Genomic DNA, 115,343 nt, shown 5'->3' on the forward strand with positions numbered 1-115,343 from the left:
AAGATAATTCTGGTAAAGTAACTTTCACTCCTAGAGGCGAAGGTGTTACTCAATACGAAATCTATTTTGGAGACGGAACCACCGATCCTGCTATTGTGAGTCCAGGAAACACAACCTCTCATAACTATTCAGAAGGTACTTATCAAGTAAAAGTTGTTGGTGTAACCATTAATGGGAAAAAGACAGAAGTTGTACAAGATTTGACTGTATCATTTTTAGCTCCAACAAATTTGAATCCAACCATCACGATTGGAAGTAACTTGTCTATCAACGTAACAGCTACAGCAGATCTTGAGACTTATTTTCAAGTATTCTTTGGTGATGTTGCGAATGAAGTTCCCGTAGATTTTATGGAAGGTGAAACCGTTTCACACACCTATGCAGCCGCTGGAACATACAGTGTAAAAGTTGTTGCTTTAAGTGGTGGTGTGGCGACTACAGAGTCTATACAAAACGTAACAGTTACTAATTTGTTTGCTGCTCCAACTCCTACACTTCCAGCATCAAACGTAATTTCAATGTTTAGTGATGCCTACACAAATGTACCTGTTGATACTTGGAGAACTTCTTGGTCTCAAGCGACACTTGATGATATTAATATTTCTGGAAACGCAACCAAAAAATACAGTGCATTAAACTTTGTTGGAATTGAAGCAACTACAAATCCAATTAATGCAACAGCAATGACATTTTTCCATACCGACATTTGGTCATCTGATGTAACTGAATTTAAGGTTAAATTAGTCGATTTTGGTGCAAATGCAGTTTTTGGTGGTGGTGATGATGTAGAACACGAAATTGTAATTCCAAGTCCAGCACAAGAAACATGGGTAAGTCTTGATATTCCTTTGAGCGCATTTACAGGATTAACAACAAGAGCACACATTGCACAACTAATATATGTTGGTGCTCCATCGGGCAACAATACTGTATATGTAGATAATGTCTATTTCTACAACCAAGCTGGAGTTTTAAATACTGCGGCTCCTACTCCAACATTACCTGCAGCAAACGTAATTTCAATGTTTAGTGATGCCTACACCAATGTGTTTGTAAATACTTGGAGAACATCTTGGTCTCAAGCAACGCTTACCGATATAACTGTGGCTGGAAACCCAACAAAAAGATATAGCGGACTTGATTTTGTAGGAATAGAAACTACAACTTCACCTATAAATGCTACTGCAATGACGCATTTTCATACCGATGTATGGTCATCTGATTTTACAACGTTTAAAATTAAATTAGTCGATTTTGGTGCAAATGGTGCTTTCGGTGGTGGTGATGATGTAGAACATGAAATAACAATTCCTTCACCACAACAAAGCGGTTGGGTAAGTTTAGACATACCACTAAGTAGTTTTACAGGTTTGACAACCCGAGGTCATATCGGACAATTAATATATGTTGGTGCACCAACTGGTAACAACACAGTTAACATCGATAATGTGTATTTCCACAACTAAGATTTAAAAAAAAAATAAATATGAAAAAAATAATATTTGCATCATTCGCACTACTTGCAATGATATTCACAATAAGCTGTGAAGAAGATGAAAAATCATTTGGAGCAGTAAATGCACCGACTAATCTAGAATTGGTATCTGAAATTGTAGGTCAAAACACAACCAACTTTCTAAACGGTGATGGTTCTGGAGTTGTAAATTTTACAGCAACTGCTGAAAATGCTACAAATTATAAATATATTTTTAGTGATGGAACTACATCAAATACTGCATCTGGTCAAGTCACTAAACGATTTACACAACCTGGAGTTAATACCTATTCAATAACAATAGTTGCAACAGGAACTGGTGGTGTTTCAACAACAGAAACATTTGAAGTTACCGTACAATCAGATTTTGAAGATCCAGAAGCTGTTCAATTTTTAACAGGTGGAACTGAAAAACAATGGTATTGGGCAGCAGCAGAACCTGGACATTTAGGAGTAGGTCAAAACGATAATAATCCATTACTAAATTATTATGCTAACTATTATCAAGCCACTCCATTTGAAAAAGCTGGTTCACCAAACAGTAGCTGTCTTTATGAAAACGTATTAAAGTTTTCTTTAGTAGGTGAAGATTTAAAATTCGAATTAGATAATGGCGGAACTACTTTTTTCAACGCAGCTTTTCAAAGTGTAGTTGGTGGAAGTGCAGGTGAAGATAATTGTTATACCTACGATACAAGTGGTCAAAAAACAGTAACGTTAAGTCCTTCGGAATCGTTCGTGGCAGGAAATAACATTCCAAACCAAACAAGAGGTACTATGCTGAATTTTGCCGACGGCGGATTTATGGGGTATTACATTGGTCAAAATTCTTATGAAATTCTTTCAATAACGGCAAATAGAATGGTTGTTAGAGCTGTAATGGGTAATAATCCCGCATTAGCTTGGTATCATATCTTTACAACAACGCCTCCAACGCAAACTCCTGCAACAGATTATACTAATTTAGTATTTTCAGATGAATTTAATACCGATGGTGCTCCAGATTCTTCAAAATGGGGTTACGATTTAGGAACAGGAAACGGCTGGGGAAATAACGAAGCTCAGAGTTATACTAGTAATTCTGGAAATGTTATTGTTCAAGGTGGAAACCTAAGAATTACAGCTAAAGCTGAAAATGTAACAGGTGCAAACTATACGTCAGCACGTTTAAAATCAGAAAATAAATTTGAATTTACTTATGGTAAAATAGAATTTAGAGCCAAAATGCCAACTGGTGGAGGTACTTGGCCTGCATTATGGTCGTTAGGACAAAATTATGCTACCAATACTTGGCCTACTTGTGGTGAAATTGATGTAATGGAACACAGAGGAAATTCGCCTAATGTAATTCATGGAACGTGTCACTATCCTGGTGTTTCACCTGGTGCTGGAAATACTGGAAATGTAACTATTACCAATGCAGCATCGGCTTTTCACATATACAAAGCAATTTGGAGTCCTACATCAATCAAATTTTATGTAGATGATGTATTATTCCATACCGTTAACAATTCTAGTAATTTACCATTCAATAGTGACTTTTTCTTAATTATGAACGTTGCTATGGGAGGAACTTTCGGTGGAGCTATCGATCCATCATTTACGCAATCAACTATGGAAGTAGATTATGTTAGAGTTTATCAATAATATTCTTTGAAATTTGTTTAAGTAAGTTGCAAGAAGGCTAGTAATTTCGCTAGTCTTCTTGTTTTTTTTGACACCATTTAATAGTATCAACACCATGTATTTAGGAAAATTAAAATTCGGAATAATTATCGCATTTATACTTTTGTTAAGCTGTAATTCTTCTAAAAAAATTACTTCTGTTTCTTTACAAAATCCACTAGACAAAAGAGTCGATTCATTATTAAAGTTAATGACTCTTGAAGAAAAAATTGGTCAACTCAACCAGTATAACGGATTTTGGGACATCACAGGACCAACTCCTAAAGAAGGTCAAGCTGCAAAAAAATACGAACATCTTAAAAAAGGATGGGTTGGTTCGATGCTAAATGTAAAAGGAGTTAAAGACGTAAAAGCATTGCAAAAAATTGCAATTGAAGAAACAAGACTTCATATACCTTTAATTTTCGGTTTTGATGTAATTCATGGGTACAAAACAATAAGTCCAATACCATTAGCAGAAGCTGCAAGTTGGGATTTAGACGCTATTAAAAAATCAGCAGCGATAGCAGCAGAAGAATCCGCTGCAGTAGGTTTAAACTGGACATTTGCTCCGATGGTTGATGTGGCAAGAGACGCACGTTGGGGAAGAGCAATGGAAGGCGCTGGTGAAGATCCATTTTTAGGAAGTAAAATAGCTGTTGCTAGAATTAAAGGTTTTCAAGGTGAAGATTTTTCAAGTAACAAAACAATTGTAGCATGTGCCAAGCATTTTGCAGGTTATGCTTTTGCAGAATCTGGAAGAGACTATAATACGGTAGATGTGAGTGAAGCAACGCTTCAAAATACTATTTTTCCTCCATTCAAAGCATCGGTAGATGCAGGCGTACGAACTTTTATGAACTCTTTTAACGAGTTAAATGGAATTCCTGCAACAGGCAATTCCTACTTACAAAGAAATGTACTAAAAGGTGATTGGAATTTTCAAGGATTTGTAGTTTCAGATTGGGGTTCAATTGCAGAAATGATACCACATGGATTTGCTAAAGATGGTAAAGAAGCTGCTGAAAAAGCAATTATTGCCGGATCTGATATGGATATGGAATCCTATCTGTATGTGGAACACCTTGCAACATTAGTAAAAGAAGGAAAAGTAAAAGAATCATTAATTGATGATGCTGCAAAACGAATTTTGAAAGTAAAATTCGAATTAGGTTTGTTTGAAAATCCATACAAATATTGTGATGAAATTCACGAAAAAGAAACTGTTGGCAAACAAGAATTCCAAGACGGCGTATTAGATGTTGCAAAAAAATCAATTGTGCTTCTAAAAAATAAAAGCAATTTATTACCATTGAAAAAATCGGGACAAAAAATTGCAGTTATTGGAGCTTTAGCAGATGACAAAACCAGTCCGCTTGGTAGTTGGAGAATTGGTGCCGACGACAACACTGCAATTTCGGTATTAGAAGGACTAAAAAAATACACTAATAACCAGTTAACTTATGCCAAAGGTGCCGATGTAGCTCTTGGAAAAACACAATTCATATCAGAAGTAAAAATTAACACAACAGATAAATCAGGTTTTCCAGAAGCAATTGAAGTAGCTAAAAATGCTGACGTCGTGGTAATGGTTTTAGGCGAACACGGATTACAAACAGGAGAAGGCAGAAGTAGAACCGAGTTGGGACTTCCAGGTGTGCAACAAGAACTTTTAGAAACGATTTTTAAAGTCAATCCAAACATAGTATTAGTATTAAATAACGGTCGACCATTGGCTATTCCATGGGCAGATGAAAATATACCTGCAATTGTAGAAGCATGGCAATTAGGCACACAAGCTGGTAATGCTATTGCTCAGGTGTTGTATGGAGATTATAATCCGAGTGGAAAACTACCCATGACTTTTCCTAGAAATGTGGGTCAAGTACCTATTTATTACAACTATAAAAATACGGGTAGACCTTCAACAAATGATCCTGAAAGTGTATTCTGGTCACATTATATTGATCAAAAAAATACACCATTGTATGCGTTTGGACACGGTTTGAGCTATTCGAATTTTGAATATTCCAATTTAAAACTCAATTCCAAATCATTTTCAAAAAATGGCAAAATAGAAGTTTCCATACAAGTAAAAAATAATAGTAACATTGCCGGAAAAGAAGTTGTTCAATTATACATTCGTGACTTAATTGGAAGTTTAACACGTCCAGTAAAGGAACTTAAAGGATTTGAAATGGTGTCTTTTAACGCAAATGAAACCAAAACAATTACGTTCACAGTTGATGAAAAAACTATCGAATATTTTACTGCAAATTCTAAGTGGGAAGCCGAAGCTGGAGACTTTAAAGTTTTTGTAGGAGGTAGTTCGGATAAAACACTGGAAGAAAACTTTCAATTCTTAAATTAATTATCATGAAAAAAATAGTATTTCTTTTGCTTGTTGTTGCGTCAGGATATTGCCAGACAACGAAGAGGCAATTGGTATGGGAGGAAAACTTTGATGGCAAGAAATTAAACGAAACAGTATGGAATTTCGAACTTGGTGATGGTTGCCCGAACCTATGCGGTTGGGGAAATAATGAAAAACAAATCTACACTAAAGAAAATCATACAATTTCTGATGGTAAGTTGATCATCCATGCCAAAAAAGAAGGTGCAAAATATACTTCAACCAAAATTACCACCAAGGAAAAGAAAGAATTTCAATACGGCAGAATTGAAGCACGAGCAAAACTACCAGTTGGACAAGGTATTTGGCCCGCTTTTTGGATGCTAGGCTCAAATATATCAACTGTTGGTTGGCCAAAATGTGGTGAAATAGACATCTTAGAATACATTGGAAAAGAACCTGATATGGTTTTTACTTCATTACATACACAAGACAGTCATGGAAATACAATAAATACCAAAAAAACAACATTCCAAGATATTGAAGAAGGTTTTCATGTTTTCGCTATTGATTGGACCAAAGACAAAATCGAATTTTTTGTTGATGATAAATCCGTTTATACCTTTAGTCCTGAAGCAAAAAATGAAAATACGTGGCCGTTCAACCAACCGTTTTATATAATTGTAAATGTGGCAATTGGTGGAAATTTTGGCGGTCCAGAAATTAATGATTCCATTTTCCCACAACAATTTGAACTTGACTATATTAAAGTATATCAATAATTTTAAAGATAGTATTCATGCAAAGTCCGATTAAATTCTTTTGTTTAGACGGACTTTTTTTCTGAAAATCATCACAAAAAAAGAAATTATTGTATGAAAAATGTTAAAATTTAAAATAAAATTTGTAATTGATAAAAAAATTATATTACATTTGACTATAGTTTAATCATAATTTAACAGTCGCCTATTAGCAAAACTACTTTTTAGAAAAATATTTAGATTTCCAACCCAAAAACTAAAAGGTAATTTTATGGCTACTATTCAAACCCCAGACGCTTTATTGGTAAAAAATTACATTGCTGGCGATGAGAACGCTCTAGCTGTGTTAATCAATAGACATCAATCTAAAATTTACGGATTTATTTACTCCAAAATGTCTGATAGAGATGTTGCAGACGATGTATTTCAAGATACGTTTATCAAAGTAATCAAGACATTAAAATCCAATTCATATAACGAAGAAGGAAAATTTTTGCCATGGGTAATGCGAATTGCACATAATTTAATCGTTGACCACTATCGTAAAAATAAAAAAATGCCAATGCTTCGAGAAACCGAAGAGTTTTCAATTTTCAGTATTTTATCAGATAATGCACCTACTATTGAAAGTCAAATCATTACCGATTTAATTGAAAAAGACTTGCAAAAAATAATATTAGAACTTCCAGACGATCAAAAAGAGGTTTTGATGATGCGAATTTATCAAGATTTAAGCTTTAAAGAAATTTCAGATCTTACAGGAGTGAGCATCAATACCGCTCTTGGAAGAATGCGCTACGCCATTTTAAATCTTAGAAAAGTAATCGAAAAAAATCAAATTATTTTATCCGCATAAACAATATTTTTGCTGCAATGTCGTTATAGAGTATAACCAATTTACATCTATGGCAAAACTTTACACTAAAAACGCATTAGCAACTACTAAAATGTTACCAAAAAAAGAAACAATTAACTTTATACTTAATTATTCAAAAGCCTTAAACATTGTAAAGGTTGGTAACAAAAACTTCGAACTCATTGCTAATTAAGAAATATCCCGATACTTATCGGGATATTTTTTTATAATATTCTTTCAAAACATCCTTTCTACCAATGGTTTTAGTGATGATATCTTTCTCCAAATCCCAACCACGAGCAGGACAATATTCGCGACCATACCATATAATTTGAAGGTGTAAATCATTCCAAGTTTCTTTCGGAAAAATAGCTTTGGCATCTTTCTCGGTTTGAGAAACATTCTTACCCGAAGTCAAATTCCATCGGTACATCAACCTATGAATATGCGTATCAACAGGAAAAGCAGGAACGCCAAATGCCTGACTCATAACCACACTCGCTGTTTTATGACCAACCGCTGGTAAAGCCTCAAGTGCCTCAAAACTCTGCGGAACCTCGCCATTATATTTCTCAATCAAAATCTCAGATAAACCATGAATCCCTTTCGATTTCATGGGCGATAAACCGCACGGTCGAATAATATCCTTGATTTCTTCGACACTCATTTTTACCATATCATACGGATTATCTGCCTTGGCAAACAACAACGGCGTAATTTGGTTTACACGAACATCAGTACACTGTGCAGACAACAAAACCGCAATTAACAAGGTATAAGGATCCTTATGATCTAACGGAATTGGAATGGTTGGATAATACTCTTTTAACGTATTTATAACAAATGTTGCACGCTCTTTTTTGGTCATTTCTCTAAATTTGAATACATTTATTTCAGTAAAAATAAAGTAATTATTTCAATGTGCCTAATCCAGCTTTACGTTACAAGTTTTATTGCATCAAGCAGTTTTTGTAAGCACTAACAAGAGCTTCCGTTGGTCGCTTTTTTGGTAAAAGAAAAATCATGCTTTCTGTCAATAAAAGCTTTACATTGTAAACATTTATTTTCATCGAACACCAATCAAAATAAATATTTTAGTGAGATAATCTGGGGCATTCGAGGTTTCAATTGAGAATTACGAATTAGTAATAAAACAGAAAATATTAAAAATCTAATAATCTAATAATCTAAAAATCTAAAAATCCAATAATCTAATAATCCATCAATCTAAAATATAAAAAATGACTCCACTAAAAAAAGGCGATAAAGCACCAGATTTTTCAGGTTTCGACCAAGACAGCAAAATGCACCAACTTGCAGATTATAAAGGCAAAAAACTAGTAGTATTCTTTTATCCAAAGGCAAATACACCAGGTTGCACTGCCGAAGCGTGCGACTTACGCGACAATTACGAACGCTTTCAAACCAACAATTATGAATTAATTGGTGTAAGCGCAGATAATGCCAAAGCACAAGGTAAATTTAAAGATAAATTTGACTTTCCGTTTCCATTATTAGCCGACGAAGATAAGTCGGTAATACAAGCTTTTGGAGTTTGGGGACCAAAAAAGTTTATGGGAAAAGAATATGATGGCATTCACCGAACCACATTTGTGATTAACGAAGAAGGAATTATTGAAGACGTAATTACCGACGTTAAAACCAAAGCGCATGCCGCGCAGATTTTGGGATAAATTAGAAGAACAAAAAAGGCAGAAAAATTAATTTCTGCCTTTTTATTTTTTAACTGCTAGCTTCCAAAATCCTATTCGGATCAAAACCAAACAACTGATGTTCTTTTATTAGTTCGGCAATTCCTTCTGGAAGCATTTTTTCCCAACCCGGAATTCCTTTATTAATCATTTTTAAAACTTCGCGTGAGAAAATTTCAAGGTTTTTCTCGTCGTAATCGGTTACATCAACTACTTTTCCGTTGAATTTAAAGAACTTGTACAATTCTTTCATTCGTGGATGTACTTTTAGATTTTCAGAGTTTATCACTTCGTTGTCTTCGCCTAGCATTGGATATAGATATACTTTCAAGTCGCGGTAGAATAATTTACCAAAAGCTTCAAGAATTCCACCACTTAAATGACGGTAGTATTTTTCATCAAAAATATCAACTAGATTGTTAACACCCATTACCAATCCCATTCGAGCTTTAGAATAGTTAGAGAAATACTCTACTACTTTATAATACTCTTGAAAATTAGAAATCATAACCGTTTGACCAAGTGAGCAAAGCAATTCAGCTCGATCCATAAAATCGCGTTCGTCAATTTCTCCTTCCGATCGTAAATTAGAAAGTGTGATTTCGAAAACAACAAATGTATTTTCTTTTTCAACCTTGTTTTCCTCGAGAAACATTTGCAACGATTTCTTATACATATCCATATTAACGGTAGTAACAGGACGGAAACTTCCTCGTAATGCCAAAATATTTTTTTTGTATAAAACAGCTGCTGGTAAAATATTTTTCCCTTCTGGACTAAACATTACGGCATCGGTCATTCCGTTTTTAACCAGTTGTAAACTCATCAATCGATTGTCAACATTGGCAAATCGTGGTCCAGAAAAGTTAATGGTATCAATCTCTATTTGATCTTTATCTAAATGATCGTACAAATAACGAAGTAATTTTTTAGGGTCGTTGTATTTATAAAAAGCACCGTAAATCAAGTTCACACCAAGTGTACCAAGAGTTTCTTGTTGCAATCTCGCATCAGTTTCTTTAAATCGTATGTGAATGGTTATTTCGTTATAATCTTCATCTGGTTCTATTTGGTATTTTATTCCAACCCAACCGTGACCTTTAAATTGTTTAGCAAAATCAATAGTTGCCACAGTATTAGCATAACTAAAAAACATTTTATTTGGATGTTTAGCTCGGTCCAAACGCTTTTCAATTAATTGCACTTCATGCGATAGCATTTTACGAAGTCTGCTTTCTGTTACATAACGACCATCTTCCTCCACTCCATATATTGCATCACTAAAATCTTTGTCATATGCCGACATTGCCTTAGCAATAGTACCTGACGAACCTCCAGATCGAAAAAAATGTCTTACCGTTTCTTGTCCAGCGCCAATTTCTGCAAATGTTCCATAAATGTTATCATTTAAATTGATGCGTAACGCCTTATCTTTTATAGACGGTATTTGTTCAATTACCTTGTCGCCTTTTAATTTTATGTCAAGTCCAAAATTTCCCATAATGTGTAATATTACTGCAAAGTTAATAAAATAGGTACTGTAATGAAAGAGAAATAATGCTATTTTTGTATTTCTGTTTAGGGCTTTCAAAACCAAATAATCACTAATCAAAAACCGTGCAAATGAATGTTTATTTTCTTGGAACTGGTACTTCTCAAGGTATTCCTGTAATTGGAAGCAATCATCCTGTTTGCCTAAGTACGGATAGTCGAGACAAAAGGCTGCGAGTTTCTGTATGGATTTATACCGATGATTTCTCGTTGGTTATAGATTGTGGTCCCGATTTTAGACAACAAATGCTTACTTCTAGGTGTTCCACAATTGATGCAATTTTATTCACTCACGAACATTCCGACCATACTGCTGGTATTGATGATATTCGTCCTTTTAATTTTCATTATGGTGCCCTACCAATTTATGCACATCAAAGGGTAATTGAAAATCTACAAAAACGTTTTGACTATGTATTCCAAAAAGAACATCGCTATCCTGGCGCACCTTCGGTAGAAACATTCGAAGTTATTAACAATAAACCTTTCAATGTTAAAACGGCAACTATAATTCCGATTAACGCCATGCATGCCGACCTTCAAGTTTTTGGATATAGAATCCAAGATTTTGCTTATTTAACCGATGTGAAAACTATCGAAAAAGAAGAAATAGACAAGCTTCAGAATCTGAAAGTATTAGTTATTAATGCCTTGCGAGAAGAAGAACATCATTCGCATTTTAATTTGCAAGAAGCCTTAGATTTTGTAACTTTGGTTCAACCAGAAAAAACGTATTTCACTCATATAAGTCACATTTTAGGATTTCATGAAGAAGTAGAGAAAAAATTACCAGATAATGTTTTTCTGGCTTACGATAATCTAAACATTACTATTTAAATTTTATATAATGAAAAAACAATTATTTTTATATCTATTTATTTTAACCGCCTTATTTTGGGTTTTTACTTATATGTATTACAGTAAAGCATTAGCAGCTGAACAAAAAAAATATACTAAAACAGAGGCTTTTAATAAAAAAGTAGCTGATTCACTAATAAATGTTGCGTACGACGCCAACCATTTTTCTTTAGAAAATAATCAAAACGCGCAAGATTATTTAGAAAAATATGATATTACCAAATTAATGCCTCAAATTAAAGATGCATTATTAAACTATAACGACAGCAGAACAGGTAATATTTACACTGGTCAAGACATGATGGGCGAACAAAAGTTTATTATCAATAAAATAAAAATTTTAAATCACCGTTGGATAATTGCCGATTATAGTAACGGACAACTTTGGGGTGATGTACTTATTAAATATTTCGTTAACGACGATAATACATTCAGCTTTGAAGTTGTAGAAAGTTATTTATACCCTAAACAACAATACTAAAACATGAAAAAAAATATACTATTGCTTAGTTGCTTATTTTTATTTTTTGCTTGCAAGCCAACCGACGAGAAGCCAATTGTAGAAAACGAAAAAGACGGTAAATCTATTGTAGATTCGACACTTGTTGGTGCCGATAAAGATGAAAACGGATGCTTAGCATCGGCTGGATATACTTGGTCTAAAGTTAATAAAGAGTGTGTTCGAGCTTTTACTGGAATTCAGTTAAATCCTTATGAAAAGCCTGAAAATGAAGACGCTACCCTTAGCGTTTATGTTTTATTCAGTGAAGACGGAAATAAAGCTGAACTATTCTTACCTAGTGAAGAATCGATGGTTTTAACAAGAGCATCAGAAGGAAGTCCCTGGATTTTGAATGATTATCAATTAATTCCGTGGAAAGGCTATGTCTTTAAAAAAGGTGATAAAATATTATATTCTGGTGATGGTGAAGTTGGAAATAAAGTAACCGGAAGCGACAAAAACGAAGATTAATTTATTTGACAAAAACAAAATCCGCAAATTCTAAAATTTTAAATAATTTAGGAATCTGCGGATTTTTTTATTGTAAAATTTACATTTATTGTTCTAACCAAGTTTTAAAATCATAGAAATTCTGAGGCGATATTCCGTGTCCAATTGGATATTCTTTATATGTAATATCAATTCCTAAATGAGATAAAGTTGGTTGCGCTTTTCGAGCCCATTCCACAGGAACAACTTGATCTACCGTGCCATGCGAAGCAAAGATTTTTAAATTTGAAAAATTATTTTGTTCAAAATTTTCAACCGCAATTTGTTCGTTAAAATACCCACTCATGCCAACCACACGCTGCACTTTTTCTGGATAAGAAACGCCAACGGCATAACTTAAGATACAACCTTGACTAAAGCCTACAAGTGTGACATTTTCTTGATTAATTGCATAATTTGCAATTAACTCATCTATAAAATTGGCTATCAAATCTCGGGATGCTTGTGCTTGACCAATATCTGAAAACTTATTTTCATCGGCATCAAAATTAATTGCATACCAAGCATAACTTCCATACATCATATCGTAGGGTGCGCGAGCAGAAACTACATAATAGTTATCAGGAAGCTCTGAAGCAAACGAAAATAAATCTTCTTCATTACTTCCATATCCGTGTAGTAATAGTAATAATGGTTTTTTGCCTAATTTAATTTTTGGCTCTCGAACCAAGTGATGTAATAGCATTGTATAATTTGAAATTAAATGTTACGAAATACCTTTTGAAAAACCGAACCCAATAAAGGAAGCGGAATTACTTGTCCGCGAGCCGCTGTAAAAATTCCATACATGGCTAAAACCGAAATAAAAATCCACATCGAAGAGGCAATCATAATATTATTAAAATAACTTATGGAAACTCCTAAAACAATAAAACTGATGGTTAATCCTAGACCTTGACGAATATGAAAAGATGCAAACGGGTTTTTGTTTTCTGAATTCATAGAAAGTGCAATAAGTGGTCCAATAAATAAAATATAAGTAATTATTGCAGTAGCTTTACCTTTCTTGATAATTTCGTTATCCATTGATTACTAGTTTTTTATTATTGTAGATTCCGTATACCTTTCCTTTCATTTCAGCACCTAAAAACGTAGAATTTTTAGATTTTGATAAAATGTGTTCTTTGCTAAATGTCCAATTTTCTTCGGTCGTAAACAACGTAACATCGGCAACATTACCTTCTTTTATTTCATGATTTTCAATTCCAAAAATTGCTCGTGCAGAAGTTAATTTCTCAACTATTTTTTGAATTGGCAGAACGGTCAACAAGGCTGAAAAAGCACTCTCTAATCCAATAGTTCCGCTTTTAGCCAAATCAAATTCCATTTTTTTATGTTCAATATCAATTGGATTATGGTCTGATGTAATGGCATCAATTGTACCATCCAAAACTCCAGCTAACAATGCTTGTCGATCGTCATCATTTCGCAATGGAGGCGCAACTTTAAATCGTGTATCAAATTCTTCTAGTTTTTCATCGGTTAAAACCAAATGATGAACTGCAACCGAACAACTAACTTGCAAACCTTTAGCTTTGGCTTCTTTAATTAATGCTACCGATTTAGCTGTGGAAATAGTGGGTATATGAAGTTTTCCGCCAGTATATTCAAGCAAAAACAAGTTTCGAGCAACCATCAATTCCTCTGCAAGATTTGGAATTCCTTTAAGTCCTAGTCGTGTAGAAACGATTCCTTCATTGGCAACTCCATTTCCTTTTATTTTTTCATCTTGACAGAAAGCAAGTACCAATCCAGCAAAATCCTGAACATATTGTAATCCTATTTTTAACAAATTGGCATTTGAAATGTTCTTATTGTAATCTCCAAAAGCTACAGCACCTGAATTTTTCATGTCAAATAATTCGGCTAAATCGGTTCCTTCACTATTTTTAGTTAAAGCACCTATTGGATATAAATTTGTTGCCGAATTACTCGCTTTTTGTTTTACAAATTGTACTTGCGATTGGTTGTCGATTACCGGAAAGGAATTCGGTTGCAGTGCTATGGCCGTAAAACCACTTTTGGCAGCAACATTCAATCCGTTTGCAATAGTTTCTCTATCCTCAAAACCTGGTTCTCCAAGAGAAACACTACTGTCAAACCAACCTTGCGAAAGGTATAATCCTTTTTCTGAAATTTCTTTATAACCGTCAGAAGATTGTATATTCTTTCCTATTTCTTCAATAATTCCGTAACCAATTTTTACATCGGCAACCGTATTATGGTGTGCACTTTTGTGGTCAATAATCGTAACTTCTTTGATTATGATTTTCATGAGTAGGATTAGGTTTTATAAGATTTTTTTTAAGCTGAAACTCTATTTATTTTAACTTTATGTAAGTGGTAAACTTATAAATAATTTGCTAAATATTTTCTGTTGTGTCTTGGCTTACAAAGTTATTGTTTAAAACTGATAATTTCAAAAAAAATAAAAAAATACACTTGATTTTAGACCTACTACTAAAGTTATAAAAAATATGATAGTTTATTGTACTATTTTTGTCTTATGAACAGCAATGAAACCTACATCAAGCGTTGTATCGAATTAGCCAAAAACGGATTGGGCACTACCTATCCCAACCCAATGGTTGGAAGCGTAATCGTTTACAACAACCAAATAATTGGTGAAGGATGGCATAAAAAAGCTGGTGAACCACATGCTGAAGTCCGTGCTATAAATTCGGTTAAAGATAAATCACTTCTTGCCAAATCAACAATTTATGTCAGTCTCGAACCGTGCAGTCACTTTGGTAAAACACCGCCATGTTGTGACTTAATTCTTGCTCATAACATCCCAAATGTTGTCATCGGAACTATTGATACGTTTGCAAAAGTTGCCGGCAACGGAATTAAAAAACTAGTAGAAGCTGGCAAAAAAGTTACGGTTGGTGTTTTAGAAAAAGAATGTAACGAACTAAACAAACGTTTTTTTACCTATCACCAGAAAAATCGTCCTTACATCATTCTAAAATGGGCCGAAACCCAAGACGGTTTTATAGCACCAGTTACGAAAGAAGTACAAAAACCAGTTTGGATAACAAATGAATATTCTAGACAATTAGTTCACAAATGGCGCGCAGAAGAACAAGCAATTTTAGTTGGAACCCAAACCATTTTAGACGATAATCCTACACTGAATACTCGTGATTGGTGTGGAAAAAATCCTGTTCGTATTATTATTGATCGCTCCGGAAAAATTTCAGAAAACTATCATGTAAAAGATCAAAAAATAAAAACAATTGTAATTACCGAAAAGAAAAAAATAATTTCGACCGATAATCTGCAGTTTGAAAATTGTATCTTTGATAATCAACTAATGTCAAACGTTTGTAAAATTTTGCATGAGAACGAAATACAATCAGTACTAATTGAGGGTGGAGCCAAAACGATTCAGAGCTTTATTGATTCCAATTTATGGGATGAAGCACGCATTTTTAAAGGAAATATGAATTTTAATATTGGAATCAAAGCTCCAGTAGTACATTACAATAAAGCTATTAAACAACTCATTTTAGATGATGAACTTATAAAAATTTACAATTATGATTAACACAATAATTTTTGATTTTGGAGATATTTTTATCAATCTAGAAAAACAGGCTTCACTTGATGCTTTCAAAACTTTAGGATTGAATGGACCAAACGAAGAATTGCTTTCTCAAAACGACTTGTTTGAAAAAGGAAAAATTACCGAAACTCAATTTTTAGAATCGTTTTTAAAATACCTTCCAAACTGTACAATCGAAGAAATTAAAACGGCTTGGAATTCTATAATTGGTGATTTTCCGCTTTATAGATTGGAGTTTTTACAAATGCTTACGCAAAAATACCGCCTGTTTTTGCTTACCAATACCGATGAAATTCATATTGCCAATTTTGAAGAAAAAACGGGTATGTCATTTTATACCGATTTTTATAACTGCTTTGAAAAAGTCTTCTATTCCTACGAAATGGGAATGAGAAAACCCGAAGTTGGTATTTTTACAACGATACTTAATAAGTACGATTTATCGCCAAAGAGAACACTTTTTGTAGACGACAAAAAAGAAAATACCGATGCGGCAGCTAGTTTAGGAATTCATGTATGGAATTTGCAAGTAGGCAAAGAAGATGTTGTAGACTTATTTGAACAAAAACATTTGCCTTTATAAATTTTGGAGTCAACAGACGTTTACAAAACCATTGCAGTTCCTTCAGAAGAAATTCTATTTAAAGAAAAAAATAGTAAGTTTTTTGGCTATGCCTTTCCTGTAACTTCCGAGGTAGAAATTAAAAACTATTTGGAAGTTTTACGAAAGAAACATCCTAGTGCTGGACATTTTTGCTACGCCTTTCAGTTGGGAACCGAAAAAATACAGTTTAGAGCAAACGATGACGGCGAACCAAGCAACTCTGCAGGAATGCCAATCTATGGGCAAATACAATCGTTTGGTCTTACCAATATACTTGTTGTAGTAGCCCGTGTTTTTGGCGGTGTGAAACTAGGAGTTGGCGGATTAATTTCGGCATACAAAACAGCGGCGCAACTAACACTTGAAGCTGCAGATATTATTGAAAAAACCATTGATGTACATTATATAATTTCCTTTGATTATAAAAACATGAATAAAGTAATGCGCATTATTAAGGAAAAAAATCTTGACATCATTTCCCAAAAAATGAACGAAAGTTGCAAAATAGAAATCGCTGCACGAAAAAAAAATGCCGAAATGGTATTCGACATTTTTGATTCTTTATTTGAAATTTCTATAAAACTAAAAGATTAATTATTTTGTGGCAAAACATCCAAAATATACTTTGGTGGTGGCGTTGGTCTACCCGTTTTCATATCTACAAAAACCAATATGAAATGTGCAGTTGTTAATAACTCTTCGTTTTCGTTACGAATTTCGCAATCAAATTCAATCTTAACACCACTATAATTCTTGAATTTAGTAGTTACTACAAGAAGGTCATCATAACGTGCTGGTTTTTTATAATTCAAGTGCATCGAAACAATGGGTAAGGCAATTCCGTTTTCTTCTAAGGATTTGTACGAAACCCCTTTATTTCTTAACCATTCCACTCGTCCAATCTCAAAATAAGGGATATAATTTCCATGATAAACTACACCCATTTGATCGGTTTCTGAATACCTAACTCGTACTTCTACACTATGCTGATTCATCTATTTTTTCTGTTTTTTAATTTTTGTTAACATTTTCTTTACAACTAAATTTTCAAAAAATCAATACCTAATTATTTTTTTTTACTAAAAATTGTTCACATATTTGTTATCCCAAAAAAACGATAAGGAAATCCCTTTTCCTTTTGTAAGAGAACCTTTAAACAAATTGATAATTTTAACATAAATATGAACAAAACTGCGCAATCGGTATGGGAAAACTGTCTGTCTTTCATAAAGGACAATATTCAAGAGCAAGCATATAAAACTTGGTTTGAACCTATTAAGTCAGTAGAACTAACTGATAACGCGTTGTACATTCAAGTTCCTAGTAAATTCTTTTACGAATGGCTAGAAGAACACTATGTAAAATTACTCAAAGTTGCCCTTACCAAAGAGCTTGGTAAAAATGCAAAGTTACTCTATAAAATTAAAATGGAAAACACTTATGGCAACAAACAACCGTTTACTGAACAATTGCCAAGTGCGCATCGCAGTCCGATTAAATCGCAAGAAGTTGATGCACCATTTAAAAATCTAAATCCTGAATTAAAAAATCCATTTGTGATTCCGGGAATTAGAAATTTAAAAATTGAGTCTCAATTAAACCCTAATTATAGTTTTGATAATTTTCTAGAAGGAGATTCCAACCGTTTAGCTCGCTCTGCCGGTATGGCCGTAGCCAATAAACCAGGTGGAACTTCATTCAATCCGTTGTTAATATTTGGTGGCGTTGGACTAGGAAAAACGCATTTAGCGCACGCAATTGGTGTTGAAATAAAAGACAAGTATCCAGAAAAAACAGTTTTGTACATTTCTGCCGAAGTTTTTACACAACAATATATCGACTCTGTTAAGAAAAACAACCGAAACGATTTTATACATTTCTATCAATTAATTGACGTTTTGATTATTGATGATGTTCAATTCTTATCAGGAAAAACTGGTACTCAAGATGTGTTTTTTCACATATTCAACTACCTACACCAAAACGGAAAGCAGGTAATTCTTACCTCAGATAAAGCACCTGTTGACATGCAAGATATCGAACAACGTTTGTTATCACGTTTCAAATGGGGATTATCTGCCGAATTGCATCAGCCTGATTACGAAACTAGAGTTTCTATATTAAATAATATTTTGTATCGTGATGGTGTTGAAATGCCTAACGAAATCATTGAATATGTGGCTCAAAACATCAAATCTAATGTACGTGAATTAGAAGGTGCTATTATATCACTAATTGCGCAATCTTCTTTTAACAAGAAAGAGGTAACATTGGAATTGGCCAAAAGCATTGTCGAAAAATTTGTAAAAAATGTAAAGAGAGAAATTTCTATAGATTACATTCAAAAAGTTGTTTCAGAATATTTTCAATTAGACTTAGACACCTTACAGTCTAAAACCAGAAAAAGACACGTAGTTCAAGCCAGACAATTAGCCATGTTTTTTGCAAAGAAATTTACAAAAGCATCACTAGCCAACATTGGCTCTCAAATTGGAGATCGTGACCACGCGACCGTTTTACATGCATGTAAGACCGTGGACAATTTAGTTTCGACAGACAAACAGTTCAAGAAATTTGTAGACGATATTCAGAAAAAATTATCTCTGTAATCGTTTTATCATGTTGTAGCTTACGATATTTCTTTAAATAAAAAATATGCCTGTTAACATTTTGATGGTTTGTTTAGGAAACATTTGCCGCTCGCCATTGGCAGAAGGTATATTGGCATCCAAACTCCCTAAAGATAAATTTAACGTCGATTCGGCAGGAACTGGTAATTGGCATGAAGGTAAAAAACCAGACGAACGATCCATCGCAACCGCCAAAAAAAACGGAATAGACATTTCGCAACAAAGAGGCAAACATTTTAATGCTAGTTTTTTTGAAAAGTACGATTACATTTTTGTTATGGACAATTCCAATTACAACAATGTTGTTGCTTTAGCAAAAAACGAAGCTGACAAGGCTAAAGTACAACTCATTTTGGACCATTTATTTCCTGCTGAAAATGTAGACGTTCCAGATCCATATTATGGCTTACAAAATGGCTTTGATATGGTTTATAACATGCTTGAAGAAGCTACCGAAGTTGTTGCCAAAAAATTAATCGAAAAACATTCATAATGAAAGCAACAGGATCTAAAGGAAAACTTTATTTGATACCTACTACACTTGGTGATTTGAGTTCTAACGAACTATCGAAGCAAAGCAATCCTATGGATGTACTGCCACACACGGTAAAACGTGCAGTTGAATTACTTGATTGCTATATTGTTGAAAACGAAAAAACGGCTAGAAAATTCATTAAAAGTATTTATCCCGAAAAAATACAAGCTACATTACAAATCAGCAGTTTAAACAAACATACTGATAAAAGCGAGGTGAACGAAATGATTCAACCCTTACTAAAAGGAATTGATGTGGGTTTAATGAGTGAAGCCGGTTGCCCAGGAGTTGCCGATCCAGGAGCTGTTATTGTAAAATTTGCACACGAAAACGGAATTCAAGTAATTCCATTAGTTGGTCCATCTTCAATATTATTAGCCATTATGGCTAGCGGTATGAATGGACAAAGTTTTGCATTTAACGGCTACTTACCTATTGATAAAGATGCTAAAAAATCGGCAATAAAAAGCTTTGAAAAATTATCATTCGATAAAAATCAGTCTCAAATATTTATCGAAACACCTTATAGAAATAATAAATTTTTGGAAGATTTATTGCAAATTTTACAGCCAAATACCCATCTCTGTATTGCTGCCGACATTACATTATCGACAGAGTACATCAAAACATTTCGTGTGGCCGATTGGAAAAAAAACAAAGTCGATTTACACAACCGACCAACCATTTATATTATTCATAAAATGTTTTAGAAAACAAAAAAACCATTCAATCGAATGGTTTTTTAATTTAATTTACATACAATTATTTAGCTTTTGCGTTCTTGTCTGCTTTGATGTTGTGGGTTTCGTAACCTCCAAAATCACGCATATAACTTTTTACAGAAGCGCCATAATTGTCTTTGCATTTTTTAGCACCGTTAGATTCTAAAAACTTTCTCACCGATCCTGCGCCACCTAAATGAGCGGCTGCAAGAATTCCAGATTCAGTAACTCTAACTCCAGAAATTACTTGTCCACGATATTCTTTAATAACATCGCGCAATTCCCATTTGTTCTTTTTCAATAGTGCTATAAATGCTTTTTCTTGCAAGTTGGGATTTCTTAAAAATTCCGCACTGTTGTAAATTCCGATTGCCGCCAAGGCAGATTTTCCAAATTGATATTTCCCCATATACCCTAAAGTATTGATCAAAGTATAACGTCCTTGAGATTCTTTGAAAGCAACAGCTTCTTTAAAACCTACAAAGTGTTTTCCGGTAAAAGGGATGGATTGACTGACATAATCGGAAGGTTTTTCTGAAGGAAACTGATAATTCAATTCCTCCGTTTCTTCTACATAAAACCATTTATGATTTTTAGAATTTAGTGGTTTAAAAGCCGAGCTTATAAAACCTACTATCACAACGATTGCTACATAGAATGACCATCTTTTTATCATAAAGTTTGTTTTCCAAGCGCTGTCACCATCTTGATATTACTGGCGCAAAGATACAACTTTTAAATAATTAAATTGAAAATCAGACAGTTAAAGTTTTCTAAAAGTAAATTGGACGAAATTTAAAACCTTGTGACTTACTGATTTCCAAGGTCGGAGCAGGTATTTTTATACTGTTAAAAACTGAAAAAAGTGTCTTTAAAAAGTGTGATTTTGTGTTAATTTTGGTCAAATCGACATCCAAACTTAGATAAAATTGACGCGTTCTTTCCTTTTCTGAGAAGAAAACTGAGTTGACTAATTCGTCGCTTCCGGTTATCATTCCTTCTGCTCCATATCCAACTGCAACATTAAGCCATTTTGGAATTTTAGACTGTTTAAAAAACGAATAAATATTGGCAGACAACCAATACGTTTGTCCGTTGTAATCCTTAATAATTTGCTCTTGTAGGTTGCTACCTAATACATTTGGTCGTGCCGAAGCATATTCAGTTGTGTGAAAAGAAAACTTAGGAACAATGCGCTGCTCTTTCCAAAGTAATTCTTGCGAAACATACAAGGCAGTTCCACCAGCATTTGCCGCAACATCGCCCACAGAAAATCCCCATTCGGATGAAAATCCGTCAAAAACTTCAACCGTGGTAAGAAATACAAAACCTAATGTTGATCCATAAATAAGCTGACTTTTTCTATTGGCACCAGCCCATTTTAAAGTAGTGGCACCAAAACTTCCCAAATGATATGCTGAAAAAACATGACCCACTTTGTCCATCTGAAGCCATTGGTCGTTATCGTTTATTGTTTGAAAACTAGATTTTGGATAATCGGCGTACCACAATTGATTCAATCCAACTAATGCTGTTGCTCCAATTACAGTTTCAGATAGGGCTACAATTTTAACTCTTGATTTGTTTAAGGTGTCAGAAGGTTTTAAAAATGTATTGATTGCTGATTGCGAAAATCCTGAAATAGATTTCATCATCAGTAGAAAAATAGCTATTTTAACTTTTGAATTCAAATTATCTCGTTGTTCCTTGTTCGTTAATCCACTTACTATATTTTGCAGCATTCACCTGATGCTGCGCGTAGGTTGAAGCAAATTCATGGTATCCAAAACGTTCAACGCTTGCACAGAAATAAATATAATCATTATCATCCGGACTTAAAACCGCATCAATTGCCGAAATATCAGGCATCGCAATTGGCCCAGGTGGTAATCCAATATTGTTGTACGTATTATAAGGCGAACGTATTAGTAAATCGTCATACAAAACGCGTTTGATAACCTGATTAAAATCGTTATCTCTTAATTTTAAAGAATAAATTACCGTTGGATCAGCTTGCAATGGCATTCCTTGCTCTAATCTATTCAGATAAACTCTAGCGATAATCGGACGCTCGTCTGCTTTTACACTCTCTTTATGAACTATCGATGCTAAAGTAATCACCTCAACTGGTGTCATGTTTAATCTTTTGGCTTTTATCAATCGCTCTTTGGTCCAAAAATTTTTATATTCTGCAATCATTTTATCACGAAACTTCTCGGCAGAAATATTCCAATAAAATTCATACGAATTCGGTATAAACATGGCAAAAACGTTGTCTTTAGTAAATTGATTTTCTTTTAAAAAAATCGAATCTCTAAAAGCAGCAAGAAGTTTTGTAGTGTCGGGCTCAATTTGTGAACTAATTCTTTCACATAAATTTTCTAGTCGTTCCTGATTATTGAACGCTAATTTTACTGGGACATTTCTTCGCATTGCGGCAACCAAAGCAAAGTTACCCATTCCTTTTTTAAGTAAAAATCGTCCTGACTTTACATTTTTATCGTATTTACGAAGGCTTGCCATCAGTTCGAATCCGCTTAAATCATTCACATAAGGAGTAATTATTTTTTTAACGTCTTCATAATTGGAACCTGTTGGCACCGTTACGTAGATTTCTTCTTTTGAAAAATTGGTAGTACTAGAAAAGAATTTTATATAAACTACCGATGCCACAACTACTCCGATAATTCCTAGTACAATAACTGTTGTTTTTAATTTCTTGTTCAAAACAAATGATTTTAATGTTGGTGATTGATTAATTGAAAAATGGCTTCGTCTTGATACTGATTGTGTATTAAAATCCAGTCTTTTTTGACGCCTATCTTTTGAAATCCAAAAGTAGTAAAAAGCTGAATACTTGCTTCATTAGTTGTACCAATATTTGCATAAAGTTGGTGCAATTGCAATTGATTAAAACTGAAATTAAGCAATAATTGCAGTGCTTCTTTACCAAGTCCGTTATTTCTATCGGTTTCTTTGTGAATTACAATGCCAATTCCTGCTCGATTATTTCTTGGATCAAAATCGAATAAATCAATTAAACCAATAGTTTCAGAAGTCTCATTCTTACAAATGGCAAGACGCAATTGCTTGGCTTCAAAAATATCCTGATGCGTATTTTCGAGGTACTGCCGAATTAAAAATTTGCTGTAAGGTGTTTGCGTATTGCTCACGTGCCAGATGGATTCGTCGTTCTCTATCGTATAGATAAAGTCCAAATCTTCTGGTTCTAATGCGCGTAAGTATATTTTTTCTCCGAGTAATGTTGTCATATCTCTATCTCTCCTTCAAATACAAAAGTTGCTGGACCAATTAAAAAAACATGCTGATAACCATCTGCAACTTTATCAAACGTTACTTTTAACTTTCCGCCTTGAACGTCTAAATCAATTGCAGTGGCGCTAGTTTTTCCTGTTGCATACATAGCAATTGCTGCAGCTGTTGCACCAGTTCCACACGATAAAGTTTCGTCTTCTACACCACGCTCGTACGTTCGTAATGCAAAATGATTTTCGGATATTTGTTTTACAAAATTCACATTACTTCCAACTTTTCCGTACAATTCAGAATAGCGTATTTCGGCACCATTATTTTTTACATCATAATTTTCTAAATCTTCCACTAAAGTTACATGATGTGGCGATCCAGTATTTAAAAAGGTGTATTCAGAATTAATTTTTATCGCGTCTACATCTTTCATTTGAAGCGAAACAATGCCATTTGTATCGATACTTGCGTGATGCAAACCATCTGTAGCAATAAATGTTGTAGAACCAGCTATTACATTCAAATTTTGAGCAAAAGCTACTAAACAACGACCTCCATTGCCACACATCGAACTTTCATTTCCGTCAGAATTGTAATAAACCATTCTAAAATCTACCTTCTCGTTAGACAAGTCTGTCGAATTGTCATTTTCTAATAAAATTAATCCGTCAGCACCAATACCAAAACGTCGGTCGCAGAGACGTTCTATTAGTTTGGTATCGTTTTTTGGAAAGAAATTTTGACGATTATCAATCATCACAAAGTCATTTCCTGTTCCTTGATATTTGTAAAATTTAACTTGCATTTTTATATTTGTATGTTACAAAGTTACAAATATTAATGGGAAGTTAAAGTCTGTTAAACGAGCGTTAAACTGATTTTTGAAAAATAATAAATTCTTAATTTTGATGTTAAATCATTTAAAACAATTAATAAAATGAAAAGATTATCAAGTTTATTTTTAGTGTCTTTGTTAAGCGGTGCGACAACACTTGGTGCTTATAAATTATTTATTGAAAAAGATGCGCAAGGAAATTCAATTGTTACACAAGCACCAAATTATGCTAACAGAACCGTTGGATTGGGTGCTGAAAATGTAGATTTTACTACTGCAGCTGAAAATGCGGTACACACTGTCGTACACGTAAAAAATGTTTCGGTTAGAACGGTTTACAATCCAATCATGGAATTCATTTATGGTTCTCGTGGCGGCCAACAACAAGAACAAATTGGTACAGGAAGCGGTGTAATCATTTCGCAAGACGGCTATATTGTAACCAACAACCATGTTATAAAAGATGCGTCTGAACTGGAAGTAACTTTAAACAACAAAAAAGTATACAAAGCCAAACTGATTGGAACCGATTCTAAAATGGATATTGCATTATTAAAAATTGATGCCGATGAAAAATTACCGTTTTCTTCTTTTGCCGATTCCGATCAGGTTAAAGTGGGTGAATGGGTTTTAGCAGTTGGTAATCCTTATAATCTAAATTCGACTGTTACGGCAGGTATCGTTTCGGCGAAAGCAAGAAATTTAGATACCAAAGGAATCCAATCGTTTATTCAAACCGATGCGGCTGTAAATCCCGGGAATTCTGGTGGTGCATTAGTCAATACAAGTGGGCAACTAATCGGAATTAACACCATGATTTCGTCTCCAACTGGAAGTTATACTGGATATTCATTTGCAGTACCAAGCAACATCACAAGAAAAATAATTGAAGATTTAATGGAATTTGGTAACGTACAACGAGGAATTCTTGGCGTTGAAGTAACCGAATTAAACGGACCAATGTCTAAAGAACTTGGCGTAAAACAAACCGAAGGTGTATATGTAAGAAACATCAATAAAAATTCTGGAGCTGAAAAAGCGGGCATTGCTAAAGGCGATGTGATTGTAAAATTAGACAATCAAACCATCAATTCGTTTTCAGAACTGAGCGCTTACATTAGTACCAAACGTCCAAATGACAAAGTAAATGTAACATACATAAGAAACGGAAAAACGCAAGTTGTTCCAGTTACATTAGTTAAAAATGATCTTGCGACAACAGAATTGAGAGGTTTGGAAATTGAAAATATAAATGCAAATGACAAAAAAAGGTTTAGAATTGATGCAGGAGTAAAAATCAATGCCATAAATAATGAACGATTAAAACCTTATGAAGACGAACTTATTGGTAGCGTAATTTTAAAAATTGATAATGAAAACGCATCAGACGTTGAAGTTGTTTCAACATTAGTTAATAACAAAGATGCACAAAAAGGAATAAGTTTACAAATTGTAACCATGTCAGGTCAATTGATTCGAATTATTATTTAAAAGAACAACTTAAAAATAATTGTAGCCATTCTGAAGAAATTTAGAATGGCTTTTTTATGAATAAAATTGTGCTGTTAAACAATTTATAAAAAAAGATGGAAAATATTTCACGAAAACGTTATAGTTGATTACTTTTGCACCGAAAACAAAAAAATCTGAACAACATCAGGTTTAAAAACACAAAAAAATAATTTCTTTTCTTATGAATCACAACACTTTATACGAAAAAGAACTCTCTTTTCAGGCAGACAGAAGAAAAGCTGGAGTTGAATTTATCAAAATCATTAGCGACTTATGGTACGACAAATCCATAGAATTGGTACTTTTTAGAAATCAATTGATCGATCGAAACGTAAGCGACATCATCAACTTGCACGAATACGCTGGCGAATTTGTTGGAAAACCTATAAATGTTTTTGATTCGGTTGAAATTGCAAGAGCGATTCTGAATTTAGATTTACCACCAGCCCGAATTGATATTGGAAAACTTACTTATGAATATCATTTGGAAGACAATAAATACCACGATGCCCGAGCTTTTGTAATTGATAAATTAAAGAATGCTAAGTCGTTTCAAAACATCAAACCTAAAGATGTAGTACTTTATGGGTTTGGTAGAATTGGTAGATTATTGGCGCGCGAAATGATGAGTAAGATTGGAAAAGGACAACAACTCCGACTTCGTGCTATTGTAACTCGTGACAAAAATGATGCTTCCACTTTAGAAAAAAGAGCTTCATTACTTCGCTACGATTCAATTCACGGCGATTTTGAAGGTTCGGTAACCGCTGATGTCGAAAACAATGCCTTGATAATTAATGGAACAACAGTTCACATTATTACGGCCAATTCACCTGAAGAAATTGATTATACACAATACGGAATCGAAGAAGCGCTTGTAATCGACAATACTGGAGCATTTACAACAGAAGAAGCATTACAACGCCATTTAGTTTCTAAAGGAGTTGCTAAAGTTTTGCTTACCGCACCAGGAAAAGGTATTCCTAATATTGTTCACGGTGTGAACCACAACGATTTTAATCCAGATGAAGTTGCCATTTTCTCGGCTGCTTCTTGTACAACGAATGCTATCACTCCTATTTTGAAAGCCGTTGAAGATACACTTGGAGTCGTAAAAGGGCATCTAGAAACCATTCACGCTTATACTAATGACCAAAACCTGGTTGACAACATGCACAAAAAATACCGTCGTGGTCGCGCTGCTGCATTGAATATGGTTATTACCGAAACTGGTGCAGGAAGTGCCGTTGCCAAAGCATTACCAAGTTTGGCTGGAAAATTAACGTCCAATGCTATTCGTGTTCCAGTTCCAAATGGTTCTCTTGTAGTTTTAAATTTAGAAGTTGATAAAGAAACTTCAGTTGAAGAAGTAAATGCCATCATGAAGCAATATGCTTTGGAGGGCGAATTGGTAGAACAAATAAAATATTCGTTGAACAACGAATTGGTTTCATCCGACATTGTAGGAACATCAGCACCATCAATTTATGATAGCAATGCTACTATTGTTTCGGCCGATGGTAAAAATATTGTGCTCTATGTTTGGTATGATAACGAATACGGTTACAGTCATCAAGTTATTCGATTAGCAAAATATATTGCCAAGGTAAGACGTTATTCTTACTACTAGTAAATTATTAATTCAGATTCTAAAATCCGTTTGTCGTTGATGAACGGATTTTTTTTATATAAAAAAATATATTTATATTAAACTTTTGTGTATCATTGTATTACAAAACAAATAGTAACCAATTTACAATCAACCTTATGAACAAAAAATTAAATTAAATTATTTAATCAGATCAATACTTGTATTGGTTTTAATTGCCTTCACAGGATGTGAAAAAGAACTGTATGAAGATAATTTACGTAACGAGCGCCCAAAAATTAATTTAAAACAAAAATCACTTGACGAATTGTTGAAAATTCCAATCTTTAATGATGCTTTCCAAAAACTGGCAAAAACAAAAAGCAAAATTGCAAATAAACAGTCTGCAAGAACAGCGCTGGAAGATCAATATGATTTTACTATTGTGGAAGACGAACCAATAAAAATTATTACTGATCAAAATGGAATTTTGTATTACACTATTTTAATAAAAAGAGAAGGTGAAGTTGATCCTTTGAAATTTGAAAATCTTGTTATGAAAATTGATGATGAGGAAACTACCGCAGCAATTTTTAAATATACAACATCTGAGCCAGCAAAATATTTACCTGAATTGGAAACTTACAGGATGAATATAACTGACACCCAATCAACAGATTTGGTTATTGACGGCAAAACATTTATGGCTAATTCTAATAATCCTTGTTTTACATCAATGACTATTATGTGTTTTCAACACAATAGCGGCTGTACGCCTACTGAGCCACATGTTGCAACAGCATTTTGCATGGAATCAAATACTTGTAGTACTAATTATATTTATGTCGATCCGGGATATGTATGTTTGACTGGCACCTTAAACAGTGGCGGTGGTGGAGATACCTCAAGCAATCCTGCTGGTCCAAGCTCTAATAATAATGGAAACACTGGCGCAAGTGCTAATGGTGGAATAACTTTGTCACCGATAGGTAGTGATCCAACCTATACACAAATTAAAAATATAATTCGCTCTTTAAGTCCACAACAACAAGCTTGGTACAATAGTCAAAACAATATTATACAAACGACAATTAGTCAATTTTTAATAAACAATAATTTGTTTAATGGTAGTACATTAGTCATAAGCCAATTAATAAACTCAAACATAAATAATTCAATTGTTAATTTAACTCCATATTTTAAGTTTCCTGATAATAGTAATTATGAAAATTTATACCCAAGATTTACCGAATATATTAAGAATAAAATTCCGCAATTAAGAAATAACTCATTTATTATTAGTAAACTTGTTCAGTATTCTGAATTACCACAAGCAACAATAATAAATGATTTACAATGGGGTGTTGGGCCTACGATTCAAGTCGTACAACTTGACGATTTCTGTGATACTTGTGATGACGAAACATACGGTCTTTTTGACTCTTCGAATCCAAATGTATTATATGTTGATATTGATATAGTAAATCTAATTGAATCATCAAACAATGCCTCACAAGTTGATTCATTGTCATTTTTACTTGGCGTTACAATTTTACATGAATATGTGCATTTGGGAGATTTTGTAGATGGTGTTGATCAACCAAGTGAAGAAGGATTGCTATTTGAACAAGCCACCTATGGTGAATCTATTTGGATTAATAATGCAGGAACAGTTCTTATCAAAAAAACTTAATAATATGAAATCTATAATAATATCGATAATTCTTTTCTTCTTTTTACCACAAGAAAAAACGCCAAACTGCACTTTAATTCAAGACTGTTTTACTAATGCTGAGTTTATAAAAACATTAAATTTGTATGATAAAAAAATAATTTATATATCTAGTAATAGTTATTGTGAGTTTAATAAAATATTGCATAAAAACCTCGAAATAAAAACAATAAAAGCAACTGACAATATTATTAGCAAAAATGTATTTGAAATAAAAAAACTAAGTTCTGACCGATTAATATTATACTTTATTAGTGAAAACATTGAAATCGAAGTAGTCAAGCAACATAATAATTTAACTTTTAGGTATCTAGAAAAATAAATTAGCTTAAAAATTAATTAAAAAACCTATGCTATGCAAAGTCTCCAGACTTTGCATAGCTTGAGATCAAAGTCCACTAGGAACGCCTTGTAATTAAAATTTATGAAAAAATTAAAGAATCCTAGTAATCCGCTTTATTCAGAATGTTATGAGAATAGTCCTCAGACTTTTAAAGATAAATTAAATACCTTTTTAAATAACGAATTCACAGATCCTAACCAAAGTGCTACCGATGCAGCGATCGAAGCATTTGCTAAAGAGGCTTCTAATGCGCAATGTAATGGTGGCGAAGTTGATTTTGATAATAAAGTAATTCTTGATTCTACTTTTGTTAATAATCCAAAAATTATGTGTGTTTATGAGAAATTGAGAACTATAAATGCATTCAATAAATCATTGGAACCTTTTGAAATAGGAACCCCAATAGCTTTTATTAAATTAAAAACTGCCGTATTACCTGATAATGTTAGAGCTGAAACTTCTGAACCAGATTCAAATAATATAATTACTATCACTTTAAATAGTTGTACTACTACTACATGTCAAAATGGTATTACTTACCAGCCAAATTTACTTTTAGCGCAAACAATAACTCACGAAGTGCTTCATGCGGAGTTTTTTAGAAGAATTATAGTAGCAATAAATAATGGAACTTTCGTTTATGACATTAATTTAATGATCAATGCATTAGAAAATAGTCAATATAGTGAACTTGCTGAATATATTAGGACAAGAAATGATTGGTCTCATAATTATATGGCTGAGAAGTTTAGAAGAGCAATTGCAAGAGTAACGCAAGAATATGCAACAGGTATATCAGTTACTGGCATTCCTGATGCGTTTTATACATCACTAGCATGGAGAGGTCTTAATGACAATACTGTTTATGCTTGGTCTATACTTCTACCATCTACACAAACAGATATTAATAACGCAATAGCGAATTATATTGCAGCAAATGCTAATCAATTATGCAATTAATAAGAATAATAATAGTATTATTAGTTTGTAATTTTTCCTTTTCGCAAGAGAAGGAAAAGTTATATATATTACATGTACAAGGAAAAATTGATACATGTCAATTTAGTCCATTTAGAGATGGCAGAAATAAAAAACTTGCAAAATTCAAACATAGCTATCAAATGGGTTCTTTTGTTTTCGGACACTTATTTTTTTTATTAAAAAAAGATTCTAAAATATCTGAAATCAACGAGGATGAATTTAAGAAAATAAAATTTGGAAATATAGATTATTTTATGAATAAAATGCAGATTCCAAATAATCAACTTTTAAACCCAAATACCATTTTCGATATCTATATAGTTACCTCAACTTTTAACGGAATGTATTTAATATTAGAAGCAGAGTGGAAAGATGTTTTTATAGATTGCGATACATGTCGTTTTGATTATTTAAATTAATATATCAAGCTCCGCAAAGTATTCATATGAAATGCTATGCAAAGGCTCCTGACAAAGGCTTAGATTAAACAACATTAAATTTTAAATTATGAAAGTCATTCTATTAATTTCAAAACTATCCTTTATTAAAATTTTTATGTGGATAATTTTTTTAATCATAATATTTACAATAATTAAAAAATTATTAAAGAATGATTCTACGAAATAAATGGAGATTACAGATTAGAAGATTGTAAAAAAGTTTTTTTATAAATTTATAATAATCTTTAGTTTAAAACTTTACTAAAAACTCCGCAAATAAAACTACACTTTGCGGAGTTTTATTTAGGTAATAAACAAACTTAATGATATGAAAACAAAAATTATTTTACTAATTCTAACTTTATTTTCATCAGAATTATAGGTGTAATTTATTGTACCTATGTAACTAACCTAACAGATTAATTATGAGAAATATTATTGAAACCCTAACGGGCTTAATACCAACCTTTATTTTAATTTTTTTTATTTATTTTCTTTTCAAAGTATATAAAATTTTAAAATTATACTTACTTCTAAAAATTAAGTTTTACGAAAAGCAATTAGAAAAATTAGAAAATGAGAACTCTAATAAGCAAATGTAGATGTTAAATTAAAAGATACTAACAACGTTGTTTATAATTTAATATACATAAAGAACTTTAATAAATAGTGACACTTTCCTAAAAGTGCATAAATTAAATATATTGGGGTTTGACTTTTTAATTAAAGTTGAACCCTTTTTTCAATAATTTATATTTCGCAAAAAAACAACAACAAAACCAATTGATAATTAAATTAATTTTATATATTAGCTTCTTACTTACAAATCAACATATTCCCTACTATGTTAAAACCCCTATTATTCTTGCTTTTAGCAAGTCAAGTGCTATTTAGTCAAGAAAAAAAAGATCCTGTTACCTACAAGTTTGGCCACAATGGTATGGAACTTATTGTTAAAAATAATGCTGAAACAATCATTATTAATACTTTTAATTCCAAAGTTGCCATCAAAGAAGAAATAGCTGAGAAAATTTATTCGTTATTCAAAAACAATGCTATTAATAGTGGAGAAAGCTTGGTTGTAGATGGTACTAAAGCCAAAGTAAAAGGATTGTGTTACATCACTCAAAAAGGTCATCTCACTTCTATTGACTTTTATTATAACACGGTGGAATGGAATTCAGGAATTACCGAAGTTTACACGAAATCGTTGTAGTTAAAATTGTAAGAAATTTATATTTTTAACGCTAATTAATGCATTTTATCTAGTTTTTAACACCTTTCGTCTGATTATTTATTTTGTTTTTAGTAAATTTAAGTCTAAACTCTAAACAAAATAATCATGAAAAAAGTTACCCTAATTTATTTCATGTTCTACCTTACTCCGTTTTTTAGCCAAGTAGGTGTGGGAACTTTAAGCCCAACTGCATCCTTAGATGTTAATGGGAATTTGAGAATTCGTACTGTTTCTCAAAACAGTAATACAACGGCATCAAAAGACTCTATTTTGGTCTCAAACAACGTTGGAAATGTGATGCGAGTGTCCTCCAAACAAGTTATTGAAAGTCATTTTAAAACTTTCATAAAAGGTGCATTTGTTAGTCCAAGCGATGTCAGTCTAACTTTAACTTCTGGCACAAGAAAAATACCATTCGATTACGAAGAATTTGATACTAATAATGAATTTGACACTACAACTTCAACTTTTACCGCTACACAAGACGGTATATACGAAATCAATGTTCACATCAAATCCAGTGCTTCGGTAGGAGTCGCCACCGACTTAGGCGTGGCTATCCTAAAAAATGGCACTATAATTTGCAGAGATGCTTTTGCTAACATAGCCATTCTTTCAATAAATGCAACACCACCTGTAAGAAGTATTAGAACGCTCACCACTTTACTTGTTGGAGACACCATAACATTTAACATGAACAGTACATTAGGAAGTCTAGGTATTTTAGGTTCTAAAGAAGATACTTATTTCACAATACATCAAGTACGATAAAAATACTTTTCAACAAAAAAAACGCTCAATTTACATTGAGCGTTTTTTTTAGAAATTATAATTCGATTTAAGCATTGTCTGCAGCAGCAATCAAATTTAAAGCTGAACCAGCAACATACCAACCGATTTGACTTTCGTTGTACGTATGATTAGCTAAAATGATGTCTTTCGAACCATCAGCATGAACAAATTCTAATGACAATGGTTTTCCTGGAGCAAATTCTGTTAAGTCTAAGAAATTAATGGTATCATCTTCTTGAATGGTATCATAATCAGCTTCATTAGCAAATGTCAAAGCAAGCATACCTTGTTTTTTCAAATTGGTTTCATGAATACGTGCGAATGATTTTACCAATACCGCTTTAACTCCAAGGAAACGTGGTTCCATTGCAGCATGCTCTCTAGACGAACCTTCACCGTAGTTTTGATCACCTACCACAATACTTGGAACACCAGCAGCTTTATACGCTCTTGCAACTGCAGGAACAGCAGCATATTCTCCTGTAAGTTGATTTTTAACTTTATTGGCTTCTTGGTTGTAAGCATTTACAGCTCCAATTAACATATTATTAGAAATATTATCTAAATGACCACGGAAACGCAACCATGGTCCAGCCATAGAAATATGATCTGTAGTACATTTTCCAAAAGCTTTGATAAGCAATTTAGCACCCGTAATATTTTTTCCATCCCAAGCATCAAATGGAGCTAACAGTTGCAAACGATCTGAAGTTTCAGAAACCGCTACAACAACATTACTTCCATCTGCAGCTGGCGCTTGAAAACCTGCATCTTCCACATCAAAACCTCTTTTTGGAAGTTCGTCACCAGTTGGCGGGTGTAATTTCACAGCTTCGCCATTATCATTTAATAACGTATCGGTAATTGGGTTGAACGATAAATCACCCGAAATTGCTAATGCTGCTACCATTTCTGGAGAAGTTACAAAAGCATGAGTATTTGGATTTCCATCGGCACGTTTCGAGAAATTTCGGTTAAACGAGTGTACGATAGTATTTTTTTCTTCTTTATCAGCGCCAGCTCTATCCCATTGTCCGATACATGGTCCGCAAGCATTGGTAAATACTTTAGTTCCCATTTTTTCAAACGTAGCGATAATTCCGTCACGTTCGATAGTATAACGAATTTGCTCAGAACCTGGATTGATTCCGAATTCTGCTTTAGGAGTAATTCCGTGAGCCACAGCTTGTTCTACAATTGATGCAGCACGTGCCATATCTTCGTAAGATGAGTTGGTACATGAACCAATTAAACCCCATTCTACTTTTAAAGGCCAACCGTTTTTAGCTGCTTCTTCTTTCATTTTAGAAACTGGAGTTCCTCTATCTGGAGTAAATGGTCCGTTAATATGCGGTTCTAATTCCGATAAATTAATCTCGATAACTTGATCAAAATACTGCTCTGGATTTTCGTAAACTTCGTCATCACCAGTTAAGTATTTGGCAACTTTATCTGCAGCATCAACAATATCTTGACGGTCTGTTGCCGCTAAATATCTTCTCATCGAATCATCGTAACCAAAAGTTGACGTAGTAGCTCCAATTTCAGCACCCATATTACAAATGGTTCCTTTTCCTGTACAAGACATATTGATAGCGCCTTCTCCAAAATATTCTACAATGGCACCAGTTCCACCTTTTACAGTAAGTATATCAGCAACTTTCAGAATTACATCTTTTGGAGCAGACCAACCGTTTAATTTTCCTGTCAATTTAACTCCTATTAGTTTTGGAAATTTCAATTCCCAAGACATTCCAGACATCACATCTACTGCATCAGCACCACCAACACCAATTGCCAACATACCCAAACCACCTGCATTTACAGTATGTGAATCGGTACCAATCATCATTCCACCAGGAAATGCGTAATTCTCTAAAACAATTTGGTGAATAATTCCAGAACCTGGTTTCCAAAAACCAATTCCGTATTTATTAGAAACTGAAGAAAGGAAATCAAAAACTTCTTTAGACTGTGAATTGGCCACAGCCAAATCGGTAGTTGCTCCTACTTTAGCTTGTATTAAGTGATCGCAGTGAACTGTTGTTGGAACTGCAACTGTTTTCTTACCAGCATGCATAAATTGTAACAATGCCATTTGCGCCGTCGCATCTTGACATGCTACTCTATCTGGAGCAAAATCAACATAATCTTTTCCTCTAGAAAAAGCTTGTGAAGGCGTACCTTCCCATAAATGTGAATATAAAATCTTTTCAGAAAGTGTTAACGGACGACCAACCAACTCACGTGCTTTATCGACACGCTCTGCCATTGTACCATACACTTTTTTAATCATTTCGATATCAAAAGCCATAATATTATAGGTTTATTTATTTGCAATGCAAATTTAATGAAATTAATGACAATTAAAAAATATTTAATAAATCCTATATTTCAAAAGATTATTATCGCCAAATCACCAATATGACTACTTATTTGTATATAAAAATCAAATTTTAGTAAAAATTTTGATTAATTGTTAATTTAAAAACTTTTTTTTATCATATTCGAAATTTAGCAAAATGCACACCTGCAAAGAACGTTTCTAAATTAGAGCAAAAACCCAATTTTATTTGATAAAAACCGCAGTTCAAGGTGATTTTACTATAACGATATAGAAAACTTAGAATGTTTTAGAAAGTGCTTTATAAAATAGCCCAATAGAAGAAGTGATTAAAACAAAACAGATCAAAAAGCCAACAGAAATTAATTGAATTGCAGCAGAATCTAGGGTTGTAAATTTATTAAACTCAGATAGAACGGCCAAAATCATATACAATCCAAAAAGGAAAAGGATAGAGCCTAGTACAACTCCTATTATTTTATTCTTTAGAAAAATTTGAAGTGCTGCAATTACAAAAACAACTATGGCAAAATAATTGACATGACCCGAACTCCTATAATTCTCTAAAAACCAATACATTGATACTGCACTAATAAAAATTTCCGGAAGAAAAAATAATTGTTTTTTCATGATGTAACAGTTTTCATAACTAACGAGCAAAATATTTTTTTAGTATAAATAAAAATAAATCTCAAAAAACATTGTGGTTTGAATTATTAATTTAACTTTGTATTTCAAAGTACTTTTAAAATTAAACTACAATTATGAAAGAAATCATTCACTCTCTAAAAGATTACTCTACTACAATTGGAGTAAAAATCAGTTTAACAGTAACATTTATAAGTTTTGTGTTGTTCACAATTGCGCTCATAGGCATTAATTTTGAACTAGAGCAATTAGAAACATTATGTTTTCTAAGCATCTTTTTCGAATTCTTATATGGCGTTATACTGTGTTTTAAAATTTTGAAAAACAGAGAAAAGTACAATCACTTAATTCCATTTCTAATTTTAAATTGGTTTATTGGTTGCTTCTGTACCAACGTCTTTATTAATATTTTCGAAAATCTACCAGTATGGGTTTATGTTGCAACCTTTGCTTTTTGCCTCACCAATTTTCTAATATACAGCAATTACAAGCATAAAATCTACACACCAGTTTCGTATTTTATAAATGGAGTTACCTATTTACTAATAGTATACTATACCTTATATCTACTGCCTTATCTGCCGATATCGTTTATCGGGATTTTAGCAATTGGCATGGGATTTTATGGTTTAGTTCCTGTTATAGTTTCTATAATTCATACCACAACGTTGGTTAAATTAGTACTAAATAATAGAGTAAATAGCAACTATTTCTTGGCTGGTATAACATCAGTTTTTGTTGGAATGATAATTTTTGTATTTCTGTTGAACCACGAAAGCAAAAAAATTGGAGAAAACTCTGTTACAAAGTCATTTGAAAATAATGACGATTTGCCTACTTACATAAAGATTTCTCAGAATTTAAAACCCAATTTCTTCAATGAAATACTATTAAAAAAAGACATTGTCTACATCTGCTCCAATGATTTTTTTGAGTTTAGAGGATTGAATTCTTTTGGAAATAAGCAATATAATGAAAGAAAAACACACAATCCAATTATAAATATTGGGCTACTGCTTTCAAAAGATCTGAATCTGAGTGTTGATGATCGAATTGCAATTTTACAGTCCAATTTTGATAAACGATTAGAAACCGAAGAACAACTTTGGAGCGGAAATGATTTGTTTACAAAAAACATCAAGGAAGACATAAAAATATATGCTGATGAGCGATTGGCTTATACCGAAATCACTATGGATATTGCTTGCGATAAAAATTCATGGGGACAAAAAGAAGCTATTTACTCCTTTCAATTACCCGAAGGTTCTGTGGCAACATCACTTTCACTTTGGGTAAATGGCGTAGAACGAAAAGGCGTATTAACTACCAAAGAAAAAGCAGCAAAAGCATACAAACAAATTGTAGGTGTAGAAGCCCGAGATCCATCACTAATGCAATGGAAAGAAGGTAATAAAGTTGTAGTTCGAGTTTTTCCTATTAGTTATGAATTACCTAGAACTTTTAAATGCGGATTTACAACTCCATTACAAGTTGAAAACAACCAACTGAAATACCGAAGTTTGGATATAAAGGGTCCAAATATCAATGCAGCGGAAACGATTTCTAGACTTCAAATGGTTGGGAATTCTAAATTTGAATCGGACAAAAAATTTGAACTAAAAAACAACTTTTATATCAACGAATCTACTGGTTTAGAGGAATGGGAAGCGAAGATACCAAATAACAATCAATTCCTGTCGAAGTCATTTGTTTGGAAAAATAAAGTCTATAACATCACTGAAATTGAACGAGAAACTACTTCATTTGATGCAAGCGAAATTGTACTTGATTTGAATAGCAGTTGGACTTTAGAAGAAATTAAAAGTATTTTAAACAATGACAAGAATAACTACTATACCTATTTCAATAATCAGAAAGCAGCAATAAATTTGAGTAACTATAAGGAAATACAATCTCAATTTGAAAATTTACAGTATTCTTTAGTACCACTTTATAAATTAACCGAAAATTGTTTGGTTGTAACCAAATGTGAATCGTTTTCAGCCAATTTTGAAGAACTTGAAACGTCAGATTATTTAAAAAAAATTAAAACCCGAACGAAACAAAGACACATCAAAGTAATCAATATTTCTGAAGAAATTAATCCGTTTTGGCAAACTATTAAAGAGCAACACTATGTAGAATATAGCAAAACTGATTTAAAAACTTGTATTAAACTTATTGCCGACAATAAATTTACTTCCTATAAATCATTCGAAAATGTGGTAAACATCGAACCATCAAACATTTCAATTCATGAAAATCCTTCAGAAAAAACGTCTATCAGTAATGGTTCCAATCATATTTACAGAATGTATACTTTTGGTAAAGTTCTAGAAGAACAAGTGAAAATTCAAGCTGATAGTTTGGCAAATAATAAATATGTTGATTTAGCAAAAGACGCGAATATTGTGACACCAATTTCCTCCTTACTTGTTTTAGAAACCGATGAAGATTATGAAAAAAATGGCATTGAAAAGAATGTAAACACACTAGGAAATGCATCAATAAACAATGATGGAGCAGTTCCAGAACCGCAAGAATGGGCAATGATCATAATTGCATTTGTCCTAATTAGCATTTATTACAAAAAGAGCCAAAAAAAGGTAGCATAAATGAAAATTTTATCCCAAAATTGTAAGTTGTTATTTACTATTTGTTTGATTTTATTATTGGCAATGAACTACAACATTGTTAATTTTGGAATTGAAAGCGACTTTTTTGGGATAATTATCTCGGCACTATTATTTTTTATTGGTGGAAGAAAAACAAGTTTTAATGTAAACTATTTCCTTATACCGTTACTATTGCTATTTGAATTTGTTAGTTTTAGATTGCATACTAAATCGCTTCATTTTCTTTCGTTATTACTATTCATCTGTTTGATTTACTACCATTTTACAAAAAAGTTTTCGTTTATTGCTTTTATCTGTATTTTGCTATTTTCTTCTTTATTTAATAAATTTTTCGAGCATTTAACTACCGAAATTAAGCAATCTCTATGCAATACAGTTTATCTAACCTTAAGAAACTTTATAACAATTGATAAAATTGAAGGTGTAAATTTCTTCATTAACGGATCAAAAATAGCAATTGATACTGCCTGTATGGGATTGTCAATGTTTAAAACTGGTTTGCTTATTGGTGCCGTTTTATTAACATTAGAAGAAAAAAAGCAACAAAAATATTTTGGAATATTTCAAATAATATTCTTTTGCATGATTGTAATTATACTAAATATTTTATCCAATTACTTTAGAATTATTAGTTTGATTTTACTGAATTGCACGAAAGAAAATATGCTACATCACTCCGTTGGTTTAATGTGCTTTATTGTGTATCAAGTTATACCCATGTTGCTTTTGATTCGATTTTTTAAACCGAAAAACGATGTGATTGTAACAACCAAAAAACCTTCAAAAATCACCACAATCTTTGTTATTTATTTTATAATTTTTGTGACTAGTTTACAAATGAAAAATGAAAGGAGCGACACACTTCTTGAAAATTTAAATCCAAAGTATAACATTGCATCAGGACAATGGATTGACAATGAGGTTTTCAAAATTCAAACACCACATACACTCATTTACATAAAAACACCATCACATAAACCTTTAATTTGTTGGACTGGCGACGGCTATAAAATTATCGAGTCCAAAGAAATATTGATAAACAAGGAGAAAGTTTGGTACAATGTTATGGAGAAAAATAATGTGAACTACGTTTCTTATTGGTGGTATGAATGTGGCGATAAAAAATATACCTCTTTCGTTGAAGTGATGTTTATGAAACTAATTTACAATAAACCCATACGGTTGATAAATGAAACTAGTATGATGAAATAAAAAAACCTAACAGGTGCAACACGAGTTAGGTTTATATAATTTTGAAATTATTGTTTACATCAGCTTACTAATAATTACCTCTTCGGTAATTCCTTCGGCATCGGCTTTGTAATTCTTGATGATTCGGTGTCTTAATATTCCCGTTGCAACGGCTTTGACATCTTCAATATCTGGAGAGAATTTTCCGTTGAACGCAGCATTTGCTTTGGCGGCTAAGATTAAATTTTGTGATGCTCTTGGTCCAGCACCCCAATCTAAATAATTGTTCACATACTCGGTAGCTAACGGACTTTTCGGACGCGTTTTCCCAACTAAAGTGACTGCGTATTCGATTACATTATCCGCTACAGGAATGCGGCGAATTAAATGTTGAAAATCGATAATTTCTTGTGCAGAAAACAACGGATTTATTGTCGGTTTAGCGTCAGAAGTGGTACTTTTTACAACCTCAACTTCTTCTGCAAAAGTGGGATAATCTAATTTTATGGCAAACATAAAACGGTCTAATTGCGCTTCTGGTAACGGATAAGTTCCTTCTTGCTCAATTGGGTTTTGTGTAGCTAAAACAAAATACGGTAAATCCAATTTGTAGTTTTGACCAGCAATGGTTACCGATCGTTCTTGCATAGCTTCTAATAATGCGGCTTGCGTTTTCGGCGGCGTTCTGTTAATCTCATCTGCCAAAATAATATTAGAAAAGATTGGACCTTTTATAAACTTAAATTGACGACTTTCGTCCAGAATTTCACTTCCTAAAATATCCGAAGGCATCAAATCGGGCGTAAACTGAATTCGCTTAAAATTCAATCCCAATGCTTGTGAAATGGTATTTACCATCAAGGTTTTGGCCAAACCTGGAACTCCAACAAGCAACGCATGTCCGCCAGAAAAAATACTCAACAATATCTGATCAACTACATCGTCTTGACCTACAATAATTTTAGAAATTTCTTTTTTAAGTTCTAGTCGCTTCTGAACTAAATTTTGTATCGCTGCTACGTCTGACATTTTAAATATAAATTTTAGACTATTAGGTTTTTGGGTTGGTGGGTTTTATGGAGCAATTTACTATTCAAGAAACTACTTCTTCACCCATTTATTGGTAAACTCGCAATTTCTGTAATCACCATTTATCTTGATATACGTTTCTTTAATCTTTTCATTAGTCCATTTTGCAATGGCTTCAATCTGCTTTTCTTTCAAAGCCAATTCTTTAATTTTAGCGTAATCTTTACTGTAATCGGCAGTATGCTCATCAATACGATTGGTTACCATGATAATTTTGAATTTCTTTCCTTCTCTTGGATCGTCAGACAAAATTACCGTTGATATTTCGTTGTCTTTTAAATTAGAAACCTGACTGTATAATTCTGGATCCATTTTGGTCAATTCAAAATGCGTGTCTTGTGTTTTAGGGTTAATCAAAGTACCACCGTTAGCTCTAGTTTCTTTTTCATCAGACATATTACGCGCAGCATCGGCAAACGTAATTTCTTTATTCTCTACTTTCTTCTTGATTAGCTCAATTTTTTCTTTAGCTTCTTTTAATGAAGCATCAGATACTTTAGGCATTAATAAGATGTGTCTTAATTCTAAATCTTGACCTTTAATTTTCTCAAGCATGATGATATGAAAACCAAATTCGGTTTCAAATGGCTCTGAAATTTCTCCTTCTTGCAATGAAAAAGCTACATCTTTGAATTCTTTTACAAAGCCAGTTTTTCTATTTATTTTATAAAAACCTCCTGTTGATACCGATCCTTTATCGTCAGTGTAGATTACAGCACGCGTTTTAAAACTGGCACCAGCCAATACTTCTTGACGAATCAGATTTAATTTATCAATAACCTTTTGTTTTTCTTCCTGAGTAATTTTGGGTGTTACAACTATTTGCGCAATTTCTAGTTCAGCACCAAAAACTGGTCGGTCGGCTTCTGGAATTTTCTTGAAAAAATTTCGTGTCTCTTCTGGCGTGATGGTAATTCCATCTACAATTTTACGTTGCATTTCGCCAGCAAGTTTTTGCTGTTTCAATATTTCGAACAATTCGGTTCTAAAATCGTCTTCGTTGGATTTCTTGAAATATTTAATCACTTTTTCCATGCTGCCCAATTGTTCTACCATGTAGTCCATTTGTTGCGCCATTTTCTCTTTTATTTCTTCATCTTTAACAATTACCGAATCCTGAATGGCTTGGTGTGCATACAACTTATCTTCAAGAAGTTTACCCAACATTTGGCAACGCGTAATGTCTTTAATAGAATTTCCTTGACTAGACAATTCTAAAAATGATTTATCAATATCCGAATCTAAAACATTAAAGTCACCAACTGTGGCTATAACGCCATCTACTTTCATTCTTTTAAAGGTTTTAACAGAATCTTTAGATGTTTTGGCTTCTTGGATAATTTCCTGCGCATGCATGCAAAATCCTGCGAATAAAAATGCTACGAATACTGTGGCTTTATTTATTAAATTTGTCATTATAATGTATTATTTCTTTAATTGTTTTTTTACTTTCTGAAAAACGTCATCGTTAACTGATATTGCAAACTCTTTTTTCAGTTCTCCTACCCAATTTTGTTCCAAATATTGTTGGTAATCGTTAATGGCTTTGCCACGACACTCGTCTAATGTTTTTTCTCCGGTAGGCATCACTTTCAAAACTTTGGTAGCATAATAATAATCGCCAATTTTGGTGCTATCCGAAAGTCCTACTTCAAATTTTGTACCTTTTGGCAAAGCATCGGCACCTTCTTCATACGTACCTTCGCTAATCATGATATTGACCACATCTTTGGTATTCAACTTATCTTTTATTGCTTGTACATCGTCTGATTTTTTAAGCATTTCAATTGCTTTCTTAATCATATCGGCATTAGTAGAAGAAGCAACAATTGCAGTAACTCTTGGTTTCCAAAGATAATTTTGTTTGTGCGCTAAATGAAAAGTTTTCAAGCCCAATGTATCTGTTTTAGAACGTTGCCAGATTTCTCTTTCCATCAAATCGAACAAAAGTAATCCGTCGCGGTATTCTTCCATAACGGCAGAAAAATCGGGAAACTCGTTTTCTAGATTGTCATTATAATAAACATTCAATTGCTCATCGATAAACTTCTCGTACAGAACGTCTGTTAATTTAGTCACCGGCTTAATTGCAATTCCTGATTTTTCTTGAGCTTTTACGTAGTTTAAAAAATCGGTTCCCGAAAGAACTTTAGAACCCAAAGTAACCAACTTACCATTATAGATTTTGGTATCTACAGGAAACTCTAATTTACTTTCATAAAAATCGTTGGTAACTAGTTTTTTAACTACTTCATATTGCTTTTTATCTGTTTTTACAGGATATTTTTTACGAAGTTTTTGCGTTAACGAATTTACAATCAAACGAGAACGATCGTCTTTACTGATTTTATTCTCCAATTCTGATTTGGATTCATCTAAAGTTTTGATTGGAAATTTCTCAATAAACTTGACAATATGCCATCCAAATTGCGATTGAAATGGCTTGGATATCGGATTTTCTTTCGACAACGAAAAGGCTACTGTTTCAAATTCTTCCGAACTTAATTGACCTGAACCAAATCGATTTAAAACGCCACCTTTGGAAGAAGATGATTTATCTTCAGAAAACTGCTTGGCCAACTCTTCAAAACTTTCACCTTGTTGCAATTTTTTATAAATGTCTTCGATAGTATTCTGAGCTTTATCTTTACTTTCACCCTCTTTAGGATTCAAAATCATAATGTGGGCTACCGCTATTTCGCCTCGATTTTCACGAATGTCATTCACTTTTATTAAGTGGTAACCAAATCGAGTTCGTATTGGTTTAGAAACTTGTCCTACTGGTGTTTGATAAGCCCCATTTTCAAAAGCATATACCATCCTAAAACTAGTAAAATAACCTAAGTTACCTTTATTTTCTTTAGCAGATGGATCTTGAGAAAACTCCTGAGCCAAGGTGCCAAAATCTTCACCTTTCAACACTTTTTCACGAATTTCTACAATTTTTTTGTAGGCTGCCAAAGTATCTTGTGGTGTAGCATTTTCATCCGCTAAAATCAATATATGGGAAGCGTTGATTTCTTTTTTCAATCGTTCGTAACCTTCTTCAACTAATTCCTTAGTTACTTTAGAATCGGTTGTATAATTCTTAGCAAGTTGAGTACGGTAACTTTTCAACTCATTTTGATATTGCAAATTGTTTTGCAATCCCAACTTGTTGGCTTTAGTAACTTTCAATTTATAGCCTACAAATAATTCTAAATATTGAGTCAAATCCTTTTGAGATTCGTCTTTAACCAAATCTAAATTTTTGTTGTAAACCCTAATAAATTCATCGGTATAGTAAGGCTTATTGTCTATTTTGAAAAGAACTTCTTTGGAATTTTTTTGAGCGGTCGAAAACAAACTAACTGCTAAAAAAAATCCTAAAACTATTTGCTTCATAGGTAGTAACGGTTTTTATTAAATCTAAAATAAATAAATCTAAATGTGTTGTGAAAATGTATTAAATTAACTTATTTACAATCAACAAAAGTAACAATTCAAAGGTATTAAACAAGTATAAGGATTACTATTAACAAAATTTTATTAACAGATTTTAAAGTTTTAGAAATTCAACTCGAAGACTTGACCAAAGTGTTGTAAAAAAAGAGAACTTTTTCCCCAAATATTTTACTTAATTTCTTGTTACAAGTTCAAAATTAAATCGCGCAACAGTATGTACATAAAGCTAAAATAAAAGCTTTTGGTTGTGAAAAAGGAGTTCACCTTCGTTATTTGGTTTATAAATAGTATTTTTGCAGTCCATTATTTAAAATTATGAGTTTTTTAAAAGAAATTGAACGCAGACGAACATTCGGAATTATATCGCATCCCGATGCTGGAAAAACAACTTTAACGGAGAAATTACTTCTTTTTGGTGGTGCTATTCAAGAAGCTGGTGCTGTAAAAAATAACAAAATAAAAAAAGGTGCCACGAGTGACTTTATGGAAATTGAACGCCAAAGAGGAATTTCTGTGGCAACTTCAGTTCTAGCCTTTATTTATAAAGACAAGAAAATCAATATTCTGGATACTCCTGGACACAAAGATTTTGCCGAAGATACTTTTAGAACGCTTACGGCAGTAGACAGTGTTATTGTGGTAATCGACGTAGCCAAAGGTGTTGAGGAACAAACCGAAAAACTAGTATCGGTGTGTCGCATGCGAAAAATTCCAATCATCGTTTTCATCAATAAATTAGACCGAGAAGGTAAAGATGCTTTCGATTTGATGGACGAAGTAGAAAAAAAAATGGGACTGCACGTGACTCCATTAAGTTTTCCAATCGGAATGGGATACGATTTTCAAGGAATTTATAACATGTGGGAACAAAACATCAACTTGTTTAGCGGTGACAGCCGTAAAAACATTGAAGATACCATTGCCATATCCGATTTAGAAAGTCCCGAATTAGACAAATTAATTGGTGCAAAACCAGCCGAAAAACTTCGAGAAGAACTAGAATTGATTGATGAAGTATATCCCAAATTTGACCGTCAAGAATACCTTGATGGAAACCTGCAACCGGTATTTTTCGGTTCGGCATTAAATAACTTTGGTGTACGCGAATTGTTAGATTGTTTTATAGAAATTGCTCCTTCGCCAAAAGCAAAAGAGTCGGACACACGATTAATCCAGCCAAGCGAAGAAAAACTTTCTGGTTTTGTGTTTAAAATTCATGCCAATATGGATCCGAAACACCGCGATCGATTGGCTTTTATCAAAATTGTGTCGGGAACTTTTGAACGAAACAAACCCTACTTACACGTTCGATTGAACAAAAGCTTAAAATTTTCGAGTCCCAATGCATTCTTCGCCGAGAAAAAAGAAATAGTAGACATTTCCTATCCTGGAGATATTGTAGGGCTTCACGACACGGGTAACTTCAAAATTGGCGATACGCTGACTGAAGGTGAAGTGATGAGTTTTAAAGGAATTCCGAGTTTCTCTCCAGAGCATTTTAGATACATTAACAATGCCGATCCAATGAAAGCTAAACAACTTGAAAAAGGTGTTGACCAATTGATGGACGAAGGTGTAGCACAGTTGTTTACGTTAGAAATGAACAACCGAAAAGTAATTGGAACTGTTGGTGCCTTACAATACGAGGTAATTCAATACCGATTGGAACACGAATACGGTGCCAAATGTACCTATGAAAATTTTCCGGTTCACAAGGCATGTTGGGTAAAACCAGACGATGCAAAAAGCGAAGAGTTTAAAGAATTTAAGCGTGTGAAACAGAAATTTTTGGCACACGATAAATACGGACAATTGGTATTTTTAGCCGATTCTGACTTTACCATTCAAATGACACAAAGCAAATACCCAAGTGTAAAACTTTTCTTTACTTCTGAATTTGAATAAAAAGAATACCATCTTAACAAAAAACTCCTTTAACATGTGCTAAAGGAGTTTTTTTATTTAGTAAAGTAAATAACTATTCAATAATAAAGGAATTTGCATTTACAACTCCTGTTAATCCTGACGGATTTGAAAGCCAACTAAATACCATTTCTTGACCAACGGCATTCTCATAGTACCAAAACTCTATTTTATGCTTACCTTTAGCTAAGTTAAATGAGACACCATCTCGATCTGCAGGTGATTGATTATTCCAAAAATTAGCCACCGGAACTCCATCAACTATAACGCGACCACCATCATCTGTTCTGGCTCTAAATCTAAAAGTTCCAGCAGTTTCAACAACCAATGTTCCGGTAAACAAAATCATAAAGTTATCATCTACTCCATTTCTCAAAGTATTCATTGCAGCAGAGTCTAAAGCGCCATTCCAAACTCCAGAACCTGCTAATGTAGCATTTAGTGTTGACTTTTCTGTTGCAGGTGTAGTTCCTGTAGTTCCAGAAAATACATAATATTGTAAACCACGATCTTCTGCCGACTTCCCTATTCCTTGCCATCTAGCGCCATCCCAATAATAGTAACCTGCATTAATGTTATTCGTTCCATTATGATAGACCATAGTACTTACAACCAAAGCACCACCTAGCGGATTAGTAACCGGCGCAGCAACAGTAAGTGAAGTCAAATCGACTCTAGGAATTAATATTCCTCTATTGGTAGCAACAACATCAAGTTGCGCAGTTGGAACAGTAGTTCCGACACCAACTTGTGCAGAAACGGTAAAAATGGTAACTAGCGAAAGTAATAGAAAGTATTTTTTCATTGTATAGTAAATTGTAGGTTAAGACAAAATGAACACATAAATTGTATTATTCCAAAAATATGCCACAACTAGCACATATTATCGATTATATACAAAAAACAAAAAAAAATTGAGCACAATGGCTCAATTTAGTTTGTAGTATTAAAACTTAACTAACTATTTTTAAATTATTATACTAACGCATTTTCGATACTAATAACTTTTTTCATAAAAGTACGGTAAAGCACTCTATTTGGAGTTCCTCCAGAAATAATCATTTGCTTTTTTGTATTGGTAGTTGTTTTAACAGCTTCCTCTGTTCTTGAATTTTGACTTTGTTTAGTTCCCATGAACCAATTCATAAAATCAATATCCGATTCGCTAGCTGCAATTGCATCAACAACACTAACTTGAGCTTCAACATTTGTATTATTTGAAACAAGTTCTAAAGCATCTTTTGAAGTTGATTTGGATTGTCCAAAAACACCTGCAGTAGCCATAATTAATAAAGTAGCAGTGATGACTACTCTTTTAATTGTTCTCTGTGATACGATGTTACTTGTAATTTGCATTAGAATTGATTTCTGTTATATTTCTTTAGCAAAACTACAGCCAATACCACGATCTAAGAAAAAAATTCGATAAACAACCTCGAAACTCGTTCAAGAAGCAATTCGATGTTGTACAACCTTTAAATGTGCTTTTCGTCTAATTTAAAACACTTTAAAATACTGATTTTTAATAGGAATGTATTGAAAATTCTATAAAGAATTCTTCCTACATAATTTATTAATGCTTGGAATAGCTACTTTTTATTGCAGTAAATCGATATCCCAAAATCAAAGCACCCAAAGCCAATAAGGGTGTATAACCTGAAATTGGTGCTGTAGGTACGTCTTGAACATCTCCACCACCATTGCCATCGCCCAAATCATCAGCGTGAGTCAATGCAGGAAACGTGAACAACAAGGTTAGGACTGCAACTTTTAGTATTTTATGTATTTTCATTTTTATCGTTATTTAGCATTCGTATGGTATACTTTTTTCTTCTTTGGTTCGATAGTAGTTTTAATTAGGGTTTTCTATAAGTTTGAATTATGATGAAAATTTTTGATTGCCATCTTTACCTTATCCTCAACCTTACTTCTTCACCACCGCTTTGACCGGAACTACTTGCCCAGCATTGCTGATGCTTACTACATAAATCCCTTCTTCCAATTGTTGTTTTGGCTGAATGTTCATCGTTGGTGTAGCGTTGGCCGAAGTTTTAAACACTTCTTGACCTAACATGTTGCTCATGCTTACCGTTACCAATCCTGTTACCGAACTTGGTAATGCAATGGTAAATTGGTTGTTTACAATCGGGTTTGGATATACCGATACCGATGTTTTGTTGAACGATTCGTTTGCCAATGAAGCGCTGTTGAATACAATCTTGAATCGATTCGCACTATAAGAAGCGGCATCGGTTGTAGTATTGAATGTTACAAAACTTGGTTGCGTTAAATCAATTACCGTTTCAGTATTCAAATACAAATCGACCATTTTGGCGTTTACTGTAGTATCAAAATTTTGTGTATTTACTTTGAATGTATAGTTCTTATTCGCTTGGAATGCGATGGTTTTCACATACAACTCATCGTTCAATTGTACTGGTGCTAGGGTTTCGATGGCTAAGTTTTTGCTTTCTCTAACAAAAGATACGTTTTCACCCGAAGCAGTCAATTTATCGACATCGTTAGCATCTAACGTATTATTATAATTACTTCCAAATAAGGCTAAAGCGCCGTCTATTGGAGCACCACCTAAGGCTAGTACATTGGGTTCGTACAGGCTCAAGAATAGTTTAGAAATTGGAGCTTCTAATTCCAAAGCATTTTCTTCAAATGAACGAAATGCATAGGCATAAACACTTGATTTACTACTTTCGGTAAAGGTCAATGTCGCTGGTATTGCTAAACTTGTATTTTTTATAAATACCGCTTGTCCAGATTGAAGGTATCTCCTATTGTTTTGAGATAAAACAGTAGAATCATCATATAAATTGGTCGTTCCTGTAGTTGCAGAAGTTTGAGAATATACCACATAGCGTCCTCTTTGCGATGCGGTACCTAAAGTTGGATCCCAGGTGTAGTAGGCATTATTTCGTACATCAGTCTTGGATACAGCATGCCAATCTACTGGACTTGCATACGGATTTCCAATTAAAGTATATCCGTTAGTTTGCGTATTAGTTGCGTTATCATTTACTGGTACTGGTGACGAGGCTGTAGAATTATAAATAACCGTACCTGTTGTAAGTGTACCCTTAGCAGACAATACTGTAGGTAGATTCATTGCATCTGAAGAAGCTGCATTCAAATTTACAAAACGGTCTCCACGTACTAATAATCGATAACCTACTCCAGCTTTCAACGACGTGGTATTGGTATTGGTAATTGCTGTAAATCCAGTCAAATTTCCCAATGCCTGTGCATTATAAGTGTGCATTGAAGGGTTGTTAGTTCCAGTGGTATCAAAACCATTAGTAGCTCCATCCAAACCTGTAATGTGCGTTCCCAATCCTGAAACAAGGGCTCCATTATTTTGCCAATTTTCTCGAATCGAAGTTGTTGTTGTAACAGCAGGAGTTAAAAAACGAAAAGCTCTACGACCCGAAATGTAGCGTTCAATAGTAACTTCGCCTGTAATAGTAGCTCCAGCAGGAAGCGCTAGGACTTGAGCGGTTCGAGATGCGGTAGATTTTAATACTAAATTTCCATTAGAATTTAAACTTCCATTAGTAACACCCACTGTTCCTGTTACGTTTAAAATTCCTGTCAAAGTTACGCCAGCTCCGTTATTTACGAGGAGGTCTTTAATTTCATTATTTGCAAAGGCAGCAGCAGGAATAATTTGTGCCGAAGTTCCTTGTAAAGTCAATCCACCATCCGTAATATTGATTACACCATTGTTGATAATGGTTCCCGAAACAGTAAGCCGAAGTGAATTAGAAACAGTTACTCCAGAAGCAACAGTCAAATTCTTGACAGAAATCAATCCGAAAGTTGTGCCATTGTAATTCCCATTAATCAAAGCATTAGTGATTAAAGTTGGACCCGTTATATTATTCCATGAAGTACCATTCCAAATTATGGTTGGCGTTGTAAAACTTTGTTCCTCACCTAAGGATGTGCCTGAAGAGTTGGTTGCATAGGTACGGTAGTAATAGGTAGTTTCTGACTGCAATCCAGACAAACTTGCACTAAATTCACCATTTGATAAATTGGTAGAAGTCACAGTAGTTCCAGTGGTAAAGCCTTGTTGCGTGCTATAAACTACACCATAAGAAGATACAGCTGAACCACCATCAGAAGAAATAGCACCCAAAATAGTGGCAGTTGTTATTGGATTTCCAATTGTAGCAGTTCCTGTAAAAACACTTGGCACCGCAATGCTTTCTAAATATTTTACATCATAATCTGACTTAAAGTTAGCTGCAAGAAGGAGTTTTCCCTTAACGCTAACTAAAGGTTGCAACGAATTAAATTCTAAAGCAAAGTGCTTCGTTACCGATAATGATAAAATAAGTAACCCTAAAATTTGGCGCTGTACAGCTTTCGGAAGAGTGTTAATAATCAACATGGTATCTATTTTGGTATTCAAAAATAGAATAGATGCGACATATATGTTTTTTTTGACGACAAATCACTTCGAAAACCGATAAACTACTTGTTCCTCTATTAATTTTTCATGATTTTAACAAAATAAAGGATTCTGAATCAAGCTCTTACTTTTGTATTTACAAACTATCATGTGATGTTATGCAATGCTTTAAAAAAAACCACCTGTCGAAACAGATGGTTTTCAATATAAAAAGGGTTAACTGAATTTTTAGTATCTAATACAACTAGATTACACTGTAGCTCTTTTCTTCAACAAGCCGAAGCCCAATGCCAAAGCTCCTAAAGCTAACAAGGGCGTGTAATCTGAAATTGGTGCTGTAGGTACGTCTTGAACATCGCCACCGCCATTGCCATCGCCCAAATCATCGGCGTGACTCAATGCAGGAAACGTGAACAACAAGGTCAGCACTGCAATTTTTAGTATTTTATGTATTTTCATTTTTATCTTTATTTAGCATTCGTATGGTATACTTTTTTCTTTTTGGTACTGTACAAGTCTTTTTTTACGTGTCCGTTTTGGTCTCAATTATGGTTGTAAAAATCTCAATATCAACCTTAAACCTACAACTTACAACCTAAAACTACTTCTTCACCACCACTTTAGCTTGAACTACTTGTCCAGCATTGCTAATGCTTACTACATAAATTCCTTCTTCCAATTGTTGTTTTGGTTGGATATTCATTGTAGTGCTAGCGTTGGCGGAAGTTCTAAACACTTCTTGACCTAACATGTTGCTCATGCTTACCGTTACCAATCCGCTTACCGAACTTGGTAATGCAATGGTAAATTGGTTGTTCACAATCGGATTTGGATATACCGCTACCGATGTTTTGTTGAACGATTCGTTCGCCAATGAAGCGCTGTTGAACACAATCTTGAATCGGTTTGCTCCATAAGAAGCGGCATCGGTTGTCGTGTTGAATGTTACAAAACTTGGTTGCGTTACATCAATTGGCGTTTCGGTATTCAAATACAAATCGACCATTTTAGCGTTTACTGTAGTATCAAAATCTTGTGTATTCACTTTGAACGTATAGTTCTTATTCGCTTGAAAAGAAATTGTTTTTACATACAACTCATCATTTAGTTGAACTGGAGCTAGCGTTTCGATTGCTAAGTTTTTGTTTTCTCTAACAAAAGCTACGTTTTCACCTGAAGCAGTCAATTTATCAACATCGTTAGTATCTAATGAGTTGTTGTAATTGCTTCCGAATAAGGCTAAAGCACTGTCAATTGGAGCACCACCTAATGCTAATACATTTGGTTCGTAGATACTCAAGAACAATTTAGAATTACTTGTAGTAGTCAATCCTTCACTAGCCGAACGGAATACATAAGAAGTTGTAGTTGCTTTATCACTTTCTTCAAAAGTTAATGTCGCAGGCACAGCTAAATCATCATTTTTGATGAATACCGCCTGACCTGATTGTAAAAATTGTCTGTTAGTTTGTGCTAATGGACTGTTGTCATCAAACAAATTCGTACTACCAACACCGTTTCCATCAACTGCATATACCACATAACGACCTCTTTGCGCTGTAGTTCCTAACGTTGGATCCCAAGTATAATACGCATTATTCTTCACTCCTGTTTTAGCTACTGCATGCCAATCTACCGGACTTGCATACGGATTACCAATTAATGTATATCCGTTAGTTTGTGTATTATCAGGCTGATTGTTAATCAATACAGGAGAATCAGGAAAAGTTACACCGTCTGCACTAAATACAACTTGACCAACTTTCAAAGTTCCTTTAGCCGAAAGCGTAGTTGGAACGTTCACGTTTTCAGTAGACGCCGCTGTTAAATCAACAAAACGGTCTCCTCGAACTAATAATCGATACCCTACTCCTGCTTTTAAAACTGTTGCATTAGTATTCAATGCAGCAGTGAATCCAGTTGTTGTTCCCGTTGCTTGTGCATCGTAAGTATGTAGCGAAGGATTGTTGGTTTCTGTTACATCAAAACCTCCTGTGGCACCACCTGTAATGTGTGTGCCAATTCCAGCTGTAGCAACTCCATTGTTTTGCCAGTTTTCGAAAATAGACGTAGTTGTAGTTACTCCTGGTGTCAAGAAACGGAACGCTCTTCTTCCTGCGATGTAACGTTCTACAACAACTTCTCCAGCAATAGTGCCACCAACTGGAGCCACACGAGCCGTACCCAGCGCATTGGAAACTAGTACCACATTATTGTTGGTTGTAAAAGTTCCTGAAGAAACAGCTAAAACATTCAGTATTCTAACCGTACCAGCACCAGTTATAGTACCGCCAGTAGAATTTAAATCAGTTACTGTTAGTACAACTCCAGCATCAACTTGTACCGTACCACCATTAATAGTAAGAGCAGCTAAGGTTTGATTTTGACTTACTCGCAATGTACCACTTGCCGCAACTGTTATAGTGTTCGTACTTGGTAGTGTAGTTCCGCCTGTTCTATTCAATTGTAAAACACCAGCGGTTATTTCTGTTAATCCTGTGTATGTATTTTGAGCTGTCAATTCTACTAAACCAACTCCCTGCTTTGCAATACCCACTGAACCAGAAATTGCACCTGCAACCAAACCCTCAAAACTGCTTGATAGCGCTACGGATTTCTCTAAAGTTATAGAGGAAGCGATAGTTGGTTTACCTGTTGTATTTACAAATCGTATGTTACGATTACCAGCACCAGTCCCAACATTTTTAACAGTTATACTTTTAGAAAAAGTTCCAGAACTTATTTCAAAAGTAGCCTCGTTGGCAGTTTGGGCTTGCACACCTGAACCAATGTCAAGTGAACCACTCCCTAAATCCCTATCGGCTCGTAATATTCCTTCATCTATAAACAAATTTCCAGTAAAATTAGCGTTACCTGATAGTATAAAAGTTCCAGTACTTTGTTTCACTAAATTGCCACCTTGACCCATCGTTCCTGCAAATGTGATTGCACCCACTCCACGGAGGAATATTTGATGGTTATTGGTAAAAACCGGACCGTTAAACAGCAAACTTCCTGAAGCATTGGAAACCTCAAATGAAGCATTAGTAGCATCAACTCCAACTGGAGTGTTGAATGTATGCAATACACTTGATTGATTTATCAAATTTCTCGTAAAAGAAAATCCTCCATTTGTGGTATTATTCAAAATTCTAGATACGGAAGCACCAATCTGGAATGTAAAATCACGATGAATGTAAAAACGACCATTCAAAGACATTGTGGTATTGTTGTTGTGCCCTATAAACACATCGTTTCTGGTAGTGTTATTATTATCAGGATCGCCTTGGTTTTGATTGTTGACAGGATTACTTTGATAAAACCATGGTAAATTACCACTACCCCAATCTCCAGTATTCGAATCACTACGATTAAAAACATTCTGCTGCGCAAAACCAGCAAAAAAAGCCAAATGTGCAACTACAAGTAAAATTCTTTTCATAAATCTCTTTTTTTATTTAGACATGCTTGTTTTCGATTATCAAAAATATTATGATAATAAGCACAATATTAATAATTTATTAGCATCTATTTTACTAATCATTAAAATATACTGTAACGAAAACGTTATCGTGTTGATAAAAATAAGAAAGACGACTATATATAAATAAAAAACCACCTGCCGAAACAGATGGTTTTCAATATAAAAAGGGTTAACTAAATTTATATGTATCTAGAACTTGCGTTATTAGCAAACTAGTATTACACTGTAGCTCTTTTCTTCAACAAGCCGAAGCCCAATGCTAAAGCTCCTAAAGCTAATAAGGGCGTGTAATCTGAAATTGGTGCGGTAGGTACGTCTTGAACATCGCCACCACCATTACCATCACCCAAATCATCAGCGTGACTCAATGCAGGAAATGTGAACAATAAGGTTAGCACTGCAACTTTTAGTATTTTATGTATTTTCATTTTTATCTTTATTTATATTCGTATTGTACACTTTATTCTTTTTGGTACTGTATAAGTCTTTTTTTACGTGTCCGTTTTGGTCTCACTTATGGTTGTAAAAATCTCAATATCAACCTTAAACCTAAAACTTACAACCTAAAACTTACAACCTAAAACTTACAACCTAAAACTACTTCTTCACCACCACTTTTGCTTGAACTACTTGTCCAGCATTGCTGATGCTTACTACATAAATCCCTTCTTCCAATTGTTGTTTTGGTTGGATGTTCATTGTTGTAGTAGCGTTGGCTGAAGTTCTAAACACTTCTTGACCTAACATATTGCTCATGCTTACCGTTACCAATCCGCTTACCGAACTTGGTAATGCAATGGTAAATTGGTTGTTCACAATCGGATTTGGAAATACCGATACCGATGTTTTGTTGAACGATTCGTTTGCCAATGAAGCGCTGTTGAATACAATCTTGAATCGGTTTGCTCCATAAGAAGCGGCATCGGTTGTCGTGTTGAATGTTACAAAACTTGGTTGCGTTACATCAATTGCCGTTTCAGTATTCAAATACAAATCGACCATTTTAGCGTTTACTGTAGTATCAAAATCTTGTGTATTCACTTTGAACGTATAGTTCTTATTCGCTTGAAAAGAAATTGTTTTTACATACAACTCATCATTTAGTTGAACTGGAGCTAGCGTTTCGATTGCTAAGTTTTTGTTTTCTCTAACAAAAGCTACGTTTTCACCTGAAGCAGTCAATTTATCAACATCGTTAGTATCTAATGAGTTGTTGTAATTGCTTCCGAATAAGGCTAAAGCACCGTCAATTGGAGCACCACCTAATGCTAATACATTTGGTTCGTAGATACTCAAGAACAATTTAGAATTACTTGTAGTAGTCAATCCTTCTGTAGCCGAACGGAATACATAAGAAGTTGTAGTTGCTTTATCACTTTCTTCAAAAGTTAATGTCGCAGGCACAGCTAAATCATCATTTTTGATGAATACCGCCTGACCTGATTGTAAAAATTGTCTGTTAGTTTGTGCTAATGGACTGTTGTCATCAAACAAATTCGTACTACCAACACCGTTTCCATCAACTGCATATACCACATAACGACCTCTTTGCGCTGTAGTTCCTAACGTTGGATCCCAAGTATAATACGCATTATTTTTCACTCCTGTTTTAGCTACTGCATGCCAATCTACCGGACTTGCATACGGATTACCAATTAATGTATATCCGTTAGTTTGTGTATTATCAGGCTGATTGTTAATCAATACAGGAGAATCAGGAAAAGTTACACCGTCTGCACTAAATACAACTTGACCAACTTTCAAAGTTCCTTTAGCCGAAAGCGTAGTTGGAACGTTCACGTTTTCAGTAGACGCCGCTGTTAAATCAACAAAACGGTCTCCTCGAACTAGTAATCGATACCCTACTCCTGCTTTTAAAACTGTTGCATTAGTATTCAATGCAGCAGTGAATCCAGTTGTTGTTCCCGTTGCTTGTGCATCGTAAGTATGTAGCGAAGGATTGTTGGTTTCTGTAACATCAAAACCTCCGGTTGCACCACCTGTAATGTGCGTACCAATTCCTGCCGTAGCAACTCCATTATTCTGCCAGTTTTCGAAAATAGACGTAGTTGTAGTTACTCCTGGTGTCAAGAAACGAAACGCTCTTCTTCCGGCGATGTAACGTTCTACAGTCACATTAGTTGCACCACTTAAAGTACCGGTAATTTGACCTATTGCCGCTGTTCCTGTAGCGTCTGATTTTAAAATTACATTGTTGTTGTTAAATGCCGCTGTTCCAGCAACAGTTAAAACATTAGTTGGATTTACAGTAAGTGTGCCTCCATTAAGAGTCAAACTTGTTAAAGTTGGAACAGTGTAATTCACGTCAAGAATTGGTGTACCTGAATTTATAATTACATCTTTTGTACCATCAGGTGTGATACCACCAAACCAGTTTGTAGCAACAGACCATAAATTGTTTGTTGTTCCTGTCCACAAGAATGGGCCATCTGTTCGCACTGAGATTACGTTAGAATTACTTGATGTTGAATTAGCATCAAAAGATCTTACGCGATAATAATATTGTGTGTTTGGAGTTAAACCGGTTACATTTTGATTTAATACATTTCCAACATTCAAATTAGCATAACCTGAGACATACAAACCTAAATTACCCTCAATATTAATATTATCAATTGCGCTTGTTCCTCCACCAGCTACAGTACCAGTAGACACTTGGTTATTTGAAGTCATTATCCATCTTAAAAATACAGAGGTTTGATTATCACATGCTGTTGGCAATACAATGTTATTTAAAACTCCTGTACTGTAATCATTTGCAACTGTAACGCTTGCTCCTGCAACATCAAACCATGTTCCCGAAGCACCAATTCTATATTGTACTTTAAAATCACGAGGACCAGATCCAGAGGATCTTTGAACCGAAGAAAGTCTATTATTATAATATCCAACAGTTGAAAAATCTACCATCCAATACTTTGTATTGTTTCCGTTATTCCATCCATTGGCTGTAGCTACTGAAGTCACGCTGTTTGGAGAGGTTAACGTAGTATAGGATATTGTTCCAGTTCCTCCAACCGTTGAAATTGTTTTTGCCGTATTAGCTGAGATACCGCTATCTGCGGTAGCATTATCTGGATTAGAAGGAAAATTCCAAGAAGCTAAATCTGTAAAAGTAGTTGCTGTAAAATCGGCTGATGTCGCAACATCTAATTGGTAACCTGTTGCACCAACAACGCTGTTCCAGTTCGCTTGAAATGAATTTTGAAGTATATTAGATGCAGCTGTTGCAACTGGAGCTTCAAAAATTCCTGTACCCGATAATGCTACTACTATCGATGTTGCTCCTCCTCCTGAAAAAGTAATATCTCCAGTTTTCACACCTGTTGTTTGTGGAGTAAATCGTACATAAACTGACGTTGAAGTTAAAGTTGCGCTAGTATATGGCACTGAAACCGTTGAGTTCCAAGTCGTATTATCAATCGAAACTTGAAAATCTGAACTGGATGCTGTTGCCAAGATATTTCCAGGAGCACCATTCAACAAAGAACCAGAAAGATTAATAATTTGACTTCCAGAATTTGTTTGTACATTTTGATTAGCAAAAGTTAAACTTGATGTACCGTTATTGGACAATTCAGGTACTGATGTAACTGCAATTGTAAAAGTAGTTGTTGTTAAGGATGTGATAGCATCGTAATCATATAATCTAACATAATACGTAGTATTGCCCAATAACGAAAGTGTTATTGTTTCAGTTAGGTCAATAGTGTTATCTACACATGCAAAATTGGTTCCATCGCATGCGCCAGATCTAATGTCTAAAACCAAATCCAAATTTAAACCGCCATTGGCTGCAATAGTATAACTACCAGCATCACCAGTTGTAAACTTAAACCATACATCATCATCTGCATTTCCAGTACCAGTACATAAAATTGCTGGTAGCGATTGTGTCGCATTGGCTAAATCTCCAGTAATTGCAGCAGCATTAACCACAATATTTGTGGCAAGTGTACAGTTATCATTAACTGGTGGCGCTAAAGTTGTAAACGTTTGACTAGCACCATAAGTATAAGTAGTACCATTGAATAAGTACGCTTTGTAAGTATAATTAATACCCGTACCTAAAGCTGTAACTGTTTGTGTAAAATTACCAGCTGCACCTAAAGTTAAAGGTACATTTGTAACACTACTCCCACCAATTAAAGGATCATTATTCAGTGAAGTTTCAGAATAAATAAATCCTTTTCCAGTTGTTGCTGGACAAACTCCGAAAGTTACTCCGTTGGCTCTCAAATTTGCACTATTAATTGTAATCGTAGTAGCTGTATTTGTGGAAACAGCTTGTGCAACAACCGCAGTTCCTGTTCCAGTTAAAGCGTTGGTAGCACTTACTGCGTTTGAACTTGTTACTGTGATTGTAGCTGTTTTAGCTCCAGAAGTTAAAGGTGTAAAAGTAACTTGATAGGTTGCTGTAGCAGAAGGAGCAATTGACGTTGCTGATAATCCGCTTACTACAAACTCTCCATTTGAAGAACCTACTGCAATATCGTTTACAGTTGTAGCACCGTTATTAGTTATAGTGTATGTTATTGGCGCTGTTGAAAGTGTAGGGCAAACGCTTCCATGAGCCAATGTTCCTGTTAAAACTAGAGCTGGCGATGTTGTAAATGTCAAGACGGCTCCAAATACATAAGATGATCCATCAAAAACATAACTTCTAAAGCTGTACTGCGTTGAAGAAGGTAAATTTGTTAAAGACAAAGTGTATGCACCAGTTGCGATTCCAGCAACTGACTGTTTTGTAACTCCTATCCCCGAATCGGTTGGTGTTGCGTTAACACTGGTTTCAGCATATACAAACCCTTTTTCGATTATTGTTGGACAAGTTCCAATATTAGTAACATTTCCATTTAAAGTTGCTGTTTTAGCCGTAACTCCAGTTGCTGCACTCGAAGTAACAGCTCCAGCAACAGTTGCTGTTCCTGTACCAGTTAGCGCATTTGTTGGCGAGTTACTACCAGAAGTAGTACTTGAAACAGTAATTGTAGCGGTTTTTGCACCAGCACTTGCAGGAGTAAATGTTACTACATAAGTTGCTGTACCATTAGCTGCAATTGATGTTGATGACAAACCACTTACTACAAATTCTGGATTATCGGAAGACACAGTTATACCGTCGGCAGTTGCACCACCATTATTAGTAATTGTATATGTAATTGATGTGGCTGGAAAGGTCGGACAAACCGAACCATGGGCTAAAGTACCTGAAATTGCCAAAACTGGAGTTGTTGCGGCTGTCCATTGTGCATATAATGTTACCGCATTTGCAGGCATTATTAAAGTAGAACCTGCAGCATAAGGAGTTCCCGTACCATCAGCAGCCGTATTCCAACCGCTAAAAGTGAAACCTGTTTTTACCAAAGTTCCTGCATTTGCAACGGTAACGGAAGCAGCTTCTGCATAGTTTACAGTAGCCGGAGCTGTACCACCAGTATTGGTGTTACCGTTATAAGTTAATGCGTATGTTGGAGCACTTGGTAATGCATTCGAGTATTCAATATCATCGATATATAATGTTCCTGGTGAAGTGGCACTTGACTGATGATTAAATGCAAACGAATCAATATTTGCATTTGCAGGAAGATTACCTTTAGATAAATTAACACCAACTTTAACACCATTGACCCATAAATCCCAAGTAGCATTAGCTAATGAATTAGAACCTCCTTTTTGATAGGTGGTAGATGTAAGATTATTGTTCATATATACTTCGACCAAATATTCATTGGAAGTACTTTGAGAAAACAAAGTTGTGGGATTTGTTATACCAGTAGAAATATATGCACCAGCACTAATTACGTTATAGGTAATTTGATTTGAAGCCCCAAAATTAAATTGAATTCCAGCAAAAATTTGAGTAACTGCAATTGCATTACTATCAGAGAAAGTAGTTCCATCGCCCATGGTAAAATAATAAATACCATTTGTACCACCGTTGAAAGCGATCTTAAATTTTGCATATCCAATTTTCGATGCAGTATAATCGTAAATGGACATTTTCGATGTTGACGTGCTTCCAGTATTCGATGTAAATTGCATTTCTGAATTAGAACCTAAGGCAACACCTGGATTTGCTAAAATTGTAGTTCCAGGATTCGTACCCATTCTTACTCGGGCCGTGCCTGCAGTTGGTGTAGGTAAGAATGTTGTAGAGGCTGTGGTACTACTAAAAGTACCTGTTCCTGTTCCAAAATCGTAATTCCACACCTGCCCAAACCCCACTTGTCCCAAACCTAAAAAGGCAAGGAGCAGCAACGTTTGTAAGAAATTTTTAAATTGTAATTGTTTTTTCATAAAATTTTTAATTTTTTTGGGTTGTAAGGGTATTATTTTCTACTTGTTTGTTTTAAAATAAGTTACTGTTTTGTTGAAGCGGTTTTTGACCTTCAATTTCGGCGTCAAAAATAACATCCAAATTGGCAATTAACTCGCAAATATTCTTTAATAAATTGTAAAGTTTATGATTTCTGTTAAAAAATCGACAAACATCTCATTTTACCGCTGTATTGCATTCAACAAAAGTTAAAGCTTTTTTACATTGCTCTAGTTTGTAAGAATTTAACACAAATTTAAGTTAGAATTGGTTGGGACTTGCTTCGTATTTGCTTCGTATTTGGTTCGTAGTTGTGGTACCCTAAGTTCGTATCTTACAAATAGCGGTTTGCCAAAAAAGTACCTTTTTGCGAACAAAACACGAACCAAATACGAACCAAATACGATACGACTACTAGTATAAATTTTTAAGAATAAAACGTATGTACAAACTACTACTACTAGTACAATTCATTTCAAAGCAGATAGCTGTACAGCACGGTAGTTGTACTTCATCTGACTGCTATTTTTGGTTTATCCGTACCTTTTACCGCCGCAGGAAAGTCCAATCCAGTACAACGCACCGCTACAATACTATCCGAGAGCCATTCAAGCTAAGAGTATTTATTTAGAAGAAATAACGCAACAAATTTCCAATAGTACTACACTTACCGAAGCCGATTGCCAAGCGGTACTTTACAGTTTGGTAAATGTAATATCCAACGAGTTGGAAAACTGAAGTAGTGTAAAACTAGGACATTTAGGCACGTTTCAGGTAAGCCTACAAGTTACAGTTCATGCAACAGCAGAGGCAATTACGTCTAAAAACAGAAAGAATACTTCTATTGTATACAGACCCACACTTAGTCGAAAAAATTAATAAAAAACCTTACATTTGTTCGAAAACGGTAAGTAATTTGAAACTGAATTACCGTAAACTAGTAATTTCATACTTTTTAAGAACGTACTACGCAACACCATGAGCAACGAAGAAAAAATCCAAACGTTACATCCCGAAGCGGGAAAAACCAATAAAAACATTGCACTGAGTAAGTACCTCCTAATTAAGGAACACCTACTAGGTATTTTACACGTGAGCCAACCCACACATACCGAACTTATGGAAGCCTTATACCAGCAACTCAAAGACCAATTCCAAGGCGGCATTCAGTGGTATGGCGAAACGGTAAAACTGGATTTAGAAGCGCGAGGAATCATAGAACGAACAAATACAAAACCTGTACGGTACCAATTAATAGAGAAACTTGACTCGTAAAACAAGCAACAAAAATAGTATTATTGATGGGTAATAGTAATAATGAATTTATAATATAATACTTCTTATAATAGGGTACTGAGTTACTTTCTTGACAAAAACAATACATTTTTAAAAGATACTTTTATATTTGTAAAACAAAGCACTGCAATAAAGCATTGAATTGTAATCCGATAAGCGGCAACAAACGGAACAGTTATGAAAACCACCACAACCCATGACGAACGCATTTTAAAACTGACCTTTACTTCAGTATACCCGCATTATCTAGCCAAAGTAGAACGCAAATCGAAAACTAAAGAAGAATTGCATCAGGTAATTTCTTGGCTTACAGGTTTTGACGAAACACAAATCCAACATTTCAGTACGAATCCCATAACCTTTCAGGAATTTTTTCAAAAGGCTACCTTACATCCCAATGCACATTTGATTACCGGAGTTATTTGTGGGTATCGAATTGAAGCAATAGAAAATCAGCTGACCAAGCAGGTACGCTATTTGGACAAATTGGTCGACGAACTAGCAAAAGGAAGACCAATGCACAAAATACTAAGACAATAACCACCTAAAAACCAATAAATATGGCACTTATTCACCCACACATTAATTTTAACGGCAATGCCGAAGAAGCCTTTCTTTTTTACCAATCGGTATTTGGAGGCACGTTTGCTACACTAATGCGTTTCAAAGATTTAGCCAGCGAAGACTTCAAAGTAAGCGAAGCCGAAGCCAACAAAATCATGTACATTGCCTTACCTATCGGAAACGCTGTTTTGATGGGTAACGATGTTCCAGAACTGTTTGGAACGGTAAACGAAAACGAAAACCGTTCTAAAATAGCCATCAGTGCCGAAAGCCGCGAAGAAGCCGACAGATTATTTGAAGGACTTTCAGTTGGAGGTCAAGTCGAATTTCCAATAGGTGACAGTCCTTGGGGTTCGTATTTTGGGATGTTCAGAGACCGATATGGTATCGAATGGACTGTAGATTTTGACGCAAGATATAACGGTAAATTTTAAAATAAGGAGTAGACAAAACACTTGATATACCTCTGAAAACCTATACCTAAAGTACAAAATGAAAAAACAAATTGTGGTTAGTGCGCTACTCGTACTGCTTTCCTGTTCTAAAAAAGCGGAGAATAGTGTTGAACCAAAAGATGCCCTACCCGACACTATTAAAAAAGTGGTACGCCAACCCGAAGTAGCCACAACCGAAAATGAAGTGCTGCTTGAAAAAGACATTCTTTTTAATGGAAAACTACCACGGTATTTCAGTATCCAAGATTTCGAAAAAGTACTTGTAGTTGCAGACAGTACAAAACTAGTTTATGATATCGAACCTTGCACCACTATATTTGAAAATCCTAATGGTGGTAAAGACACCGATCATTCGTATTGGTATAAAAACGGAGCTGTATTTGAACAATACAAAAACGAAATCGCAGTGCAACAATTTAAATTTACCAAAAACTATTACTTGCTTTATAAAAACAATAAGATTGACGCTACAACTACACTAACCGATTTAAAAAAGATTTTCCCAAATGCTGTAAATAATAGTGAAACTATGGATGTTTATGGTGAAGGCAACTTGCAAGTAATTCTACTTCGAGAAGACTCAGAAGGAATATCTGACGGACACATCAAACTGTTTTTTAAAGACAACCACGCTTACTTCATACAATGGTGGTTTCCATGTTAGAAATCGACTTTTAACTAATTTAGAGAAACAACTACAACAGATTAAGTAGTACTTTTAAACGAAATAACACCCATAAAAAAACCATCTGCAAAAACAGATGGCTTTTTTGTATAATTTAAAGAAAAGTAGCTTTGCAGTTTATCCTTTAATTGCTTGACTTCTTTTTTTAATGATTGCAAATCCTAAGAAAGTACCTGCAATTAGTAAAGCTGGAACATAATCTGATATCGGTGCTGTTGGAGTATCTTGAACATCTCCATTACCATTACCACCATCTAAATCATCTGCCGCAACGCTCAATGGCATTGCAAACAAAAGGGTACAGCATATAATTTTTACTATTTTATTCATTTTTGTTATTATTTATGTTTAAAATACAGTCATAAAATAAAATACGACCTATTCACAACTATTTTATAGGTTTTAGTTTTTAACGATTACTTTGGTTTGTACCATTTGACCCTTAGTGTCTATTGTAACCACATAGATACCGTTGTCCAATTTCTGATTGGGTTGGATGCTCATAGTTGGTGTTGCTGATGCCGAAGTTCTAAATACTTCTTGACCCAACATGTTGCTCATTGTTACCGTTACCAATCCGGTTACCGAACTTGGTAAAGCTATAGTAAATTCGTTGTTCACTATCGGATTTGGATATACTGCTACCGAAGTTAAATTGAACGATTCGTTTGCCAAGGCAGCGCTGTTGAATACAATTTTGAATCGGTTTGCTCCGAAAGAAGCTGCATCGGTTGTAGTACTGAATGTAACAAAACTTGGTTGTGTTAAATCGATTGGCGTTTCAGTATTCAAATACAAGTCAACTATTTTAGCCGTTGCAGTCGTATCAAAATCTTGTGCATTGATTTTGAAAGTATAGTTTTTATTAGCTTGGAATGCGATGGTTTTTACAAATAACTCATCGTTGCTAGTTACTGGAGCTAACGTTTCGATAGCTAAGTTTTTATCCTCTCTAACGAATGCTACGTTTTCTCCCGATGCAGTTAATTTAGTAACATCATTAGCATCTAAAGCTGTTGTATAATTTGACCCGAATACCGCTAAAGCGCCGTCAATTGGAGTTCCACCGATAGCCAATTCGTTAGGTTCGTACACACTTAAAAATAATTTAGATGCCGTTGCAGTTGCTAAACCTTCTGATCCAGAACGGAACACATAAGAATTCGTTGTTGCTTTGTGACTTTCTTGAAAAGTTACTGTTGCAGGCACAGTAAGAGTAGCATTTTGAATAAATACAGCCTGACCTGATTGTAAAAACTGACGGTTGGTTTGTGTTAACGAACTGTTGTCATCCAACAAGTTGGTTTGACCGTTGTCTGCAGAATACACCACATAACGACCTCTTTGAGCAGCAGTTCCTAACGTTGGATCCCAAGTATAATAAGCATTGTTCTTAACACCAGTTTTAGTTACCGCATTCCAATCTACTGGACTTGCATACGGATTACCTATCAAAGTGTAACCGTTAGTTTGCGTGTTCGTTGGGTTATTATTTACTAATACAGGTGAAGCTGGATTAGTTGCATCAAACACTACTGTTCCTGTTGTTAACGTTCCTGTTGCTGAAAGCGTTATAGCAGTATTCATATTGGGTTGTGCCGCCGCAGATAAATCAATAGTTCTATCACCACGAACCAATAAACGATATCCTACACCGGCTTTTAAAACGGTAGCATCAGTATTTAAAAGAGTAGTGTAGCCAGTAGTTGAACCAGTAGCTTGAGCATTGTAAGTATGTATTGACGCGTTGTTGGTTGCAGTAACGTCAAAACCTCCATTAGCACCACCAGTAATGTGTGTTCCAATCCCCGCAGTTGCTACGCCACCATTTTGCCAGTTTTGGAAAATAGAAGCTGTTGTGGTTACGCCCGGAGTTAAGAAACGAAAGGCTCTTCTTCCAGTGATGTAACGCTCTACGGTTACGTTGGTAGCACCGCTTAAAGTACCTGTAATTTGACCTATTTCTGCTGTTCCAGTAGCATCCGATTTTAGAACTACACTTTTATCATTAAAAAGTGCAAGTCCTGCAACTGTAAGTGTATTTGTTGGATTTATAGTTAAGGAAGCTTGTCCGTTTAATACTAAAGACCTACCTGCTGAAATGGTATAATTAACATCTAATAGTGGACTTCCAGTTGAAATAAAAACATTTCTAGTTCCATTTGGCACCACGCCACCAGACCAATTTCCTGCCTCAGACCAAAGGTTATTTACAGCACCAGTCCAACTGATTGAATTACTTGGAACAAGTTCACCATTATTTAATAATACAGCACCAGGTGTAAAACCAGTAAAGTTGATTTGTGATAATTGAGCTGCAGTCAAACCATTTGCTGTAGCACCTACAAAAATACGTCCTGCAGTACCCGCAGATCCAGCATTACCTTGCCAACCGCTAACAGTAATCGTTTTTCCTAAGGCAAAGCTACCTGCGGTTGTAAATGTGATTCGGTTACTATTTCCAGAATTCAGACTAATCGTACTGTTTTCAGTTAAAGTTAAGTTTGCAAAGGTTAAGGTTCTGTTGTTTGTAATACCTACTGTACTCAACGTTCCGCCATTTAAATCTAAAGTTCCAGACTGGTTGGTATTTGCACTTGGATTAAAACGTAATTCTCTGGTGGTAATTTTTGTTCCACCACTGTAGGTGTTTGCACCTGATAATGTTACAATTCCAGCACCTGCACCTACTTTATTCAAACCGCCCGAACCACTAATAATAGAAGATATTACAACATTTCCAGTGCTGTTGGTACTGATTAAATTGTTTGCGTTAGTAATCACAACGTTGATAACGCTACCGCCACCACCGTTGCCAATTATGGTGTACGTGTTAGAACCACTATGATCTATAATGACGTTGGGTACAGCATTAACTGTTGCACCGTAAAGCCTTAAAAAACCTGCACTACTTTGACTCGCAAGGGTTAATGCAGATGTGCGTGAACTGTTGATAATTATGGCTCCAAGATTTAAACTTGCAGTACCCATATTTATGGTACTTTGCGTGCTTGTGTGTGCACTTGTAAAGGTTGCGGTATTATTGTTAACTGTTGCATTACCTTGCACTCCTGGGTAGGCATCATTAGCCCAATTTCCTGTATTATACCAACGGTTTCTATTGTTAGCACCCCATGTAGCATCGACATTTTGACTGTATCCAAAATGGGATACTGCCATTATGAAAATTAAAAATAATTGTTTTGTAAATTGTAATTCTCTTTTCATTTTTTTTTGTTTCTATTATTATGCTTTCAATTGTTATTTATGTTAATTTATGTACATCTGAATTGAATACTGTAATTTTTTTTGCAAATCTTGTTCATTTAATTAAAACTAAAAAGGTTTTTATTGAAAACTCGTCAAAGTGGCTTTTTTAATCGATAAAATACAAAAAATAAATCATAAATAACTTAAAATCAGATACTTATGCTTTTTTAGTTAATTACTTGACGCTTTTGGAAGTATATTTTTGAATGCATCACTTACAACAATTAACGGCCTGAAAAGAAGGCTACCATTGCATTCTATTGTGTTCAGATAAATGACATATTCCAAATTTCTTATTGCTCAAAAGAATAATTAGTACAATTTGATTGAAATCAGCACCTCTTAAATCATTACTATCTTACCATCGAATTACACTTTCCAACATAATTAAAATTTGTACATCAGTATCTTACGAAAATAAAATTAAAATGGTTTTAGCTTTTTCTTGTTGCTACATCATGCAATGAAAAATCTTAATTCATTGCAACCTTTTACGCTTGCTTCTTTTATTGTTAGTTTAAAATAAGGAATGACTATTTCAATCTCAAAAAGCTAGATTGAGAGGTCTAAGCCTAAATCTAGAAACTTCTGATGGAATTTTGAGCAATGAAAACAATTGAGGAATTAAGAAAAATGGACAGGTAACACATTTAAAACGCTGCTTTTTTGAGAAACTGTTAATAAAAATAAAAAAACAGGTATTTCTACGTGTATGAAATGTTAAATTTTAACATTACGTTTGTAGCCAAAGTTTACCTAGACTTTAAAATAAAACCAATTTAAATTATTATTTATGAAAAAAACCTTTTATTTATTATTTCTATTTGTGTCAGTACACTCTTGGTCTCAAGAAGCCTACTTGGGAGAGATACGGCTTACGGCATTTAACTTTCCTCCACAAGGTTGGGCGTTTTGTAATGGTCAATTACTTCCAATTAACCAAAATCAAGCCTTATTTTCGCTATTAGGAACTGCGTATGGCGGTAATGGAATTAATAGCTTTGCACTACCCGATTTGAGAGGTAGAGCAGTTATGGGTATGAGCAGCAGTCTTCCTATCGGTACTGTAACTGGAACTGAAACAACAACTATCACCATTGCCAACATGCCACAACACAGCCACACACTGTTAGGTACTTCGTTGGCAGGAAATACCAACGTACCTACGAATGCTGTTTTAGCTAATACAGGAGCTTTAGACAAGGAGTACAGTAATACAACACCTAATACAGTTTTAAATACTGCAGCAGTATCTACTACTGGCGGCTCACAACCAGTAAATAACATGCAACCTAGTTTGACTTTGAATTACATAATTTGTCTCACTGGAATTTTTCCTTCTCAAAATTAATCGAAACATGAAAAAGTTTTATTTACTACTAACTGTATTAATTACGGTACAATTTAGTGCGACAGCACAAGACCAATATGTAGGCGAGATTCGAATATTTGCTGGAAATTTTGCCCCATCAGGTTGGGCATTTTGTAATGGACAAATTTTAAATATAAGTCAAAATACGGCACTATTTTCACTACTAGGTACTACTTATGGTGGTAACGGACAAACTACTTTTGCACTTCCTAATCTTCAAGGAAGGGTTGTAAATGGTCCAGGACAAGGTCCAGGATTATCTCCTGTTTCTTTGGGACAATTGCGAGGAAGCGATAATGTTACGCTAACCGCTCAAAACCTACCAAGTCATCGACATGCCATTAACGTTTCAACCGCATTAGGAACTACTAACGTACCGGTTGGTGCAATATTGGCCGATACTAAGGCATTTGACAACGAGTACAACAATACCGTTACGACTCCAACTGAATCCATGCGAAATGATGCACTTTCACCTTCAGGAGCAAGTCAAGCAGTAAGTACTGTACAACCAGTTTTAGTACTCAATTATATCATTGCATTACAAGGAATATTTCCTCCACATCCTTAATTAATTGTAAGTATAAACTTTAATTGAGGTTCATTTTATTCAAAACATCATAAAATATATTAAATGAAAAAAATACATCTTTATAGTATTGTCTTATTACTATTTTTCACTGCAAAAATAAGTGCTCAAGACCAATACGTTGGTGAAATCCGAATGTTTGCTGGCAACTTCGCACCACTTGGTTGGTTAAAATGTGAAGGACAGTTAGTTTCCATTAACGAATACGAAACATTATTCGTATTAATTGGAACCACTTATGGCGGTGACGGACTAAGTACCTTTGCTTTACCAGATTTGAGAGGACGTGTACCTGTACACCAAGGAACTGGTGCAGGTTTAACTACTAGAACCATAGGTGAAACTTTTGGAACCGAGGAAGTTACTCTAACAGTAAATAATATCCCAGCACACACGCATACGTTGAGAGCGGTAGTCACTACTACATCGAAATCAGCAAGTGTAACTGGAAATGTACTTTCTGATACTGGCGCTGGAGATTTGGAATACGTTACTAGTGCTCCCAATTCGACATTAGCTCCAAATTCGGTTGCTCTAACAGGATCAGCTACACCGGCAAATTTTAATAATGTACAAAGTACTGCAACAGTTGGTTATATTATTAGCACTCAAGGAATATTCCCATTTCAAAACTAATTTACACCCCTAATTTATGAAATTATTTTACACAAATTTGTATCGCACGTTGCTGTTGCTTCTGCTGTTCTTGACTACTAGTCTTGAAGCTCAGAATGTAACTGTTAGCAATTCGTGCTTTGTAGGTTCGGTCACACTGGTTGACGGTGGTGATGCTGCGAACCCTACACTAAATGGACGACCTGTATATTATAATGCGTCGGCCAACATCAATTTTATGGGTTCGCCTACGACTGCAGAAGTTTATCTTTATTATGAACTAGCTGCAACATTAGGTACTCCTGAAGACCGTTGGGTAATAGCCATATCTGGACAACCTTACTATTATGTAATTTCGACAGATTTAACAGCACCACAAACAAATTATTTACCTTTTGATACTGCTGCAACACCAGCAAATTGTGGAGGTACTGCTACTATAGCTCCCGAAATCACAATACCAGGAGCATCGTTAGACTTTGTTTCGGATGATCAGGTAAATCTTGGAACTTCCCTAGGAAACTTTGCTTTAAGCGATTTTACAATAGAATTTAAAGTTCGCACCTCGCAACCTCGTGCATTTTTAGTATCAAAAAGAAGTATTTGTAATAATGAAAACTTTTTTAATATTGGTATTAGTGGTGCCGGAGGTGGTAGAATCTTCTTTGAAAGCAGTGCTGCTAATTTAGGTGGCGCAAACAATCTTGCCTTATCAGGAACGATTCCTGTTAATGATAATAATTGGCACCATTGCGCAATTACAAGAAAAAATGGCGTGCTTTCATTATATATTGATGGTGTATTAGATGTTACAGCAACACCTGCAAATGCCAATCAAGCCAACGTTAATTTAAATAATATTCATCCTTTATTACTTGGAGGTAATTTACCATGTACTCCTTTTGGAGGAAATCAGCCATTTACAGGTAAAATGGATGAATTACGTATTTGGAATGTTGCTAAATGTCAAGGAGAAATTCAAAACAATTTGAATTGTGAAATTGCAGCTGCTGCACCAGGACTTTTAGCAAACTACCATTTTAATCAAGGTACTGACAATTCAAATAATAGTGCTATAAATACACTAATCGATGCATCAGGAAATGGAAATACTGGAACTTTAAATAATTTTGCTTTAAACGGTACTGTTTCAAATTGGAGTGCAGCTCAAGGTGTACCTACAGGAGTAGCATGTAACGCTTTTGTAAATACTACACCTCCAACAGCTTCAGCTCAAACTGTTTGTCCGAGCGCAACAGTTGCTAACTTAACTGCAACTGGCACCAACTTACAATGGTACAATGCTCCATCTGCTGGAACTCCTTTAGCTTCGAACACTGTATTGACATCTGGAAATTACTATGTTTCTCAAACGGTTTCAGGATGTGAAAGTACAAGAACCACAGTTGCGGTTACAGTTACAGATACAACTCCGCCAACAATAACCGCACCAGCTGCGGTTACAACACCAACTAATCAAGACTGTACTGCAATTACTGTAAGCTTAGGAACACCTGTAACTGCAGACAATTGTACGGTAGCCTCAGTAACCAACAATGCGCCAATGGCATTTCAGTTAGGAAATACTACGGTTACTTGGACAGTAACTGATGGAGCTGGAAACACTGCCACAGCAACTCAAGTTGTGACTGTTGTAGATAACATGTCGCCCTCTTTTGCAGGGGGATTTGTACCATCAACTTTATATTATAAATTTGAAGGTACGGGCACAGCGGTTCCAAACCTTGCAGCGACTCCTCCTTCTGGTGCTTCAACTGCAATCTTAGAAGGGACAATTACTCAAGGCGCACCAGGAATATGTGGTGTAGGCTCACTGATAGGAAGTAGCGGGAATAGCTCGACTACTCGCCTAAATACTAATTGGAACTTAAACTTGACATCCGACTGGACTGTAAGTTTTAAAACACAAAACATCAACACGGCCAGTACAAGCACTTTACACTACATATTTGGTGAGAATAATACCACTTTTAGATGTTTTACAAATGGTGTTGCCGGACCGAACAACTGGATGCTTCGTGGAACTGGACTAAATGATGTTCTTGTAACCAATGGAGCAACTGCCGCTAATAATACTATAACATTTGTATACTCTCAAACTGCGGCAAATATCAAAGCTTATTTGAATGGTGTACTTGTAAATACAGTCCCTCAAAGTCCAACACTTTCACTTGTAGGTACTACTCCTTTTATTGTTGGAGGATATGCTGCAAATACAGGACTACCTACAGGCGGATTGATGGATGAATTTGGTTTATACAATCGTGCGATTACCGATGCAGAAGTAATGCAATTGAGCTCTTGTGCAATTGCTAGTGGTTCTGGCGCAGGATCGTGTCCAACCGATATTACTTTAGATTCAAGTACGACAACTTGTGGAGCTGTGTATACCTACACTACACCAAATGCTATAGATAATTGTAGTGCAACAGTAGTACAAACCTCTGGTTTACCAAGTGGTTCTAATTTTCCAATAGGTACAACTACAAATACTTTTGTTGCAACTGATGGTTCAGGTAACACAGCCACTTGTTCTTTTACAGTAACAGTGCAAGATGTAACACCACCAACTGTTGTTACACAACCTGTAACTGTGCAGTTAAATACACTAGGTCAAGCGACTATTACTGCTGCTCAAGTAAACAACGGTTCATCGGATGCTTGTGGTATTGCAACAATATCCGTAGCGCCAAGTACTTTTACTTGCGCTAATGTGGGTACGAATACTGTAACACTTACTGTAGTTGACAATAATGGAAATTCTAGCACTGGTACGGCTACCGTAACGGTACAAGATGTAACACCACCAACTGTGGTTACTCAAAACCTTACAGTTCAATTAAATGCTGCTGGTCAGGCTACCATTACCGCTGCTCAAATTGACAACGGTTCTTCTGATGCTTGTGGTATTGCTACAATTTCGGTAGTACCTAACTCGTTCACTTGTGCTAATCTAGGTGCTAATACAGTAACACTTACTATAGTTGATGTGAACGGAAATTCTAACACGGGTACGGCTACTGTAACTGTTCAAGATGTAACACCACCAACCGTAGTAACACAAAATCTTACCGTCCAGTTAAATGCTGCTGGTCAGGCTACTATTACTGCTGCTCAAATAAATAATGGTTCGACTGATAATTGCAACATTGCATCTTTATCGTTATCACAAACAACTTTTAGTTGTGCAAATGTTGGTGCCAATACAGTAACCTTGACTGTTACTGATGGAAGCGGAAATTCTAGCACGGGAACAGCTACTGTCACAGTGCAAGATGTAACGCCACCAACCGTGGTAACTCAAAATATATCTGTTCAGTTAAATGCTGCTGGTCAGGCTAACATTACCGCTACTCAGATCAATAACGGTTCTTCTGATGCTTGTGGTATTGCAACAATATCCGTAGCGCCAAGTACTTTTACTTGCGCTAATGTAGGTGCGAATACCGTAACGCTTACTGTAGTTGACAACAATGGAAATTCTAGCACTGGTACGGCTACCGTAACGGTACAAGATGTAACACTACCAACTGTAGTTACTCAAAACCTTACGGTTCAATTGAACGCTGCGGGTCAAGCAAGCATCACTGCTGCTCAAATCAACAACGGTTCATTCGACAACTGTGGAATTGCTACTGTAACGGTATCTCCTAGCACTTTCAATTGTACTAATTTAGGTGCCAACACTGTTGTACTTACAGTAACGGATGTGAATGGTAATGTTAATACAGCTACCGCGACTGTTACTGTTCAGGATTTAATTAATCCTACTGTAATTACTCAAAATATAACAGTACCACTAGGTGCAAACGGTCAGGTAACTGTAAATCCTGCACTTGTAAATAATGGTTCTTTTGACAATTGTAATTTCACTTTAACGCTTACCCCGAATACTTTTGGAGCAGCGAATGTGGGTCAAAATACTGTAATTCTTGTGGCTACTGATACTGCAGGTAACGTAGCGTTTGCAACTGCAATCGTAACCGTTATTGATAATACACCGCCTGTAGTGGTAACGCAACCTGTAACGGTTTTCCTTAACGCGGCTGGTACTGCTTCAGTAACTGCAGCTCAAGTAAACAATGGTTCTACCGACAACACGTCGATTGCTTCTCTAGCGGTTGCTCCGTCAACGTTCACTTGCGCCAATCTTGGTGCTAATACCGTAACTTTAACTGTTACTGATGTTAATGGAAACAGTGCTTCTGCTACTGCAATTGTAACAGTTCGTGATATCATTAATCCAACTATTTCTGCGCCTGCAGCTGTAACCATCTCAGCAAATGCAACTTGTGGCGCTACTTCGGTTGTACTTGGAACGCCAGTAACTGCTGACAACTGCTCAGTAGCTTCAGTAACTAATAATGGTTTAACAACGTATCCATTAGGTACAACAACGGTAACTTGGACAGTAACTGATACTAGTGGAAACACTGCTACGGCTACTCAAACTGTTACGGTTAATGATACAACAGCACCAACAATTACAGCTCCTGCCAACGTAACGGTTGCAGCAAATAACAGCTGTGTTGCCATAAACGTGGCACTTGGAACTCCAGTAACTGCAGACAACTGTTCAGTAGCTTCAGTTACGAATAATGGACTTTCATCGTATCCTTTAGGTACAACTACAGTAACTTGGACTGTAACCGATGCTAGTGGTAACACAGCTACAGCTACTCAGACAGTGACTGTAAATGATACTACGCTTCCAACTATTGTGGCTCCTGCAGCCTTGACCGTTTCCTCTTCTGCAACATGTGGAGTAACTGGATTGGTGCTTGGAACTCCGGTAACTGGTGATAACTGTTCTGTAGCTTCGGTAACAAACAATGCGCCTGCTACTTTCCCACTTGGAACTACAACAGTAACTTGGAGCGTAACTGATGGTTCTGGTAATATTAGAACAGCTACGCAACTAGTAACTGTAGTGGATACTACTCTTCCAACGATTACCGCACCAGCCGCTGTAACAACTACAGCCAATACAACATGCATGGCTACTGCTATTGCACTTGGTACTCCGGTAACTGCCGATAATTGTTCAGTAGCTTCAGTGACTAACAATGCACCTACAACTTATCCTTTAGGATTAACAACGGTAACTTGGACTGTAACTGATGGTAGTGGTAACACTGCTACGGCTACACAAACAGTAACTGTTATCGATACAACAGTACCAACTATTACAGCTCCAACTGCAGTAATAGTTTCTACCAACAACAGTTGTGTGGCAATTAATGTGGCTCTTGGAACTCCGGTAACTGCTGACAACTGTTCAGTAGCTTCAGTTACGAATAATGGACTTTCTTCGTATCCTTTAGGTACAACTACAGTAACTTGGACGGTAACTGATACTAGTGGTAACACAGCTACAGCAACTCAAACGGTAACTGTAAATGATACTGTACTTCCTACTATTGTGGCTCCTGCAGCCTTGACCGTTTCCTCTTCTGCAACATGTGGAGTAACTGGATTGGCGCTTGGAACTCCGGTAACTGGTGATAATTGTTCTGTAGCTTCAGTAACAAATAATGCGCCTGCTACTTTCCCACTAGGAACTACAACTGTTACTTGGACAGTAACTGATGGTTCTGGAAATATTAAAACAGCTACGCAATTAGTAACTGTAGTGGATAACACACCTCCATTACTTATTGCACCTGCTGCTATAACTACCACAGCTAATGCTTCATGCGGAGCAACTGTAGTTCTTGGAACCCCTGTAACGGCTGACAATTGTTCAGTGGCTTCGGTTACTAATAATGGTCCTACAGTTTATCCATTAGGAACTACAACCGTAACTTGGACAGTAACTGATGGTAGTGGTAATACTACTACGGCTACACAAACAGTAACTGTAAATGATACTACCGATCCAACTATTACAGCGCCAGCTTCTATAACAGTAGCGGCAAATAACAGCTGTGTAGCAATAAACGTAGCACTTGGAACGCCAATTACGGCAGATAACTGCTCTGTGGCTTCGGTTACCAACAATGGATTGGCTTCGTATCCTTTAGGAAACACATTTGTAACTTGGACAGTTACTGACGGTAGTGGTAATACTACTACTGCGATACAAACTGTAACAGTTATAGATACAACCCTACCTACTATTGTAGCACCTGCTGCCTTAACGGTGTCGTCTTCTGCAACTTGTGGGGTAACTGGACTTGCGCTTGGAACTCCAGTTGTAGGTGATAATTGTTCAGTTGCTTCAACTACTAACAATGCGCCAACTACGTTCCCATTAGGAGCCACAACAGTAACTTGGACCGTAACTGATGGTAGTGGTAACACGGCTACAGCTACACAACTTGTAACAGTTATTGATACTACACTTCCTACTATTACAGCTCCTGCAGCGGTAACGGTAACAGCTAATGCTGCATGCGGTGCAACTGCTGTAGCACTTGGTACTCCAGTGACGGCTGATAACTGCTCGGTGGCTTCGGTTTCTAATAACGGATTGACTACCTATCCTTTAGGAACAACTACAGTTACTTGGACGGTTGTAGATGGTAGTGGTAACACGGCTACTGCAACGCAAATTGTAACAGTAATTGATACTACAAACCCAAGTATTACAGCTCCAGCAGCAGTAACAGTATCTACTAACAATGATTGTGCTGCTTTCAACGTAGCGCTTGGAACTCCGATAACGGCTGACAACTGTTCGGTAGCTTCGGTTACCAACAACGCTCCAGTATCGTTCCCATTAGGTAACACAACAGTTACTTGGACTGTAGTAGATGGTAGTGGCAACACAGCTACAACGACACAACTTGTAACGGTTATCGATACTACCAACCCAACTATTTTTGCTCCTGCGGCCATCAGTATCTTTACTGATACAACAAGCTGTACGGCAACCAACGTAGTATTGGAAATTCCAGTTACACTTGACAATTGTTCGGTGGCTTCGGTTACGAATAATGCTCCAGTAGCATACCCGAACGGAGATACTATTGTAACATGGACGGTAACTGATGGTAGTGGAAACACGGCAACAGCTACTCAATTGGTATCAGTTAGCGATAACGTACTACCAGTTGTGATTACTCAAAACATATCTGTTTTCTTGAATGCATCTGGACAAGCTTCAATTACTGCTGCTCAGATTAATAATGGTTCGACAGACAATTGTGCTATCGACACAATAACAGTAAGCCCAACAACATTCAATTGTTCTAATATTGGTCCAAATGTAGTTACGTTAACTGTAACTGATGTGAATGGTAATGTGGCTACGGCTACCGCTGTTGTAACTGTAGTAGATGCAATTGCTCCAACGGTACTTACACAAAATATCACAGTAGCGTTAGATGAAAATGGACAAGCAACGATTACTGCTGCCATGATCAACAACGGTTCTTTTGATAACTGTAGTGTATCGACTGTTTCATTAAACACAACTACTTTCAATTGTAGTAATGTAGGTAGTAATACGGTATTGTTAACAGTAACTGATGCAAACGGAAACGTAACCATCGTACCTGCACAAGTTGTAGTAACCAACAGTTTTGGTGATAATGACTTTGACGGTGCGCAAGACAACTGTGATGACGATGATGATAACGATGGTGTTGCTGATACTGTTGATAATTGTCCTTTAATTGCTAATAGTAATCAAAGTGACAACGACAACGATGGACTTGGTGATGCTTGTGACGATGATGATGATAACGATGGAATCGTTGACGGTGTTGACAACTGTCCTTTAACTTACAATCCGAACCAAGAGGATAGAGACAACGATGGTACTGGTGATGTATGCGACTTAATTGAAGTAAACATTTCTCAGGCGATAACTCCAAATGGTGATGGCGTGAACGATACTTGGATGATTTACAACCTTGAAAACTATCCTAACAATACTGTTAGAGTATTCAACCGTTGGGGTTCTGAGGTATTCTTTGCAAAAGGATATCAAAACGATTGGAATGGTTTCTATAAAAATAGCGACCAGTCTTTACCTGACTCTGGATCATACTACTACCAAATTGATTTGGATGGTAATGGTTCTATTGAAAAAGAAGGTTGGTTATACATCTCTCGTTTGTAGTAATTTAATAAAACAACAAAAATGAAATCATCTAAAAATTTATTTATAGCACTACTACTACTTAGTAGTAGTGCCTTATTTGCACAGCAAGAAAGTATCTTTACCTTTTACAGGTATCAAATGAATGTGGTCAATCCTGCTTATGCTGGGGTTGATGACAAAACGACCATCTCTAGTGCTATTCGAAATCAATGGACTGGAATTCAAGATGCGCCGGAAACTCAAGCAGTTTCATTTGGAACGCCTTTGGGGAAAAATACTGGTCTTGGAGTTTCTATGGTTCGAGATAAAACATTCATTGAAAAGCAAACCTTTATTGGAGTAGACTTCTCGTATAAACTAAAAGTAACTGATGCGACTAACTTGTATCTAGGTATTAAAGCTGGCGGTAACTTTTACAATGTAAATACCGCAGGATTACAAACCTATAATGTAATGAGTGATCCGGCTTTGAACTCTATTAATAATTTTAGTCCTAATGTAGGGATTGGTGCTTTAATTAAGTACAAAGACTTTTTTATGTCGCTTTCTGTTCCTAGAATGTTGAATACACAACGAGCTAAAAACGAAGACGGTTTTGCATCGGTTGCTACTGATAGACCTCACGTCTATTGGAGTTCGGGTTACGACATTCATCTAGATGATAGAGAGTACTTGACACTAAAACCTTCATTCTTTCTACGTTACGTGAATAGTGCGCCAGTTTCTATGGACTTTAATACCATGTTAAATGTGGATGATGTAGTAGAATTTGGTGGGACTTACAGAACGGATAAAGCGTATGCTGGATTAATTAATTTTAAAATCAGTAAAAAATTAATCGTTGGTTATGCTTACGAAATGAGTACTAGAGCCGAACTTGCTAGAGCTCGAAATACTAGTGAATTCTTACTTAACTTCGAATTCTAAATCATAAATATCTTTACTAAAAGAGGAGCCAATGGCTCCTCTTTTTTTTTTAACACAAAAGATTTTAATCCCCGTGGAATTCAATTAAAACTACTTACATGGAATTTCATTTAAAACTATTCCAGAAGTAAAATTCAAATTTTTAGTTTCCTTGAAAACAGTTTTTCCCTCCTTTTCCACGCTCTCTCCAAAACCTTCAATCAAAGTTTTATTCTTTCTTAAAAAATACTACTTGTCTAGTAGATTCTATTCCTTCAGACATAAAAGTATACTCCGCCAATAATGTGTCGCCATTTATGGTTCCTACAACTTTACCAGAATTCTTATCCTTTTCAAAAAGTTGATAAATTAAGTCACCACTAATATTGGAATTCTGAACTACTAAATTGGCTTGAATAGTGTCTTTACCTTGGACATATTCATAACACTCTGCAACTGCAGGTAGGGCTTCTTGCGGAACTTCCGACTTCATTTCATCTGTTGTTTGTGGCTTACTTTCTTTTTTACAAGAACATAGGGCTACCGAAACTAATGCTAACACGATAATTTTGTTTTTCATAACAATTTATTTTTAATAAAACTACAAAAAAAAATCCACTCAAGTTAATGAATGGATTTTAATGAATGTATTTTTAAATACTATGCGTCTAAATCTACAGTAGTAGCATCTGCAATTTTCTTGTAGGTACCGTTTACTAATTTTTCACGAATTGCTTCAAATGCTGTTAGTGTTTCATCAATATCGGCTAACGTATGCGTTGTGGTTGGAATCATTCTTAGCAAGATAATTCCTTTTGGTATTACCGGATAAATTACGATTGACAAGAAAATACCATAGTTTTCTCTTAAATCATTTACCATAACCATCGCCTCAGGAACACTACCTTCTAAATAAACGGGTGTCACACAAGTATTGGTATCGCCAATGTTGAAGTTTCTATCGCGCAATCCTGTTTGCAACGCATTTACATTTTCCCACAATTTATCTTTTAATTCTGGGTGATTTCTTAATAATTCCAAACGTTTCAAAGCACCAACTGTTTGAATCATTGGTAATGCTTTTGCAAACATTTGAGAGCGTAAATTGTATTTTAGATAATCAATGATGTCTTTGTCTGCTGCAAGAAATGCTCCAATACTTGCCATTGATTTAGCAAATGTTGAAAAATACACATCGATTCCGTCTTGGCAACCTTGCTCTTCTCCTGCTCCTGCGCCTGTTTTTCCTAAAGTTCCAAAACCGTGAGCATCATCAACTAATAAACGGAAATTGTACTTTTCTTTCATAGCAACAATTTCTTTTAGTTTTCCTTGTTGTCCGCGCATTCCGAAAACTCCTTCGGTAATGAATAAAATTCCACCACCAGTTTCTGTAGCCATCTTAGTTGCACGTTGAAGGTTTTTCTCCATGCTCTCCAAATCATTATGACGGTAGGTAAAACGTTTTCCCATATGAAGACGCACACCATCAATAATACAAGCATGTGCATCTACATCGTAAACAATAATATCATTTTTAGTAACCAAAGCGTCTATACATGACATAATTCCTTGGTAACCAAAGTTTAATAAATAAGCAGATTCTTTCATTACGAAAGCGGCTAATTCTTTTTCAAGTTGTTCGTGCGCATCTGTATGACCCGACATCATTCTTGCACCCATAGGATACGCCGCGCCATACTGTAAAGCTGCTTCAGTATCTGCTTTACGAACTTCTGGATGATTAGCAAGACCTAAATAGTCATTCAAACTCCAGTTTAGTATATTTTTTCCTTGAAATTGCATTCTTGGTCCTAGTTCTCCTTCTAATTTAGGAAATACAAAGTAACCTTCTGCTTGAGAAGCCCATTTCCCTAATGGACCTTTATTGTTTTGAATTCTTTCAAATAAATCTTTTACCATGATAAAAAAATGTTTTTAAAACGTGGCAAAAGTAATTATAAATTTGGATTATTCATAGTATTTGAACTTGATATTATTTTAAGCAATCTCTAAAATAGTTTTATACAACAAGTCTTTATTCACTGGTTTTGAGATGTAATAGTTCATTCCTATTTCTTTTACACGATCTTTAGTAGCTTCCATAACGTCTGCAGTTACTGCAATAATTGGAATATTCTTCTCATTGATTCCGCAATTACCCGATCGTATTGCTATTGTTGCTTCATATCCATCCATTATGGGCATCTGCAAATCCATCAAAATAATATCATATCGTATGTGGTTTAACTTTTCAATTGCTTCTTGACCGTTAAAGACATAATCTAACGTGGTATTGAGCCATTTTTTGGTAATCATTTTTATAACCATCTGATTCATGGCATTGTCTTCTACAACTAAAATTCGCTTTCCGGATAAATCGAACTCTTGAACAACATCAGAAATTATTTTTTGCTCTTCGATAATAGGTTCCATTGGAATTCTAATCGTAAAAACCGTTCCTTGATTTACAATACTATCTACTTTAACCGTACCTTTATACAACGTAATTAGTGCTTTAGCGATGTATAAACCCAAACCTAATCCACCATACTTTCGCTTATTGTTAATACTCTCTTGAGAAAAAGAATCAAATATTGTTTTGAGTTTTTCTTTTGGAATTCCAACACCCGTGTCTGAAATTAAAAATTCTAATTTTTCGGCTTTATTTGATTCTATATTATAATTTACCGAAAATTTTATAATCCCTTCATTAGTAAACTTATAAGAATTATAAAGAATATTGGTCAAAATTTGTCTTAATCTTCCTTCATCACCAATAAACTTCCTAGGCAATGTTGGTGATGGTGTATATTGAAATATCAGATTTTTTTCGGCAGCTCTTAACGAAATATCTTTACAAATTTCAGATAATAACTGATGCATGTCAAACTTAGCATTATCTAATCTGAGCTCCTCCTTTTCAATTTTTGAAAAATCTAAAATATCATTCACAGCACTTAAGAGAGATAAAGACGAACTTTTCATAATTTCATTATTATTCTCAATAACGCTTTTATCAACTTCATTTTTAGATAAATCTAAAATATTAATTATTGTGTTTAGAGGCGTACGCAACTCATGACTGATGTTTGATAGAAAATACGACTTTAATTCGTTCATTTCCTCAGATCGTTGTAAGGCAAGTGTTTGCAATTTCTCTCTATCATTTCGCAATCTTCTAATTAAATTTGCCATCGATAAAGATAAAAATACAACCTCTAATCCTGTACCAAGTTTCGAACCATTTTCAGTCCAAAACACAGAAGGTAAAACGCTAAAGTTTTTTAGAATAAACACGATGAAACCTAAAATTAAAAAAGCAATACCAGCAGCAAAATAATAATCTATCGTTTTAGTTTTTACATAAACTACGATAACCGAGGCTACGATTAACATTAGTAAAAATAGTCCTAAAAAATTAGCAATAGGATAAACTATTTCATGATTTGGATAAAATAACAAGATCACTAGAGATATTAAATCGCAAAAATAGAGGCCATAGAACAATTTGTAAATAATAGTACTATACTGCTTAATATTTAAAAACGTCTGTGAATATCTACCAAGAAAAAAATTAGCAATAGTTGCAGAAATTAATACACAATGTGAACTAACCCATATGGTATCTGGAGCAAAATACTGATAGAAAAAACCATCAACAGAAAATTGTAAAAGACCTATAAAGATAACGTACAAACTATAATACAAGAAACTCTTTTCTTTCATTGCAAAATAAAAGAATAGGTAAATAATCGCGGCAATAGCTAATATTCCGTAAAAAATACCAAAAATAAACTGTTCGCTAGACGCTTCCTCAAGCTCACGAGTAGACGTTTTCAAATATATCGGAACATTAATAACCTCTCCATCACTTTTTAGATGTAAATAAAAAGTAGTCAACTCACCAGGCTCTAGCTCTATTTTAAATATTGTTTTTCTACTAATCAATGGTCGCTGGTCAAACGGAACTAAATCACCACTTTTAAAGAGTACAGGTTTTTCGCCAGGCTCTATCAAATATAACTCTGCCACATCGATAATTGGTCGCGAAGTTTCAATAAACGGCACGATATCACTATCAGTGTTGTTAAATATTTCAAATTTTATCCAGTAATTATCACTAGTAAAACCCAAATCCGTATTTTCATTTACAAGAGGTTCAAATTTTAAATTAGTGTTTTTAATAATTTGATCAATAGTATAATTTTCCTTTCCAACATTTACTATTTTTGCATACTTATGTAAGGAAACTTCGTCTACAAATGTGGTATCGTTGGCAATAAACTGCGCATGAACTTGTAAATTGAAGAAAATTATTAGAATAAATATAAATTTGCTAACAAAAACTGTGTAGGGTTGGTTTTGCTTCATTTTAAAAATCTTATTTTTAAAAATACGTAGAAAATAAATTATTAGTTTCAAAAAAAATAAAAAAAGACAAATATGCAATTAGTTTTCGCATCAAACAACAAAAACAAAATAAAAGAAATTCAACTTTTAGTTCCAAAAGAATTTGAAATAGTAAGTCTAGAAGATATAAAATGTTTCGAAGACATAGAGGAAACAGCTACAACTATTGAGGGAAATGCCATTTTAAAAGCCAATTATGTAACTCAAAAATATGGTTACAATTGTTTTGCCGACGATTCGGGTTTGGAAGTAGAAGCGATAAATGGCAAACCTGGTGTACACTCGGCAAGATACGCTGGTGAGCAACGCAATGACAACGATAACATGGATAAATTATTACAATCGTTAGAAAATCAGACCAACAGAAAAGCCAATTTTAAAACTGTAATTGCATTGAATCTTAATGGTGAACAACACCTATTTACAGGAATTATTAATGGAACAATAACTCATGAAAAAACCGGCACTAATGGATTTGGTTACGATCCTATTTTCCAACCAGATGGTTACGACAAAACTTTTGCTGAATTTTCACTACAAGAAAAAGCAGCAATTAGCCATCGTGGAATTGCTGTAAAACAATTAGTTGAATATCTTACTAGTCTTCAAAAATTGCATTTTTAATAGTAAAAGTAGCGATTCGCGACGGAATTTTTCTAATACTGCTAGTCAGTATTTCTGATAAAAGACATAATAATCTGAAAATCAAACATTAATAAAAAGCCAATTCTCAATTTACCATTAGTTATTAACAATAATTTGCTGTACTTTTGCAAAATATTTAAAATATTATATGAATAAATTTGAACAATTAGGATTGAGTGAATCGTTACTGAAGGCGATTTTAGATCTAGGATTTGAGAATCCGACCGAAGTACAGGAGAAAGCGATTCCCCTATTATTGGAAAAAGACATTGATTTAGTTGCGTTGGCTCAGACTGGGACAGGGAAAACGGCAGCTTTTGGTTTTCCAGTTATCCAAAAAATTGATGCCAACAATAGAAATACGCAGGCGTTAATTTTATCTCCTACGCGTGAATTATGTTTGCAGATTACCAACGAAATTAAAAACTACTCAAAATACGAAAAAGGTATTAATGTGGTAGCAGTTTACGGTGGAGCTAGCATTACAGATCAAGCAAGAGACATTAAAAGAGGTGCGCAAGTAATTGTGGCAACTCCAGGAAGAATGCAAGACATGATTAATAGAGGTTTGGTAAACATTTCTCAAATTAATTACTGTATTCTTGACGAAGCAGATGAGATGTTGAACATGGGTTTTTACGAAGATATCGTAAACATACTTTCAACTACACCAGACGAAAAAAGCACGTGGTTGTTCTCAGCAACTATGCCAGCAGAAGTTGCTAGAATTGCAAAACAATTCATGCACGACCCATTAGAGATTACAGTTGGAGCTAAGAACTCAGGTTCGGCAACGGTTTCTCACGAATTTTACCTTGTTAATGCACGTGATCGTTACGAAGCATTGAAAAGATTGGCAGATTGTAATCCAGATATTTTCTCGGTTGTTTTTTGTAGAACGAAACGTGATACACAACAAGTAGCCGAAAAATTAATTGAAGACGGTTACAGCGCAGCAGCATTGCACGGAGATTTATCTCAAGCACAACGTGATAGCGTTATGAAATCGTTTAGAGGAAGACAAATTCAAATGCTTGTTGCAACCGATGTTGCGGCTCGTGGAATTGATGTTGATAACGTAACACACGTAGTAAATTACCAATTACCTGATGAAATTGAAACCTACAACCACCGTTCGGGAAGAACTGGTCGTGCAGGAAAATTAGGAACATCTATTGTAATTGTTACTAAAAGTGAATTGCGTAAAATTTCTTCTATCGAAAGAATCATCAAACAAAAGTTTGAAGAAAAAACATTACCATCTGGAATCGAAATTTGCGAAATTCAACTATTGCATTTAGCTAATAAGATTAAAGATACCGCTGTTGATCATGAAATTGACAATTATCTACCGGCAATCAATACCGTTTTAGAAGGTTTGTCTAAAGAAGAATTGATCAAGAAAATGGTTTCGGTAGAATTTAACAGATTCATCAATTACTACAAAAAAACTAGAGATTTATCATCACAATCAGCTGGAGACAGAAGCAATGATAGAGAGCCAAGAGAAAACAGTAATGGCGGAGCAGTTCGTTATTTTGTAAATATTGGTTCTAGAGACAATTTCGATTGGATGTCATTGAAAGATTATTTAAAGGAAACATTAGACTTAGGTCGTGATGATGTATTTAAAGTTGATGTAAAAGAAGGATTCTCTTTCTTTAACACTGATCCTGAGCATACTGATAAAGTTATGGAAGTTTTAAACAACGTACAATTGGAAGGAAGACGTATCAACGTTGAGATTTCTAAAAATGACGGTGGTGGAAGACGCGACCATAACGGAAGAAGTTCTGGTGGAGGTTTTAGAGGTGATCGAAATTCTGGTCCAAGAAGAGAAGGAAACTTTGCTCCAAGAAAAGAAGGTGGATTTAGAAGCGACAGAAACTCTGGCTCAAGAGACGGTGGATTTAGAAGCGACAGAAATTCAGCTCCAAGAGAAGGCGGATTTAGAAGCGACAGAAACTCAGCTCCTAGAAGAGAACCAGGTTCAGCGCAACGCGGTGATTCTTCAGAAAGACCTTCGAGATCTTTTACAGCAAACACCAATGATGAGCGTCCAGCAAGTCGTTCATTTGATGATGCAAAAACAAGAAGACCTAGAAGAAGTTAACAACTTTTGTTAATTTTCTTATAATAATTTATCAAAGCTACAAAATATCCTAAAGAGTTTTTTACTTTTAAACCTTCAAACAAGGACATGAGATATTTTGTAGCTTTTTTATTTTTAATTACCACTTCATTAACATTTGGACAAGAGGTTACTTTGCAATTAAAAGCTAAAGGAACCATAATAAATGCCAACACCCTTTTACCATTATCCAACGTAAATATCATTAATGTTAACAAAGTTAAAGGAACTGTTTCTAACACTAAAGGAACGTTTGAAATTGATGCCGATGCAACCGATACTTTACACATTACAATGATTGGTTATCAATCTATAAAAGTTAAAGTTACTAACGACTGGTTAAAAAATGGCGACGCCAAAATAAAACTTACAGAAAAAGCAATTGCTCTTGACGAAGTTGTAGTAAGAAGATACAATTTAACTGGATACTTGGAAATTGATACCAAACTCATTCCAAGCAATGAAAATTACCGGTACAGTATATCAGGATTACCAAGCGCTTATGAAGGAGGAGAATACTCGCCTGGAGCATTTTCAAGAGTAATGAACTCAATCTTCAATCCGGCTGACATGCTTTATAATTTTTTCGGAAAAAAACCCAAAGAATTGAAGCGACTGAAGGAAATGAAGAAAGATGACACCGTTAGAAACCTCCTTGAAACTAAATTTGATAGAGAAACAATAGCTGCACTTTTAGGAATTGACAAAAAAGAAATTGCCGAAATATTATCACATTGTAGTTATTCTGAAGCTTTTATTCAAACAGCTAACGACTTACAAATCTTGGATGCTATTGGACAATGTTATGAAGAATACAAAGTATTAAAGAAAAAATAAAATTATACAAGTACAACAAAATCCTTAACTATTAACTTAGTTAAGGATTTTTTTTATTTCCATTTTATATATTTTACTAAATATTTATTGTTTATCAATAAATATTTAGTAATATTGCATCATAATAATCAAATTTGTAATTATGGAAATCAAAATTAAATCAACACAAATTTTACAAGTATTAAACATCATCTCTTGGATGATCTTCGTTGGTATTTGTATAGATGCCGGTGGATTCTTAACCAATACAATTTATGCTATAGCTGTAAGCCCAAATGTTGCAAGTCATTTTTGGGGAAATCTAAATTTATCCGAACTTTATAACTATGATTCGGGACAATTTCTTGTGGTAACCTCGTATCTAATTATCGTAACCGTTTTAAAAGCACTTCTATTTTTCTTGATTGTCAAAGTATTATACGATAAAAAATTAAACCTGAAACAGCCCTTCAACACCGCCATTGGAAAATTTATTTTCAATATGTCTTATATATCGTTGTTTATCGGACTGTTTTCATTATGGGGAAAAAACTACATACAATGGATTGAAAGTAAAAACATTACAATGCCATCAATAGAACTATTAAAAATTGGTGGTGGCGATGTTTGGATTTTTATGGGAATTGTACTTTTAATAATAGGGTTCATCTTCAAGCGAGGAATAGAAATTCAACAAGAAAATGATTTAACAATATAAACTATGCCAATAATTGTAAATTTAGACGTCATGATGGCCAAACGAAAGATGTCGTTAAACGAACTATCAAGTAAGGTAGACCTATCATTATCTAATCTTTCTATCCTAAAAACAGGAAAAGCTAAAGCCATTCGCTTTAGCACTTTAGAGGCAATTTGTAAAGTATTAGACTGCCAACCGGCTGATATACTAGAATTTCGAGATTAACTTTTAAAATCAAAATTGTTATTTATCTAAATAATACCGCTCTTCTATTCGTTTGATGTCTTTTATGGAATTCTTCGTCCATTGCAAACGTTTTTCCAGAATTTCATCGGCCGACAATTGCCATTGAACTTCCGATTGACGCAATCTGTTCGTGAGGTCTTGAATTATTATGGCAGCCGAAACTGATATGTTTAAACTTTCAGTAAAACCCACCATCGGAATTTTCAAATATCCATCTGCTCTACGCATTACCTCATCAGACAAACCTTCTTTTTCGGTTCCGAAGAAAAAAGCACTTTTCTTTGTGATATCAAATTCATGTAGCAAACACGAATCATCATGAGGTGTCGTTGCAATTATTTGATATCCATTATCTTTTAAAGAATTGATACAAGTTCCAATCGAATCAAACTTATTGATATCAACCCATTTCTGCGCGCCCATGGCAATTTCTTTGTCAATATTTTTACCAAAACGTTGCTCTACAATATTCAATTCCTGAATACCAAAAACTTCACAACTTCGCATCACAGCACTCGTGTTATGAAACTGAAAAACATCTTCTACAGCAATGGTAAAATGATTCGTACGATTTTTTAAAACCGCATCAAACCGTTCTTTTCTGTTATCAGTAAGCATATTTTCTAAAAAAGCGAGGTAGTCTAAGTCGATCATATTCCAAAATATTTTGGCAAAAATAGTAAAAACAGAATTTATTAAAATCTTTTACTTTTATATCTTTGATAAAGTTATTGCTTAATAAAAAGATGAAAAAGAAACTAGTAGTATTATCAGGCGCTGGAATTTCGGCAGAAAGCGGCATACAAACCTTTAGAGACGCCGACGGTCTTTGGGAAGGTCATAACGTAATGGACGTTGCTACGCCGGAAGGTTGGCGTAAAAACCAGGAATTAGTTTTGGATTTTTACAATCAAAGACGAAGACAACTGCACGAGGTTAAACCCAATCGTGGTCATTTAATTCTAGCTGAATTAGAAGATAATTTTGATGTAACAATCATCACTCAAAATGTTGATAATTTGCACGAACAAGCAGGTAGTTCTAACGTTTTGCACCTTCATGGAGAATTGTTCAAAGTGCGCAGCGTGAAAGATCAAAACTATATTTTAGATTGGGAAATCGATTTGAAAACTGGTGATTTAGATACCAACGGAAACCAACTTCGTCCGCATATTGTATGGTTTGGCGAAGATGTTCCAGCGTTGGAAGAAGCTGTTTCATTGGTTCAAGATGCTGATGTCTTAATTATTATCGGAACTTCTTTGCAAGTTTATCCGGCTGCAGGATTATTAAATTTTGCAAAAAACAACATTCTGGTTTATTACATTGATCCAAATCCGGCAACCATTTACGACGCGCCAAACGAAATTAAAATCATTGCAACTACTGGTTCAAAAGGAATGGAAATCGTGCAAAAAAACTTACTCAAAGTATTCTTTTAAAGTTAGATTATACTTCCAAGTTAATCTAGAAATTTTATCATAAAAAACTGAATAGTAAAGACCAAACACTGAACACTATTCACTATTTTTGCATCTTTCAAACAACACACAACATGCAACTATCAGAATTAAACGCCGTTTCTCCAATTGATGGAAGATACCGAAGTAAAACCGTTTCATTATCACCTTACTTTTCGGAAGAAGCACTTATAAAATACCGAGTTTTAGTAGAAATAGAATATTTCATAGCGCTTTGCGAACTGCCATTGCCGCAACTTCAATCTGTTGATTCTAGTCTGTTTTCAGACCTTCGAAACATCTACATGAACTTTTCTACCGAAGATGCTTTGTGGATCAAAGAAACCGAAAAAACAACCAATCACGATGTAAAAGCCGTAGAATATTTCATCAAAGAAAAATTCGAAGCTTTAGGACTTTCGCAACATAAAGAGTTTATTCATTTTGGATTAACTTCTCAAGATATCAACAATACCGCCATTCCACTATCAACTAAAGAAGCTTTTGAAAATGTGTATTTACCAAGTTTGATTGGTTTAATAGCAAAATTAAAAGAACTTGCTGTAGAGTGGAAAGACATTCCAATGTTGGCAAGAACGCACGGTCAACCGGCTTCACCTACTCGATTAGGAAAAGAAATTTTGGTTTTTGTAGAACGATTGGAAGAGCAAATGCGTTTGTTATTCAACATTCCGTTTGCAGCTAAATTTGGAGGCGCAACTGGAAATTTCAACGCCCATCATGTTGCTTATCCCACTATCGATTGGAAGAAATTTGGCAACACTTTCGTGGAAGAAACGCTGGGTTTACAACATTCATTTCCAACAACTCAAATAGAACATTACGATCATTTTGCTGCATTTTTCGATGCTTTAAAAAGAATCAACACGATCATAATCGATTTGGATCGCGATATTTGGACCTATGTTTCGATGGATTATTTCAAGCAAAAAATTAAAGCCGGAGAAATTGGTTCCTCTGCAATGCCACATAAGGTAAATCCAATTGATTTTGAAAATTCTGAAGGAAATTTAGGAATAGCCAACGCAATTTTTGAACATTTATCTGCAAAATTACCAATTTCAAGATTACAACGTGATTTAACAGATAGTACTGTTTTACGAAATATTGGAGTGCCGATGGGTCATACGCTGATTGCCTTTGAAGCCACATTAAAAGGATTGAATAAGTTACTTTTAAACGAGCCTAAATTCGCCGAAGATTTAGAAAAAAATTGGGCAGTTGTAGCCGAAGCTATCCAAACAATCTTGCGTCGTGAAGCTTATCCTAATCCTTATGAAGCCTTAAAAGGACTAACGAGAACCAATGAAGTTATGAATAAGGAATCCATACATAATTTCATAAAAACTTTGGACGTTTCTGATGAGATTAAAGCTGAACTGTTGGCAATTTCGCCAAGTAATTATTTGGGAATATAAACAAATGAAAAAAGTATTCTACCTCATCTTTCTATTTTTAAATTTGATTTTTTGTTATAGTCAAAATTATGTAAATCAACTTCAAGGTTGTTGGGTAAACTATAAAACTCAAGTAAAAAGTGATAGCACAGATATTGTAACAAATAATTATTTAAATTTTACATTTTATAAAAATTCACTACATATGAATGTTGACCCTACTGTAGTAATTTCAAATATTCCTATTAATTTTGAAATGAATGGTAAGTTAATTAAAACTGGTAAAATATCTCAAATTGGGTACATGATAGAAAAAATCACAAATGATTCATTGATACTCTCAGATTCTTTTGAAGTTGGAGCTAAAAGATATTACTTTATCAATGAAAAAACGTTGTGTAATAATTCTAAATTAGAAAGCAAAACTAAGGATGTCTTTGTGGCTAATCAATACTGTACACCGAAACAAAAACAAAATATTGAACAATTTATTTTCGCAAAATTAAAAGGAAAAATAAATTCAAATTTTAATATTAAAGGCACAATATCAATAAATATTGAAGAAAGTAAAGTTATATCTAATATAACTTATGAAGATGTTGATGACAACAAAAAACTTAATAAGATTATAGAATATCTTAATGAAACATATAATTTTTGGAATTTAGATAATTTTCAAGAATATAAAAGTATTGAAATTCCATTCAAAATTATTGGTAGGAAAGTAAATGTTTTTGAAAACTTACAAATTACTTTCTTATAATCAACCGCAACTTTTTCATTGCATTATCTGTTATAATTTCTTTAAATCTGCTTTTTCTATTTTGAAAAAAGCAGATTTTTTGCTATTTTAGTAAAAATTCATTTCTATGTCGATATTTCTAGCAGCAACTTCTGTGCATTTGCCCGATTTAATAAGTGATTTAGGTTTGATCCTAATTACTGCGGCAATTGCGGTTTTACTTTTTAGAATGTTGAAGCAACCTTTGGTTTTAGGCTATTTGGTAGCAGGATTTTTGGCTGGAAATCAGTTTGATTTTTTTCCAACTGTAAAAGACATTCACAGCGTTGAAGTTTGGGCAGAAATTGGTGTAATCTTTCTTTTGTTCAGCTTGGGATTAGAATTCAGTTTTAAAAAACTCATGAAGGTTGGCGGAACGGCTTCCATAACTGCTTTCACGCAAATAATTGCAATGGTCACGATTGGCTTTTTTGTAGGACAATTGATGGGTTGGAACAAAATGAACAGTATTTTTTTGGGTGTAATTCTATCCATTTCATCGACAACAATTATTTTAAAAACCTTTGATGAACTCGGTGTAAAATCGCAAAAATTTGCCGGAAATGTAATTGGTTCTTTAATTGTTCAAGACATCATTGCCATTTTAATGATGGTGTTGCTTTCTACAATTGCGGTAAGTCAGCAATTTTCAGGAATGGAATTGGTGCTTTCTGTTTTAAAATTAATCTTCTTTCTAACGATTTGGTTTGTAGTCGGAATCTTCTTTATTCCAACACTTCTAAAAAAAGCCAAACATTTATTAACCGATGAAATGATGCTGATTATTTCGTTGGCACTTTGTTTATTAATGGTAATATTTGCCGCAGGTGTAGGATTCTCACCAGCATTAGGAGCGTTTATTATGGGTTCGATAATAGCAGAAACCACGCAAGCCGAACATATCGAACATTTGGTAAAACCTGTAAAAGATTTATTTGGTGCCGTTTTCTTTGTATCGGTCGGAATGTTGATCAATCCTGACACTTTGGTTGAATATGCATTTCCTGTAGCCATTTTGACATTAGTGGTAATCTTCGGACAATCAATAAGTTCTACAATTGGCTCCTTACTTTCTGGTCAACCGTTAAAGCAATCCATTCAGGCAGGAATGAGTTTATCGCAAATTGGCGAATTCTCTTTCATCATTGCAACATTAGGCACAACTTTAAAAGTAACAAGTGATTTTCTGTATCCAATTGTAGTTGCCGTTTCAGCAGTAACAACCTTTACAACGCCATTTATGGTGAAATTTGCTGTGCCTTTTTCCAGCTTTATCGAAAAGAAACTACCTAAAAAATGGGTTAAAAGAATACAACTTTACAGTGCCAATACCGAAGAAATTAAATCAAAAAGTAATTGGCAAATTGTACTGCGAAGTTATTTGACGCAAGTAGTAATTCATTCAATAATTATTGTTGCGATCATTTTACTTTCGTCAAATTTTATTCTTCCTTTAGTAGAAGGTTCCAAATTTGGGCATGCCATAGCTGCATTAATAACCTTGGTACTACTTTCGCCTTTTCTTTGGGCATTATCATTACGAAGAGTTGCTGTTGAAGAAGTTGGAATTTTATTGCAAGAAAAGAAACATCAAGGTCCGATAATTATGTTGGTTCTTTTGAGAATAGCACTGACTTTATTCTATATCGGATTCATTTTAAATACATTTTTCTCTTCTGGTGTTGCAATCGTAGCTTTTTTAATTGCAATTGGAGCTTACATTTTGTTTCCCAAACGACTGCATGCAGTTTACAATAAAATTGAAAGTCATTTTATTAGTAATTTTAATGATCGAGAAACTATTCGAGAAAATAAAAGACAAAATACACTATCGCCTTGGGATGGACACATGGCCGAATTTGATATTGCAAAAGAATCGAATTTGGCAGGAAAAACATTGGAAGAATTATCGATTCGAGAACAATTCGGAATTAATATTGCGTCGATTCGAAGAGGTGAAGTGTTAATTAATATTCCTATTAGAACCGAAAGATTATTTCCAGGTGACGAAATTAGTGTAATTGGAACTGATGATCAAGTGAAAGAATTCAAAATTTATTTGGATAAAAACGAAATTGACGTTCCTGAAGAAGTGGCACAAACCGATATTATTCTGCAAAAGTTAGAGTTAAGAAACCGAGTTTGCATCGGAAAAAGTATTCGTGAATCAGGAATCAGAGAAAAAACGCATGGCATTATCGTTGGAATCGAACGCAATGGAAAACGTATTTTAAATCCCGAATCGCATTTAATTCTAGAAGACAGCGACATCTTGTGGATTGCAGGCGAAAAGAAAAAAATTGCAGAGTTTTTGAAGGTGTAAAAAACCATTAAGAAAATTAAGATGATTAAGTTTTTTAAATTCTTAATTGACTTAACTTCCTTAATGGTTTAAATTATTTAGATTCCTTCAGCACAACAAACTAAAAAAAAAATTATCTCGAATAATTCGGAGCTTCCTTAGTAATTGTAACATTATGAGGATGACTTTCGCCGATTCCACTTGTTGTAATTCTCACAAATCGTCCAGTTTCTTGTAATGTTGGAATATCTTTTGCTCCGCAATAACCCATTCCGGCACGAAGTCCGCCAACAAATTGCTGCATGCTTTCGTTCAACTCGCCTTTGTAAGGAACTCGACCTACAATTCCTTCTGGAACCAATTTTTTAATATCGTCTTCAACATCTTGGAAATATCGGTCTTTTGATCCTTCTTGCATGGCTTCCACAGAACCCATTCCACGATAAGACTTAAACTTTCTTCCTTCAAAAATAATAGTTTCTCCAGGTGATTCTTTTGTTCCTGCTAAAAGTGAACCAAGCATTACACAATCCGCACCAGCAGCAATCGCTTTAGGAATATCTCCTGTGTAACGAATTCCACCATCAGCAATTACTGGAACTCCTGTTCCGCGCAACGCAGCAGCAACTTCTAAAACTGCTGAAAATTGTGGAAAACCAACTCCTGCAACAACTCTTGTAGTACAAATAGAACCTGGACCAATTCCGACTTTTACACCATCGGCACCATTTTCTACTAAATATAAAGCGGCTTCGGCAGTTGCAATATTTCCAACAATTACATCAAGCTCTGGAAATTTAGCTTTCACAATTTTTAAAACATCAACCACTCCTTTTGTATGTCCGTGAGCAGTATCAATAATTACGGCATCAACTCCTGCATTTACTAAAGCTGTTGCTCTTTCCAATGCATCAGCAGTAACTCCAAGTGCAGCAGCAACGCGTAAACGTCCAAATTTATCTTTGTTTGCTACTGGTTTTTGAGCCAATTTGGTAATATCTCTAAACGTAATTAATCCAACTAAATTATAGTTTTTATCAACTACAGGTAATTTTTCGATTTTATTTTGTTGCAAAATTCCTTCTGCTTCTTGCAAAGTGGTTCCTTCTGCTGCTGTAACTAAATTTTCAGAAGTCATCACTTCTAAAATAGAACGCGAATTGATTTTTTCAAAACGCAAATCTCTATTGGTTACAATTCCTTTTAAAGTTCCGTTTTCATCTACTACTGGAATTCCGCCAATTCCGTGTTCTTTCATCAACATTTTAGCATCACCAACTGTTGAATTTAAAGGCAATGTTACTGGATCGATAATCATTCCAGCTTCGGCACGTTTTACTTTTCTGACTTTTGCTGCTTGTTGCTCAATCGTCATGTTTTTGTGTAAAACTCCAATTCCACCTTCTTGTGCCATTGCAATTGCCATAGAACTTTCGGTTACGGTATCCATAGCTGCAGAAACGACAGGAACATTCAACGAAATATTTCTAGATATTTTCGATTGAATATTGACTTCGCGCGGTAAAACTTCGGAATAATTTGGGATTAGCAGTACATCGTCATAGGTTAAACCTTCTCCAACGATTTTGGAAGTGTGTGCTTTCATTGCAATTTGTAGTTGTAGTTAAATTGCGTGCAAATATAGTGAAAAAGTGATTAGTAATTGTGAATAGTGATTAGTTTTATATACATTCTGTTTTATTGTAAGAAAATTATTTTAAATATACCATAAAAAGGCTATAAAGCATATTTATAACTTAAAAAGGCTATAAAATATATTTATACCAAAAAAAAGCTATATATTTGTTTTTTAAAAGAGATTAATGATGAAATCGCCAATAAAAACAAGTTTGCGCAAGCAAACCCCCAATAAATAAAAAGGCGATAACATATATGACCTCTAAAAAATAAATTTTACATATATGAATAATAAAATAGTTTTATCTGGAGATATTATTGCTTCTACAAGCTTAACCGATGAAGAAAAATCAGTTTTAGAATTGGAATTAAAAGCATTAATTTCACTTATAGAAAAGGATTTTTATATCTATGGAAGAATTATAAAAGGTGACTATCTAGAAATGGTTGTAGATAATCCTCACGAAGCACTAACTATTGCAATCATTATTAAATGTTACATAAAATCAATTTTTATAGATTCAAAAATTGAAACTTCAAGAAGTAAATACTTTAAAAATTATGGTATTCGCTTGGCTCTTGGTTATGGCGAATTAAGCAGATATGATAAAGTAAGTGAAGTTATTGATGGTGAAGCAATTTATTATTCTGGTAGGAAAATTAGCGAAGAACGACCAACGTACAACAAAGAACGAATTGTTATAAAAAATACGCTTTTTTTCAATTCTGGTGATGAAAATTTAAACGATAATATAAATTGTATTTTAGGTTTGCTTGATGTTTTATTAAACAATGCGACTGCAAAACAATGCGAAATTTTATATCTTCGTTTATTAGGAAATAGCGAAAAAGAAATAGCTGCTAGTTTAAATATAAAACAACCAACGGTAAACAAGCAATTAAGTAGCGTAGGTTGGAATGCTATAGAACGTGCAACTTCCTATTTTAAATCAACATTTTTAGCATTGCGTAAACTATGGTAAAACTACTTATACTTCAAGTGATTGCTCATGTCATGAGTGACTATTTTTTTCAAACGGATGCCAGTTCAAAAGAAAAAAACGAGAATGGTTTTAAAAGCAAATTCTTATTGAAACATGCATTAATTACTTTTATTTGTGCCTGGATTTTATCTTTTGACATCAACTTTTTCTTTTGTGCATTGCCAATTTCAATTCTTCATTATCTAATTGACGGATTGAAAAAAAGTTTGAATACGAGTAGATTTGCCTTTTTCATTGATCAAATTGTACATCTGTTGGTCATTTTATTCTTTGTTTGGATTTTTAATCGTTATTTCGAATCGAATACTATTTGGAACATTCCTATTTCTGTAAAATGGTTAGCCATTATTCTAGGCTATTTAATTTGTATAAAACCAACTAATATTTTCATTAGAGAAACACTAGTAGTTGGCAAAATTGAAAGCATTTCGGACACTTCTGCCGAACTTAAAAATGCTGGAAAACTGATTGGTATTTTGGAACGAATTTTAGTTTTAACTTTCGTAATCATAGGAAAATTGGAAGTTGTTGGCTTTTTAATCGCAGCAAAATCAATTTTACGATACAAAGATACCGACACTATTAAAACCGAATATGTCTTGATTGGAACCATGCTGAGTTTCGGAATTGCGATGATGATTGGATTACTAATTAATAAATTTTAATTACAAATAGCTTCCAAAAAAGTCGTATCTTTAGTTAAACTAAACTTTAGTGATGACGAAAGAACAAAATAAAATTGGAGGACTTTCAAATGAAGAAGTGATTTCCTCTAGAAATAAAAACGGTTCTAACTCACTGGAACACCAAGAAAAAAATCATTTTTTGATGTCATTGCTAGAAATGGTTAAAGAACCAATGTTTCTGTTATTGGTTGCTGCTGCAAGTATTTACTACATTTCTGGCGATTATGGCGATGGAATTTTCATGACGGTTGCCATCTTTTTGGTTGCTGCCATTTCGCTTTTTCAGGAAGCACGAAGTAGAAATGCTATTGAATCGCTCAAAAAATTATCACAACCCAAGAGCAAAGTCATAAGAAACGGTGAATTAGTAGAAATTCCGAGTGAAGAAATTGTACTTGGCGATTTCATCCAAGTTGAAGAAGGCACATTTGTTCCTGCCGATGCAACCATAATCCAATCAAATGATTTTTCGGTAAACGAAGCAATTTTAACTGGCGAATCAATGTCAGTTTTTAAGAATGAAGCATCCGAAATTAAGCAAGTTTTTCAAGGAACAATCGTTGCCACAGGATTAGCAATTTGCGAAGTTACAGCTATTGGAAACCAAACTCAAATTGGTAAAATTGGCAAAAGCATTGCGACCATTGTTGAAGAAAAAACGCCGTTACAAATTCAGATTACAAATTTTGTTACCAAAATGTCTATTGTTGGATTGGTAATTTTTGTAATAGTCTGGGCAATAAACTATTTTCAATCTAAAAGTGTTTTAGACAGTTTATTGAAAGCGTTAACGATAGCTATGAGTGTTATTCCCGAAGAAATTCCGGTTGCTTTTGCCTCGTTTATGGCACTTGGCGCGTGGCGCTTGATGAAAATGGGAATTATAACTAAGCAAACAAAAACTGTTGAAACTTTAGGAAGTGCCACGGTAATTTGCACTGATAAAACCGGAACAATTACCGAAAACAAAATGAGTTTGGCGCAATTGTACCTTTTCCAATCGGATGCCATTGTTGACACCAAAGAGAAACTCAATCCAGAAGCTGAAGAAGTTTTAAATTATGCCATGTGGTCGAGCGAACCCATTCCGTTTGACGCCATGGAGATTGCAATTCATGAGGCTTACGCCAAATTAGACTCAGTAGACGAAAGACCCAATTTTAAATTGGTTCATGAATATCCATTGGATGGAAAACCGCCCATGATGACGCATGTTTTTGAAGATTCAAAAGGCAAAAAAATCATTGCTGCCAAAGGCGCACCAGAAGCAATTATTGAAGTCAGTCATTTATCTGAAAGTGAAAAGAAACAAGTTTTAGCTGCAATTGAAAAAATGGCGAACGAAGGTTATCGAGTTTTGGGAGTTGGCGTAACCGAATTTTCTGGAACTAATTATCCAAAAACACAGCAGGAATTCAAATTTACTTTCAAAGGTTTGGTTGCGTTTTACGATCCGCCAAAAGCTAATATTCAAGAAGTTTTTGAAACGTTCTATAAAGCTGGAATTCAAGTGAAAATTGTAACTGGCGATAATGCGCAAACTACCACAACAATTGCAAAGCAAATAGGTTTTAAAGATGCCGATAAAGTATTGAATGGTGACGAATTAATGGCGATGGACGAAGCAACATTGAAAGTAAAAGTGATGGAAACAGCCATTTTTACACGAATGTTTCCTGAAGCCAAATTGAAAATTATTCAAGCTTTAAAAGACAATAATCAAATTGTTGCAATGACTGGCGATGGCGTAAATGATGGTCCGGCTTTAAAATCGGCGCATATTGGAATTGCTATGGGTAAAAAAGGAACCGAAATTGCTAAACAAGCAGCCAATTTAATTTTGATTGACGACGATTTTGCAAAAATGACCGATGCCATTGCGATGGGAAGAAAAATCTATGTGAATTTGAAAAAAGCCATTCAATATATAATTTCAATTCATATTCCTATAATTTTGGTTGTGTTTATTCCGTTGGCTTTGGGTTGGTTGTACCCTAATATTTTTACGCCAGTTCATATCATATTTTTGGAAATAATTATGGGTCCGACTTGTTCTATTATTTATGAAAACGAACCTATGGAACGCAATTTAATGCTAGAAAAACCAAGACCTTTGACAAATACTTTTTTCAACTTTAAAGAGATAACTATAAGCATTATTCAAGGATTGGTAATTACTTTGGGATTGCTGTTTATGTATCAATATTGTGTTCGGAATAATTTTTCGGAAACCTATACACGAACTTCAATTTTTCTGACGTTGATTGCTTCAAACATCTTTCTTACGTTGGAAAATCGTTCGTTTTATTATTCTATTTTTACGACGATTCGGTATAAAAACAATTTGGTTTTATTGATTATTGGGGTTACAATTGCCGTTACTTCGCTCCTACTGTTTGTTCCTGTTTTCTCTAAATTCTTTTTGTTTGAAATTGTAGATTATACCCAAATTGGATTAAGTATTTTAATTGCTTTTGTTTCAGTGATGTGGATTGAAATTTATAAGATATTCAAGAGAAAAAGAAACTAATATTAAAAAACTTAAATGTTCTTAAATTCCTTACATGGTTTTTATTTTACCAGATAAGGAATTTAAGAACAGGTAAGTAATTAATGAAACTCACCAAACAACCTAGAAGCCACATTATAAGCGCTTTCAAAACTCATTGGACTTGTGTTGGTATTGGCTTTTTGTTGGGTGAAATAAGACAGCATTTTTTCAGTTGGCATGTTGCCGGTTAAATCATCTTTTGCCATTGGACAACCACCAAAACCTTGAATGGCGCCATCATAACGACGGCAACCAGCTTTGTAAGCAGCATCGATTTTTTCGTGCCATTTGTCGGGCGTTGTGTGAAGATGTGCTCCGAATTCGACGTTCGGGTATTTCGGAATTAAATTCGAAAATAAATAGTCGATTACTTCTGGAGTTGAACTTCCAACAGTATCTGAAAGTGATAGAATTTTCACACCCATATTGGCCAACTTTTCGGTCCATTCGCTTACAATTTCTACGTTCCACGGATCGCCATACGGATTTCCGAAACCCATTGAAATATAGGTTACAACTTCTTTATTGGATTTATCGGCGATGTTTAAAATCTCTTGTAAAGTGATTAAACTTTCAGCAATGGTTTTGTGGGTATTTCGCATTTGGAAATTCTCTGAAATAGAAAATGGAAAACCCAAATACTGAATTTCCTTATGAACAGAAGCTAATTCTGCACCTTGCGTATTGGCGATAATTGCTAGTAATTTACTAGAAGTTTGCGACAAATCGAGTTGTGCTAAAACCTCGGCAGTATCAACCATTTGCGGAATCGCTTTGGGCGAAACAAAACTCCCAAAGTCAATGGTATCAAAACCTACACGAAGTAACGCCTGAATGTAATCCACCTTTCGTTGGGTAGGAATAAACGGTTTGATACCTTGCATGGCATCGCGCGGACATTCTATGATTTTGATTTTTTCCATTGGAAGTCAAAGATACTAAAGAAATCGTTTTCGTAAAACTTATTTTACAATTTTAGCTTTTAATATCTTTTTATTAATGTCTTTAACCAATTGCGGACCTTCGTAAATAAAACCGGTGTAAAGTTGAATCAAACTGGCTCCTGCTTCCAACTTTTCGATGGCATCTTGAGCTGAATGAATTCCGCCAACACCAATAATTGGAAACGATTTATTACTTTTTTCAGATAAAAATCGGATTACTTCTGTAGAACGATTGGCTAATGGTTTACCAGATAATCCGCCCATTTCTGACTTATTTTCTGATTGTAACCCTTCTCTTGACAGTGTTGTATTGGTTGCAATTACACCTGCAATTTTGGTTTCGTTAACAATATCTATAATATCTAAAAGTTGCGAATCGGTTAAATCGGGTGCTATTTTTAGAAGAATTGGTTTCTTGGTTGCGTGTTTCGAGTTTCGGGTTTCGAGTGTGGTTAAAAGTTCTGTCAATGGCTTTTTATCTTGCAGTTCACGAAGATTTGGCGTGTTTGGCGAACTTACATTTACTACAAAATAATCGACATAATCAAAAAGTGCTTCGAAGCAAATTTCATAATCTTGCGTGGCATTTTCATTAGGCGTAAGTTTATTTTTTCCAATGTTTCCGCCAATTAAAACATTTTTATTTTTTTTTAAACGTTCTACAGCAGCTTGAACACCTTCGTTATTGAAACCCATTCGGTTGATGATTGCCGAATCTTCTTTCAATCTGAACAATCGTTTTTTGGGATTTCCTTCTTGACCAACTGGCGTTAGCGTTCCGATTTCTATAAATCCAAAACCAAAGTTGGAAAGTTCTTTATATAAAACGGCATTTTTATCAAAACCGGCTGCTAATCCTACTGGATTTGGGAATTTTAATCCGAAAACTTCTGTTTCTAATCGTTTGTCGTTTACCAAATATAACGATTTAAAAAGTGACGAAAACCCTGGTATTTTAGACAAAAAACGAATTAATGAAAAGGTAAAATAATGTACTTTTTCTGGATCAAACCAAAAAAGTATCGGACGAATTAGTAGTTTGTACATAGTAGTTGTGTTGTGTTGCAAAAGTAGAAAATTGTTTGCAATATAATTCTGATATAAAACAAAAAAACCCAAGTTAAACTTGGGTTTTATTATACTATTAACCGTGAATAGTTTGTGCTTTTCCGTAATTTTGAATTATGGATGCTTCAAATTCTAACCATTCTCTCCATCTTTTTTCGACGTCAATACCCTGCCCATATTTTCGTGCATACGTAATAAATGTGGTATAATGTCCTGCTTCGCTTTCCATTAATTCTCTATAAAAAATGGCTAACTCTTCGTCTTGAATATTTTCTGAAAGCACTTTAAATCGTTCGCAACTTCGTGCTTCAATCATGGCAGAGAACAACATTCGCTCAACAAAACCTGAAACTCGACTTCCATTATTGCTTTGTTTCATGTATTTTGCCAATTCGCCTACGTATTCATCTTTTCGCTCACGGCCTAGTACTAAACCACGCTTGACTATGATATCATTTACCATTTGAAAATGCTCGATTTCTTCTTTAGCGAGTGCCAACATATCAGCTACTAAATCAGGATATTCTGAGTTTATGGTAATAATAGTTATGGCATTGGTAGCTGCTTTTTGTTCGCACCAAGCATGATCGGTAAGAATGTCTTCGATATTGTGCTCAACTATATTAACCCATCTTGGATCAGTTGGTAATTTTAATCTTAATACTGACATATATTTTGTCTTAAAGTTGTAAAATGAAAAGTTCTTAAAAAACAAACATGGCTCTTTCGCTCATCATTTCGTTTACTTCATCTGCAACTTGTTCAATCACTGCTTCATCGGTATGATTCATCAATACTCTATCAATCAATTCTACAATAACATCCATATCTTCTTCGACCAAACCACGAGTAGTAATTGCAGGTGTTCCAACACGAATTCCCGAAGTTACAAATGGTGATTTATCGTCAAACGGAACCATATTTTTATTCACAGTAATTTCTGCTTTCACAAGTGCATTTTCTGCATCTTTTCCTGTAATGTTTTTGTTTCTTAAATCGATAAGCATCATGTGATTATCTGTTCCACCAGAAATCAAATCATAGCCACGTTTCATAAATGCTTCTGCCATCGCTTTTGCATTTTTTTGAACTTGCATTGAATATCTAAAAAACTCGTCTGTTAAACACTCTCCAAAAGCTACTGCTTTCGCTGCAATAATATGCATTAAAGGTCCGCCTTGATTACCAGGAAAAACAGCTAAATCCAACAAAGACGACATCATTCTGATTTCTCCTTTTGGAGTAGTTAAACCAAATGGATTTTCGAAATCTTTACCCATTAAAATCATTCCTCCTCTTGGACCACGAAGTGTTTTGTGAGTTGTTGTAGTTACAATATGACAATGCGGAATAGGATCGTTCATTAATCCTTTAGCAATTAATCCTGCTGGATGTGAAATATCGGCAAGAAGAATTGCATTAACTGAATCTGCAATTTTTCTAAAACGCTCAAAATCCATATCACGACAATAAGCAGAAGCTCCAGCAATAATTAATTTTGGTTGTTCACGTGTTGCTATTTCTTGAATTTTATCATAATCAAATCGGCCTGTTTCCTTCTCTACACCATAAAAAACTGGATTGTACAATCTCCCCGAAAAATTTACAGGCGAACCGTGTGTTAAATGACCACCGTGAGACAAATCAAATCCTAAAATTTTATCGCCAGGTTTTAAACAAGCATGATAAACTGCTGTATTTGCCTGAGATCCAGAGTGCGGTTGCACATTTGCATATTCAGCACCGAATAATGCTTTGGCTCTATCGATAGCAATTTGTTCTACAACATCTACTACTTCGCAACCTCCATAATATCGTTTTCCAGGATATCCTTCGGCATATTTATTGGTTAAACATGAACCTGCAGCTTCCATTACTTGGTCGCTTACAAAATTTTCAGAGGCAATAAGCTCTATTCCATGAATTTGTCTTTCTTGTTCGTCTAGAATTAGATCGAAAATTTGTTCGTCGCGTTGCATTTTTTTTGATTTTCGTTAAAAACTTTTCAAAATTACGAAATATGTTTGTGAAATAAATTCAAAATGATATATTTGATTACAATTTTTTCAACAACAAACTAACACACAAATATGCCAAATATAGCAAATAATCCAAACAGAAAATCTTGGTTGGAAGTACCCGAAAACAGTGATTTTCCTATTCAAAATATTCCGTTTGGGGTATTTATTACCAAAGAAGATGTCATTACAATAGGAACCCGAATTGGAGACCACGCCATTGACATGGGTGCTTTGCAGCAACTAAATTATTTTGAAGGCATCGAACTCACGGATGATATGTTCATGCAAGACACTTTGAACGACTTTATATCTGATGGAAAAAAAACATGGCGACTAGTTAGAAATCGTTTAGGTGATATTTTTGATGTTAACAATCCTGAATTACGAGATAACGAAGCCCATAGAGAAATAATAATTTTTAATATTGACGAAGTTGAAATGCAACTTCCGGTACTAATTGGTGATTACACCGATTTTTATTCGAGTAAAGAGCATGCTACCAATGTTGGAAAAATGTTTCGTGATCCAGAAAATGCTTTATTGCCAAATTGGCTTCACATTCCGGTAGGATACCATGGAAGAAGTTCTACGATTATTCCGTCTGGAATTCCTGTTCATAGACCAATGGGACAAACGTTACCTAATGGTGAAACCACTCCAGTTTTTGGTCCGTCACGCTTGGTAGATTTTGAATTGGAAACTGCATTTATTACTACTGATGCCAATATTATGGGTGAAAATATTCCTGTAGGTGAAGCTGAAGATTATATTTTTGGAATGGTTTTGCTAAACGATTGGAGCGCAAGAGACATTCAGAAATGGGAGTATGTACCACTTGGTCCATTTTTAGCTAAGAATTTTGCTTCATCTATTTCACCTTGGATTGTGACTATGGATGCGTTAGAACCGTTTAGAGCAAAAGGTCCAATTCAAGAACCAATGCCATTGCCGTATTTACAACAAAAGGGTAAACATACTTATGATATTAATCTTGAAGTGTATTTGCAACCTGAAAATGGTGTAGAAAATTTGATTTCGAAATCGAACTTTAAATATATGTATTGGACGATGTCGCAACAACTTGCACATCATACTAGTAATGGTTGTAGAGTAAATAGTGGCGATATGATGGGAAGCGGAACAATATCTGGACCAACAGAAGATAGTTTTGGATCGATGTTGGAACTTACTTGGGGTGGAAAAAATCCGTTAAAATTGAGTGATGGTAGCGAACGTAAATTTATTAATGATAACGATACAGTAATAATGCGTGGTTATTGTCAAAACAGTTCCGTTAGAATAGGTTTTGGCGAAGTGAGCAGTAAATTATTGCCTCCGTTTGTTAGAAAATAAAAATCTTTAAATTATACCTAACCATTTTATATTGGCTAGCCCAGATAGAAGTGAAAAGCTTTTTCTTGTGAACTTATGATTTTACTGCTGTGGCAAAGCGACCAACGGAAGCTCTTGCCACAGCTTGTAAAAACTGAGTTGACATGAAAAACTTGAAACGTATAGCTGGAATGGCTCTTAACCTTAACCTAGAATTTATGAAGAAAATTACTTTTTTGATTACTTTTTTGATTGTTTTATCTGGTTGTGCCAAACGCGAAACCCGTAACATGCTAACTGGTGGCGATTATGATGGCGCAATTCAGAATGCTGTAAATGGACTTCGAAGCAATAAAAACGCTAAAGGAAAACAAGAATATGTATATTTATTGGAAGAGGCTTATGCTAAGGCTGTAGAGCGTGATTTAAGAAATATTGAAGCTTGGTTTAAAGATGCTAATCCAAGAAATTTGGAGAACGTATACGATACTTACTTGGCATTGAATAATCGTCAGGAGTTGATACGACCGTTGCTACCGTTACGATTGATTAAAGAAACTCGCGATGCGAAATTTGTTTTTAGCGATTATTCGGATCAAATTGTGAGTAGCAAAAACGCGTTAGCCAAACACTTGTATGATAATTCGAAGGCATTATTGAATTCTAAAGATAAAATGAGTTGCCGCCGTGCTTATGATGACTTAGTGTACTTGAACGAGTTGAGTCCGAATTTTAAAGATGTTGGGCAACTTATTGAAAATGCTAAATTAAAAGGTACCGACTTTGTAAATGTGTATACAAAAAACGAAACCAATATGGTTATCCCGGTGCGATTACAAAACGATTTGTTGGATTTTAGCACTTTTGGTTTGAACGATAAATGGACTGTTTATCATAGCAACAGAGTAAAAGGTATTACGTACGATTATGGATTGATTGTAAATTTTAGAGACATTTTAATTTCTCCAGAACAAGTTAAAGAGAAAGAGTTTTACAAAGAAAAGCAAATAAAAGATGGTGTTAAAAACCTAATTGACGCCAATGGAAATGTAGTAAAAGACAGTTTGGGAAATCCTATAAAAGTTGACAATTTAAAAACAGTCAAAGCACAGATATACGAATTTAGACAACTAAAAACTGCACAAGTTACAGCAAAGGTGGATTATATTGATTTCAATACCAATCAATTACTACAAAGTTTTCCTTTGGGAAGCGAATTTGTATTTGAATCGATTTATGCTAAATATACAGGAGATAAACGTGCATGCGAAGAAACTTATTACCCAAATTTCACGCGACGAGCAGTTGCTTTTCCGAGTAACGAACAGATGGTTTATGATTGTGGCGAAGATTTGAAAGCCAAACTGAAAGATATTATTTACAGAAATAAGTTTAGGAAGTAGTTTCTTAAAGCAATTTTAAAATGGTGTTTTGCCAATTTTTTGACTAATTTTGCAGCTACTAATTTTAGCATTCTAAAACCATGTCAAATGTAAAAGTAGGATTGGTACAAATGTCTTGTGAAAAAGACCAAAAACCCAATCTTGATAAAGCGATCAGAGAAATTAACGTTGCCGCAGAAAACGGAGCGCAAATTGTTTGTCTTCAAGAATTATTTACTTCATTATACTTTTGTGATGTTGAAGATTATGACAATTTTCAATTAGCCGAAAGTATTCCTGGCAAAACAACCGATGCTTTGTCGGCAGTTGCCAAAGAGTTAAATGTTGTAATAATTGCCTCACTTTTTGAAAAAAGAGCCGAAGGTTTGTATCACAATACAACGGCCGTTCTTGATGCCGATGGAACGTATTTAGGAAAATACCGTAAAATGCACATTCCAGACGATCCAGCATTTTATGAAAAATTCTATTTTACTCCGGGCGACTTAGGCTATAAAGTTTTTGAAACCAAATTTGCTAAAATTGGAATATTAATTTGTTGGGATCAATGGTATCCGGAAGCAAGTAGAATTACTGCCTTAATGGGTGCTGAAATTTTATTTTATCCAACTGCAATTGGTTGGGCAACCGATCAAGATGAAGAAACCAACCAAGATCAATACAATGCATGGCAAACCATTCAGCGTTCTCATGCTGTGGCAAATGGCGTTCCAGTTGTGAGTGTGAATCGTGTAGGATTTGAACAAGATGGAGCAATGAAATTTTGGGGCGGAAGCTTTGTGGCAAATGCGCAAGGAAAATTAAAATATTTAGCCTCTCACGACAAAGAAGAAACTACAGTCGTTGATTTGGACTTGAAAGAATCCAATTATTTTAGAATGCATTGGCCTTTCCTTAGAGACCGAAGAATTGATAGTTACCAACCAATTACGAAACGTTTTATTGATGAAGATTAGATTTGAGAATGCAGATTACAGAAGGCAAAATGCAGAAGGCAGATTTTTGAAAGATTATTGTAGATTATAGAAAGTAGATTTTAACTTTCTGGTAAAATATCTAACATTTAAAATCTGATATCTAATATCTACTACTAACTAGTACTAAAAATAATGAATAATCACAATATAGTTTCACCCACTACTAAAACTCCGCGCGAATTAGGTTTTCATTTTCCTGCTGAATTTGAGAAGCAAGAAGCACTTTGGTTATCTTGGCCACATAAAGAAGCTTCCTGGCCAGGGAAATTACATCTGATTTACAATTCCTATTCTGAATTTATATTGCAAGTTGCTGCACACCAAAAAGTGTGTATTAATGTTGCTGATGAAGTGATGAAACAATTTGCAATTGAAACAATTCAGAATTCGATTTTTGCAAAAAAATCAAATAATTTAAACTCCTTATTACAAAATATAAAATTCTACTTTCATCCTACAAATGATGCTTGGTGTCGTGATCATGGACCCGCTTTTTTGGTAAACAGAACAACCAATCAAAAAGCAATTGTAGATTGGGGTTATAACGCTTGGGGCGATAAATATCCGCCGTATGATTTGGACGATGTCATTCCAACATTGATTGGAAAAGAGTTGAATTTACCCGTGTTTCATCCCAATATTGTTATGGAAGGTGGCAGTGTCGAATTTAACGGAAAAGGAACTGTTTTAACAACAACAGCTTGTTTGCTTAACGAAAATAGAAACCCACATTTATCACAAAAAGAAATTGAAAAATACCTTATCGATTTTTATGGTGTTGAACATATTTTGTGGTTGGGCGACGGAATTATTGGCGACGATACCGACGGACATATAGATGACATTACTCGATTTGTAAATCATGACACGGTTCTAACAGTAATTGAAGAAAATAAGAAGGATGCCAATTACGAAATTCTTCGGGATAATTTAAAATTGCTTCATAAAATGCGTTTGGCAGATGGTAAACAATTGAATGTTATTGAATTGCCAATGCCAAAGCCAGTTATTTATGAAGATCAAATTTTACCTGCTTCCTATGCGAATTTTTATATTGCAAATGAAAGTGTAATTGTACCTACTTTTCAAGATAAAAATGATGATAAAGCTTTAGAAATCATACAATCTTGCTTTCCTGATAGAAAAATTATCGGAATTGATTCGGTTGATGTTATTTGGGGGTTAGGCAGTTTTCATTGTCTTAGCCAACAAGAACCTTCTTTATAAAAAGTTTAAAAAGGATAAAAATATACTGGTTTATTAATAGCAAACTCCCTTGAAGTTGCTGTTAATAAGCCCGTTTTTTTGTCTCTAATAAAAACCAAAATCGAATTCGAATTTTGATTAGCAACAAGTACAGTCTTATCATTATTTGTTAAAATAAAATTCCTCGGTGCTTTGCCTGTTGGCACTTTCTGAATCAATTGTAATTTAGAGTTTTCATCAAATTTTAGAACCGCAATAAAGTTATCATTTCCTCTTACAGATGCATACACAAATTTTTCATCGGCGCTTAATCTAACTTCTGCAGCAGAACCATTTTTCATATCGTCAGAAGTCATTTTAACAGTTTGAATCAGGTTTAATAGATTGTTTTTATATTCAAAAAAACCAAGCTCATTGGTAAGTTCAAATGTTGCAAAAGCCTTAGAACCATCTTTACTAAAAACCAAATGTCTTGGACCTGAACCAGCTGGAACTTTAAAAGACATAGCCTTATCAATTTGCAAAAATGCTTTTGAATCTGATGAAAAAGGAATAGATTCAATAAAATCGGTTCCTAAATCGTTAATAAAAATTTTATTTTCTGTCGGATGAAAAACAACAGTATGCACATGCGGTTTTTCTTGACGCTGTATATTTTCACTTTTACCTTCGTGCTGAACAAACTGTACATTATCTGATAATTTTCCAGCGTTATCAATTGGGAAAACGCTAAAATTTCCGCCAGTATAATTTCCTACAACTACAAAATCTTCTTTTGGAGATAAAGCTACAGTACAAGGATGATCGCCTTTGGTAAAAAAAGTGGATAGTTTTTCAAATTTATCGGTAGTAGAATTATACGAAAAAGAGGTTACTTTTCCGCCATCTTTACTTGCGGTTTCCTCAACGGCAACAAGAAATGTTTTAGCTTTATTAGTAATTACAAATGAAGGATTATCAATTTCTGGAATTAATGATTTCAACAAAATTTCGTTAGTTTTTGGATTGAAACTAATTTCATTTATTCCTTGATTTTTATTATCCGTGTAGGTTCCAACCAAAAAATTTATGCTTTTATTGGACGAACAACTCGATATAACTATTGATAAAAAAACAACTGCAAATACTGATTTTCTCATTATTTATTTAAATTATACTTTTTAAATCGTCTGCTTGGATATCACTATGAGACGCGTCATAAATTGCTTTACCATCTTTGATTACAATTATTTGTGGCGATTGATGTTGCACTTGAAAACGATTAGCAATTTCATTGGAAATACTTCTAAACTCCAATAAATCTAAAAAGTAAGGCGTAATTTTTTCCTCTAAATCAAATTCATTTTCGAATTGTTTCAACGCCATTCGGCTGATGCTGCAACGTGTGCTGTGCTTGAAAATCACAACTGGTTTTTCAGTTGAAACAGCTACAATTTCATTAAGCTGACCTAAGTCTGTAAGTTGTGTCCACGAAATTTTAGATGTTTTATTTTCTTCATCAGAAGAACCAAAAATATTTTTAAATAAACTCATAAGGGTAATTTTATTCAAATGTTGGAAAAGATTTATAATAAAAAAAATAAAATCCGAAGTTTAACTCCGGATTTCTATTTTATTTTATTTTAATTCCTTAATCTTTATATTTCGAAACCACACATTATTTCCGTGATCTTGCAAACATAGCTTTCCTTTTTTATAAGTTCCAAATCCAGGAAATTCTTTAAATTTGGATGCAGCTATCATTTTTTTCCAAGTATCATCCCACATGGTAGTTTCTACGACTTTTTCACCATTCAAGAAAAATTGAAGTTTTCCATTATCAGAAATAATTTCTGCGTGATTCCACTCTTCAGCTGGTTTTACAGTTTCTTTAGAAGTAATTAAGTCATATAAATCTCCAGCTCTATGCTTGATAATTTTAGAATCTGGATGACCATTATTGTCTAACACTTGCATTTCTGGCCCAGTCATCCACGGGAATTCATATTTTTTTGGATCTTCATTTACATTAAAAATGATTCCGCTATTTCCATCTTTAGAAATCTTCCAATCCAATTGTAGGTGAAAATTTCCATACTCGTTTTTAGAAAGAATATCTCCTCCATTTTTGGTTTGCCAATCTTTTTTATCAGAAACCTCTAAGTGAATAGATTGGTCGTTAATAACCCAAGCTTTTCCGATAGAATCGGTTCCGTATTTATGCCAACCGTCAAGTGTTTTTCCATCAAATAATAGTTGCCAACCATCTGCTTTCTCTTGTTCTGACAATGAATTTAGAGCAACAGCATCTTTAACTTCTGATTTTTTTTCTTCAGCAACAGCTTTAGTTTCTTCTTTTTTACATGCAATTATTGAAAGTGCGATTGATAGAACAACTACTAATTTTTTCATCTTTATATCTTATTTTAATGACAATATATATTTAACCATTTCAGTAGCATCTTCAACAGAAATACCATCATGTGCAGTCATTGGTACTTCACCCCAATTTCCTGTTCCACCTTCAACAATTTTTTTAGCCAACATGGCTTCGTCTTTCGATGTGTATTTTGCAGCCACTTCTTTATAAGATGGACCAACTAATTTTTCATCTACTTTATGACATCCAAGACAATCGCTTGCATCAATTAACTCTTTCCCTTTTTTAAATTCTGCAGCAATTTCTGCATCTTCACTAACTTCGGGAGTAGCTGTAAATGAGGTGTCAACACTAGTTGCAGTTTCTTCAGCTTTCTCCGTTTTTTTCTCTCCACATGCTATTAAAACTACAGACAAAACCGCTGTTAAAATTATTTTCTTCATAAAGTTATTCTTACTATTTATTAAATTCCTAATACTTTTTTATTAAACGTTATATCTTGTTGTACACCAGCAAAATCATCAAAAGCTTTATCTGTGACTTTAATGATGTGATTTTTTATAAACTCAACACCTTCACGGGCGCCATCTTCTTGATTTTTATAACAACATTCCCATTCAAGAACTGCCCAACCTGGAAAATTATAATGTGCTAATTTACTAAAAACTTTTTTGAAATCAACTTGTCCATCACCAAGAGAGCGAAATCTTCCTGCTCTATCAGTCCAGTTTTGAAAACCTCCGTAAACACCTTGCTTTCCATTTGGATTAAACTCAGCATCTTTAATATGACACGCTTTTATTCGCTCATGATAATGATCAATATACGTTACATAATCAAGACATTGAAGTACAAAATGTGATGGATCGTACAGCAAACAAGCTCTTGGATGTTGGTTTACTTTATCCAAAAACATTTCATAAGAAATTCCGTCATGTAAATCTTCTCCAGCATGAACTTCGTAACATAAATCTACACCACAAGAATCAAACTCATTTAATATTGGAGTCCAACGCTTAGCCAATTCTGTGAAACCTTCGTTTACAAGACCTTGAGGACGTTGTGGCCAAGGATAAACCACTTGCCAAAGTAAGGATCCGCTAAAAGTAGCATGCGCTGTAAGTCCTAAATTTTCCGAAGCTTTAGCAGCCCATTTCAATTGTTGAACAGCCCAATTGTACCTTGCAGATGGATTATTTTTACATTCCTCTGGAGCAAAACCATCAAATAATAAATCGTATGCTGGATTAACAGCTATCAATTGACCTTGAAGGTGTGTTGAAAGTTCGGTAATTTCTAGTCCGTAACTATTAATTTTAGCTTTGTATTCTTGAGCGAAAACTTTGTCTTCAGCTACTCGCTGCAAATTAAAATATTTGGCATCCCAAGTTGGAATTTGCACTCCTTTAAAGCCAAGATTTGCCGCCCATTGACAAATAGTATCTATAGTATCAAAAGGTGCTTTATCGCCGTAAAACTGTGCTAAAAATAAGGCTGGTCCTTTTATTGTTATCATTTAATTTATTGCAATTATTTTTTTAATTTCTTTAAATAAGCGGCACTTTGTTCAGCATCAAATAAAACTCCTTTATCATCATACTTTTCTTGTTCATAGATAAAATATTCCATTCCAAGTGATTTAGCTTGCTTTAATAAATCAGCATATTGAATAGAACCTTCTCCAAGTGTACAAGATGCAAAAGGTTCCGTAGCACCTTTAATTCGGTCTTTAATATGACATAATTTGAAACGGTTTTTGTATTTTTTCATGTATTCTATTGGATCAATACCAGCAGTTACAACCCAATACATGTCCATTTCAAAATCTACAGAATCGGCATCGGTTAAATCCATCATTACTTGCTGCGGAATTTTACCATCTAATTCTTTAAACGAATAATCATGGTTATGGTAAGCGAATTTTATTCCCTCTTTTTTACAAATTGCTCCTGCTTTATTAAATTCATCGGCAAATTTTTTGAAATCGTCTATAGACTTTTGTGGTCCAAGCCATGGACAAATTAAATATTTACCTCCAACACTTGCCACTTCGGCAGCTTTTCGTTCTAAATCAGTTTGCCAATTGCAGTGTGAACCTACTAATTTTAATCCTTCTTTATCTAGGAATGATTTAAATTCTGATGGCTTCTTACCCCAAAAGATTCCCTTGTCGCCTTCGAAACTTTCAATTTGAGTGAAACCCATTTTTCCAACTTCGGCGATAGTTTTAAAAGGATCATTCGCAATCACGTCGCGTAATGTCCATAATTGAATTCCAAATTCTTTAAAAATACCGCTTCCGGCTAAAGTATTGTTTGCGCAAGCCACGTTTGGTAATACAGCCAGTAAGGCTGCTGCTTGTGCTGTTGTGGTGATGAATTTTCTTCTATCCATGATGTGCTTCTTTACAAATTAAAAGTTTAATCCCATGTACATTTTGTCTCCTTTTTTATAAGGAACATCACCAATAAATTTTCCTGGAACTGGTGTATATCTAAATGAAGCTTGAAGTCCTTTTTCTGATGTTAAGTAACTGTACAAAATCATTTGATACATTGAAAGGAATCCTTTGTCTTTAGGATTTTTAACTTTATTGATAAGTTCTGCTCTTTTTTCTGGAGACAATTTAACAAAATCATCACCCATTAATTCATTGGATTTATCGTTAATCATGTTTAAAGCTCCAATAAAATCTTTTTGCTCTTCTTCAGAATAAATATCTTGGAATACTTTGGCAATAAATTTAGAAACTTCGGTAGATTTTGCTCCAACAGTATCTGTTTCTGGAATTATTGTTTCAGAAATTTCTGCAAGTAATTTTTGTAAATCATCACTCAATAGTAATGATCCAGCATCGTCTCGTTTACAGCTTGTTAATAGATAATTGGAGCCAATAAATAAACCACCACTTATAATCACTATATTCTTAATTAGGTCTCTACGGTTCATAAATTCTTGTTTTTAAAATTAATAATATAGCTTTTATAAATTTCCTGATTTCAATTCATTTACGGCAAAGTTTGCCGCTCTAGCTGTTAACGCCATATAGGTTAACGATGGATTTACGCAACTTGCCGATGTCATACAAGCACCGTCGGTTACGAATACATTAAGACAATCCCAAACCTGATTATTTTTGTTCAGCACTGATGTTTTCGGGTCTAATCCCATTCTTGCAGTTCCCATTTCATGAATACCCATTCCTGGAAAATATTCTGATTCAAAAGTTGTAATATTTTTAGCACCAGCAATTTCCAACATTTCTTTCATGTCGTTTTTCATGTCGATTTTCATTTTCTTTTCATTTTCTTTAATCTCGACATCCATATTTAAAACTGGTAATCCCCATTTGTCCTTTTTTTCTGGATCTAACGATATTTTATTTTCATGGTATGGAAGTATTTCACCAAATGCTGTTGCTCCGATAGTCCAACCACCAGCTGTTCCCATAATATCTTTTAAATCTTTACCAATATTCATTTCGGCTACATGACTTTGCCATCCGCTTCTTGAAGCTCCACCTTGATAACCAAAACCTCTTATGTAATTGCGTTTTTCATCACCTTGCAAGTTTCTGTATCTAGGAATATAAAATCCGTTTGGACGGAAACCATAGTAATAAGAATCTTCATGACCTTCAAATTCTCCTGATGCTCCTACTCTAAAATGGTGATCCATTACATTATGACCCAATTCGCCACTGCTACTTCCTAATCCATCTTTCCAAACATCGGTAGCCGAATTCATTAAAATCCAAGCTGAATTTAATGCTGAAGCACACAGAAATACAATTTTACTAGTAAAAACCATTTCTTTATTGCTTTCAGCATCAATTATGGTTACACCAGATGCTTTTTTAGTAGTTTTATCATAGTTTACTTCTTTCACTATTGAAAAAGGACGAAGTGTAAGATTCCCTGTTTTTACAGCTGCTGGTAACGTAGATGATTGCGTTGAGAAATAACCACCAAACTGACATCCATTCCAACACATATCTCTAAATTGGCAAGGCGTTCTTCCTTCTATTGCTTTAGTAACGTGAGCAACTCTACCAATTATCAATCTACGTTTGTCATTGTAATGCTTTTTGATTTCGCTTGCTACTGTTTTTTCAACAACATTCAATTCCATTGGAGGAAGAAATTGACTATCTGGCAATTGCGGAAGATTTTCAACCGATCCACTCACTCCAATAAATTTTTCTACGTAACTATACCAAGGTTCGATATCTTTATATCGAATAGGCCAATCTATTGCAATTCCATCTTTTACATTGGCTTCAAAATCAAGATCACTCCATCGGTAGGTTTGCCTTCCCCACATTAAAGATCTACCGCCAACATGATATCCTCTAAACCAATCAAAACGCTTGGTTTCAGTATATGGACTATCTTTATCGCTTGCCCAATACGAAAGATTTCTTTCATTTAACGGGTAATCTCTTTTCAATTTAGGATATTCCTCAATCATCTCTCTCGTAGGTCGATAATGACGGTGTGGATATTCCCAAATTGGTTTGTTTTGTTCAGCATAATCTTTTATATGCTCAATATTGTGACCTCTTTCAAGAAGTAAAACCTTCAATCCTTTTTCTGTTAGTTCCTTTGCTGCCCAACCTCCCGAAATTCCAGAGCCAACAACAATTGCGTCATACTGATTATCTGCCATTTTATACTTTTTTAAACTATTAATTAACTTTTATATATCACAAATTTTAATTGCATTCTCTAAAGCTTGTTCTTTATTGGCTGCTAATGCCATAAATTCTTGAGCTACGTAACCTTTGTATCCTGTTGCTAAAATTGCTTTCATGATTGCAGGATAATTTAATTCTTGGGAATC

95 protein-coding genes and 1 pseudogene (2 of these 96 cut by a window edge) are annotated in these 115,343 nt (G+C 34.6%); 52 read left to right on the forward strand and 44 right to left on the reverse strand.

Translation table 11 applies throughout. The features are described 5' to 3' along the window. The 5 genes from ACZ098_RS03150 to ACZ098_RS03170 form a co-directional block, all read left to right on the forward strand. Nucleotides 1-1,466 carry the 3' portion of a hypothetical protein gene (locus ACZ098_RS03150; protein ID WP_487310279.1) on the forward strand. The gene continues 133 nt to the left of window position 1, outside the view, so the window shows 1,466 of its 1,599 coding nt (coding positions 134-1,599); its start codon lies off the left edge, out of view; it ends in the stop codon at nt 1,464-1,466. A 20-nt stretch (nt 1,467-1,486) separates the two neighbouring features. Next, on the forward strand, nt 1,487-3,142 hold the full coding sequence (locus ACZ098_RS03155) for a family 16 glycosylhydrolase (RefSeq protein ID WP_487310280.1): 1,656 nt from the start codon (nt 1,487-1,489) through the stop codon (nt 3,140-3,142). Between the two features lie 94 nt (nt 3,143-3,236). Next, nucleotides 3,237-5,531 carry a beta-glucosidase BglX gene (bglX, locus tag ACZ098_RS03160; RefSeq protein ID WP_487310281.1) on the forward strand — a complete coding sequence of 765 codons (2,295 nt, stop codon included), beginning with the start codon at nt 3,237-3,239 and terminating at the stop codon, nt 5,529-5,531. Nucleotides 5,532-5,536: 5 nt separating this feature from the next. Beyond that, nucleotides 5,537-6,295 (forward strand): glycoside hydrolase family 16 protein, encoded by a 759-nt coding sequence (locus ACZ098_RS03165; protein WP_487310282.1) that lies wholly within the window; start codon nt 5,537-5,539, stop codon nt 6,293-6,295. A 250-nt stretch (nt 6,296-6,545) separates the two neighbouring features. Next, nucleotides 6,546-7,130 carry an RNA polymerase sigma factor gene (locus ACZ098_RS03170; RefSeq protein ID WP_487310283.1) on the forward strand — a complete coding sequence of 195 codons (585 nt, stop codon included), beginning with the start codon at nt 6,546-6,548 and terminating at the stop codon, nt 7,128-7,130. Nucleotides 7,131-7,338: 208 nt separating this feature from the next. Here the strand turns inward: ACZ098_RS03170 and nth are convergent, their stop codons facing one another. Next, the gene (gene nth, locus ACZ098_RS03175) at nt 7,339-7,998 is read right to left on the reverse strand and encodes an endonuclease III (protein ID WP_487310284.1); all 660 of its coding nucleotides are present in this window, start codon (nt 7,996-7,998) and stop codon (nt 7,339-7,341) included. A 373-nt stretch (nt 7,999-8,371) separates the two neighbouring features. Between nth and bcp the strand changes: the two genes are divergently transcribed. After that, complete coding sequence (bcp, locus tag ACZ098_RS03180) at nt 8,372-8,824, forward strand: thioredoxin-dependent thiol peroxidase (RefSeq protein ID WP_487310285.1); 453 nt, start codon at nt 8,372-8,374, stop codon at nt 8,822-8,824. A gap of 49 nt (nt 8,825-8,873) precedes the next feature. On the opposite strand, the gene ACZ098_RS03185 is transcribed toward bcp, so the two are convergent. Further along, on the reverse strand, nt 8,874-10,343 hold the full coding sequence (locus ACZ098_RS03185; protein WP_487310286.1) for a TonB-dependent receptor: 1,470 nt from the start codon (nt 10,341-10,343) through the stop codon (nt 8,874-8,876). 122 nt (nt 10,344-10,465) lie between these two features. Here ACZ098_RS03185 and ACZ098_RS03190 point away from each other — a divergent pair, with 122 nt between their 5' ends. Genes ACZ098_RS03190 through ACZ098_RS03200 form a run of 3 tightly spaced genes read left to right on the forward strand, consistent with a single transcriptional unit; the run spans nt 10,466 to nt 12,224 of the window. Next, the gene (locus tag ACZ098_RS03190) at nt 10,466-11,230 is read left to right on the forward strand and encodes an MBL fold metallo-hydrolase (RefSeq protein ID WP_487310287.1); all 765 of its coding nucleotides are present in this window, start codon (nt 10,466-10,468) and stop codon (nt 11,228-11,230) included. A 10-nt stretch (nt 11,231-11,240) separates the two neighbouring features. Next, nucleotides 11,241-11,732 (forward strand): hypothetical protein, encoded by a 492-nt coding sequence (locus ACZ098_RS03195; RefSeq protein ID WP_487310288.1) that lies wholly within the window; start codon nt 11,241-11,243, stop codon nt 11,730-11,732. Nucleotides 11,733-11,735: 3 nt separating this feature from the next. Next, a complete protein-coding gene (locus tag ACZ098_RS03200; RefSeq protein ID WP_487310289.1) occupies nt 11,736-12,224 on the forward strand; it encodes a hypothetical protein in 489 nt (162 codons plus the stop codon). Nucleotides 12,225-12,309: 85 nt separating this feature from the next. On the opposite strand, the gene ACZ098_RS03205 is transcribed toward ACZ098_RS03200, so the two are convergent. From ACZ098_RS03205 to ACZ098_RS03215, 3 genes are read right to left on the reverse strand one after another with little or no spacing between them, the layout of a single operon-like run. Next, nucleotides 12,310-12,948, reverse strand: coding sequence for an alpha/beta hydrolase (locus tag ACZ098_RS03205; protein WP_487310290.1), 639 nt, complete (start codon nt 12,946-12,948; stop codon nt 12,310-12,312). A gap of 14 nt (nt 12,949-12,962) precedes the next feature. Next, nucleotides 12,963-13,289 (reverse strand): magnetosome magnetite crystal formation protein family, encoded by a 327-nt coding sequence (locus tag ACZ098_RS03210; RefSeq protein ID WP_487310291.1) that lies wholly within the window; start codon nt 13,287-13,289, stop codon nt 12,963-12,965. Next, nucleotides 13,282-14,538 (reverse strand): dihydroorotase, encoded by a 1,257-nt coding sequence (locus ACZ098_RS03215; RefSeq protein ID WP_487310292.1) that lies wholly within the window; start codon nt 14,536-14,538, stop codon nt 13,282-13,284. Before ACZ098_RS03215 ends, ACZ098_RS03210 begins: the two co-directional genes overlap by 8 nt. A gap of 231 nt (nt 14,539-14,769) precedes the next feature. On the opposite strand from ACZ098_RS03215, the gene ribD reads away from it, so the two are divergent. The 3 genes from ribD to ACZ098_RS03230 are packed head-to-tail and all read left to right on the forward strand — an operon-like array spanning nt 14,770 to nt 17,029. Beyond that, nucleotides 14,770-15,813, forward strand: coding sequence for a bifunctional diaminohydroxyphosphoribosylaminopyrimidine deaminase/5-amino-6-(5-phosphoribosylamino)uracil reductase RibD (gene ribD, locus ACZ098_RS03220; RefSeq protein ID WP_487310293.1), 1,044 nt, complete (start codon nt 14,770-14,772; stop codon nt 15,811-15,813). After that, the gene (locus ACZ098_RS03225) at nt 15,806-16,414 is read left to right on the forward strand and encodes an HAD family hydrolase (protein ID WP_487310294.1); all 609 of its coding nucleotides are present in this window, start codon (nt 15,806-15,808) and stop codon (nt 16,412-16,414) included. Before ribD ends, ACZ098_RS03225 begins: the two co-directional genes overlap by 8 nt. Nucleotides 16,415-16,417: 3 nt before the next feature. Continuing rightward, the gene (locus tag ACZ098_RS03230; RefSeq protein WP_487310295.1) at nt 16,418-17,029 is read left to right on the forward strand and encodes an IMPACT family protein; all 612 of its coding nucleotides are present in this window, start codon (nt 16,418-16,420) and stop codon (nt 17,027-17,029) included. Here ACZ098_RS03230 and ACZ098_RS03235 read toward each other — a convergent pair. Beyond that, on the reverse strand, nt 17,026-17,430 hold the full coding sequence (locus ACZ098_RS03235; protein ID WP_487310296.1) for an acyl-CoA thioesterase: 405 nt from the start codon (nt 17,428-17,430) through the stop codon (nt 17,026-17,028). The two genes, ACZ098_RS03230 and ACZ098_RS03235, sit on opposite strands and share 4 nt — an antisense overlap. Before the next feature lie 186 nt (nt 17,431-17,616). On the opposite strand from ACZ098_RS03235, the gene dnaA reads away from it, so the two are divergent. Genes dnaA through ACZ098_RS03250 form a run of 3 tightly spaced genes read left to right on the forward strand, consistent with a single transcriptional unit; the run spans nt 17,617 to nt 20,310 of the window. After that, nucleotides 17,617-19,044, forward strand: coding sequence for a chromosomal replication initiator protein DnaA (gene dnaA / locus ACZ098_RS03240; RefSeq protein ID WP_487310297.1), 1,428 nt, complete (start codon nt 17,617-17,619; stop codon nt 19,042-19,044). A 46-nt stretch (nt 19,045-19,090) separates the two neighbouring features. Further along, nucleotides 19,091-19,558, forward strand: a complete 468-nt coding sequence (locus ACZ098_RS03245; RefSeq protein WP_487310298.1) for a low molecular weight protein-tyrosine-phosphatase — start codon at nt 19,091-19,093, stop codon at nt 19,556-19,558. Then, a complete protein-coding gene (locus tag ACZ098_RS03250; RefSeq protein ID WP_487310299.1) occupies nt 19,558-20,310 on the forward strand; it encodes an SAM-dependent methyltransferase in 753 nt (250 codons plus the stop codon). The genes ACZ098_RS03245 and ACZ098_RS03250 overlap by 1 nt, the downstream gene beginning before the upstream one ends. Nucleotides 20,311-20,362: 52 nt before the next feature. Here ACZ098_RS03250 and ACZ098_RS03255 read toward each other — a convergent pair whose 3' ends face one another. The 5 genes from ACZ098_RS03255 to dapF form a co-directional block, all read right to left on the reverse strand. After that, on the reverse strand, nt 20,363-20,998 hold the full coding sequence (locus ACZ098_RS03255) for a peptidoglycan-binding protein LysM (protein ID WP_487310300.1): 636 nt from the start codon (nt 20,996-20,998) through the stop codon (nt 20,363-20,365). 97 nt (nt 20,999-21,095) lie between these two features. Then, nucleotides 21,096-21,974, reverse strand: a complete 879-nt coding sequence (locus ACZ098_RS03260) for a DUF2279 domain-containing protein (protein WP_487310530.1) — start codon at nt 21,972-21,974, stop codon at nt 21,096-21,098. Between the two features lie 40 nt (nt 21,975-22,014). After that, a complete protein-coding gene (gene mltG / locus ACZ098_RS03265) occupies nt 22,015-23,049 on the reverse strand; it encodes an endolytic transglycosylase MltG (protein ID WP_487310301.1) in 1,035 nt (344 codons plus the stop codon). A gap of 11 nt (nt 23,050-23,060) precedes the next feature. Then, complete coding sequence (locus ACZ098_RS03270; protein ID WP_487310302.1) at nt 23,061-23,594, reverse strand: GNAT family N-acetyltransferase; 534 nt, start codon at nt 23,592-23,594, stop codon at nt 23,061-23,063. Next, on the reverse strand, nt 23,591-24,394 hold the full coding sequence (gene dapF, locus ACZ098_RS03275) for a diaminopimelate epimerase (RefSeq protein WP_487310303.1): 804 nt from the start codon (nt 24,392-24,394) through the stop codon (nt 23,591-23,593). Before dapF ends, ACZ098_RS03270 begins: the two co-directional genes overlap by 4 nt. A gap of 132 nt (nt 24,395-24,526) precedes the next feature. Between dapF and ACZ098_RS03280 the strand changes: the two genes are divergently transcribed. From ACZ098_RS03280 to ACZ098_RS03315, 8 genes are all read left to right on the forward strand, one after another. After that, complete coding sequence (locus tag ACZ098_RS03280) at nt 24,527-25,915, forward strand: S1C family serine protease (RefSeq protein WP_487310304.1); 1,389 nt, start codon at nt 24,527-24,529, stop codon at nt 25,913-25,915. Between the two features lie 202 nt (nt 25,916-26,117). Beyond that, nucleotides 26,118-27,566, forward strand: a complete 1,449-nt coding sequence (locus ACZ098_RS03285; protein WP_487310305.1) for a glyceraldehyde-3-phosphate dehydrogenase — start codon at nt 26,118-26,120, stop codon at nt 27,564-27,566. A 184-nt stretch (nt 27,567-27,750) separates the two neighbouring features. Beyond that, nucleotides 27,751-29,217 (forward strand): hypothetical protein, encoded by a 1,467-nt coding sequence (locus ACZ098_RS03290; protein ID WP_487310306.1) that lies wholly within the window; start codon nt 27,751-27,753, stop codon nt 29,215-29,217. 4 nt (nt 29,218-29,221) lie between these two features. Further along, nucleotides 29,222-29,578: a hypothetical protein gene (locus tag ACZ098_RS03295; protein ID WP_487310307.1), complete on the forward strand. Its 357-nt coding sequence runs from the start codon at nt 29,222-29,224 to the stop codon at nt 29,576-29,578. Nucleotides 29,579-29,680: 102 nt separating this feature from the next. Further along, on the forward strand, nt 29,681-30,559 hold the full coding sequence (locus ACZ098_RS03300; protein ID WP_487310308.1) for a hypothetical protein: 879 nt from the start codon (nt 29,681-29,683) through the stop codon (nt 30,557-30,559). Then, on the forward strand, nt 30,550-30,999 hold the full coding sequence (locus ACZ098_RS03305; protein ID WP_487310309.1) for a hypothetical protein: 450 nt from the start codon (nt 30,550-30,552) through the stop codon (nt 30,997-30,999). The genes ACZ098_RS03300 and ACZ098_RS03305 overlap by 10 nt, the downstream gene beginning before the upstream one ends. A gap of 865 nt (nt 31,000-31,864) precedes the next feature. Beyond that, nucleotides 31,865-32,236 (forward strand): hypothetical protein, encoded by a 372-nt coding sequence (locus ACZ098_RS03310; RefSeq protein ID WP_487310310.1) that lies wholly within the window; start codon nt 31,865-31,867, stop codon nt 32,234-32,236. A gap of 126 nt (nt 32,237-32,362) precedes the next feature. Then, entirely contained in the window at nt 32,363-33,028 is a 666-nt protein-coding gene (locus ACZ098_RS03315; RefSeq protein ID WP_487310311.1) for a hypothetical protein, read from the forward strand. A gap of 67 nt (nt 33,029-33,095) precedes the next feature. Here ACZ098_RS03315 and ACZ098_RS03320 read toward each other — a convergent pair whose 3' ends face one another. Both ACZ098_RS03320 and ACZ098_RS03325 read right to left on the reverse strand, forming a co-directional pair. Then, the gene (locus ACZ098_RS03320; RefSeq protein ID WP_487310312.1) at nt 33,096-35,363 is read right to left on the reverse strand and encodes an aconitate hydratase; all 2,268 of its coding nucleotides are present in this window, start codon (nt 35,361-35,363) and stop codon (nt 33,096-33,098) included. A 309-nt stretch (nt 35,364-35,672) separates the two neighbouring features. Then, nucleotides 35,673-36,023: a hypothetical protein gene (locus tag ACZ098_RS03325; RefSeq protein WP_487310313.1), complete on the reverse strand. Its 351-nt coding sequence runs from the start codon at nt 36,021-36,023 to the stop codon at nt 35,673-35,675. A 134-nt stretch (nt 36,024-36,157) separates the two neighbouring features. Here ACZ098_RS03325 and ACZ098_RS03330 point away from each other — a divergent pair, with 134 nt between their 5' ends. Further along, nucleotides 36,158-38,656 (forward strand): XrtN system VIT domain-containing protein, encoded by a 2,499-nt coding sequence (locus ACZ098_RS03330; protein ID WP_487310314.1) that lies wholly within the window; start codon nt 36,158-36,160, stop codon nt 38,654-38,656. Further along, nucleotides 38,657-39,889: an exosortase N gene (gene xrtN, locus ACZ098_RS03335; RefSeq protein WP_487310315.1), complete on the forward strand. Its 1,233-nt coding sequence runs from the start codon at nt 38,657-38,659 to the stop codon at nt 39,887-39,889. A 54-nt stretch (nt 39,890-39,943) separates the two neighbouring features. Here xrtN and ACZ098_RS03340 read toward each other — a convergent pair whose 3' ends face one another. The 3 genes from ACZ098_RS03340 to ACZ098_RS03350 form a co-directional block, all read right to left on the reverse strand. Further along, nucleotides 39,944-40,897 (reverse strand): AAA family ATPase, encoded by a 954-nt coding sequence (locus tag ACZ098_RS03340; protein ID WP_487310316.1) that lies wholly within the window; start codon nt 40,895-40,897, stop codon nt 39,944-39,946. 72 nt (nt 40,898-40,969) lie between these two features. Further along, complete coding sequence (locus ACZ098_RS03345) at nt 40,970-42,373, reverse strand: peptidylprolyl isomerase (RefSeq protein WP_487310317.1); 1,404 nt, start codon at nt 42,371-42,373, stop codon at nt 40,970-40,972. A 9-nt stretch (nt 42,374-42,382) separates the two neighbouring features. Beyond that, nucleotides 42,383-44,341 carry a peptidylprolyl isomerase gene (locus tag ACZ098_RS03350; protein WP_487310318.1) on the reverse strand — a complete coding sequence of 653 codons (1,959 nt, stop codon included), beginning with the start codon at nt 44,339-44,341 and terminating at the stop codon, nt 42,383-42,385. Nucleotides 44,342-44,716: 375 nt separating this feature from the next. Between ACZ098_RS03350 and ACZ098_RS03355 the strand changes: the two genes are divergently transcribed. Next, complete coding sequence (locus tag ACZ098_RS03355; protein WP_487310319.1) at nt 44,717-46,306, forward strand: peptide chain release factor 3; 1,590 nt, start codon at nt 44,717-44,719, stop codon at nt 46,304-46,306. Nucleotides 46,307-46,379: 73 nt separating this feature from the next. Here ACZ098_RS03355 and ACZ098_RS03360 read toward each other — a convergent pair whose 3' ends face one another. From ACZ098_RS03360 to ACZ098_RS03395, 8 genes are all read right to left on the reverse strand, one after another. Then, entirely contained in the window at nt 46,380-47,129 is a 750-nt protein-coding gene (locus ACZ098_RS03360) for a PA14 domain-containing protein (protein WP_487310320.1), read from the reverse strand. A 170-nt stretch (nt 47,130-47,299) separates the two neighbouring features. Further along, nucleotides 47,300-47,680, reverse strand: coding sequence for a hypothetical protein (locus tag ACZ098_RS03365; RefSeq protein WP_487310321.1), 381 nt, complete (start codon nt 47,678-47,680; stop codon nt 47,300-47,302). A 217-nt stretch (nt 47,681-47,897) separates the two neighbouring features. After that, nucleotides 47,898-48,116: a hypothetical protein gene (locus ACZ098_RS03370; RefSeq protein WP_487310322.1), complete on the reverse strand. Its 219-nt coding sequence runs from the start codon at nt 48,114-48,116 to the stop codon at nt 47,898-47,900. A 132-nt stretch (nt 48,117-48,248) separates the two neighbouring features. Further along, a complete protein-coding gene (locus ACZ098_RS03375; protein ID WP_487310323.1) occupies nt 48,249-50,732 on the reverse strand; it encodes a T9SS type A sorting domain-containing protein in 2,484 nt (827 codons plus the stop codon). 270 nt (nt 50,733-51,002) lie between these two features. After that, nucleotides 51,003-51,173 (reverse strand): hypothetical protein, encoded by a 171-nt coding sequence (locus tag ACZ098_RS03380; RefSeq protein ID WP_487310324.1) that lies wholly within the window; start codon nt 51,171-51,173, stop codon nt 51,003-51,005. 181 nt (nt 51,174-51,354) lie between these two features. Further along, the gene (locus tag ACZ098_RS03385; protein ID WP_487310325.1) at nt 51,355-54,195 is read right to left on the reverse strand and encodes a T9SS type A sorting domain-containing protein; all 2,841 of its coding nucleotides are present in this window, start codon (nt 54,193-54,195) and stop codon (nt 51,355-51,357) included. 260 nt (nt 54,196-54,455) lie between these two features. Then, nucleotides 54,456-54,665, reverse strand: coding sequence for a hypothetical protein (locus tag ACZ098_RS03390; RefSeq protein WP_487310326.1), 210 nt, complete (start codon nt 54,663-54,665; stop codon nt 54,456-54,458). 169 nt (nt 54,666-54,834) lie between these two features. Next, on the reverse strand, nt 54,835-60,558 hold the full coding sequence (locus tag ACZ098_RS03395) for an InlB B-repeat-containing protein (protein WP_487310327.1): 5,724 nt from the start codon (nt 60,556-60,558) through the stop codon (nt 54,835-54,837). 547 nt (nt 60,559-61,105) lie between these two features. Between ACZ098_RS03395 and ACZ098_RS03400 the strand changes: the two are divergent. The 5 genes and pseudogenes from ACZ098_RS03400 to ACZ098_RS03420 all read left to right on the forward strand — a co-directional run bounded on the left by ACZ098_RS03400 (nt 61,106) and on the right by ACZ098_RS03420 (nt 63,556). Then, nucleotides 61,106-61,456 (forward strand): annotated as a pseudogene (locus tag ACZ098_RS03400) (HU family DNA-binding protein). Between the two features lie 99 nt (nt 61,457-61,555). Then, nucleotides 61,556-61,852 carry a DUF6958 family protein gene (locus ACZ098_RS03405; protein ID WP_487310328.1) on the forward strand — a complete coding sequence of 99 codons (297 nt, stop codon included), beginning with the start codon at nt 61,556-61,558 and terminating at the stop codon, nt 61,850-61,852. Between the two features lie 198 nt (nt 61,853-62,050). After that, nucleotides 62,051-62,413: a DUF2200 domain-containing protein gene (locus tag ACZ098_RS03410; protein WP_487310329.1), complete on the forward strand. Its 363-nt coding sequence runs from the start codon at nt 62,051-62,053 to the stop codon at nt 62,411-62,413. A gap of 20 nt (nt 62,414-62,433) precedes the next feature. Next, a complete protein-coding gene (locus tag ACZ098_RS03415; protein ID WP_487310330.1) occupies nt 62,434-62,871 on the forward strand; it encodes a VOC family protein in 438 nt (145 codons plus the stop codon). Between the two features lie 58 nt (nt 62,872-62,929). After that, nucleotides 62,930-63,556 carry a hypothetical protein gene (locus ACZ098_RS03420; RefSeq protein WP_487310331.1) on the forward strand — a complete coding sequence of 209 codons (627 nt, stop codon included), beginning with the start codon at nt 62,930-62,932 and terminating at the stop codon, nt 63,554-63,556. A gap of 138 nt (nt 63,557-63,694) precedes the next feature. Here the strand turns inward: ACZ098_RS03420 and ACZ098_RS03425 are convergent, their stop codons facing one another. Together ACZ098_RS03425 and ACZ098_RS03430 are read right to left on the reverse strand one after the other, a co-directional pair. Beyond that, nucleotides 63,695-63,907 (reverse strand): hypothetical protein, encoded by a 213-nt coding sequence (locus tag ACZ098_RS03425; RefSeq protein ID WP_487310332.1) that lies wholly within the window; start codon nt 63,905-63,907, stop codon nt 63,695-63,697. 72 nt (nt 63,908-63,979) lie between these two features. Further along, nucleotides 63,980-66,805, reverse strand: coding sequence for a beta strand repeat-containing protein (locus tag ACZ098_RS03430; RefSeq protein ID WP_487310333.1), 2,826 nt, complete (start codon nt 66,803-66,805; stop codon nt 63,980-63,982). Between the two features lie 835 nt (nt 66,806-67,640). Here ACZ098_RS03430 and ACZ098_RS03435 point away from each other — a divergent pair. From ACZ098_RS03435 to ACZ098_RS03455, 5 genes are all read left to right on the forward strand, one after another. Further along, nucleotides 67,641-68,198, forward strand: a complete 558-nt coding sequence (locus ACZ098_RS03435; protein WP_487310334.1) for a phage tail protein — start codon at nt 67,641-67,643, stop codon at nt 68,196-68,198. A 7-nt stretch (nt 68,199-68,205) separates the two neighbouring features. Continuing rightward, complete coding sequence (locus tag ACZ098_RS03440) at nt 68,206-68,790, forward strand: phage tail protein (RefSeq protein WP_487310335.1); 585 nt, start codon at nt 68,206-68,208, stop codon at nt 68,788-68,790. A gap of 63 nt (nt 68,791-68,853) precedes the next feature. Further along, complete coding sequence (locus tag ACZ098_RS03445; protein WP_487310336.1) at nt 68,854-69,444, forward strand: phage tail protein; 591 nt, start codon at nt 68,854-68,856, stop codon at nt 69,442-69,444. A gap of 16 nt (nt 69,445-69,460) precedes the next feature. After that, complete coding sequence (locus ACZ098_RS03450) at nt 69,461-77,512, forward strand: HYR domain-containing protein (RefSeq protein WP_487310337.1); 8,052 nt, start codon at nt 69,461-69,463, stop codon at nt 77,510-77,512. Between the two features lie 21 nt (nt 77,513-77,533). Further along, nucleotides 77,534-78,421 (forward strand): PorP/SprF family type IX secretion system membrane protein, encoded by an 888-nt coding sequence (locus tag ACZ098_RS03455; RefSeq protein WP_487310338.1) that lies wholly within the window; start codon nt 77,534-77,536, stop codon nt 78,419-78,421. Between the two features lie 208 nt (nt 78,422-78,629). Here the strand turns inward: ACZ098_RS03455 and ACZ098_RS03460 are convergent, their stop codons facing one another. The 3 genes from ACZ098_RS03460 to ACZ098_RS03470 all read right to left on the reverse strand — a co-directional run bounded on the left by ACZ098_RS03460 (nt 78,630) and on the right by ACZ098_RS03470 (nt 82,774). Next, the gene (locus tag ACZ098_RS03460; protein ID WP_487310339.1) at nt 78,630-78,980 is read right to left on the reverse strand and encodes a hypothetical protein; all 351 of its coding nucleotides are present in this window, start codon (nt 78,978-78,980) and stop codon (nt 78,630-78,632) included. A gap of 80 nt (nt 78,981-79,060) precedes the next feature. Then, on the reverse strand, nt 79,061-80,323 hold the full coding sequence (gene capB, locus ACZ098_RS03465) for a cysteate-C-fatty acyltransferase (RefSeq protein WP_487310340.1): 1,263 nt from the start codon (nt 80,321-80,323) through the stop codon (nt 79,061-79,063). A gap of 78 nt (nt 80,324-80,401) precedes the next feature. After that, entirely contained in the window at nt 80,402-82,774 is a 2,373-nt protein-coding gene (locus tag ACZ098_RS03470; protein ID WP_487310341.1) for a 7TM diverse intracellular signaling domain-containing protein, read from the reverse strand. A gap of 72 nt (nt 82,775-82,846) precedes the next feature. On the opposite strand from ACZ098_RS03470, the gene ACZ098_RS03475 reads away from it, so the two are divergent. The 5 genes from ACZ098_RS03475 to ACZ098_RS03495 all read left to right on the forward strand — a co-directional run bounded on the left by ACZ098_RS03475 (nt 82,847) and on the right by ACZ098_RS03495 (nt 87,330). Next, the gene (locus ACZ098_RS03475) at nt 82,847-83,437 is read left to right on the forward strand and encodes a non-canonical purine NTP diphosphatase (RefSeq protein WP_487310342.1); all 591 of its coding nucleotides are present in this window, start codon (nt 82,847-82,849) and stop codon (nt 83,435-83,437) included. A gap of 169 nt (nt 83,438-83,606) precedes the next feature. Beyond that, nucleotides 83,607-85,571, forward strand: a complete 1,965-nt coding sequence (locus ACZ098_RS03480) for a DEAD/DEAH box helicase (protein WP_487310343.1) — start codon at nt 83,607-83,609, stop codon at nt 85,569-85,571. A gap of 87 nt (nt 85,572-85,658) precedes the next feature. Beyond that, nucleotides 85,659-86,426 (forward strand): carboxypeptidase-like regulatory domain-containing protein, encoded by a 768-nt coding sequence (locus ACZ098_RS03485; RefSeq protein ID WP_487310344.1) that lies wholly within the window; start codon nt 85,659-85,661, stop codon nt 86,424-86,426. A 142-nt stretch (nt 86,427-86,568) separates the two neighbouring features. After that, entirely contained in the window at nt 86,569-87,123 is a 555-nt protein-coding gene (locus ACZ098_RS03490; protein ID WP_487310345.1) for a hypothetical protein, read from the forward strand. A 3-nt stretch (nt 87,124-87,126) separates the two neighbouring features. Beyond that, nucleotides 87,127-87,330: a helix-turn-helix domain-containing protein gene (locus ACZ098_RS03495; RefSeq protein ID WP_487310346.1), complete on the forward strand. Its 204-nt coding sequence runs from the start codon at nt 87,127-87,129 to the stop codon at nt 87,328-87,330. 18 nt (nt 87,331-87,348) lie between these two features. Here ACZ098_RS03495 and ACZ098_RS03500 read toward each other — a convergent pair whose 3' ends face one another. Beyond that, nucleotides 87,349-88,005 carry a TrmH family RNA methyltransferase gene (locus ACZ098_RS03500; protein WP_487310347.1) on the reverse strand — a complete coding sequence of 219 codons (657 nt, stop codon included), beginning with the start codon at nt 88,003-88,005 and terminating at the stop codon, nt 87,349-87,351. A gap of 92 nt (nt 88,006-88,097) precedes the next feature. Here ACZ098_RS03500 and ACZ098_RS03505 point away from each other — a divergent pair, with 92 nt between their 5' ends. From ACZ098_RS03505 to ACZ098_RS03520, 4 genes are all read left to right on the forward strand, one after another. After that, nucleotides 88,098-88,793, forward strand: a complete 696-nt coding sequence (locus ACZ098_RS03505; protein ID WP_487310348.1) for an SIR2 family NAD-dependent protein deacylase — start codon at nt 88,098-88,100, stop codon at nt 88,791-88,793. A 113-nt stretch (nt 88,794-88,906) separates the two neighbouring features. Then, the gene (gene purB / locus ACZ098_RS03510) at nt 88,907-90,250 is read left to right on the forward strand and encodes an adenylosuccinate lyase (RefSeq protein ID WP_487310349.1); all 1,344 of its coding nucleotides are present in this window, start codon (nt 88,907-88,909) and stop codon (nt 90,248-90,250) included. A gap of 4 nt (nt 90,251-90,254) precedes the next feature. Further along, nucleotides 90,255-90,992: a hypothetical protein gene (locus tag ACZ098_RS03515; protein WP_487310350.1), complete on the forward strand. Its 738-nt coding sequence runs from the start codon at nt 90,255-90,257 to the stop codon at nt 90,990-90,992. Between the two features lie 106 nt (nt 90,993-91,098). Further along, nucleotides 91,099-93,333 carry a cation:proton antiporter domain-containing protein gene (locus ACZ098_RS03520; RefSeq protein ID WP_487310351.1) on the forward strand — a complete coding sequence of 745 codons (2,235 nt, stop codon included), beginning with the start codon at nt 91,099-91,101 and terminating at the stop codon, nt 93,331-93,333. A 112-nt stretch (nt 93,334-93,445) separates the two neighbouring features. Here ACZ098_RS03520 and guaB read toward each other — a convergent pair whose 3' ends face one another. Next, the gene (guaB, locus tag ACZ098_RS03525; protein ID WP_487310352.1) at nt 93,446-94,918 is read right to left on the reverse strand and encodes an IMP dehydrogenase; all 1,473 of its coding nucleotides are present in this window, start codon (nt 94,916-94,918) and stop codon (nt 93,446-93,448) included. 316 nt (nt 94,919-95,234) lie between these two features. Here guaB and ACZ098_RS03530 point away from each other — a divergent pair, with 316 nt between their 5' ends. From ACZ098_RS03530 to ACZ098_RS03540, 3 genes are read left to right on the forward strand one after another with little or no spacing between them, the layout of a single operon-like run. Then, a complete protein-coding gene (locus ACZ098_RS03530) occupies nt 95,235-95,933 on the forward strand; it encodes a helix-turn-helix transcriptional regulator (RefSeq protein WP_487310353.1) in 699 nt (232 codons plus the stop codon). Then, a complete protein-coding gene (locus ACZ098_RS03535) occupies nt 95,927-96,619 on the forward strand; it encodes a DUF3307 domain-containing protein (RefSeq protein ID WP_487310354.1) in 693 nt (230 codons plus the stop codon). The genes ACZ098_RS03530 and ACZ098_RS03535 overlap by 7 nt, the downstream gene beginning before the upstream one ends. Before the next feature lie 52 nt (nt 96,620-96,671). Beyond that, on the forward strand, nt 96,672-99,170 hold the full coding sequence (locus ACZ098_RS03540; RefSeq protein WP_487310355.1) for a cation-translocating P-type ATPase: 2,499 nt from the start codon (nt 96,672-96,674) through the stop codon (nt 99,168-99,170). A gap of 80 nt (nt 99,171-99,250) precedes the next feature. On the opposite strand, the gene ACZ098_RS03545 is transcribed toward ACZ098_RS03540, so the two are convergent. From ACZ098_RS03545 to glyA, 4 genes are all read right to left on the reverse strand, one after another. Continuing rightward, entirely contained in the window at nt 99,251-100,114 is an 864-nt protein-coding gene (locus tag ACZ098_RS03545; protein WP_487310356.1) for a hydroxymethylglutaryl-CoA lyase, read from the reverse strand. Nucleotides 100,115-100,153: 39 nt separating this feature from the next. After that, nucleotides 100,154-101,182 carry a quinone-dependent dihydroorotate dehydrogenase gene (locus ACZ098_RS03550; protein ID WP_487310357.1) on the reverse strand — a complete coding sequence of 343 codons (1,029 nt, stop codon included), beginning with the start codon at nt 101,180-101,182 and terminating at the stop codon, nt 100,154-100,156. Between the two features lie 97 nt (nt 101,183-101,279). Then, a complete protein-coding gene (locus ACZ098_RS03555) occupies nt 101,280-101,873 on the reverse strand; it encodes a MiaE family protein (RefSeq protein WP_487310358.1) in 594 nt (197 codons plus the stop codon). 34 nt (nt 101,874-101,907) lie between these two features. Further along, nucleotides 101,908-103,182 (reverse strand): serine hydroxymethyltransferase, encoded by a 1,275-nt coding sequence (gene glyA / locus ACZ098_RS03560; protein WP_487310359.1) that lies wholly within the window; start codon nt 103,180-103,182, stop codon nt 101,908-101,910. 111 nt (nt 103,183-103,293) lie between these two features. Between glyA and fahA the strand changes: the two genes are divergently transcribed. The 4 genes from fahA (at nt 103,294) to ACZ098_RS03580 (ending at nt 108,163) form a co-directional block, all read left to right on the forward strand. Continuing rightward, nucleotides 103,294-104,577, forward strand: a complete 1,284-nt coding sequence (gene fahA, locus ACZ098_RS03565; protein WP_487310360.1) for a fumarylacetoacetase — start codon at nt 103,294-103,296, stop codon at nt 104,575-104,577. 197 nt (nt 104,578-104,774) lie between these two features. Then, nucleotides 104,775-105,959, forward strand: coding sequence for a membrane lipoprotein lipid attachment site-containing protein (locus tag ACZ098_RS03570; protein WP_487310531.1), 1,185 nt, complete (start codon nt 104,775-104,777; stop codon nt 105,957-105,959). An 80-nt stretch (nt 105,960-106,039) separates the two neighbouring features. Further along, entirely contained in the window at nt 106,040-106,915 is an 876-nt protein-coding gene (locus ACZ098_RS03575) for a carbon-nitrogen hydrolase (protein ID WP_487310361.1), read from the forward strand. 153 nt (nt 106,916-107,068) lie between these two features. Beyond that, nucleotides 107,069-108,163, forward strand: coding sequence for an agmatine deiminase family protein (locus ACZ098_RS03580; protein ID WP_487310362.1), 1,095 nt, complete (start codon nt 107,069-107,071; stop codon nt 108,161-108,163). A gap of 5 nt (nt 108,164-108,168) precedes the next feature. Here ACZ098_RS03580 and ACZ098_RS03585 read toward each other — a convergent pair whose 3' ends face one another. The 9 genes from ACZ098_RS03585 to ACZ098_RS03625 all read right to left on the reverse strand — a co-directional run. After that, on the reverse strand, nt 108,169-109,281 hold the full coding sequence (locus ACZ098_RS03585) for a lactonase family protein (protein ID WP_487310363.1): 1,113 nt from the start codon (nt 109,279-109,281) through the stop codon (nt 108,169-108,171). A gap of 7 nt (nt 109,282-109,288) precedes the next feature. Continuing rightward, nucleotides 109,289-109,675: a bacillithiol system redox-active protein YtxJ gene (gene ytxJ, locus ACZ098_RS03590; RefSeq protein ID WP_487310364.1), complete on the reverse strand. Its 387-nt coding sequence runs from the start codon at nt 109,673-109,675 to the stop codon at nt 109,289-109,291. A gap of 84 nt (nt 109,676-109,759) precedes the next feature. Then, entirely contained in the window at nt 109,760-110,533 is a 774-nt protein-coding gene (locus ACZ098_RS03595; RefSeq protein WP_487310365.1) for a 3-keto-disaccharide hydrolase, read from the reverse strand. A gap of 9 nt (nt 110,534-110,542) precedes the next feature. Beyond that, the gene (locus tag ACZ098_RS03600) at nt 110,543-110,944 is read right to left on the reverse strand and encodes a c-type cytochrome (protein WP_487310366.1); all 402 of its coding nucleotides are present in this window, start codon (nt 110,942-110,944) and stop codon (nt 110,543-110,545) included. Between the two features lie 20 nt (nt 110,945-110,964). Further along, nucleotides 110,965-112,017, reverse strand: coding sequence for a sugar phosphate isomerase/epimerase family protein (locus ACZ098_RS03605; RefSeq protein WP_487310367.1), 1,053 nt, complete (start codon nt 112,015-112,017; stop codon nt 110,965-110,967). Nucleotides 112,018-112,031: 14 nt separating this feature from the next. After that, the gene (locus ACZ098_RS03610) at nt 112,032-112,895 is read right to left on the reverse strand and encodes a sugar phosphate isomerase/epimerase family protein (protein ID WP_487310368.1); all 864 of its coding nucleotides are present in this window, start codon (nt 112,893-112,895) and stop codon (nt 112,032-112,034) included. 18 nt (nt 112,896-112,913) lie between these two features. After that, nucleotides 112,914-113,450, reverse strand: a complete 537-nt coding sequence (locus ACZ098_RS03615) for a gluconate 2-dehydrogenase subunit 3 family protein (protein ID WP_487310369.1) — start codon at nt 113,448-113,450, stop codon at nt 112,914-112,916. Between the two features lie 33 nt (nt 113,451-113,483). Continuing rightward, a complete protein-coding gene (locus tag ACZ098_RS03620) occupies nt 113,484-115,169 on the reverse strand; it encodes a GMC oxidoreductase (RefSeq protein WP_487310370.1) in 1,686 nt (561 codons plus the stop codon). A gap of 30 nt (nt 115,170-115,199) precedes the next feature. Next, nucleotides 115,200-115,343, reverse strand: the 3' end of a protein-coding gene (locus tag ACZ098_RS03625; protein WP_487310371.1) for a hydroxypyruvate isomerase family protein. Its footprint extends 729 nt past the window's final position; the window shows 144 of its 873 coding nt (coding positions 730-873); its start codon lies off the right edge, out of view; its stop codon occupies nt 115,200-115,202.

It is taken from the genome of Flavobacterium sp. SP2 (genome assembly GCF_057626655.1).

What these genes read in the sequence shown, in the direction of transcription:
- ACZ098_RS03155 (WP_487310280.1), top strand. Translation starts at nt 1,487, where the DNA reads ATGAAAAAAATAATATTTGCATCATTCGCACTACTTGCAATGATATTC.
- bglX (WP_487310281.1), top strand. Translation starts at nt 3,237, where the DNA reads ATGTATTTAGGAAAATTAAAATTCGGAATAATTATCGCATTTATACTT.
- ACZ098_RS03165 (WP_487310282.1), top strand. Translation starts at nt 5,537, where the DNA reads ATGAAAAAAATAGTATTTCTTTTGCTTGTTGTTGCGTCAGGATATTGC.
- ACZ098_RS03170 (WP_487310283.1), top strand. Translation starts at nt 6,546, where the DNA reads ATGGCTACTATTCAAACCCCAGACGCTTTATTGGTAAAAAATTACATT.
- nth (WP_487310284.1), bottom strand. Translation starts at nt 7,998, where the DNA reads ATGACCAAAAAAGAGCGTGCAACATTTGTTATAAATACGTTAAAAGAG.
- bcp (WP_487310285.1), top strand. Translation starts at nt 8,372, where the DNA reads ATGACTCCACTAAAAAAAGGCGATAAAGCACCAGATTTTTCAGGTTTC.
- ACZ098_RS03185 (WP_487310286.1), bottom strand. Translation starts at nt 10,343, where the DNA reads ATGGGAAATTTTGGACTTGACATAAAATTAAAAGGCGACAAGGTAATT.
- ACZ098_RS03190 (WP_487310287.1), top strand. Translation starts at nt 10,466, where the DNA reads ATGAATGTTTATTTTCTTGGAACTGGTACTTCTCAAGGTATTCCTGTA.
- ACZ098_RS03195 (WP_487310288.1), top strand. Translation starts at nt 11,241, where the DNA reads ATGAAAAAACAATTATTTTTATATCTATTTATTTTAACCGCCTTATTT.
- ACZ098_RS03200 (WP_487310289.1), top strand. Translation starts at nt 11,736, where the DNA reads ATGAAAAAAAATATACTATTGCTTAGTTGCTTATTTTTATTTTTTGCT.
- ACZ098_RS03205 (WP_487310290.1), bottom strand. Translation starts at nt 12,948, where the DNA reads ATGCTATTACATCACTTGGTTCGAGAGCCAAAAATTAAATTAGGCAAA.
- ACZ098_RS03210 (WP_487310291.1), bottom strand. Translation starts at nt 13,289, where the DNA reads ATGGATAACGAAATTATCAAGAAAGGTAAAGCTACTGCAATAATTACT.
- ACZ098_RS03215 (WP_487310292.1), bottom strand. Translation starts at nt 14,538, where the DNA reads ATGAAAATCATAATCAAAGAAGTTACGATTATTGACCACAAAAGTGCA.
- ribD (WP_487310293.1), top strand. Translation starts at nt 14,770, where the DNA reads ATGAACAGCAATGAAACCTACATCAAGCGTTGTATCGAATTAGCCAAA.
- ACZ098_RS03225 (WP_487310294.1), top strand. Translation starts at nt 15,806, where the DNA reads ATGATTAACACAATAATTTTTGATTTTGGAGATATTTTTATCAATCTA.
- ACZ098_RS03235 (WP_487310296.1), bottom strand. Translation starts at nt 17,430, where the DNA reads ATGAATCAGCATAGTGTAGAAGTACGAGTTAGGTATTCAGAAACCGAT.
- dnaA (WP_487310297.1), top strand. Translation starts at nt 17,617, where the DNA reads ATGAACAAAACTGCGCAATCGGTATGGGAAAACTGTCTGTCTTTCATA.
- ACZ098_RS03245 (WP_487310298.1), top strand. Translation starts at nt 19,091, where the DNA reads ATGCCTGTTAACATTTTGATGGTTTGTTTAGGAAACATTTGCCGCTCG.
- ACZ098_RS03250 (WP_487310299.1), top strand. Translation starts at nt 19,558, where the DNA reads ATGAAAGCAACAGGATCTAAAGGAAAACTTTATTTGATACCTACTACA.
- ACZ098_RS03255 (WP_487310300.1), bottom strand. Translation starts at nt 20,998, where the DNA reads ATGATAAAAAGATGGTCATTCTATGTAGCAATCGTTGTGATAGTAGGT.
- ACZ098_RS03260 (WP_487310530.1), bottom strand. Translation starts at nt 21,974, where the DNA reads ATGAAATCTATTTCAGGATTTTCGCAATCAGCAATCAATACATTTTTA.
- ACZ098_RS03270 (WP_487310302.1), bottom strand. Translation starts at nt 23,594, where the DNA reads ATGACAACATTACTCGGAGAAAAAATATACTTACGCGCATTAGAACCA.
- dapF (WP_487310303.1), bottom strand. Translation starts at nt 24,394, where the DNA reads ATGCAAGTTAAATTTTACAAATATCAAGGAACAGGAAATGACTTTGTG.
- ACZ098_RS03280 (WP_487310304.1), top strand. Translation starts at nt 24,527, where the DNA reads ATGAAAAGATTATCAAGTTTATTTTTAGTGTCTTTGTTAAGCGGTGCG.
- ACZ098_RS03285 (WP_487310305.1), top strand. Translation starts at nt 26,118, where the DNA reads ATGAATCACAACACTTTATACGAAAAAGAACTCTCTTTTCAGGCAGAC.
- ACZ098_RS03295 (WP_487310307.1), top strand. Translation starts at nt 29,222, where the DNA reads ATGAAATCTATAATAATATCGATAATTCTTTTCTTCTTTTTACCACAA.
- ACZ098_RS03300 (WP_487310308.1), top strand. Translation starts at nt 29,681, where the DNA reads ATGAAAAAATTAAAGAATCCTAGTAATCCGCTTTATTCAGAATGTTAT.
- ACZ098_RS03305 (WP_487310309.1), top strand. Translation starts at nt 30,550, where the DNA reads ATGCAATTAATAAGAATAATAATAGTATTATTAGTTTGTAATTTTTCC.
- ACZ098_RS03310 (WP_487310310.1), top strand. Translation starts at nt 31,865, where the DNA reads ATGTTAAAACCCCTATTATTCTTGCTTTTAGCAAGTCAAGTGCTATTT.
- ACZ098_RS03315 (WP_487310311.1), top strand. Translation starts at nt 32,363, where the DNA reads ATGAAAAAAGTTACCCTAATTTATTTCATGTTCTACCTTACTCCGTTT.
- ACZ098_RS03320 (WP_487310312.1), bottom strand. Translation starts at nt 35,363, where the DNA reads ATGGCTTTTGATATCGAAATGATTAAAAAAGTGTATGGTACAATGGCA.
- ACZ098_RS03325 (WP_487310313.1), bottom strand. Translation starts at nt 36,023, where the DNA reads ATGAAAAAACAATTATTTTTTCTTCCGGAAATTTTTATTAGTGCAGTA.
- ACZ098_RS03330 (WP_487310314.1), top strand. Translation starts at nt 36,158, where the DNA reads ATGAAAGAAATCATTCACTCTCTAAAAGATTACTCTACTACAATTGGA.
- xrtN (WP_487310315.1), top strand. Translation starts at nt 38,657, where the DNA reads ATGAAAATTTTATCCCAAAATTGTAAGTTGTTATTTACTATTTGTTTG.
- ACZ098_RS03340 (WP_487310316.1), bottom strand. Translation starts at nt 40,897, where the DNA reads ATGTCAGACGTAGCAGCGATACAAAATTTAGTTCAGAAGCGACTAGAA.
- ACZ098_RS03345 (WP_487310317.1), bottom strand. Translation starts at nt 42,373, where the DNA reads ATGACAAATTTAATAAATAAAGCCACAGTATTCGTAGCATTTTTATTC.
- ACZ098_RS03350 (WP_487310318.1), bottom strand. Translation starts at nt 44,341, where the DNA reads ATGAAGCAAATAGTTTTAGGATTTTTTTTAGCAGTTAGTTTGTTTTCG.
- ACZ098_RS03355 (WP_487310319.1), top strand. Translation starts at nt 44,717, where the DNA reads ATGAGTTTTTTAAAAGAAATTGAACGCAGACGAACATTCGGAATTATA.
- ACZ098_RS03360 (WP_487310320.1), bottom strand. Translation starts at nt 47,129, where the DNA reads ATGAAAAAATACTTTCTATTACTTTCGCTAGTTACCATTTTTACCGTT.
- ACZ098_RS03365 (WP_487310321.1), bottom strand. Translation starts at nt 47,680, where the DNA reads ATGCAAATTACAAGTAACATCGTATCACAGAGAACAATTAAAAGAGTA.
- ACZ098_RS03370 (WP_487310322.1), bottom strand. Translation starts at nt 48,116, where the DNA reads ATGAAAATACATAAAATACTAAAAGTTGCAGTCCTAACCTTGTTGTTC.
- ACZ098_RS03375 (WP_487310323.1), bottom strand. Translation starts at nt 50,732, where the DNA reads ATGTTGATTATTAACACTCTTCCGAAAGCTGTACAGCGCCAAATTTTA.
- ACZ098_RS03385 (WP_487310325.1), bottom strand. Translation starts at nt 54,195, where the DNA reads ATGAAAAGAATTTTACTTGTAGTTGCACATTTGGCTTTTTTTGCTGGT.
- ACZ098_RS03390 (WP_487310326.1), bottom strand. Translation starts at nt 54,665, where the DNA reads ATGAAAATACATAAAATACTAAAAGTTGCAGTGCTAACCTTATTGTTC.
- ACZ098_RS03395 (WP_487310327.1), bottom strand. Translation starts at nt 60,558, where the DNA reads ATGAAAAAACAATTACAATTTAAAAATTTCTTACAAACGTTGCTGCTC.
- ACZ098_RS03405 (WP_487310328.1), top strand. Translation starts at nt 61,556, where the DNA reads ATGAGCAACGAAGAAAAAATCCAAACGTTACATCCCGAAGCGGGAAAA.
- ACZ098_RS03410 (WP_487310329.1), top strand. Translation starts at nt 62,051, where the DNA reads ATGAAAACCACCACAACCCATGACGAACGCATTTTAAAACTGACCTTT.
- ACZ098_RS03415 (WP_487310330.1), top strand. Translation starts at nt 62,434, where the DNA reads ATGGCACTTATTCACCCACACATTAATTTTAACGGCAATGCCGAAGAA.
- ACZ098_RS03420 (WP_487310331.1), top strand. Translation starts at nt 62,930, where the DNA reads ATGAAAAAACAAATTGTGGTTAGTGCGCTACTCGTACTGCTTTCCTGT.
- ACZ098_RS03425 (WP_487310332.1), bottom strand. Translation starts at nt 63,907, where the DNA reads ATGAATAAAATAGTAAAAATTATATGCTGTACCCTTTTGTTTGCAATG.
- ACZ098_RS03430 (WP_487310333.1), bottom strand. Translation starts at nt 66,805, where the DNA reads ATGAAAAGAGAATTACAATTTACAAAACAATTATTTTTAATTTTCATA.
- ACZ098_RS03435 (WP_487310334.1), top strand. Translation starts at nt 67,641, where the DNA reads ATGAAAAAAACCTTTTATTTATTATTTCTATTTGTGTCAGTACACTCT.
- ACZ098_RS03440 (WP_487310335.1), top strand. Translation starts at nt 68,206, where the DNA reads ATGAAAAAGTTTTATTTACTACTAACTGTATTAATTACGGTACAATTT.
- ACZ098_RS03445 (WP_487310336.1), top strand. Translation starts at nt 68,854, where the DNA reads ATGAAAAAAATACATCTTTATAGTATTGTCTTATTACTATTTTTCACT.
- ACZ098_RS03450 (WP_487310337.1), top strand. Translation starts at nt 69,461, where the DNA reads ATGAAATTATTTTACACAAATTTGTATCGCACGTTGCTGTTGCTTCTG.
- ACZ098_RS03455 (WP_487310338.1), top strand. Translation starts at nt 77,534, where the DNA reads ATGAAATCATCTAAAAATTTATTTATAGCACTACTACTACTTAGTAGT.
- ACZ098_RS03460 (WP_487310339.1), bottom strand. Translation starts at nt 78,980, where the DNA reads ATGAAAAACAAAATTATCGTGTTAGCATTAGTTTCGGTAGCCCTATGT.
- capB (WP_487310340.1), bottom strand. Translation starts at nt 80,323, where the DNA reads ATGGTAAAAGATTTATTTGAAAGAATTCAAAACAATAAAGGTCCATTA.
- ACZ098_RS03470 (WP_487310341.1), bottom strand. Translation starts at nt 82,774, where the DNA reads ATGAAGCAAAACCAACCCTACACAGTTTTTGTTAGCAAATTTATATTT.
- ACZ098_RS03475 (WP_487310342.1), top strand. Translation starts at nt 82,847, where the DNA reads ATGCAATTAGTTTTCGCATCAAACAACAAAAACAAAATAAAAGAAATT.
- ACZ098_RS03480 (WP_487310343.1), top strand. Translation starts at nt 83,607, where the DNA reads ATGAATAAATTTGAACAATTAGGATTGAGTGAATCGTTACTGAAGGCG.
- ACZ098_RS03485 (WP_487310344.1), top strand. Translation starts at nt 85,659, where the DNA reads ATGAGATATTTTGTAGCTTTTTTATTTTTAATTACCACTTCATTAACA.
- ACZ098_RS03490 (WP_487310345.1), top strand. Translation starts at nt 86,569, where the DNA reads ATGGAAATCAAAATTAAATCAACACAAATTTTACAAGTATTAAACATC.
- ACZ098_RS03495 (WP_487310346.1), top strand. Translation starts at nt 87,127, where the DNA reads ATGCCAATAATTGTAAATTTAGACGTCATGATGGCCAAACGAAAGATG.
- ACZ098_RS03500 (WP_487310347.1), bottom strand. Translation starts at nt 88,005, where the DNA reads ATGATCGACTTAGACTACCTCGCTTTTTTAGAAAATATGCTTACTGAT.
- ACZ098_RS03505 (WP_487310348.1), top strand. Translation starts at nt 88,098, where the DNA reads ATGAAAAAGAAACTAGTAGTATTATCAGGCGCTGGAATTTCGGCAGAA.
- purB (WP_487310349.1), top strand. Translation starts at nt 88,907, where the DNA reads ATGCAACTATCAGAATTAAACGCCGTTTCTCCAATTGATGGAAGATAC.
- ACZ098_RS03515 (WP_487310350.1), top strand. Translation starts at nt 90,255, where the DNA reads ATGAAAAAAGTATTCTACCTCATCTTTCTATTTTTAAATTTGATTTTT.
- ACZ098_RS03520 (WP_487310351.1), top strand. Translation starts at nt 91,099, where the DNA reads ATGTCGATATTTCTAGCAGCAACTTCTGTGCATTTGCCCGATTTAATA.
- guaB (WP_487310352.1), bottom strand. Translation starts at nt 94,918, where the DNA reads ATGAAAGCACACACTTCCAAAATCGTTGGAGAAGGTTTAACCTATGAC.
- ACZ098_RS03530 (WP_487310353.1), top strand. Translation starts at nt 95,235, where the DNA reads ATGAATAATAAAATAGTTTTATCTGGAGATATTATTGCTTCTACAAGC.
- ACZ098_RS03535 (WP_487310354.1), top strand. Translation starts at nt 95,927, where the DNA reads ATGGTAAAACTACTTATACTTCAAGTGATTGCTCATGTCATGAGTGAC.
- ACZ098_RS03540 (WP_487310355.1), top strand. Translation starts at nt 96,672, where the DNA reads ATGACGAAAGAACAAAATAAAATTGGAGGACTTTCAAATGAAGAAGTG.
- ACZ098_RS03545 (WP_487310356.1), bottom strand. Translation starts at nt 100,114, where the DNA reads ATGGAAAAAATCAAAATCATAGAATGTCCGCGCGATGCCATGCAAGGT.
- ACZ098_RS03550 (WP_487310357.1), bottom strand. Translation starts at nt 101,182, where the DNA reads ATGTACAAACTACTAATTCGTCCGATACTTTTTTGGTTTGATCCAGAA.
- ACZ098_RS03555 (WP_487310358.1), bottom strand. Translation starts at nt 101,873, where the DNA reads ATGTCAGTATTAAGATTAAAATTACCAACTGATCCAAGATGGGTTAAT.
- glyA (WP_487310359.1), bottom strand. Translation starts at nt 103,182, where the DNA reads ATGCAACGCGACGAACAAATTTTCGATCTAATTCTAGACGAACAAGAA.
- fahA (WP_487310360.1), top strand. Translation starts at nt 103,294, where the DNA reads ATGCCAAATATAGCAAATAATCCAAACAGAAAATCTTGGTTGGAAGTA.
- ACZ098_RS03570 (WP_487310531.1), top strand. Translation starts at nt 104,775, where the DNA reads ATGAAGAAAATTACTTTTTTGATTACTTTTTTGATTGTTTTATCTGGT.
- ACZ098_RS03575 (WP_487310361.1), top strand. Translation starts at nt 106,040, where the DNA reads ATGTCAAATGTAAAAGTAGGATTGGTACAAATGTCTTGTGAAAAAGAC.
- ACZ098_RS03580 (WP_487310362.1), top strand. Translation starts at nt 107,069, where the DNA reads ATGAATAATCACAATATAGTTTCACCCACTACTAAAACTCCGCGCGAA.
- ACZ098_RS03585 (WP_487310363.1), bottom strand. Translation starts at nt 109,281, where the DNA reads ATGAGAAAATCAGTATTTGCAGTTGTTTTTTTATCAATAGTTATATCG.
- ytxJ (WP_487310364.1), bottom strand. Translation starts at nt 109,675, where the DNA reads ATGAGTTTATTTAAAAATATTTTTGGTTCTTCTGATGAAGAAAATAAA.
- ACZ098_RS03595 (WP_487310365.1), bottom strand. Translation starts at nt 110,533, where the DNA reads ATGAAAAAATTAGTAGTTGTTCTATCAATCGCACTTTCAATAATTGCA.
- ACZ098_RS03600 (WP_487310366.1), bottom strand. Translation starts at nt 110,944, where the DNA reads ATGAAGAAAATAATTTTAACAGCGGTTTTGTCTGTAGTTTTAATAGCA.
- ACZ098_RS03605 (WP_487310367.1), bottom strand. Translation starts at nt 112,017, where the DNA reads ATGATAACAATAAAAGGACCAGCCTTATTTTTAGCACAGTTTTACGGC.
- ACZ098_RS03610 (WP_487310368.1), bottom strand. Translation starts at nt 112,895, where the DNA reads ATGGATAGAAGAAAATTCATCACCACAACAGCACAAGCAGCAGCCTTA.
- ACZ098_RS03615 (WP_487310369.1), bottom strand. Translation starts at nt 113,450, where the DNA reads ATGAACCGTAGAGACCTAATTAAGAATATAGTGATTATAAGTGGTGGT.
- ACZ098_RS03620 (WP_487310370.1), bottom strand. Translation starts at nt 115,169, where the DNA reads ATGGCAGATAATCAGTATGACGCAATTGTTGTTGGCTCTGGAATTTCG.